Origin of the sequence: Methyloterricola oryzae (genome assembly GCF_000934725.1) — a bacterium.
Taxonomy (GTDB): Bacteria; Pseudomonadota; Gammaproteobacteria; order Methylococcales; family Methylococcaceae; genus Methyloterricola; species Methyloterricola oryzae.
On sequence record NZ_JYNS01000006.1, the window covers coordinates 56066 to 171408 of the forward strand.

General features: G+C 58.1%; 107 protein-coding genes, 5 tRNA genes and 1 pseudogene (2 of these 113 running past the window's edge). 42 read left to right on the forward strand and 71 right to left on the reverse strand.

Features of this window, described 5'->3' with window-relative positions; translation table 11 throughout:
- From pstA to EK23_RS10055, 27 genes are all read right to left on the reverse strand, one after another.
- A protein-coding gene (gene pstA / locus EK23_RS09925) for a phosphate ABC transporter permease PstA (protein ID WP_045225211.1) crosses the window boundary here: on the reverse strand, positions 1-776 show its 5' portion. The gene continues 541 nt to the left of window position 1, outside the view; the window shows 776 of its 1317 coding nt (coding positions 1-776); it begins with the start codon at positions 774-776; its stop codon lies off the left edge, out of view.
- Positions 769-2148 carry a phosphate ABC transporter permease subunit PstC gene (pstC, locus tag EK23_RS09930; RefSeq protein ID WP_045225212.1) on the reverse strand — a complete coding sequence of 460 codons (1380 nt, stop codon included), beginning with the start codon at positions 2146-2148 and terminating at the stop codon, positions 769-771. Before pstC ends, pstA begins: the two co-directional genes overlap by 8 nt.
- A 76-nt stretch (positions 2149-2224) precedes the next feature.
- Complete coding sequence (locus EK23_RS09935) at positions 2225-3283, reverse strand: PstS family phosphate ABC transporter substrate-binding protein (RefSeq protein ID WP_045225213.1); 1059 nt, start codon at positions 3281-3283, stop codon at positions 2225-2227.
- A 191-nt stretch (positions 3284-3474) separates the two neighbouring features.
- Entirely contained in the window at positions 3475-4437 is a 963-nt protein-coding gene (locus tag EK23_RS09940; protein WP_052808087.1) for an alpha-L-glutamate ligase-like protein, read from the reverse strand.
- Entirely contained in the window at positions 4438-5940 is a 1503-nt protein-coding gene (locus EK23_RS09945) for an inactive transglutaminase family protein (RefSeq protein ID WP_235281991.1), read from the reverse strand.
- Between the two features lie 54 nt (positions 5941-5994).
- Positions 5995-6555: an ATP-dependent zinc protease family protein gene (locus EK23_RS09950; protein WP_082054089.1), complete on the reverse strand. Its 561-nt coding sequence runs from the start codon at positions 6553-6555 to the stop codon at positions 5995-5997.
- 143 nt (positions 6556-6698) lie between these two features.
- The gene (locus tag EK23_RS09955; protein ID WP_045225215.1) at positions 6699-7313 is read right to left on the reverse strand and encodes a c-type cytochrome; all 615 of its coding nucleotides are present in this window, start codon (positions 7311-7313) and stop codon (positions 6699-6701) included.
- Between the two features lie 190 nt (positions 7314-7503).
- Positions 7504-11709, reverse strand: a complete 4206-nt coding sequence (rpoC, locus tag EK23_RS09960) for a DNA-directed RNA polymerase subunit beta' (RefSeq protein WP_045225216.1) — start codon at positions 11707-11709, stop codon at positions 7504-7506.
- Between the two features lie 93 nt (positions 11710-11802).
- Positions 11803-15879 (reverse strand): DNA-directed RNA polymerase subunit beta, encoded by a 4077-nt coding sequence (gene rpoB / locus EK23_RS09965; RefSeq protein WP_045225217.1) that lies wholly within the window; start codon positions 15877-15879, stop codon positions 11803-11805.
- Between the two features lie 238 nt (positions 15880-16117).
- Complete coding sequence (gene rplL / locus EK23_RS09970; protein ID WP_045225218.1) at positions 16118-16492, reverse strand: 50S ribosomal protein L7/L12; 375 nt, start codon at positions 16490-16492, stop codon at positions 16118-16120.
- Between the two features lie 37 nt (positions 16493-16529).
- Complete coding sequence (gene rplJ / locus EK23_RS09975; RefSeq protein WP_045225219.1) at positions 16530-17057, reverse strand: 50S ribosomal protein L10; 528 nt, start codon at positions 17055-17057, stop codon at positions 16530-16532.
- A gap of 221 nt (positions 17058-17278) precedes the next feature.
- On the reverse strand, positions 17279-17974 hold the full coding sequence (rplA, locus tag EK23_RS09980) for a 50S ribosomal protein L1 (RefSeq protein WP_045225220.1): 696 nt from the start codon (positions 17972-17974) through the stop codon (positions 17279-17281).
- On the reverse strand, positions 17974-18405 hold the full coding sequence (gene rplK, locus EK23_RS09985; protein WP_045225221.1) for a 50S ribosomal protein L11: 432 nt from the start codon (positions 18403-18405) through the stop codon (positions 17974-17976). Before rplK ends, rplA begins: the two co-directional genes overlap by 1 nt.
- Positions 18406-18506: 101 nt before the next feature.
- Positions 18507-19040 (reverse strand): transcription termination/antitermination protein NusG, encoded by a 534-nt coding sequence (gene nusG / locus EK23_RS09990; RefSeq protein WP_045225222.1) that lies wholly within the window; start codon positions 19038-19040, stop codon positions 18507-18509.
- A gap of 1 nt (position 19041) precedes the next feature.
- Positions 19042-19419 (reverse strand): preprotein translocase subunit SecE, encoded by a 378-nt coding sequence (gene secE, locus EK23_RS09995; RefSeq protein ID WP_045225223.1) that lies wholly within the window; start codon positions 19417-19419, stop codon positions 19042-19044.
- A 52-nt stretch (positions 19420-19471) separates the two neighbouring features.
- A tRNA-Trp gene (locus EK23_RS10000) sits at positions 19472-19547 on the reverse strand.
- 68 nt (positions 19548-19615) lie between these two features.
- A complete protein-coding gene (tuf, locus tag EK23_RS10005) occupies positions 19616-20806 on the reverse strand; it encodes an elongation factor Tu (RefSeq protein ID WP_045225224.1) in 1191 nt (396 codons plus the stop codon).
- Positions 20807-20852: 46 nt separating this feature from the next.
- Positions 20853-20928: transfer RNA gene (locus EK23_RS10010), tRNA-Thr, on the reverse strand.
- Positions 20929-20942: 14 nt separating this feature from the next.
- Positions 20943-21016 (reverse strand) — tRNA-Gly (locus EK23_RS10015).
- A gap of 10 nt (positions 21017-21026) precedes the next feature.
- Positions 21027-21111: transfer RNA gene (locus tag EK23_RS10020), tRNA-Tyr, on the reverse strand.
- 87 nt (positions 21112-21198) lie between these two features.
- Positions 21199-21777, reverse strand: a complete 579-nt coding sequence (pth, locus tag EK23_RS10025; RefSeq protein ID WP_045225225.1) for an aminoacyl-tRNA hydrolase — start codon at positions 21775-21777, stop codon at positions 21199-21201.
- Between the two features lie 45 nt (positions 21778-21822).
- Positions 21823-22419, reverse strand: coding sequence for a 50S ribosomal protein L25/general stress protein Ctc (locus EK23_RS10030; protein WP_045225226.1), 597 nt, complete (start codon positions 22417-22419; stop codon positions 21823-21825).
- 43 nt (positions 22420-22462) lie between these two features.
- Positions 22463-23416: a ribose-phosphate diphosphokinase gene (locus EK23_RS10035; RefSeq protein WP_045225227.1), complete on the reverse strand. Its 954-nt coding sequence runs from the start codon at positions 23414-23416 to the stop codon at positions 22463-22465.
- A gap of 35 nt (positions 23417-23451) precedes the next feature.
- Positions 23452-23526, reverse strand: a tRNA-Gln gene (locus EK23_RS10040).
- A 5-nt stretch (positions 23527-23531) separates the two neighbouring features.
- Positions 23532-24398 (reverse strand): 4-(cytidine 5'-diphospho)-2-C-methyl-D-erythritol kinase, encoded by an 867-nt coding sequence (gene ispE / locus EK23_RS10045; RefSeq protein WP_045225228.1) that lies wholly within the window; start codon positions 24396-24398, stop codon positions 23532-23534.
- Positions 24399-24407: 9 nt separating this feature from the next.
- On the reverse strand, positions 24408-25001 hold the full coding sequence (gene lolB / locus EK23_RS10050; RefSeq protein ID WP_052808089.1) for a lipoprotein insertase outer membrane protein LolB: 594 nt from the start codon (positions 24999-25001) through the stop codon (positions 24408-24410).
- 6 nt (positions 25002-25007) lie between these two features.
- Positions 25008-26735, reverse strand: a complete 1728-nt coding sequence (locus EK23_RS10055) for a tetratricopeptide repeat protein (RefSeq protein ID WP_235281992.1) — start codon at positions 26733-26735, stop codon at positions 25008-25010.
- Positions 26736-26999: 264 nt separating this feature from the next.
- Between EK23_RS10055 and hemA the strand changes: the two genes are divergently transcribed.
- The 6 genes from hemA (at position 27000) to EK23_RS10085 (ending at position 32517) form a co-directional block, all read left to right on the forward strand.
- Positions 27000-28265, forward strand: coding sequence for a glutamyl-tRNA reductase (gene hemA / locus EK23_RS10060; RefSeq protein ID WP_045225361.1), 1266 nt, complete (start codon positions 27000-27002; stop codon positions 28263-28265).
- Positions 28262-29350, forward strand: a complete 1089-nt coding sequence (prfA, locus tag EK23_RS10065; protein WP_045225229.1) for a peptide chain release factor 1 — start codon at positions 28262-28264, stop codon at positions 29348-29350. The genes hemA and prfA overlap by 4 nt, the downstream gene beginning before the upstream one ends.
- 17 nt (positions 29351-29367) lie before the next feature.
- Positions 29368-30189 (forward strand): peptide chain release factor N(5)-glutamine methyltransferase, encoded by an 822-nt coding sequence (prmC, locus tag EK23_RS10070; RefSeq protein WP_268748177.1) that lies wholly within the window; start codon positions 29368-29370, stop codon positions 30187-30189.
- A gap of 53 nt (positions 30190-30242) precedes the next feature.
- On the forward strand, positions 30243-31157 hold the full coding sequence (locus EK23_RS21685) for a sulfotransferase (protein WP_158002486.1): 915 nt from the start codon (positions 30243-30245) through the stop codon (positions 31155-31157).
- 98 nt (positions 31158-31255) lie between these two features.
- The gene (locus EK23_RS10080; protein ID WP_045225230.1) at positions 31256-32071 is read left to right on the forward strand and encodes a hypothetical protein; all 816 of its coding nucleotides are present in this window, start codon (positions 31256-31258) and stop codon (positions 32069-32071) included.
- 23 nt (positions 32072-32094) lie between these two features.
- Positions 32095-32517: a M67 family metallopeptidase gene (locus tag EK23_RS10085; protein WP_045225231.1), complete on the forward strand. Its 423-nt coding sequence runs from the start codon at positions 32095-32097 to the stop codon at positions 32515-32517.
- Here the strand turns inward: EK23_RS10085 and EK23_RS24455 are convergent.
- The 8 genes and pseudogenes from EK23_RS24455 to EK23_RS22475 form a co-directional block, all read right to left on the reverse strand.
- A pseudogene (locus EK23_RS24455) lies at positions 32465-32865 on the reverse strand (Uma2 family endonuclease). The gene EK23_RS10085 and the pseudogene EK23_RS24455 sit on opposite strands and share 53 nt — an antisense overlap.
- Positions 32866-33177: 312 nt before the next feature.
- Positions 33178-34056, reverse strand: a complete 879-nt coding sequence (locus EK23_RS10095) for an NAD-dependent epimerase/dehydratase family protein (RefSeq protein WP_045225232.1) — start codon at positions 34054-34056, stop codon at positions 33178-33180.
- A 19-nt stretch (positions 34057-34075) separates the two neighbouring features.
- Positions 34076-35194: a glycosyltransferase family 4 protein gene (locus EK23_RS10100; protein WP_045225233.1), complete on the reverse strand. Its 1119-nt coding sequence runs from the start codon at positions 35192-35194 to the stop codon at positions 34076-34078.
- A gap of 182 nt (positions 35195-35376) precedes the next feature.
- Positions 35377-36702 carry a glycosyltransferase family 4 protein gene (locus EK23_RS10105; protein ID WP_045225234.1) on the reverse strand — a complete coding sequence of 442 codons (1326 nt, stop codon included), beginning with the start codon at positions 36700-36702 and terminating at the stop codon, positions 35377-35379.
- Complete coding sequence (locus tag EK23_RS10110) at positions 36699-37727, reverse strand: glycosyltransferase family 4 protein (RefSeq protein WP_145998620.1); 1029 nt, start codon at positions 37725-37727, stop codon at positions 36699-36701. Before EK23_RS10110 ends, EK23_RS10105 begins: the two co-directional genes overlap by 4 nt.
- Positions 37728-37811: 84 nt before the next feature.
- Positions 37812-38033 carry a hypothetical protein gene (locus tag EK23_RS10115; protein ID WP_145998621.1) on the reverse strand — a complete coding sequence of 74 codons (222 nt, stop codon included), beginning with the start codon at positions 38031-38033 and terminating at the stop codon, positions 37812-37814.
- Between the two features lie 76 nt (positions 38034-38109).
- The gene (locus EK23_RS10120; protein ID WP_045225237.1) at positions 38110-39279 is read right to left on the reverse strand and encodes a glycosyltransferase family 4 protein; all 1170 of its coding nucleotides are present in this window, start codon (positions 39277-39279) and stop codon (positions 38110-38112) included.
- On the reverse strand, positions 39276-40958 hold the full coding sequence (locus EK23_RS22475) for a glycosyltransferase family 4 protein (protein WP_045225238.1): 1683 nt from the start codon (positions 40956-40958) through the stop codon (positions 39276-39278). Before EK23_RS22475 ends, EK23_RS10120 begins: the two co-directional genes overlap by 4 nt.
- Before the next feature lie 143 nt (positions 40959-41101).
- On the opposite strand from EK23_RS22475, the gene EK23_RS10130 reads away from it, so the two are divergent.
- Positions 41102-41791 carry a DUF4214 domain-containing protein gene (locus tag EK23_RS10130; protein ID WP_082054092.1) on the forward strand — a complete coding sequence of 230 codons (690 nt, stop codon included), beginning with the start codon at positions 41102-41104 and terminating at the stop codon, positions 41789-41791.
- A 9-nt stretch (positions 41792-41800) separates the two neighbouring features.
- Here the strand turns inward: EK23_RS10130 and EK23_RS10135 are convergent, their stop codons facing one another.
- From EK23_RS10135 to EK23_RS24685, 23 genes are all read right to left on the reverse strand, one after another.
- Positions 41801-42793 carry a glycosyltransferase family 2 protein gene (locus tag EK23_RS10135; protein WP_200892135.1) on the reverse strand — a complete coding sequence of 331 codons (993 nt, stop codon included), beginning with the start codon at positions 42791-42793 and terminating at the stop codon, positions 41801-41803.
- 63 nt (positions 42794-42856) lie between these two features.
- A complete protein-coding gene (locus EK23_RS10140) occupies positions 42857-44080 on the reverse strand; it encodes a hypothetical protein (RefSeq protein ID WP_045225240.1) in 1224 nt (407 codons plus the stop codon).
- Positions 44081-44110: 30 nt separating this feature from the next.
- Entirely contained in the window at positions 44111-44971 is an 861-nt protein-coding gene (locus EK23_RS10145) for an FkbM family methyltransferase (RefSeq protein WP_052808095.1), read from the reverse strand.
- Positions 44972-45283: 312 nt separating this feature from the next.
- Positions 45284-48148, reverse strand: a complete 2865-nt coding sequence (locus EK23_RS22480; RefSeq protein WP_082054093.1) for a glycosyltransferase — start codon at positions 48146-48148, stop codon at positions 45284-45286.
- 96 nt (positions 48149-48244) lie between these two features.
- Positions 48245-49273: a lysylphosphatidylglycerol synthase transmembrane domain-containing protein gene (locus tag EK23_RS10155; protein ID WP_045225241.1), complete on the reverse strand. Its 1029-nt coding sequence runs from the start codon at positions 49271-49273 to the stop codon at positions 48245-48247.
- A 770-nt stretch (positions 49274-50043) separates the two neighbouring features.
- Positions 50044-52329, reverse strand: coding sequence for a glycosyltransferase family protein (locus EK23_RS23270; protein WP_145998622.1), 2286 nt, complete (start codon positions 52327-52329; stop codon positions 50044-50046).
- An 18-nt stretch (positions 52330-52347) separates the two neighbouring features.
- A complete protein-coding gene (locus EK23_RS23275; protein ID WP_145998623.1) occupies positions 52348-55017 on the reverse strand; it encodes a hypothetical protein in 2670 nt (889 codons plus the stop codon).
- Positions 55018-55412: 395 nt separating this feature from the next.
- Positions 55413-56195, reverse strand: coding sequence for a class I SAM-dependent methyltransferase (locus tag EK23_RS10175; RefSeq protein WP_235281995.1), 783 nt, complete (start codon positions 56193-56195; stop codon positions 55413-55415).
- Positions 56138-57574, reverse strand: coding sequence for a glycosyltransferase (locus EK23_RS10180; protein ID WP_045225246.1), 1437 nt, complete (start codon positions 57572-57574; stop codon positions 56138-56140). The genes EK23_RS10175 and EK23_RS10180 overlap by 58 nt, the downstream gene beginning before the upstream one ends.
- A gap of 62 nt (positions 57575-57636) precedes the next feature.
- The gene (locus EK23_RS21710) at positions 57637-58557 is read right to left on the reverse strand and encodes a class I SAM-dependent methyltransferase (protein WP_052808098.1); all 921 of its coding nucleotides are present in this window, start codon (positions 58555-58557) and stop codon (positions 57637-57639) included.
- On the reverse strand, positions 58557-58976 hold the full coding sequence (locus EK23_RS23280; protein WP_145998624.1) for a hypothetical protein: 420 nt from the start codon (positions 58974-58976) through the stop codon (positions 58557-58559). Before EK23_RS23280 ends, EK23_RS21710 begins: the two co-directional genes overlap by 1 nt.
- Positions 58973-63793, reverse strand: a complete 4821-nt coding sequence (gene asnB / locus EK23_RS10190) for an asparagine synthase (glutamine-hydrolyzing) (protein ID WP_082054094.1) — start codon at positions 63791-63793, stop codon at positions 58973-58975. The genes EK23_RS23280 and asnB overlap by 4 nt, the downstream gene beginning before the upstream one ends.
- A 114-nt stretch (positions 63794-63907) precedes the next feature.
- Positions 63908-64756 (reverse strand): class I SAM-dependent methyltransferase, encoded by an 849-nt coding sequence (locus EK23_RS23285; protein ID WP_145998625.1) that lies wholly within the window; start codon positions 64754-64756, stop codon positions 63908-63910.
- Between the two features lie 153 nt (positions 64757-64909).
- Entirely contained in the window at positions 64910-65587 is a 678-nt protein-coding gene (locus EK23_RS10205; protein ID WP_145998626.1) for an O-methyltransferase, read from the reverse strand.
- 3 nt (positions 65588-65590) lie between these two features.
- The gene (locus EK23_RS22485) at positions 65591-66466 is read right to left on the reverse strand and encodes a class I SAM-dependent methyltransferase (protein WP_235281997.1); all 876 of its coding nucleotides are present in this window, start codon (positions 66464-66466) and stop codon (positions 65591-65593) included.
- Between the two features lie 126 nt (positions 66467-66592).
- On the reverse strand, positions 66593-67312 hold the full coding sequence (locus EK23_RS21715; RefSeq protein ID WP_052808099.1) for a hypothetical protein: 720 nt from the start codon (positions 67310-67312) through the stop codon (positions 66593-66595).
- Between the two features lie 7 nt (positions 67313-67319).
- A complete protein-coding gene (locus EK23_RS10220) occupies positions 67320-68660 on the reverse strand; it encodes an ABC transporter ATP-binding protein (protein ID WP_045225252.1) in 1341 nt (446 codons plus the stop codon).
- Between the two features lie 352 nt (positions 68661-69012).
- Positions 69013-69963 carry a rhamnan synthesis F family protein gene (locus EK23_RS10225; RefSeq protein WP_327037049.1) on the reverse strand — a complete coding sequence of 317 codons (951 nt, stop codon included), beginning with the start codon at positions 69961-69963 and terminating at the stop codon, positions 69013-69015.
- A 226-nt stretch (positions 69964-70189) separates the two neighbouring features.
- Positions 70190-71014: an ABC transporter permease gene (locus EK23_RS10230; RefSeq protein ID WP_045225254.1), complete on the reverse strand. Its 825-nt coding sequence runs from the start codon at positions 71012-71014 to the stop codon at positions 70190-70192.
- Between the two features lie 152 nt (positions 71015-71166).
- The gene (locus EK23_RS23290; protein ID WP_145998627.1) at positions 71167-71385 is read right to left on the reverse strand and encodes a hypothetical protein; all 219 of its coding nucleotides are present in this window, start codon (positions 71383-71385) and stop codon (positions 71167-71169) included.
- A gap of 191 nt (positions 71386-71576) precedes the next feature.
- A complete protein-coding gene (locus EK23_RS24680) occupies positions 71577-71858 on the reverse strand; it encodes a nucleotidyltransferase family protein (RefSeq protein WP_045225256.1) in 282 nt (93 codons plus the stop codon).
- Between the two features lie 577 nt (positions 71859-72435).
- Positions 72436-72723 carry a hypothetical protein gene (locus EK23_RS10245; RefSeq protein WP_045225257.1) on the reverse strand — a complete coding sequence of 96 codons (288 nt, stop codon included), beginning with the start codon at positions 72721-72723 and terminating at the stop codon, positions 72436-72438.
- Complete coding sequence (locus tag EK23_RS24685; protein ID WP_082054097.1) at positions 72717-73019, reverse strand: nucleotidyltransferase family protein; 303 nt, start codon at positions 73017-73019, stop codon at positions 72717-72719. Before EK23_RS24685 ends, EK23_RS10245 begins: the two co-directional genes overlap by 7 nt.
- A gap of 263 nt (positions 73020-73282) precedes the next feature.
- Here EK23_RS24685 and EK23_RS10255 point away from each other — a divergent pair, with 263 nt between their 5' ends.
- From EK23_RS10255 to EK23_RS10290, 9 genes are all read left to right on the forward strand, one after another.
- Positions 73283-75538 carry a PKD domain-containing protein gene (locus tag EK23_RS10255; protein ID WP_052808100.1) on the forward strand — a complete coding sequence of 752 codons (2256 nt, stop codon included), beginning with the start codon at positions 73283-73285 and terminating at the stop codon, positions 75536-75538.
- 493 nt (positions 75539-76031) lie between these two features.
- Entirely contained in the window at positions 76032-76121 is a 90-nt protein-coding gene (locus tag EK23_RS23120) for a potassium-transporting ATPase subunit F (RefSeq protein WP_103557140.1), read from the forward strand.
- Positions 76121-77926 (forward strand): potassium-transporting ATPase subunit KdpA, encoded by a 1806-nt coding sequence (gene kdpA / locus EK23_RS10260; RefSeq protein WP_045225259.1) that lies wholly within the window; start codon positions 76121-76123, stop codon positions 77924-77926. The genes EK23_RS23120 and kdpA overlap by 1 nt, the downstream gene beginning before the upstream one ends.
- A gap of 22 nt (positions 77927-77948) precedes the next feature.
- On the forward strand, positions 77949-80087 hold the full coding sequence (gene kdpB, locus EK23_RS10265; protein WP_045225260.1) for a potassium-transporting ATPase subunit KdpB: 2139 nt from the start codon (positions 77949-77951) through the stop codon (positions 80085-80087).
- A gap of 28 nt (positions 80088-80115) precedes the next feature.
- Positions 80116-80691 (forward strand): potassium-transporting ATPase subunit KdpC, encoded by a 576-nt coding sequence (gene kdpC / locus EK23_RS10270; protein ID WP_045225261.1) that lies wholly within the window; start codon positions 80116-80118, stop codon positions 80689-80691.
- Positions 80692-80742: 51 nt separating this feature from the next.
- A complete protein-coding gene (locus EK23_RS10275) occupies positions 80743-81897 on the forward strand; it encodes a class II histone deacetylase (RefSeq protein ID WP_082054098.1) in 1155 nt (384 codons plus the stop codon).
- 65 nt (positions 81898-81962) lie between these two features.
- Entirely contained in the window at positions 81963-82559 is a 597-nt protein-coding gene (locus tag EK23_RS10280; RefSeq protein WP_045225370.1) for a GNAT family N-acetyltransferase, read from the forward strand.
- 100 nt (positions 82560-82659) lie between these two features.
- Entirely contained in the window at positions 82660-85389 is a 2730-nt protein-coding gene (locus EK23_RS10285) for a DUF4118 domain-containing protein (RefSeq protein ID WP_045225263.1), read from the forward strand.
- 3 nt (positions 85390-85392) lie between these two features.
- Positions 85393-86088: a response regulator gene (locus EK23_RS10290; protein WP_045225264.1), complete on the forward strand. Its 696-nt coding sequence runs from the start codon at positions 85393-85395 to the stop codon at positions 86086-86088.
- 17 nt (positions 86089-86105) lie between these two features.
- Here the strand turns inward: EK23_RS10290 and EK23_RS10295 are convergent, their stop codons facing one another.
- From EK23_RS10295 to EK23_RS10310, 4 genes are all read right to left on the reverse strand, one after another.
- Complete coding sequence (locus EK23_RS10295; RefSeq protein ID WP_045225265.1) at positions 86106-86693, reverse strand: hypothetical protein; 588 nt, start codon at positions 86691-86693, stop codon at positions 86106-86108.
- A gap of 275 nt (positions 86694-86968) precedes the next feature.
- Entirely contained in the window at positions 86969-87133 is a 165-nt protein-coding gene (locus EK23_RS23920) for a hypothetical protein (protein WP_200892138.1), read from the reverse strand.
- A gap of 27 nt (positions 87134-87160) precedes the next feature.
- Entirely contained in the window at positions 87161-87637 is a 477-nt protein-coding gene (locus EK23_RS10305) for a hypothetical protein (protein WP_045225267.1), read from the reverse strand.
- 10 nt (positions 87638-87647) lie between these two features.
- The gene (locus tag EK23_RS10310) at positions 87648-88157 is read right to left on the reverse strand and encodes a (2Fe-2S)-binding protein (protein WP_327037047.1); all 510 of its coding nucleotides are present in this window, start codon (positions 88155-88157) and stop codon (positions 87648-87650) included.
- 298 nt (positions 88158-88455) lie between these two features.
- On the opposite strand from EK23_RS10310, the gene EK23_RS10315 reads away from it, so the two are divergent.
- The 23 genes from EK23_RS10315 to EK23_RS10425 all read left to right on the forward strand — a co-directional run bounded on the left by EK23_RS10315 (position 88456) and on the right by EK23_RS10425 (position 102312).
- Positions 88456-89670: an IscS subfamily cysteine desulfurase gene (locus EK23_RS10315; RefSeq protein WP_045225371.1), complete on the forward strand. Its 1215-nt coding sequence runs from the start codon at positions 88456-88458 to the stop codon at positions 89668-89670.
- 39 nt (positions 89671-89709) lie between these two features.
- Entirely contained in the window at positions 89710-90129 is a 420-nt protein-coding gene (gene iscU / locus EK23_RS10320) for a Fe-S cluster assembly scaffold IscU (protein ID WP_045225269.1), read from the forward strand.
- A gap of 14 nt (positions 90130-90143) precedes the next feature.
- Positions 90144-90560 carry an iron-sulfur cluster insertion protein ErpA gene (erpA, locus tag EK23_RS10325; protein WP_045225270.1) on the forward strand — a complete coding sequence of 139 codons (417 nt, stop codon included), beginning with the start codon at positions 90144-90146 and terminating at the stop codon, positions 90558-90560.
- A gap of 10 nt (positions 90561-90570) precedes the next feature.
- Positions 90571-90894 (forward strand): iron-sulfur cluster assembly protein IscA, encoded by a 324-nt coding sequence (iscA, locus tag EK23_RS10330; RefSeq protein WP_045225271.1) that lies wholly within the window; start codon positions 90571-90573, stop codon positions 90892-90894.
- An 11-nt stretch (positions 90895-90905) separates the two neighbouring features.
- A complete protein-coding gene (gene hscB / locus EK23_RS10335; RefSeq protein WP_045225272.1) occupies positions 90906-91439 on the forward strand; it encodes a Fe-S protein assembly co-chaperone HscB in 534 nt (177 codons plus the stop codon).
- Positions 91439-93304, forward strand: coding sequence for a Fe-S protein assembly chaperone HscA (gene hscA, locus EK23_RS10340; RefSeq protein WP_082054099.1), 1866 nt, complete (start codon positions 91439-91441; stop codon positions 93302-93304). The genes hscB and hscA overlap by 1 nt, the downstream gene beginning before the upstream one ends.
- A 26-nt stretch (positions 93305-93330) precedes the next feature.
- Positions 93331-93681: an ISC system 2Fe-2S type ferredoxin gene (fdx, locus tag EK23_RS10345; protein ID WP_045225274.1), complete on the forward strand. Its 351-nt coding sequence runs from the start codon at positions 93331-93333 to the stop codon at positions 93679-93681.
- A gap of 3 nt (positions 93682-93684) precedes the next feature.
- Positions 93685-94830: a homocitrate synthase gene (gene nifV / locus EK23_RS10350; RefSeq protein ID WP_045225275.1), complete on the forward strand. Its 1146-nt coding sequence runs from the start codon at positions 93685-93687 to the stop codon at positions 94828-94830.
- Positions 94831-94863: 33 nt separating this feature from the next.
- Positions 94864-95202 (forward strand): nitrogenase-stabilizing/protective protein NifW, encoded by a 339-nt coding sequence (gene nifW / locus EK23_RS10355; RefSeq protein WP_045225276.1) that lies wholly within the window; start codon positions 94864-94866, stop codon positions 95200-95202.
- Between the two features lie 68 nt (positions 95203-95270).
- Complete coding sequence (locus tag EK23_RS10360; RefSeq protein WP_045225277.1) at positions 95271-95597, forward strand: (2Fe-2S) ferredoxin domain-containing protein; 327 nt, start codon at positions 95271-95273, stop codon at positions 95595-95597.
- Positions 95598-95608: 11 nt separating this feature from the next.
- Positions 95609-96079: a tetratricopeptide repeat protein gene (locus tag EK23_RS10365; protein ID WP_045225278.1), complete on the forward strand. Its 471-nt coding sequence runs from the start codon at positions 95609-95611 to the stop codon at positions 96077-96079.
- Between the two features lie 97 nt (positions 96080-96176).
- Positions 96177-96470, forward strand: coding sequence for a ferredoxin (locus tag EK23_RS10370; protein WP_045225279.1), 294 nt, complete (start codon positions 96177-96179; stop codon positions 96468-96470).
- A gap of 83 nt (positions 96471-96553) precedes the next feature.
- Positions 96554-96892 carry a Grx4 family monothiol glutaredoxin gene (gene grxD, locus EK23_RS10375; protein ID WP_045225280.1) on the forward strand — a complete coding sequence of 113 codons (339 nt, stop codon included), beginning with the start codon at positions 96554-96556 and terminating at the stop codon, positions 96890-96892.
- A 4-nt stretch (positions 96893-96896) separates the two neighbouring features.
- A complete protein-coding gene (locus tag EK23_RS10380) occupies positions 96897-97151 on the forward strand; it encodes a BolA family protein (RefSeq protein WP_045225281.1) in 255 nt (84 codons plus the stop codon).
- 388 nt (positions 97152-97539) lie between these two features.
- Positions 97540-97743: a hypothetical protein gene (locus EK23_RS10385; RefSeq protein ID WP_145998628.1), complete on the forward strand. Its 204-nt coding sequence runs from the start codon at positions 97540-97542 to the stop codon at positions 97741-97743.
- 65 nt (positions 97744-97808) lie between these two features.
- On the forward strand, positions 97809-98042 hold the full coding sequence (locus tag EK23_RS10390) for an FmdB family zinc ribbon protein (protein ID WP_045225283.1): 234 nt from the start codon (positions 97809-97811) through the stop codon (positions 98040-98042).
- A gap of 66 nt (positions 98043-98108) precedes the next feature.
- The gene (locus EK23_RS10395; protein WP_045225284.1) at positions 98109-98366 is read left to right on the forward strand and encodes a hypothetical protein; all 258 of its coding nucleotides are present in this window, start codon (positions 98109-98111) and stop codon (positions 98364-98366) included.
- A gap of 13 nt (positions 98367-98379) precedes the next feature.
- A complete protein-coding gene (locus tag EK23_RS10400) occupies positions 98380-100083 on the forward strand; it encodes an ATP-binding protein (RefSeq protein WP_045225285.1) in 1704 nt (567 codons plus the stop codon).
- A gap of 12 nt (positions 100084-100095) precedes the next feature.
- Entirely contained in the window at positions 100096-100347 is a 252-nt protein-coding gene (locus EK23_RS10405; RefSeq protein ID WP_045225286.1) for a hypothetical protein, read from the forward strand.
- 36 nt (positions 100348-100383) lie between these two features.
- A complete protein-coding gene (locus EK23_RS10410; protein ID WP_045225287.1) occupies positions 100384-101061 on the forward strand; it encodes a fumarylacetoacetate hydrolase family protein in 678 nt (225 codons plus the stop codon).
- 22 nt (positions 101062-101083) lie between these two features.
- The gene (locus EK23_RS10415; RefSeq protein WP_045225288.1) at positions 101084-101323 is read left to right on the forward strand and encodes a hypothetical protein; all 240 of its coding nucleotides are present in this window, start codon (positions 101084-101086) and stop codon (positions 101321-101323) included.
- A 37-nt stretch (positions 101324-101360) separates the two neighbouring features.
- Positions 101361-101675, forward strand: coding sequence for a hypothetical protein (locus EK23_RS10420; protein WP_145998629.1), 315 nt, complete (start codon positions 101361-101363; stop codon positions 101673-101675).
- 10 nt (positions 101676-101685) lie between these two features.
- The gene (locus EK23_RS10425) at positions 101686-102312 is read left to right on the forward strand and encodes a glutathione S-transferase family protein (RefSeq protein ID WP_200892139.1); all 627 of its coding nucleotides are present in this window, start codon (positions 101686-101688) and stop codon (positions 102310-102312) included.
- A 20-nt stretch (positions 102313-102332) separates the two neighbouring features.
- On the opposite strand, the gene EK23_RS10430 is transcribed toward EK23_RS10425, so the two are convergent.
- Entirely contained in the window at positions 102333-102890 is a 558-nt protein-coding gene (locus tag EK23_RS10430) for a fasciclin domain-containing protein (RefSeq protein WP_158002489.1), read from the reverse strand.
- A gap of 238 nt (positions 102891-103128) precedes the next feature.
- Here EK23_RS10430 and EK23_RS10435 point away from each other — a divergent pair, with 238 nt between their 5' ends.
- Together EK23_RS10435 and EK23_RS10440 are read left to right on the forward strand one after the other, a co-directional pair.
- Entirely contained in the window at positions 103129-103851 is a 723-nt protein-coding gene (locus EK23_RS10435) for a response regulator transcription factor (RefSeq protein WP_045225291.1), read from the forward strand.
- Positions 103823-105124, forward strand: coding sequence for a sensor histidine kinase (locus EK23_RS10440; RefSeq protein ID WP_045225292.1), 1302 nt, complete (start codon positions 103823-103825; stop codon positions 105122-105124). The genes EK23_RS10435 and EK23_RS10440 overlap by 29 nt, the downstream gene beginning before the upstream one ends.
- Here the strand turns inward: EK23_RS10440 and EK23_RS10445 are convergent.
- Genes EK23_RS10445 through EK23_RS10460 form a run of 4 tightly spaced genes read right to left on the reverse strand, consistent with a single transcriptional unit; the run spans position 105121 to position 111796 of the window.
- The gene (locus tag EK23_RS10445; RefSeq protein WP_235281999.1) at positions 105121-105903 is read right to left on the reverse strand and encodes a Mut7-C RNAse domain-containing protein; all 783 of its coding nucleotides are present in this window, start codon (positions 105901-105903) and stop codon (positions 105121-105123) included. The two genes, EK23_RS10440 and EK23_RS10445, sit on opposite strands and share 4 nt — an antisense overlap.
- A 49-nt stretch (positions 105904-105952) precedes the next feature.
- Entirely contained in the window at positions 105953-107383 is a 1431-nt protein-coding gene (locus EK23_RS10450; protein ID WP_045225293.1) for an efflux transporter outer membrane subunit, read from the reverse strand.
- Positions 107380-110574, reverse strand: coding sequence for an efflux RND transporter permease subunit (locus tag EK23_RS10455; protein WP_045225294.1), 3195 nt, complete (start codon positions 110572-110574; stop codon positions 107380-107382). The genes EK23_RS10450 and EK23_RS10455 overlap by 4 nt, the downstream gene beginning before the upstream one ends.
- A 1-nt stretch (position 110575) precedes the next feature.
- Positions 110576-111796 (reverse strand): efflux RND transporter periplasmic adaptor subunit, encoded by a 1221-nt coding sequence (locus EK23_RS10460; RefSeq protein WP_082054101.1) that lies wholly within the window; start codon positions 111794-111796, stop codon positions 110576-110578.
- A 91-nt stretch (positions 111797-111887) separates the two neighbouring features.
- Here EK23_RS10460 and EK23_RS10465 point away from each other — a divergent pair, with 91 nt between their 5' ends.
- Complete coding sequence (locus EK23_RS10465; protein WP_045225295.1) at positions 111888-112538, forward strand: TetR/AcrR family transcriptional regulator; 651 nt, start codon at positions 111888-111890, stop codon at positions 112536-112538.
- 5 nt (positions 112539-112543) lie between these two features.
- On the opposite strand, the gene EK23_RS10470 is transcribed toward EK23_RS10465, so the two are convergent.
- From EK23_RS10470 to EK23_RS10485, 4 genes are all read right to left on the reverse strand, one after another.
- Positions 112544-113272, reverse strand: a complete 729-nt coding sequence (locus EK23_RS10470) for a class I SAM-dependent methyltransferase (RefSeq protein WP_045225296.1) — start codon at positions 113270-113272, stop codon at positions 112544-112546.
- 408 nt (positions 113273-113680) lie between these two features.
- The gene (locus tag EK23_RS10475; protein ID WP_045225375.1) at positions 113681-114484 is read right to left on the reverse strand and encodes an aldo/keto reductase family protein; all 804 of its coding nucleotides are present in this window, start codon (positions 114482-114484) and stop codon (positions 113681-113683) included.
- 93 nt (positions 114485-114577) lie between these two features.
- Positions 114578-114940 carry a DUF2750 domain-containing protein gene (locus EK23_RS10480; protein ID WP_045225297.1) on the reverse strand — a complete coding sequence of 121 codons (363 nt, stop codon included), beginning with the start codon at positions 114938-114940 and terminating at the stop codon, positions 114578-114580.
- Between the two features lie 106 nt (positions 114941-115046).
- Positions 115047-115343: the end of a pteridine reductase gene (locus EK23_RS10485; RefSeq protein WP_235282000.1), read on the reverse strand. The gene runs 462 nt beyond the window's last position; 297 of the gene's 759 nt are visible here — the last part of the coding sequence; the start codon falls outside the window, past its right edge; it ends in the stop codon at positions 115047-115049.

Below are 115343 nucleotides of genomic sequence, written 5' to 3' on the forward strand. Positions count from 1 at the left end.
TCGATCACATCGGTCCAGCGGTTGCGTGGCGCAAATTCCTCCAGGTAGATCGCGGTGGCGATGCCCACGGGGAAGGACAGCGCCAAGGTGACCATGACCGTGAACACGGACCCCATGAGCGCACCGAAAATACCCGAAAGCTCCGGTTCCCTGGAATCACCGGCGGTAAAGAACGTGGTGTTGAAGCGCAGTTCGATGCACCCTTCCGCCATCAGCTTGTCTATCCAGGCGATCTGTTCATCCTTGAGCGGCCTCTCCGCCTCCGGAACGCCGCGATCGACATGGCCTTTGATGAACAGGTCGAGGTTGTCGCTGCCCGTGACCCAAACCCGTTCCGTCTTGCCCAGAAGCTCGGGGTTTGCGGCGAGACGGTCGCGCAGTTCGTAGGCGGCCCCCGTGCTGAGCAAGCCGTAAAGGGCGCGCTTCTGCTGGCGGCCGCTCACCTCGGGGAACAGTTGCGCCAGGCTGGCCTTGAGCAAGGCGGCATAATCGGCATTGGCCAGCGCCTCGGCGTCGACCTTCCCGTCCGGCACGAGAATCGCCGGGTCGAACTGCACATCCAGCCCCACGTAGGTCTGGCGAAAGGCCGGGTAGCCGTTACGGATGATGCTGGTGAACAGGATGGCCAGAAAGATCAAGCCCACGGATATGGAGATCAGCCCATACAAGCGGAATCGCGTTTCGGCCGCTCGCCGCCTGGCCAGTCCGGCACGTACTTTCTCCTGAGTCTGTACGCCTTTGGACGGCGCGCGGGGCTTACTGTGAGGATCACTCATATTGTTCACGGTATTTGCGCACGATATGCAGCGCCAAGATGTTGAGCGCCAGGGTCACCAGAAAGAGGATCAGACCCAGCGCGAATGCTGCCAGGGTTTTGGGACTGTCGAATTCCTGGTCGCCCACCAGCAAGGTGACGATTTGGGTGGTGACGGTGGTCACCGCTTCCAGCGGATTGGCCGTGAGATTGGCGGAAAGACCCGCCGCCATGACCACGATCATGGTCTCGCCGATGGCGCGCGAGACAGCCAGCAGAATGCCGCCGACGATACCGGGTAGCGCCGCCGGAATCACCACCTTGCGGATGGTTTCCGCCTGGGTCGCACCGAGTGCATAGGCCCCATCACGCAATGACTGCGGAACCGCGTTGATGAAGTCATCGGACAGAGACGAAACAAAGGGGATGATCATGATGCCCATCACCAGTCCCGCCGCCAGGGCGCTTTCGGACGACACCTCCAGACCCGCCTGGGTACCCAGATCGCGAATGAAAGGTGCCACGGTCAAGGCCGCGAAAAAACCGTAAACCACGGTGGGAATGCCCGCCAGGATTTCCAGCAGCGGCTTGGCCACGGCGCGGAACCGCAGACTGGCATACTCTGACAGGTAGATGGCCGACAGCAGCCCGATGGGAACGGCCACGGTCATGGCGATCGCCGATATCAGCAGGGTGCCGGTGAACAGGGGCACAGCCCCGAACGCCCCGGATGAGCCCACCTGGTCGGCGCGGATGGCTACCTGGGGACTCCAGTTCAGGCCGAACAGAAATTCGCCGAGGGACACCTGCTGGAAGAACCGGATGGATTCAAACAGCACCGACAGGACGATGCCGACAGTGGTGAGTATCGCAACCAGCGAGCTGCCCACCAGGAAATACATTAGTACCTGTTCCACCTCGTTGCGCGCGCGCTGCTCACGGCAGATGCGCTGACGGGCAAATGCGGCGCCTGCGATGGCCATGCAGCCGGCGATAAGGCTCAGCAGCAGACTGCTGAACTGACGCAAGGAACGGAAATGCTCGGCGGCGGCAATGGTAGCCGGCGACGGCTCACCGCTGCCTTGGCCTGCGGCCACATTCTTGACATCGTTGAGCCACAACTCCTGCTGGTTGGCATCCAGGGCCGCGATATCCGGCGGCATATCCGCCAGCAGCAACTGGCTGATGACCGTGGATTCGCACCCCATCCACAGCAAGAGGAGGACCAACGCCGGCAGGCCGCACCACAGCGCCGTGTAGTAGCCATAATAGCTGGGCAGTGAATGCAGGTTTCCGATCCGGCCACCCGCCACCTGCAAGGACCTTTGCCGGCCTATCTGGAAGGCCAGGGCGCTGAGGAGCAGGAGCAGAAATAACAGGGTGGATTTTTGCATTCGGGTCTTGACTCAAAAACGCACGGCCGGAGGAACATCTCCGGCCGTACATTATCAGGCTTACGCTAAGAAATTGTTACAGCACGAGCGGTTTCAGCTTTTTTGCGTCCTCGGCCACCGCTTTGCGCTCCTCCTCAGGCAGTGGAATCAGGCCCTTGTCGGCCAGATAGCCCTCGCTGCCGGAAGCCTTCTCGCTGGTAAATTCGGCGATGTAGGCATCGATGCCGGGAATCATGCCCACGTGCGCCGTCTTCACATAAAAGAACAGGGGGCGCGAGATGCTGTACTTGCCATCGGCGATGGTCTCGAAGCCGGGGTCCACGCCGTCGATGCGCTCCGCCGCGACTTTGTCCGTGTTCTGGTCCAGGAAACTAAAGCCGAAAATGCCCACAGCATTGGGGTTGGCCTCCAGTTTCTGCACGATCAGGTTGTCGTTCTCCCCCGCTTCCACGTAGGCGCCATCCTCGCGCACGGTCTGACAGGTGCTCTTGTACGCCGCCTCGTCCTTCTCCTTCAGGGCCTTGATCCAGGGGAACGCCTGACAGCCGCCCTCAAGGGCCAGTTCGGCGAACGCGTCGCGGGTACCCGAGGTGGGCGGGGGCCCCAGCACCTCGATCTTGGTCTTCGGCAATTTGGGGTTGATCTGATTCCATGTTTTATAGGGATTTTCCGCCAGCTTGCCGTCACAGTCCTTCTTGCAGGCCGGATCGGGCACCTTCTTGGCCAGGGCCAGGAAGAGTTCCTTGCGGGTCAGATCGATTCCCTTGGACTTTTTTGAATGGGCGAGGACGATGCCATCAAAGCCAATTTTGACCTCTGCGATGCCTTTCACCCCCGCTTTCTGGCAGGCTTCGAACTCGGTCTTCTTCATGCGCCGCGAGGCATTGGCGATATCGGGAAAGTCCACGCCCACGCCGCTGCAAAACAGCTTGATGCCACCACCGGTGCCGGTCGACTCCACTTTGGGCGTCTTGAATTTACCGCCGCGGCCCAGCTGCTCGGCCACCACCGTCGAGAATGGATACACGGTCGAGGAACCGACGATGCTGATGTTGTCACGGCCGGCGGCGTCGGCCTGGGCCACACACAGCAAAGCAGATCCTGCGGCGGCCAAGGCCAGTAATGTATTCTTCATGCTAACTCCCATGGACAAATGAATAAGCGGGCTCACTTTTTATACGCAGGCCCGGAGCCCGCCGATTTTTACCAGCCGAATATGACAGTTGTGTGACAATAGCGGCAGCGGCCCGCCGGCCGGTCCCTGGCTGGCGCATTCTACCTTATCCGAACGGAAGCGGCAGCCTGCCGTCGCGGCGGAAGCCTCGATCACCCGACTCCTGCCAGGGAGCGGGCCAGGGCAACCCGCTCCTCGACCGATTCCGGAACGGCTCGCATGGCCTCTACACGACGCAGGCGCGGCAACAGGCCCGCGCGGTTGGCCAACTGGATGCTCAGCCCCGGACGCGCGTTCATTTCCAGCATCAAGGGCCCCAATGCTTCGTCCAACACGATGTCGACGCCCAGATACCCCAACCCTACGAGGTCATGGCAGCGCGCCGTGAGCGCGAGGATGTCATCCCAGTGGGGAATCTCCAGTCCCATCACCTCGCCGCCCGTATCCGGGTGGTACTCCACCTGGTTCTCGTGCCAGACGCCACAGTAGGTGCGCCCATCGGCGAGATCGATGCCAACGCCCACCGCCCCCTGGTGCAAATTGGCCTTGCCGTCGGAAACTCGGGTGGGCAAGCGTATCATGGCCATGACCGGAACGCCTCGGAACACCACGGTGCGGATATCCGGCACGCCTTGGTAGCTGACGTCCTGAAACAGGGGGTCGAACCTGACCCGGTATTCGATCAGGGCGCAGTCCGGCAACCCGCCCAAGCTGTACATTCCATTGAGGATGTTGGAAATGTGGTGTCCCAGTTCGTCCTCGTCGATGAGCAGCCCGTTGGCCAGCCGGTAGCGGCCGTTGCTGCGCCCCACCACCACCAGGATGCCTTCGCCACCGCTGCCATGCGCCGGCTTGATGGCAAAGTCCTCGAAAGGCGCCAGCAGGTCATGAATTCCCTCGATCTGGTGCTCGATTTCCACCACGGCATAAAGCCGCGGCACGGCGATTCCCGCGGCCAGGGCCAGCTCCTTGGTCCGGCGCTTGTCGTCAACCAAGGGAAAGCGGCTTCTAGGGTTGTAGCGAAAGATGAAATCGGCGTTGCGCTCGTTCATCCCCATGATACCGAGCGCGCGCAGGCGTCGCCACGGCATGAGCCGGTCAAGCCAAGACGGCATCTAAGGATCCTTCAGCGCGGCGCGGAACCGCCACAGTTCCGTCAGGCGGTAGCCCGTATAGCGGCCTAGCAGCAAGGTGGCGGCAAGCACCACCAGCAACAATTCCGGAAACACGAAGGACAGATGCCCCAGCAGTTCGCTGCTCATCAGCAGGTATCCGAGCACCGCCACGATCAGACTGCCCAGCCCTTGATGCATGGCCTCCAGCGGCCCGAGCTCCTCCCAAACCAGGGACATGCGCTCGATGGTCATGGCCATGATGACCATGGGGAACAGCGCCACCGACACACCGCGGTCGATGCCTAGTTTGTAACTGATCAGGCTGATGGCGGCCATGAGCAGGATGACGATGGTCAAGACCGAGGCCAGCCGAGGCACCAGCAGTAATTTCAGGTATTCCAGGTAGAAGCGGATCACCAGCCCCATGGCGACGACCAGGGAAAACAGCGCCACGCCCCACACCAGCTTGGTCTCGCGGAAGGCCAGCGCGATGAGGATAGGCATGAAGGTGCCAAAGGTCTTGAACCCGATGACATTGCGCAGGAGGACGATGAGGAACGCGCCAACAGGCACCAGCAGCAGCACCTTGTAGACGTTCTGGGTCTGCACCGGCAGGCTGAACAATGAGAACTCCATGATGCGCGAGCCCATCTTGCGCGCCCGCTGCTCGGCGATCAGGGTCATTTCCTGGGTATGCTTGCTGACCGAGAATGTCAGCTTGATGAAGCGCCCGCCGGTTACCTCGAGCACCGGCGAATCTCCCACATGCCAGACGATGGCGTCGCGGGGCAGGCCCGGCTCGCCCGTCTGCGGATTGAGCGTCTGCCACTGGCTGCCATCGTAGACCTGGATCCAGGACACCAATTCGCCATGCTTCACGCCATCCTTGAGCGGCAGCAAGTACGCCAGCCGCGCCGGGATGTTGCCTCCCAGCAGGATATTCACCATGCGCCGGGTCCATTCGGTCGGCGTATCGGCATCCTGCCGCAGCAGGCTGACATTGGCGTCCGGCGTCTGGGCATTCAGGCGCATGAGCACGGCGCGGGCAAACGAGAGCGTATCGGCGGACTTGCTGCGCGCCTCTTCCAGCACCGCATTGACAGCGGGCCGGATCAAGTCCGAGAACTTGGGAGGCGTCCAGCTGGGCGGATCGAGGTTGGCGGGCCCTGAACCCAGGGCCGGATCGCGCGCCAGATGGATGCGATAGTACAGGACCTGATACCCGCTGGACTGGCGCACCGCCCACTGGGCCGCACGATGCAGCCCATCATCCTCGGTGGTCAGGCCGTAGCTGCTGGAGACGAAGTTCTCGTCCACCACAGTGAAACCGGCAGGCCCACGGGGGATGTAGAACTGGGCCTTGATGGGGGTCTCCCGGTGCGCCTTGAACTCGATGCGGGCCTCAACAGCCCACACATCCGCCTGTTCCGTAGGCAACAGGGGCAGCCCGAGGCGTGTCACCTTGTAGTAGCACAAGGACAGGCCGATGGTCGTCAGGACCAAGGCAAGGATCTTAACGTGGAAGTTTCGCAAGGCGGCGCGCGTCGGCGAACGGCTTCACTTATCGGACTTGGCGGTGGCCTTGTAGCAGGGATCGTCCTCGCCGCGGAACAGAAAGGTCGCGTTGGCGTCCACCAGGGCAACGTCCTTGAGAAAGGCCCTGCCCAGTAGCACCGGATAATTGAAATTACTGCGGTCGACCAGGTTGAACTCTGCCTGGTAGTCCCGCCCGTTCTTGCAGATATCCATCATCACCACGTCGCGTTTGGAGGACTGGCGCTGGTGGCTCTTGATGTAGGCCGTGCGCAGCAGAGGCTTCTCCACCTTGATCGGCTCCTGGTGACGTCCCTCGATGTCTTCCAGGGTGAAGCGCACCCAGGGCTCGCCGCTCTTGCTGAAATGCTCGATCTTGTCCGCATGCAGGGACGATGTCTTGGCCCCCGTATCCAGCTTGGCGGTAAGCCTTCGGTTCCAGGGCTTGACGAAGATCGATTCCAGCCAGCCCATGACCACCCTCTCCTTCACGCCAGGCTCAGGCGTCCTGGCCGGCTCGTCCGCCCCGAAGGCGCAGAGCGGCACACAGGCAAGCAGCGTGAACGCCGATAAGATTCGAGTCATGTAGCGTTTCCCGTGGTGACGACGCGAACGATTCTATCAGATTCCGCGGCGGCCTCCACGATGGTGCAACCCACGCCTGAAATGCAAAGGGCCCGGGAAAAGCTCCCCGAGCCCTGGCGTCAGTCAGGCGAAGCGACCAGCCGTCAGTCCTGAACCACTGTCAGGCCCTTCTTCTGACTGGCGTAATAGGCGGAGATATCCTTGATGTCCTCGGCGGACAGGCCGGCTGCCATCCCGTTCATGATGGCGTTCTTGCGAACGCCGGACTTGTAATCCTCCAAGGCCTTGATCAAGTAGCTTTCGTACTGTCCGGCCAGACGGGGGTTGCTGGCGTCGGCGCTGTTGCCGTCCTCGCCGTGGCAAGCGCCGCAGGTCTCGGCCTTGCTCTTGCCTGCCGCGGGATTGCCGGTAATGGGGTTTTCCTCGTTGATAGAGCGGAACTTGGCCACATAAGCTGCGATGGCCTTGAAGTCGTCCTCGCTCCAGCCGGAAGAGTTACCTTCCATACTACCGTGCTTGCGGCCTCCGCTCTGGTAGGCCTTCAGCGCTGCGACCACGTAATCGGCGTGCTGTCCGCCCAGCTTGGGCACCGCATAGGTGGGGAACGCGTTGCTGTAGCCCTTGATGCCGTGACAACCCACGCAGGTGTAAAACTTGGTCTGGCCCTCTGTCGTGTCCGGTGCCGCGGCAAGCGCCGCCTGGGTGCCCAACAGGAGCCCAACCCCCGCCGCCACGCTCCACAAGGTCTTTGTCTTCATTTTCGTTCTTGCTCCCCAATGCTTACAGAATTGAAATGCGCCCGCGCAAAATCGGTTACTCTCGGACCATTCGGATATGGCAAAGCCCGCCACGAAGGGCGGGCTTTTCGAGAGTCCATAACGGATGAAGGCATTTTACTGCTTCGGCGCCATTTGACAACCAGCAAACGGCGCCGGCAGCGGCTGTGACTTACATGCTCAAGGCCTGCTTCAGAGCTTCCTCGACCTCGCCAGCATCCAGCGTCGTCGTCTCCGCTTCCTCCATCTCGCCGAGGCGCGCTTTCTGCTTTCGTTCCAGGTGGTAAGCCAGGCCGGTGCCCGCCGGAATCAGGCGGCCGACGATGACGTTCTCCTTCAAGCCCATGAGCTTGTCGCTGAGACCGCGGATCGCGGCTTCCGTCAGCACGCGGGTGGTTTCCTGGAAGGATGCCGCGGAGATGAACGACTCGGTGGAGAGGGACGCCTTGGTGATGCCCATGAGCACCGCCTCGAAGCACGCCGGGATCTTGCCCTCCGCCTCCACGCGCTCGTTCTCCTCCAAGAAGCGGGCGCGGTCCACCTGCTCACCCTTGAGGAAGATGGTGTCGCCGGGCGAGGTGATTTCCACCTTGCGCAGCATCTGACGAATGATCACCTCGATGTGCTTGTCGTTGATCTTCACGCCTTGCAGGCGGTACACGTCCTGAATTTCCTTCACCAGATAGGACGACAGGTCGGCTACGCCGCGCAGACGCAGGATGTCATGAGGCGTCAGCTCGCCTTCGGCGATGGTTTCGCCCTGTTCCACATGCTCGCCTTCGAACACGGTGACGTGACGCCATTTCGGGATCATGGTCTCGTGCACGTTGCCAGCCGCGTCGGTGATGGCGATGCGACGCTTGCCCTTGGTCTCCTTGCCGAAGCTGACGGTGCCGGTGGCTTCCGCCAGGATCGCCGGATCCTTGGTCTTGCGCGCCTCGAACAAGTCCGCCACACGCGGCAGACCGCCGGTAATGTCGCGGGTCTTTGAAGACTCCTGGGGAATCCTCGCCAGCACGTCGCCCACTTCCACCGGGTTGCCGTCGCGGATGCCGACGATGGCGCCCGAGGGCAGGTAGTACTGCGCCGGAATCTCGGTGGACGGAATGAAGATGCCGTTGCCCTGCTCGTCCACCAGCTTCACCATGGGGCGCAGTTCCTTGCCGGCGCCGCCGCGTTGCTTGGGATCGATGACTTCCATGAAGCTCAGACCGGTCACTTCGTCCGATTTTTCGCGTACCGTGAGGCCGTCGACGAAATCCACCAACTGGGCAATACCCTTCACCTCGGTGATAACCGGGTGGGTGTGCGGATCCCAGTTCACAACGACCTGGCCGCCTCGCACGGAAGAGCCGTCCTCCACGGAAAGCACTGCGCCGTAGGGGATCTTGTAGCGTTCGCGCTCACGGCCATGCTCGTCGATCACGCTCACTTCGCCGGAGCGTGACACGGCCACCAGCAACCCGTCCTTGTTCTTAACGGTCTTCAGGTTGGTCAGCTTGATGGAGCCGCTGGACTTCACTTCCACATTGTTGATGGAGGCCATACGCGAGGCCGCGCCACCGATGTGGAAGGTACGCATGGTCAGCTGGGTTCCCGGCTCGCCGATGGATTGCGCCGCGATGACGCCGATGGCCTCGCCGATATTCACCTTGTGGCCACGGCCCAGGTCGCGCCCGTAGCAAGACGAGCACACGCCATAGCGGGTCTTGCAGGTGATCACCGAGCGCACGCGCACGTTGTCGATACCGTGATCTTCCAGCACCGCCACCCAGTGTTCGTCCAGCAGGGTGCCGGCCTCCACCACCAACTGGTCCGTGGACGGATTGTGGATATCCTCGGCCAGCACGCGGCCCAGCACGCGCTCCGCCAAAGGCTCGACCACGTCGCCGCCTTCGATCAGTGGCGACATCAGCAGACCGTCATTGGTGCCGCAATCGTCTTCGGTGATCACCAGGTCTTGCGCCACGTCCACCAGGCGGCGGGTCAGGTAACCAGAGTTGGCGGTCTTGAGCGCGGTGTCGGCCAGACCTTTCCGGGCGCCGTGGGTGGAAATGAAGTACTGCAACACGTCCAGACCTTCGCGGAAGTTGGCCGTGATGGGCGTCTCGATGATGGAGCCGTCGGGCTTGGCCATCAGGCCGCGCATGCCCGCCAGCTGACGAATCTGCGCCGCCGAGCCTCGGGCGCCGGAGTCGGCCATCATATAGATGGAGTTGAAGGACTTCTGCTGCACGGTGTTGCCGTTCTTGTCCACCGCGTCTTCGGTACCCAGGCCCTCCATCATCACCTTGGCCACCTGGTCATTGGCGTGAGACCAGATGTCCACCACCTTGTTGTAGCGCTCACCGTCGGTGACCAGACCCGAGGCATACTGGTTCTGGATTTCCTTCACTTCCTGCTCGGCAATGCTGATGATCTCCTCCTTGCGCTCCGGCACCGCCATGTCCTCGAAGCCGATGGAAACGCCGGCACGGGTGGCGTAGGAAAAGCCCATGTACATCAGCTGGTCGGCGAACACCACCGAGGTCTTCACGCCCAGGGTGCGGTAGCAATGATTGATCAGGCGGGAGATGGCCTTCTTGGTCATGTCCTGGTTGATCAGATCAAAACCCATGCCGTCCGGCACGATGGTCGAGATCAGTGCGCGGCCTGCGGTGGTCTCGACACGGCGGATCACCGGATCCTTGAGTGCGCCATTCTCGTCCAGCAGCACTTCGCGGATACGCACCGTGACCTTGGCCTGCAGATCCAGCTGCTTGTTCTGGAAGGCCCGCATCACCTCGTCGGTGTCGGAGAAGATCATGCCTTCGCCCCGGGCGCCGACCCGCTCGCGGCTCATGTAATAGAGCCCCAGCACCACGTCCTGGGTCGGGTTGATGATGGGCTCGCCGTTGGCGGGCGATAGGATGTTGTTGGTGGCCATCATCAGGGTGCGCGCCTCCAGCTGCGCTTCCAGGGACAGCGGCACGTGCACGGCCATCTGGTCGCCGTCGAAGTCGGCGTTGAACGCGGTGCACACGAGGGGGTGCAACTGGATCGCCTTGCCCTCCACCAGAGTCGGTTCGAAGGCCTGGATGCCCAGACGGTGCAGGGTCGGCGCGCGGTTCAGCATCACCGGATGCTCGCGGATCACCTCGTCCAGGATATCCCACACCTCGGCGCTCTCACGCTCGACCATCTTTTTGGCCGCCTTGATGGTGGTGGACAAACCACGGAACTGCAGCTTGCTGAAGATAAAGGGCTTGAACAGTTCCAAGGCCATCTTCTTGGGCAGGCCGCACTGATGCAGCTTGAGGGTCGGGCCCACCACGATCACGGAACGGCCGGAGTAGTCGACGCGCTTGCCCAGCAGGTTCTGGCGGAAACGGCCCTGCTTGCCCTTGATCATGTCGGCCAGGGACTTCAAAGGACGCTTGTTGGAGCCGGTGATGGCCCGGCCGCGACGGCCGTTGTCCAGCAGCGCGTCCACGGCTTCCTGCAGCATGCGCTTTTCGTTGCGCACGATGATATCCGGCGCATTGAGGTCCAGTAGGCGCTTCAAGCGGTTGTTACGGTTGATGACGCGGCGATACAGGTCATTCAGGTCCGAAGTCGCGAAGCGGCCGCCGTCCAGGGGCACCAGGGGGCGCAGCTCCGGCGGCAGCACGGGCAGCACCGTCAGGATCATCCACTCCGGGCGGTTGTTGGAGATGATCAAAGACTCAATGGCCTTGAGGCGCTTGGTGTGCTTCTTGATCTTGGTCTCGGAGTTGGTGCCGTCGATTTCCTCGCGCAGCATCTGCACTTCCGCCTGCAGATCCATGGTCTTGAGCAGTTCGCGGATGGCCTCGGCGCCCATCTTCGCGGTGAACTCGTCACCGTACTGCTGGGTGGCCTCGTAGAACTCCTCCTCGGTCATCAAGCCGCCACGCTGCAGCGGCGTCATGCCCGAATCGATCACCACATAGGACTCGAAATACAGCACCCGCTCGATTTCGCGCAGGGTCATGTCCAGCAGCAGGGCGATGCGGGAAGGCAGCGACTTGAGGAACCAGATGTGAGCCACCGGGCTGGCCAGCTCGATGTGGCCCATGCGCTCGCGGCGTACCTTGGACAGGGTGACTTCCACGCCGCACTTTTCGCAGATCACGCCGCGGTGCTTGAGGCGCTTGTATTTGCCGCAGAGGCATTCGTAGTCGCTGACGGGCCCGAATATCTTGGCGCAGAACAGGCCGTCACGCTCCGGCTTGAAGGTACGGTAGTTGATGGTCTCGGGCTTCTTGACCTCGCCATAGGACCAGGAACGGATCATGTCGGGGGACGCCAGGCTGATACGAATTCCATCGAATTCTTCGGTCTGGCTCTGGCGCTTCAAAAAATTAATCAGATCTTTCACGGGGCATCTCCTAAATCATCAAATCCGGCCGCACTCTCACCCAAAAGGACTCGCATTGCCGCGGCGCCTGCGACGGGCGCCGCGGTTCTGGCCTTAATCCTGTTCCAGCTCGATATTTATGCCGAGAGAACGAATCTCCTTGATCAATACGTTGAATGATTCGGGCATTGCCGCTTCCATTCGATGGTCGCCATCCACGATGTTCTTGTACATCTTGGTGCGGCCGTTCACGTCGTCCGACTTCACCGTCAACATCTCCTGCAAGGTATAGGCGGCGCCGTAAGCCTCCAGCGCCCAGACTTCCATCTCGCCGAAACGCTGGCCGCCGAACTGCGCCTTGCCGCCCAGCGGCTGCTGGGTAACCAGGCTGTAAGGTCCGGTGGAACGGGCGTGCATCTTGTCGTCCACCAGGTGGTTCAGCTTCAGCATGTACATGTAGCCCACCGTTACGTCGCGCTCGAAAGCATCGCCCGTGCGGCCGTCAAAGAGCCGGGTCTGGCCGGTGGCCGGCAGGTCCGCCAAGCGCAGCATTTCGCGGATGTTCTCCTCGGTGGCGCCGTCGAACACCGGCGTCGCCATGGGCACGCCATGCCGCAGGTTGGACGAAAGCTCCAGCACTTCGGTATCGGACAGGCTGGCAATGTCCTCAGGACGCCCGGTGCGGTTATAGATCTGCTCGAGGAAACCACGCAGTTCCTGCACCTTGGCCTGGGCCTCCAACATCTTGCCGATCTTGATACCCAGCCCCTTGGCGGCCCAACCCAGGTGGGTCTCCAGCACCTGGCCCACGTTCATGCGGGAGGGCACGCCCAGCGGGTTCAGGACGATGTCGACCGGCGTGCCGTCGGCGCTGTAGGGCATGTCTTCCACCGGCACGATCTGCGAGATCACACCCTTGTTGCCGTGGCGGCCGGCCATCTTGTCGCCGGGCTGGATGCGGCGCTTCACCGCCAGGTAGACCTTGACCATCTTCAGCACGCCCGGCGCCAGATCATCGCCCATGGTGATCTTCTTGCGCTTCTCCTCCAGGCGGCGGTTCATCTCTTCACGCTGCTGCTGGATCTGTTCGGCGATGGCTTCCAGCTGAACATTCAGGTCTTCGTCCTGCATCCGGATTTCCAGCCACTGGGAGGGCTTCAGGCCTTCCAGATACGCCTTGCTGACCGTCGAGCCACCCTTGAGGCTGTTCGGCCCGGAGTCGGCCGGCTTGTCCAGCAGCATCGCTTCCACGCGGTCGAAGATGTCCTTCTCGATGATGCGCAACTGATCGTTAAGGTCTTTCTTGACCCGCTCGATTTCGGCCTGCTCGATCTGACGGGCACGCTCATCCTTCTTGACGCCATCGCGGGTAAACACCTGCACGTCGATCACGGTGCCGTCCATGCCGGAAGGCACGCGCAGGGAGGTATCCTTCACGTCCGAAGCCTTCTCGCCAAAGATCGCGCGCAGCAGCTTTTCTTCCGGCGTCAGCTGGGTCTCGCCCTTGGGCGTGACCTTGCCCACCAGGATGTCGCCCGCCTTGACCTCGGCGCCGATGTAGACAATGCCGGATTCGTCCAGCTTGGCCAGGGCCGCCTCGCCCACGTTGGGGATATCGGCCGTGATTTCCTCCGGCCCCAGCTTGGTGTCGCGGGCGACGCAGGTCTTTTCCTCGATGTGGATGGTGGTGAAACGGTCATCCTGCACCACGCGCTCCGAGATCAGGATGGAGTCCTCGAAGTTGTAGCCGTTCCAGGGCATGAAGGCCACCAGCAGGTTCTGCCCCAGGGCCAGTTCGCCCATATCGGTGGAGGGGCCATCCGCCAGGATGTCATTTCTTGACACCCGGTCGCCGGTCTTCACCAAAGGACGCTGGTTGATGCAGGTATTCTGGTTGGAACGGGTGTACTTGGTCAGGTTGTAGATGTCCACGCCCGGGATGCCGGCCTCGGTTTCATCGTCGTTGACCCGCACCACGATGCGGCCGGCGTCTACCGATTCGATCAGGCCACCGCGGCGGGCGATCACCGCCACGCCGGAGTCCTTGGCGACGATGCGCTCCATGCCGGTTCCTACCAGTGGCTTCTCGGTGCGCAGGGTCGGCACCGCCTGACGCTGCATGTTGGAACCCATGAGCGCGCGGTTGGCGTCGTCATGTTCCAGGAACGGAATCAGCGAGGCCGCCACCGACACGATCTGCTTGGACGAGACGTCCATGTAGTTGATCTTGTCCGCCGTGGACAGCGTGAATTCATCCTTGAAACGAGCGGAAACCAGGTCTTCCTTCAGGCGACCATTCTCGTCCAGGGCCGCGGAGGCCTGGGCGATGTAGTACTTGCCTTCCTCGATTGCGGAGAGGTATTCAATCTCCTCGGTCACGCGGCCATCCACCACCTTGCGGTAGGGCGTCTCCAGGAAGCCGTACTCGTTGGTCCGGGCGTACACGGCCAGGGAGTTGATCAGACCGATGTTCGGACCTTCCGGCGTCTCGATGGGGCAAACGCGACCGTAATGGGTGGTGTGCACGTCGCGCACCTCGAATCCGGCGCGCTCACGCGCCAGACCACCCGGACCCAGGGCCGAGACTCGGCGCTTGTGGGTGACCTCGGACAGCGGGTTGCTCTGGTCCATGAACTGGGAGAGCTGGCTGGAGCCGAAGAATTCCTTGATGGACGCCGCCACCGGCTTCGCATTGATGATTTCCTGCGGCATCAGGCCTTCCGCATCGGCGAGGGACAGGCGCTCCTTCACGGCGCGCTCCACGCGCACCAGTCCCAGGCGGAACTGGTTCTCCACCATTTCGCCCACGGAACGCACGCGGCGGTTGCCCAGATGGTCGATGTCGTCCACCTGGCCGTTGCCATTACGGATATTGATGAGCTCGCGGAGCACGTCGATGATGTCTTCCTTGGACAGCACGCCCTCACCGATGATCTCGGCGCGGCCAAGGCGCCGGTTGAACTTCATGCGTCCCACGGCGGATAGATCGTAACGGTCGGCGGTGAAGAACAGGTTCTCGAACAGCGCCTGCGCCGCTTCCTTGGTGGGCGGCTCGCCGGGGCGCATCATGCGGTAGATCTCCACCAGCGCGTCGAGCTGGCTGTCCGTCGTGTCGATGCGCATGGCATTGGAGATGTATGGCCCGCGGTCCAGGTCGTTGACGAACAGGGTCTCTACCGCCGGCGCACCCGCCGCCATCATCTTGCCGATGAGGTCGTCGGTGATCTCGTCGTTGACCTTCGCGACCAGTTCGCCCGAACTGGTATCGACCACGTTATGGGCCAGGATCTTCCCGTGCAGATAGTCACGCGGCACCGGCATCTGGGTGATGCCTTCCTTCTCCATCATACGGATGTGGCGGGCGGTGATGCGATGCCCCTTCTCCACGATCACCTTGTCGTTGACGCTGATATCGAAGCTGGCGATGTCGCCACGCAGGCGCTCCGGGATCAGGTCCAGCAGGATGTCACCACCGGCGAAGCTGAAGCGGTTGGTGTCAAAGAACAGGCGGACGATGTCCTCGTTGTTGTAACCGAGTGCGCGCAACAGCACGGTGGCAGGCAGCTTGCGGCGGCGGTCGATGCGCACGTAGACGCAGTCCTTGTGGTCGAATTCGAAGTCCAGCCAGGAACCGCGGTAGGGAATGATGCGGGCATTGAACAGCAACTTACCCGAGGAATGGGTCTTGCCGCGGTCATGGTCAAAGAACACACCGGGCGAGCGATGCAACTGGGAGACAATGACACGCTCCGTGCCATTGACCACGAAGGTGCCGGTGTCAGTCATGAGCGGGATTTCGCCCATGTAGATCTCCTGCTCCTTGATGTCCTTGACCACCTTGGCGCTGGCGGGTGCTTCCTTGTCGTAGATCACCAGGCGCACCAACACGCGCAAGGGCGCTGCGTAGGTAGTGCCGCGCTGCTGGCACTCCTTCACGTCGAAGGTGGGCTCGCCCAGACGGTAGCTGACATATTCCAGCACGGCATGGCCGGAATGGCTCTCGATGGGGAAGACGGACTTCAGCGCCGCGTGCAGACCATCATCGGCGCGGCGGCTGTGCGGGGCATCGGCCTGAAGAAACTTCTTGTAGGAATCGACCTGGGTTGCCAACAGATAGGGGACTTCGAGGACGTCCTGGCGCTCGCCAAAACTCTTACGGATGCGTTTTTTCTCGGTAAAAGAATATGCCATGTTGGTTCCTTACCTATGTGTGCTTCAACAAATAACCGCTGGGTCTACCTCGAAAGCCCGGAGCTTTCGACAAGAAGAGAAAAATTTGAATCAGGCCAAATAATGGGTCTACACTGTCGCAACTCGCTGGCATCCGCCCGGAAAAAAGGGGTTCACACTGGAACCTTTCAAAACGCCGAAAGGCCGGCAGCTCAAGGCTGCCAGCCCATGGAAAGGGTTGGCGTAGGTAAAACCAAACTTATTTGATTTCTACCGAAGCGCCAGCTTCTTCCAGTTTCTTCTTGACGCTCTCGGACTCGTCCTTACTGACCGCTTCCTTGACCGTGGAAGGAACGCCTTCCACCAGGTCCTTCGCTTCCTTCAGACCCAGGCCGGTCAGTTCGCGAACCACCTTGATCACGTTGACCTTGTTGGCGCCGAAGCTGGTCATGACCACGTCGAACTCGGTCTTTTCCTCAGCAGCCGGAGCGGCAGCGGCAGCCGGAGCAGCCACGGCAACCGCGGCGGCGGCGGATACGCCAAACTTCTCTTCCATGGCGGAGATCAGGTCCACCACTTCCATGACGGTCATGTTGGAAATGGTTTCCAGGATGTCTTCTTTAGATACAGCCATTTGTAACTCCAATCAATTCTTTGATGCGTAAAGCCGATCAAGCGGCCTGTTTCTGGTCGCGAATCGCGGCCACCGTGCGCGCAAGCTTCGCGTGGGGTTCTGCCAAGGTTCTGACGAACTTCTCGACCGGTGCTTTCATGGTACCCATGAGGATACCAATAGCCTGATCGCGGGTCGGCAGCTTGGACAACCTGTCGAGTTCCGACGCCCCATACTGCTTTCCGCCGACGGCAACCAGTTTGGGAACCAGTTTGTCGTTGTCCTTCGCGAACGCGGCGATAACACGCCCAGCCGCACCCGGATCTTCCAGCGAAAATGCAAGAATGAGGGGCCCCACCAGACCGTCCTGCATGCAGGCGAATTCGGTCCCTTCCACAGCCTTGCGCGCCAAGGTGTTCTTGATCACCCGGAGATAGACTCCGGATTCGCGCGCGGTCTTGCGAAGTTCGGTGAGCTTCGAAACCGTCAGTCCACGGTATTCCGCGGCAACCGCGGAATGTGCTTTTGCGGCAATGGCAGCAACTTCGGCGACGACTGCTTTCTTGTCATCTAGTCTCAGTGCCACTCTTTACCTCCGGCAACTCGATCTGAATAGTTAGGGTCAACCATCCAGAGCCCAAAAAACCCCAGGATTGCTCCCGGGATACATTTACGGCTCCTTTCACCAATGTTTGGCTTCAGTACACCGTCTGCGCAGGTTTCCTTGCGTCTATTAAGCAGGGCTTGCGCCCCGCACCTGCGGTCTTTGACGGTTACCGGTCAAACCGGCAACCCAAAGTCTTTCAATTAAATCGCGAGATTGGCCTGATCCACGGGCAAGCCTGGGCCCATGGTGGACGAGACCGTGATCTTCTTCAGATAGATGCCCTTGGAGGCGCTGGGCTTGAGCTTCTTCAGATCGACCAGCAACGCTTCAAGATTTTCCTTCAAGGCAGCCTCTTCGAAGCTGGCTTTACCGATGGTGCAATGGATGATGCCCTTCTTGTCGGTACGGTAGCGTACCTGACCGGCTTTGGCATTCTTCACGGCGGTGGCCACATCCGGCGTCACGGTGCCAACCTTGGGGTTCGGCATCAGGCCGCGGGGACCCAGGATCTGGCCCAACTGACCGACGACGCGCATGGCGTCGGGAGAGGCGATCACCACGTCGAAATTCATTTCGCCGGCCTTCACCTGGGCAGCCAGGTCATCCATCCCGACGATATCGGCGCCGGCGGCCAGAGCGGCCTCGGCATTGGCACCCTGGCTGAACACCGCCACGCGCACGGACTTGCCGGTGCCACGGGGCAGCACGGTTGCGCCACGCACGGCCTGGTCGGACTTTCTCGGGTCCACACCCAGATTCACCGCCACGTCGATGGACTCGACGAACTTGACTTTGGACATGGACTTCAACAGGGTAAAAGCCTCCTCGGCCTGGTATACCTTACCCGGCTCGAGCTTTTCCTTGATTGCCTTCAAACGCTTGGTAACTTTGGCCATTACACACCCTCCACTTCAAGGCCCATGCTGCGCGCGCTGCCCGCGATGGTGCGGATGGCCGCATCCATGTCGGCAGCGGTCAGGTCCGGCATTTTCGCCTGAGCGATTTCCGCCAGTTGCTCGCGCGTGACCTTGCCCACCTTATTGGTGTTGGGGGTCGCGCTGCCGCTCTTCAGGCCCGTGGCTTTCTTCAGCAGTACGGAGGCTGGAGGGGTCTTGGTGATGAAGGTGAAGCTGCGGTCGCTGTACACGGTGATGACCACCGGCAGCGGCAGACCTTTCTCGACATTCTGGGTCTGGGCGTTGAAGGCCTTGCAGAACTCCATGATGTTGACGCCGCGCTGACCGAGCGCGGGGCCGACAGGAGGACTCGGATTGGCCTCACCTGCCTTGACTTGCAGTTTGATGTACGCGGTGATTTTTTTTGCCATTGAATGACTCCAGTGGGTATAGCGCTTGCGGCGACAAGCTCCCCGTTAGTGGCGTCCAGCCCCTTCGGGCGGGACAAAAAACCGGCTACTAAAGCCGGGGGTCAGGCCTTTTCGACCTGACCGAAATCCAGCTCGACCGGGGTCGAGCGCCCGAAAATGAGCACGGAGACGCGCAGCCGGCTCTTTTCGTAATTGACCTCCTCTACGACGCCGTTGAAGTCCTTGAACGGCCCTTCCACGACTCGCACCACCTCGCCCGCCTCGAACAGAATCTTGGGACGCGGCTTGTTGACGCCCGCCTCGACCCGATTCAGGATGGCCTCGGCTTCCGCATCGGTAATGGGAGCCGGCTTATCCGAGGTGCCGCCAATAAATCCAAGCACCCTCGGAACGTCCTTTACCAGATGCCAGGTTTCGTCGTTCAACTCCATCTGAACCAGCACATAACCGGGAAAGAATTTGCGCTCACTCTTCCGTTGCTGGCCCTGGCGCATTTCCACCACTTCCTCGGTGGGCACCAGAACCTTGCCGAAGTAATGCTCGAGGCCGTCGCGCTTTATGCGCTCTTCCAGAGCCTTCTTGACCTGGTTCTCGAAATTCGAGTAAGCGTGGATGACATACCAGCGCAATGCCATCTCACACCTTCTGGCCGGTCATGGAGCTAATACCCCAGAACAGGAACATGTCCAGCAACCACAGAATCAAACCCACCAGGAACACCAGGGCAACTACCACGAGGGTGGCCTGAACCGTCTCCTGACGCGTCGGCCAGATGACCTTGCGCACTTCCATCCGCGATTCCTTGAGAAATTCCCAGATGGTGCCGCCCATGGCGGTGTTATAAATCAACGCAATCGCAACCCCGGCCACGCCGAGCATACCCAGGACCCGATAGAGCAGAGCGTGCGCCGAGAAATAGTAAAAGCCGACAATGCCGGCGATGATGACACCGACTGCAAGGACCAGCTTTGCGGTATCAAAGGCCGATGCACTGGGTTCTGCTTGAGCTGCCATGAGTGCTCTCTGAAAGGTAACCTACGGGGGGACTACTTTGACTGCCGAAAGATGGCAGGCCAGGAGGGGCTCGAACCCCCAACCTGCGGTTTTGGAGACCGCTGCTCTACCAATTGAGCTACTGACCTGTAAAAACCTTCGCAATGGAACCGCTACTCCGGCCGCTTGGATCCGGCCGGAGCAACTCTTAGACCGATTACTCGATAACCTTGGAAACGACGCCGGCACCTACGGTGCGACCACCTTCGCGAACCGCGAAACGCAGACCTTCTTCCATGGCGATGGGCGCGATCAGCTTCACCGTGATCTTGATGTTGTCGCCCGGCATCACCATCTCCACGCCTTCCGGCAACTCAACCGAACCGGTCACGTCGGTGGTGCGGAAGTAGAACTGCGGGCGGTAGCCATTGAAGAACGGCGTGTGACGACCGCCTTCTTCCTTGGACAGCACGTAGATTTCCGCTTCGAAATGGGTGTGCGGGGTGATGGAACCCGGCTTCGCCAATACCTGACCGCGCTCCACGTCCTCACGCTTGGTGCCGCGCAGCAGCACGCCCACGTTGTCGCCAGCCTGACCTTCGTCCAGCAGCTTGCGGAACATTTCAACACCGGTGCAGGTGGTCTTGACGGTGGCCTTGATGCCCACGATCTCGACTTCCTCGCCCACCTTGACTTTACCGCGCTCGATACGGCCGGTCACCACGGTGCCACGACCGGAGATGGAGAACACGTCTTCGATGGGCATCAGGAACGGCAGATCCACCGGACGCTCGGGCAGCGGGATGTAATCATCCAGCGCCTGCACCAGCTTGTGGATAGCCGGCACACCGATGTCGCTCTGATCACCTTCCAGCGCCTTCAGCGCGGAACCGATGACGATCGGGGTGTCGTCGCCCGGGAAGTTGTAGGTGCTGAGCAGTTCGCGGATTTCCATTTCCACCAACTCGATCAGCTCGGCGTCGTCCACCATGTCGGCCTTGTTCAGGAACACGACGATGTAGGGTACGCCCACCTGACGGGCCAGCAGGATGTGCTCGCGGGTCTGCGGCATGGGGCCGTCAGCAGCGGAACAGACCAGGATCGCGCCATCCATCTGCGCGGCGCCGGTGATCATGTTCTTCACGTAGTCGGCGTGACCCGGGCAGTCCACGTGAGCGTAGTGACGGCTCGGGGACTCGTATTCCACATGGGCGGTAGCAATGGTGATGCCGCGCTCGCGCTCTTCCGGTGCCGCGTCGATCTGATCGTACGCCTTGAACTCACCACCGAAGCGCTCCGCACCGATCTTGGTCAGAGCCGCCGTCAGCGTGGTCTTGCCGTGGTCGACGTGACCGATCGTGCCGACGTTCACATGCGGCTTGGTGCGCGAAAATTTCTCTTTGGACATCCGCCATTACCCCTTGTGTACTGGAAAATCAGCCATTCAAAAAAACTGGAGCCCATATCCGGACTTGAACCGGAGACCTCTTCCTTACCAAGGAAGTGCTCTACCGACTGAGCTATATGGGCAAAACTCTCGAACCTGGAGCGGGTGATGGGAATCGAACCCACGCCATCAGCTTGGAAGGCTGAGGTTCTACCATTGAACTACACCCGCAAAAACAATCTGGTGGAGGGGGAAGGATTCGAACCTTCGAAGGCAGAGCCGTCAGATTTACAGTCTGATCCCTTTGACCGCTCGGGAACCCCTCCGTAAAGAGTCCGCAATTTTCGGCCATAGCCGAGTTGCTGTCAACCCTCGCCCATCACTTTTTCCGGGACTATCACCAAAGAGGCCCTTCAGCGCGTATGCAGTAGGTTCATGACGGCTTCCAACTTGCCGTCCTGCAAGTCTTCATAGCAGGCCGCCGCACGCTCTACCGCCCCACGGATCAGATCGGCCTCATGCCGGGAAGGACGGTCGAGCACGTAATTGACTACCTGATCGCGATCGCCCGGATGACCTATACCGATGCGCAGACGCACGAAGTCGGGCGAACCCAGACGGGCAACGATGTCGCGCAGACCGTTGTGACCTCCATGCCCTCCGCCCGACTTGAGCTTGACGGTGCCCGGCGCGAAATCCAGCTCGTCGTGAGCCACCAGGACCTGCTGCGGCGCAATTTTGTAGAAATGCGCCAGTACCGACACCGCGCCTCCGCTTCGATTCATGTACTGCATGGGCTTGAGCAGAAACACCGTCTCCCCACCGTACTCCACCTTAGCCAGCAATCCTTGCGTGCGGGAATCCGAGGCGAAGCTTGCACGTTGCCGCTCGGCAATCGCATCCAAAAACCAAAACCCGGCGTTATGCCGGGTTTGTTCATAACGGGATGTGGGATTGCCCAACCCGACGATCAGCCGAAACCTGCTGGTCAAGTCACACCACCCCTCACCCCGCGCTACAGCACGTCACCGAAGGACTTATTCGGCCGCGTCGGACGTGCGCGTCGCATGAATAGCGGCGACCAGCAAGTCGTGGTCGGCGCCTTGCATCAGCGCATGAATTTCCACACCCGCCGGCACCTTGAGATCCGACAGATGGATGGAGCCACCGACATCCAGGTTGGCCAGATCGACTTCAATGAATTCTGGCAAGTGCTGCGGCAGGCAGTCGACCTCGACCTCCACCAGGGCATGAGTGACCACGCCGCCCTTCTTGACGCCAACCGACGTCTCCTGATTCGTGAAGTGCAGTGGCACATGCACGCGCAGCTTGGCCTTTTCGTCAACGCGCTGGAAGTCCATGTGCATGATGATGGGGCGGGCGGGATGGCGCTGCATCGCCTTCAAGATCGCCTTTTCCTCACGGCCCTCGAACTTCAGGGTCAGAATGTGGGAATACACTGCCTCATTCTCGAGGCGCTTGCTCACCTGATTGTGGTTCAGATTCAACTGAACCGGCTCGGCACTGCCACCATACAGGATTGCCGGCACCTTGCCCTCGCGACGGGTGCGGCGCGCGTCGCCTTTGCCGGTCTTGGTGCGTAACTCTGCGTCAAACTCGAAACTGCCTACCATCTTTTTCTCCAAAATACTCTAAGCAGGGTTGATGAAAATGGAATCAATCCACGTAAAGGGAGCTGACCGATTCACCCACCGCAATGCGGCGAATGGTCTCAGCCAACATTTCCGCGACGCTCAGCACGCGGATCTTCTCGCAACGGCGCGCCTCGGCACGCAAGGGAATCGTGTCGGTCACCACCAACTCGTCCAGTACTGAACTCGCGATATTGTCCACCGCAGGGCCGGATAACACCGGATGGGTACAATAGGCCACCACCTTGGCCGCGCCATGCTCCTTGAGCGCCTTGGCGGCCTTGCACAAGGTGCCCGCAGTATCCACCAGATCGTCGACCATGACGCAGGAACGACCTTCCACATCGCCGATGATGTTCATCACCTTGGATTCGTTGGCGCGCGGTCGCCGCTTGTCGATGATGGCCAGATCCGCATCATCCAGGCGCTTAGCCAAAGCCCTCGCGCGCACAACGCCGCCTACGTCCGGCGACACCACCATCAGCCCCGGATAATTCTGCCGCCACACGTCGCCCAGCAGAATGGGCGAGGCGTACACATTATCCACGGGCACATCGAAGAAACCCTGGATCTGGTCCGCGTGCAAATCCACGGTCAACACCCGGTCGGCGCCCGCCGCGGAGATCATCTTGGCCACCAGCTTGGCGGAGATCGGAACGCGCGCCGAGCGCGTCCGCCGGTCTTGGCGCGAGTAACCGTAGTACGGTATCACCGCCGTGATCAGTGCCGCCGAGGACCTGCGGAAGGCGTCGATCATGATCAGCAGCTCCATCAAGTTCTCGTTGATGGGCGCGCAGGTGGGCTGTACCACGAACACCTCGCGGCCGCGCACGTTCTCTTCGATCTCGACCGCGATCTCGCCATCACTGAAACGGCCGACGCTGGCCATCCCGAGCCGCATATTGAGTTTCCGGACGATGCCCTCCGCCAGAACACGATTGGCATTTCCCGAAAACACCATGAACGAGGCGTCGGACATTCAAGCACTCCGCGACGATGAACTTACAAGCGAATTGGCTGGGGCGCCAGGATTCGAACCTGGGTATGCGGGGATCAAAACCCCGTGCCTTACCGCTTGGCGACGCCCCAAGAAACTAGTTGACCGCGCGGGCGAGCGTGCTGTGCAGCGGCGATTCATTCAAACCCCGCGCGACAAAGCATTGCCACGACCCGGCAAGGCGCGATGCGGCCGCGCGGGCATCGCTCTCTCCGGCAAAAGCCGCAAACACGCAAGCGCCCGTTCCTGTCAGCCTCGGCTGCTCGGCATGACCGCCGAGCGCCGCCAGGGCTTCCTGCACGACTGGATACATCTCGCTGACCACAGGCAAGCAGTGATTTTCCTGCTGCCCCGCAAGAAAGTCGCGTATTTTGATGGGTTTGTTATCGCGTGTCAAACCGGGCGCCGAGAAAACCGCCCCGGTAGCCACATGACAAGGCGGAACGACGACCACGTACCAGGGCTCGGGCAGATCCGGCATTGGCTCCAGATGCTCGCCCACACCCTCCGCCCAGGCGGCGTAGCCACGCACGAATACCGGCACGTCGGCGCCCAGTTGCAGCCCCAGGGCAGCCAGGTCGTCCAAACTGAACCCCAAGCGCCACAGGGCATTCAAACCCAGGAGCACCGTCGCGGCATCGGAACTGCCGCCGCCCAGACCGCCGCCCATGGGCAGGATTTTCTCGACGGCCAGCCTTACCCCCAACCCTTCGCGTCCGCTGGCCTCGCGCAGCAGGCGCGCCGCACGCACCGTGAGATCGGCCCCCTCCGGCACGCCCGGCAACGGATTGGCCAGGCTGATGAGGCCGTCATCCTGCGCCTGGAGACTGATCCAGTCACAGCGGTCGATGAATTGAAAAACCGTTTGCAGCAGATGATAACCGTCAGACCGGCGACCCACCACGCGCAGCATCAGGTTCAACTTGGCCGGCGCCGGCAGTCGCAGCCGCTCTAACGATGTCATCTGTTCGCCCTATTCCTTGATGAGCCAGTCATCCGCGATGAGCTTGAGGCGGACATCATGGCCGTTGATGCTTGCCTTCTGCGGCAACTGATAGGCCCCGATCTGGGAGAATTTTTCATAGGCCAGGTTCCAGCCCTGCTGGCTGAAGCGGCGGGCGCCGCCGGTTTCATTCGGAACCTGCACGTGCTCCGCTTCCGGCGCCGGCACGCCCGTCACCCAATAACGCAGGCTGCGCAGGGGCACGGCAAACCCCAGCCGCTCCCGCAGCAGCGCATCAGGATTGCGCGAGGTCTGCTCCACGCCATTGCCCTCGTTGACATGAATCAGATCATCCTGCACCACGATGGAAAGCAAGCCCTGGCTGAAGGGTCCGGAGATGCGCAGCCTGTCCTGCCGAGGATCGTGCTCCCAAATCAGATTGGCGGTCCAGCCGTCGTTCGCCGTCTTGACGGCGATGCGCCCCTCCAGCTTCCACACCTTGATGTCGCTGGGAGACGCAGCACGCTGCGGCTCCGGCACAGGGCGCATCCCGGCGCAACCGGCCAGCCATATAACCAGCGACGCCCAGACCAGGCGCCGCCACCAGCTTAAGGGAATCGTCATCGCAGATTACTTGAAAGCTTCCGGGTAGCGGGCCCGTACCCGCAGCATGTCCTCATGGTTGGAATCCTTTCGCCATGATTCCATCCAGACCTTGCGCGCCTCCCGCTGATGCCCCGACTCCCACAGCACCTCGCCCAGATGAGCGCCGATTTCCGGGTCGCTCACCATTTCGAAGGAGCGCCGGAGGTAGCGTAGGGCTGCCTCGTAGTCACCCAGGCGATAGTGCAGCCAGCCGTAGCTGTCCATGATGGCCGGATCGTCCGGCTTAAGCTCCATGGCCTTGTCCAGCAGCTTCTTGGCCTCCTGCAGGCGCATGGGGAAACGGTCGGCCAGGGTGTAACCCAAGGCATTGAGGGCATTGGGGTCCTCCGGATTCTTTTCCAGCACGGCGCGCAGGTCGCCTTCCAGCACTTCGATCTTGTCCAGTTGTTCCGCTACCAGGGCCCGGGCGTAAAGCAATTCCACCTGGCCCGGCATTTCCTCCAAGGCCTCGCTCAGCAGGTCGAAGGCCGCGACAAAGTCCTTGTTCTTGGTGAGCAACTCCGCTTCCAGCAGGTAGAGTCGCAATGCTTCGTTAGGAAATTGCTTGCGCACCTGGCTCAAGCGCTGGCGGGCCTCGGTCAGCTGCCCCATGCCGATCAGGGCGGTGACGCCGTTGACCTTGGCGTCGAAGGCGAGCGGCCCCTCGTTGACGCGGTCGAACCACTGCAGGGCGCCCGTCAGATGATTGCGCCTGGCTTCGATCAAGCCCAGGTAGAAATAGGATTGCGTCTTCCAGCGGGAGGAATCGGCCAAGCGCATGAATTCCTGACGCGCCTGGTCCGTTCTGCCCTGCTCCATCAGGGCCATGCCCAGCCCGAAGCGCGCGTCATCGTTGCCCGGCTCCCTGGCCAGAATCCAGCGCAGTTCCTTTTCGGCGGATTTGATATCGCCGGACTTGGCAAGAAACTGGGAATAGATCAGCCTCAGGCGCAGGTTGTTCGGATCTCCTTTCAGGGCCCGCTGAATCACCCCCCTGGCGGCTTCGGAATCACCCATCTGCGACATGACCTGGGCCTGCAGCAGACGAGCTCGGCTCCAGTCCGGATGAAGGGCCAGCGCCTTCTCGGTCTCGCTCAGAGCCAGTTGATATTCGCCCTTGTCTGCCGCCAGCAGGGCGTAGGCGAAATGGATTTCCGCCAAACGGGGAAATCGCTCCACCAACCGCCGCATGAGATCCAGGGCCGTATCTTTGGGGACTTCCGCATCGAGCAGCTTGACCAGTTCGATCAGCGTGCTTTCCAGATCGGGCTGCGGCGAGGACAGCAGGCCACTCAATTGCTCGAAAGCCGCGTCGGCATTTCCCGCCTTGAGCTCCAGCATGGCGGACAGGCGCTTGGCCTCGGTGTTGCCGGGGTCGTGCTGGCGCCAGGTTGCGGCCGCTTCCCGCGCCTTGTCCATGTTTTTCAGATACAGCGCGATCTGGGTCGCGCGGGCGGCCACCCGGGGGTCCCGGGTCAGCTTTGCGGCTTTCAGGTAGCTGTCCAGGGCGGTCTCGAACTGGCCGCGCTGGCCGGCAATCTCCCCGGACAAGAGCAGATAGACGATCTCCGACTCACGCGGCATTTTCAGGGCGCCGGCGCGGATAGATTCCTCCGACAAGCCGGGCTTCAGCGGCTGCAAACCGCCCACATTGGCACAGCCAGACAACAGCAAGCCGCCCGCGAAGGTCAAACCAATCAGTCTTCTCGACACGGAATTTCGGTCTCTTTGGTCGCAGTTAATGCCAGGAATTCGGTGGGCCACGTGTGTCTGAAAAACGAACCTGATCGCTATCCGCCACTCCATGGTGGACGCAAGAAGCGGATTTATAAGGAGTCCTGCACGAAGATTCCCTTAGGGCGTCGGTAAATTTTACGCTTTCCGGCGCTAGCGGCAATAGGTCATTGACTCGCTAATTTGGCCTATGTCCACCTTTTTCCTTAAAATTAGCAGACCTAAACACCTATGATGGCGGCCATGGCCATACTGACCCTGGGTTTGAACCACAACAGCGCTCCGGTTTCCGTGCGGGAACGCCTGGCCTTTCCGGCCGACGGCCTGCAGTCCGCGTTGCGTGCCCTGGTTGGCCTGCCTGACGTGGAGGAAGCTGCCATTCTGTCCACCTGCAATCGCACGGAAGTGTACTGCGGCATCCAACAGGGCTCGCAAGATATCTTGATCGACTGGATTGCGCGAGAACGGAGTTTGCGCAGGGAAGAATTCCATCCCTTCCTCTACGCGCACGCCGGCGCCGACACCATCCGCCATATGTTTCGAGTCGCCTGCGGACTGGATTCAATGATCCTGGGCGAGCCACAGATCCTGGGCCAAATGAAGACAGCCTACCAGGCCGCGGCAGATGCCGGAACCCTGGGCAAGACCCTGAGCCGGCTGTTTCAACATACCTTCACCGCGGCCAAGAAAGTCCGCACCGACACCGCCATCGGTTCCAGTCCGGTCTCCGTCGCCTTCGCCGCCGTGCGCCTCGCCCAACGCATCTTCGATGACCTCAGGGATCAGACCGCGATCCTCATTGGCGCGGGCGAGACCATCGAACTGACCGCCCGGCATCTTCACGAGCAGGGAATCGGCGAAATGATCATCGCCAACCGCACGTTCGACCGCGCCCACACCCTGGCGGCCCAGTTCAACGGCTTCGCCATTTCCCTCACGGAACTGCCGAAGCACCTGGCCAAGGCGGACATCGTCGTCGCCTCCACGGGAAGCCCCTTACCCATTCTAGGCAAGGGCAGCGTGGAAAGCGCCATCAAGTCGCGCCGGCACAAGCCCATGTTCATGGTGGATCTCGCCGTTCCCCGCGACATCGAGCCGGAGGTGGAGCAATTGCGCGACGTCTACCTGTACACGGTGGACGATCTGCGCAACACTGTGGAGGAGGGAATCAGATCCCGCCAGGAAGCGGCCAAGCAGGCCGAGGAAATCATCGACACCGAGGTCGATCATTTCCTCGGCTGGTTGCGCGCGCAGGGGGCCACCGACACCATCCGCGAGTTCCGCAGCCAGGCGGAGCGCATCCGCGAGGATGCCCTGACCGCTGCCATGCGGGCGCTGAAAGCGGGCAAGCCGGCAGAGGAGGTGCTCGGCCTCCTGTCCACCACCCTGACCAACAAGCTCATTCATCTTCCCAGCACCCAGATCCGGCAGGCCAGCATCGACGAGCGCTACGAACTGATTGCCGCGGCGCGGGAACTGTTCCAACTTCGAGACAATTCCGATCAGTGAAAGCCTCCATCCAGCACAAGCTCGACAACCTCTCCCAGCGCCACGAAGAAATCGCCGCCCTGCTCGCAGAACCCGAAGTCCAGAACGATCAAAACCGGTTTCGCGCACTCAGCCGTGAATATGCGCAACTGGACCCACTGATTACCTGCTTCCGCCGCTATCAGGACACGCTTGGGGATATCGCTTATGCCGAAGGCCTGCTCCAGGATAGCGATCCAGACGTACGCAGCATGGCGCGGGAAGAGTTGGAAAATGCCACCGCCGCCCGTGATACGCTGACCGAGGAACTGCAGATCCTGCTGCTTCCCAAGGATCCCAACGACGAGCGCAACATCTTCCTGGAGGTACGGGCAGGCACCGGCGGCGCTGAAGCCGCGCTGTTCGCCGGAGACCTGTGCCGCATGTATGCGCGTTACGCGGAAGGCAAGGGCTGGCGCGCAGAAATCGTCAGCGAAAGCGAGGGTGAGATGGGCGGTTACAAGGAAGTGGTGCTGCGCATCAGCGGCCAGGATGTCTATTCCCGGCTGAAGTTCGAATCCGGCACGCATCGCGTGCAGCGCGTCCCCGAAACGGAGGCCCAGGGGCGCATCCACACCTCGGCCTGCACCGTTGCCATCCTCCCGGAAGTGGAAGAAGTCGACGTGGACATCAACCCGTCCGACCTGCGCGTCGACACCTACCGAGCCTCCGGCGCTGGCGGCCAGCACGTGAATCGAACCGACTCGGCGATCCGTATCACGCATCTGCCCACCGGCATCGTCGTCGAATGCCAGGACGAGCGCTCCCAGCACAAGAACCGCGCCCGCGCCATGTCGCTGCTGAAATCCCGCATTCTCGACGCCGAGCAGCGCAAGCAGGACGCCGAGATTGCGGCCTCGCGAAAACTCCAGGTGGGAAGCGGAGACCGCTCCGAGCGCATCCGAACCTACAACTTTCCTCAAGGACGCCTGACCGACCACCGCATCAATCTGACCTTGTACCGGTTGGAAGCCATCGTCGAAGGCGATCTGGACCCGGTGATCGAGCCGCTGATCCACGAGCACCAGGCCGACCTGCTGGCCCAGCTGGGAGAGGGACAGGACTGAACACCATAGCCAGCCTGCTGCGCGATGCAGCCGAGCGTATTGGCACAGCGTCCGAAAGCCCGCGCCTGGATGCCGAGGTCTTGCTCGCCCACGTGACCGGGAAAGCGCGCAGCCATTTCCTGGCCTGGCCGGAACGCGCCATCCCACCGGAACAGGAGTCCGAGTTTGCGGATCTGGTGGAAAGACGCTGCGAAGGTGAGCCTATCGCCTATATCACAGGCCGCCGGGAGTTCTGGTCGCGTGAATTTTTGGTCACGCCGGATGTGCTCATTCCCCGCCCCGAGACTGAATTGTTGGTCGAAGTGGCCCTGGAAAAGGCACCACCGGACCGACCGTCACGTATACTCGACTTGGGCACAGGCAGCGGCGCCATCGCCATCACGTTGGCCATGGGACGTCCGCTGGCGCAGATAACTGCAGTCGATTCCAGTCCGGCCGCGCTGGCCGTCGCCCAGTCCAATGCAGAGCGCCTCGGCGCGCGCAATGTCCGCTTCCTCCTCAGCGACTGGTACGAGGCGCTTGATCCCGGCGAAAAGTTCGATTTGATCGTGAGCAATCCGCCTTACATCGCGGAAAACGACCCGCACCTCGCGGAAGGTGACGTGCGCTTTGAACCATGCTCGGCGCTGAAGTCAGGTAAAGATGGACTAGACGACCTTGACCGGATTGCGGGCGCTGCCTCGAGGCATGCACACAGGGGAACGTGGCTAATGCTTGAGCACGGATTCGATCAAGCCTTGGCGGTTTGTGAAACACTCAGCGCGGCCGGCTTCACGAGTACCTTTAGCCGCTTTGATTTGCAAGGGCACCATAGAGTGACAGGCGGCCAGTGGTGCTGAACCCAGACCTATGCCGCCTGGCTCAAAGAATACGAGAGACTGGATTCTCTCAGTTGCCAGCCGCTTTTGCCCGGTCTGCGAGCTTCAGGCTCAATCGGCTGATTGCCGGCGTCTACCGCGAGCATCTTTACCCTAACCCGCTTCTAGTGAAGGCTTTTCCATTTAGGCGGCCGCCCATACTGTTGATTTCCTACCCTCGCAGCGGGTCCTCATGGATCGGCAAAATTCTCGGCTTTTCACCGGACGTAGCCTACCTGCGAGAACCGATCCACCAAAGGTTTCAGCAACGCTTCAAGGTTCCTGCCTTGCTCGATCCTGAAATGGAGCGCGAAACCCTACGCTGCCACACTCATCCCAACGATGCGATGCTTCAGTATTATCTGCTATGTGCCGATGAGGCGTTCGTAGGACTGGTCCCAGCACAACCTGCAGACGTACTAGAAGACGCGCACGACTTCCATTTTCTCAAGCGTTCCCGGAAGTGCCTGCTCATCAAGGAAATCAATCCACTGATGACCAAGACCTTCGTCAACCGCCACTCCCCCAAAGTCGTCATGCTGATTCGCCATCCCGCCGCGGTAGCCGACAGCTTCGAACGATTGAACTGGATCATGGAAGAGGACATGGAGGCGTTTGGATACTGGTATGGCGTGCATATGCACCAAGCCATCAAGTCTGCTCAAGCCGGACCATTGCGCATAATTCAGTATGAAAACTTCGCCGCGAATCCAGCCGAGGAATACATCAAGCTTTTCGAATGGTTGGACATCCGTACGCCGGAGAACTTACAGCAGATCCTTCATGACTTCTGCGAAAATCCTCAAGGCGCTGACCACCCTTACGCAATCCGCCGTTCGTCTCAGATCGAAGCGGAAAAATGGAAAACCGGTTTCTCCCGGCAAAAGATTGAGTCGGTCATGCGCGGCTACTATCGCTCGGAGTTACCATATTACCGCGAAAGCGAGTAGCCGCCCGTGCCTTATAGCCAGCATCGGCCGCGCGCAATCGTGCTGCAAAATTTTCCGCCGCATCCGACCGCCCACGTCCCTAAACAGAAAGAAGCCCTGTGTTTGTTAACGAAAAGCTCATTTTCATTCAACTGGAAAAGACCGGTTGCACGCACATCAAGCGCCTGCTGCAGCACTTTCTGGGCGGCGCCCAGCATGACAAGCACAGCCGCATCCCGGAGGGGTTCGCAACGGATGGCCGAATCATCGTAGGGTCGGTTCGCAATCCATGGGACTGGTACGTTTCCATGTGGTCCTATGGTTGCCTGGGACAAGGCTCGCTTTATACCGACCTTACCGCCCCCTTGAAAATCAAGGGACACGGCTACCGAACAGAACCCGTTTTGGCTTTGCGCCGGCTTTGCAACGAACTTTCGAAGGCACGCCGGCATTGGCAAGACTGCTACGCAGACGCTCTGGACCCGCAACTATTCAGGCGTTGGCTCCGGATGCTGCACGATCCGGCCAATAGCTACGACCTGATGGACGACTACGCCAAAAGCCCCATGAGCCGTTATGCGGGTTTCTTTACGTATCGTTACTCACGCTTATTTGTCAGGTTCCTGGACCATCTCTTCATGCCCGAGATGAAAAACTCCGATCGCCTGTATTCGGTGCTCGAACAAGACATCCTGCCAGATTTCATTATACGCAACGAGAGCCTTGAGCAAGATCTGGTCATGTTACTGTCGCACTGCGGGATCACGCTCGCCGCGGAGCAGGTGGACTTCATTCATTCCACCTATAAGACCAATCCCTCGCAACGCGAGCGCAAGACCGGGTATTATTATGACCCTGAGACCATCGAAATGGTCAGGCGCCGAGACCGTCATCTGATCGAAAAATACGGATACGCCGCGCCGGATCTCGACTAACCATGAACCGCAACGATCGCACTATGTCCAGCACACGCGAAGCCATCAACCTGCCCCGCCCACTGGTCAACCAGCTACTGCACTGTGCTCAGGCGTCGCCAGAAACTGAAGTTTGCGGTCTGATCGGCGCTAAGGATGGCGCCCCCGCAGCCTGCCACCCGGTCCGTAATGCCGCCGACCAGCCAGGAATCCGCTTTCAACTGGATCCGGCGGGGCAGATCAACGCCATGCGCCAGATGCGTGAGAAAGGCGAGGAATTGTTCGCGATTTTTCATTCGCACCCGGGCAGCCCGGCGGAACCCTCGCCGTCGGATCTATCCGAACTGGCTTACCCGGAGGCGCTCTACCTCATCATCTCGCTGAACACGAAAGGCGTACTGGAGATGCGGGGCTTCAGGCTGAATGACGAAAAGACGTTCTCGGAAGTCGAGTTGCGCCTCGGCTGAACAAAGGGGCGAACGCCAAATGTCGTCCGGGTTGATCCATAGCCGCTCCAGGATAGGCTGCCGGTTGGCAGGAAATGCCCCCCCCTTCCAACACGCCAACCGGTGTCTCGCCTTTCAGTTCTTGGATGAAGGGCTTCCCGTAACCGTCGGGGCCCAGCGTGAAAACCGTCAGAATCAAATCGGTCGGATGCACCAGCCAGTATTCCTTTACGCCGGCTCGCTCATAGGCGGCAAACTTGACGATCTGATCGTGGGCGACAAAACCTCCACCACCCAGTCCGGCGCGCCGCGAATGCCCTTCGCCTCAATCTTGCCGGCATCGCAGACAACCAGCACATCCGGCTGCACACCGTATCGATAAGCTCATCGGACTCGGCAGCCTTGGGTAGCCGGACATCGATGGGAGACACCAGAACCCGGCAAGGTTTGTCTTCCAACGCATTAGCCGCCTGACGACCGATCTTGAAGGCGAGAATCTGGTAATTGAATGACGGGGCTGGCGCCATGAGAAAAGCGGAACCATCGATCAATTCGTATCGATTCTCATCCGACCAAGTGACGTAGTCCACATAGGTGTACCGCCGTTCGTCTCGTAACGCGTATCCCATGTCACCTCCAACAACCGCACCACGGAGTTGCTTGGCGCCAATTCGATATTGTCTATCCCGCGCAACTGCGAGTGGGTGGCTCAAACTCCCTCGGCGCAAAACCAAAATCCCGCACCGCATCATCGTGGGCAAAGCATAAATCCTCGGTCATGCGTTTGGCCATCTCGCCCGACAGATGGCGATAGGGGGGCCAGAGGGACGCCAATTCCATCGCCAACTGAAACAGCGGCAAGGGAATTCGTAGGAACCTGGCACGCTTCCCCTCCGCAGCGAATATGCGTTCCACCATCTGGCGGTAACTCAAGGTCTCACCACCACTGAGGTTGTAGGCCTTTTTGAACGAGACTTCGTTTTCCAGAACCTGTAGGCAGGCGGCCGCCAGATCATCCGCATGCACCGGCTGCCGCAGGCCACCCGCATCGCCTATGAGCGGGAAAAACCCGAAGCGGCGAATGAAGTTGCCGATGATGGTAATGTTCTTGTCCATGCCGCAGCCATAGATGAGCGTTGGGCGGAATACCGTCCAGGCAACGCCTTCTCTTTCGCCGTATTCAGCAAGTTCCTGTTCTGCTTCCACCAGACCCAGGGCGAATGCCTTCTCTTCCGGGTCGCTGGAATTCTGTTTGCTGAAGCGGCTGGTTGAACCGAACGCGATTACTCGCTCGATGCCACACGGCCCTACCTTGGCCAATATGGAAGGCAACAAGGTGAGGGGAGCCAGATGGATCAGGCAGTCCGCTTGCAAATCGGGGAATGCGCCATTGGTAATGTCCGCCCTGTGCCAGGTCACCGAGGGATCAGGACCACTGCTGCTCCTGAGGCTCCTGCTCAGTGCGTGCACGTCCAGCCCCCGCTCAGCCAGGCGCGGCAGCAGGAATACTCCGATCTGGCTGGTCGCGCCAGTCACGATGACGGACTTGATGGCTTTCATTGCGCGGAGCTCGGGAATCTCAAGGCCTGGCTGCCAAGACGTGGCGGTACAAACCGAGGTAACTTTCCGCCATTCGCCCGGCGGTGAAGTTCTCCAGATAACGCCGACGCGCATTGGAACCCCAACTTTCGCGATCTGTCTCCGAACCCGCCAGCCGATCCAAGGCTTGCCTTAGCGCCATCGGGTCCTCTGGAGGAACCACCAAACCGGTTTCCTCGTGGAGATTGACGTACGTAGTGCCAGTGCCGATTTCGCAGGTCACCAGCGGCTTGCTGAACATGGCCGCTTCCAGCAACGAAACACCAAAGGCCTCCGAACGGAGGTGGGAGGGCAGAAGCATGCCGCGGCACAGATGCAGCAAAGCCACTTTGTCCTTTTCAGGCAGTTCCCCGAGGAACATGACATTATCCATGTTGCTCGAAGCAGCCTCGGATTTAAGTTCGTCCAGGTTAGGGCCGCCACCCAGAATGACGACTTTGTGCACAGTGCCCCGGACTGCCTCCAACAGGTAGTGCAAACCTTTGTAATAGCGCACCACCCCGACGAAAAGGAAAAAATCGTCACCCAATTGTTTGCGCCAGTGATCCAGGCGCGACACATCCACTTTGGGATAGCTGTCCGGATCGATGCCAATGGGAATTACATGGGTCTTGTCGCTGAACGCCTGCAAAACCGGGCTGGTCGCCAGATAGTTGGGCGAGGTGGCGACAATGGCGTCGACGCTCCCGAGGAAGCGCTTCATCAGGGGGCGATAGAACATCATCAGGCGTTCCTGCTTGACGATGTCGGAGTGATAGGTCAAAACCGTAGGCCGATTGGGTCTGCCGAGAAGATGCAAAAGATCGGCGAACGGCCACGGAAAATGGTAGTGCACCACATCGGCCCAGGAAGCCAGTTCACGGAAGCGCAGCAATGAACTCAAGGAGAATCCGCAACCGGCCAACTCGAAATCCTGTTGGAACCACTGCAGTTCCACGCCATCCAGCTCCTTCACCGCCGATCGCGGATTGCGGCTCAGAGCGAAGATGCGGTTCTCGATACCCAATTGCCGACCGCCGATACAGAGCTGCCGCATCACCTCCAGCAGCCCACCGCGGCACTCGGGATAATATGTTCTATAAACCTGCAGTACGCGCAATGGCTCGTCCTAACTAAGTCGACCCGGTGGGAACTCCCGACCGGCATTCAGGCTTCTTGCTCCAACGGCAGTTCGCCCGAAGCGAACTTCCTCATTCCCATGCCCGGCGTGGGAATCGGAAAATCAATAAAGGTCCCAAGTGCGGAGCCCAAGGTGTGGGCTACCGATTTCCGCTGGGCCCATCAACCTGTAATGGCGTGAATCTCGCCCGAAATGGAGCTGACGAATTCCGCCTGTAATCCCGGATGCAGAAACTCCGACAGAGTATCCGCAATGCCATCGACAAAATCCAGCACTTGCCCGTAATCCCTGATGTTTTCCAGGAACACCAGCAGGTTTGCCGCGTAGCGTTCGGCTGAGCAATGCTCTTGCGCCCACTGGAAGCCTGCTTCCGCGACCTGCGCCCTGTAGTCCGTGTCGTCAACGAGCCTTAGCAAGGCCTCGGCCAGAGCGCCTTCCTCATCCGCCATATCGATCTTGACCACACACTCGTCCGGCAACTCGTCATAAGATCCGATCCGGGTGACCACCACCGGCTTCCCAAAATACAGTTGCTCAACCAGGGAACCGCTGCTGGACTCGATGGACGGAAAGCGCAGGTTGAGACAGATGTCGGCGGCCTGAACATAGCTGTGCAGTGTGTGGTCATCGATAAATCCGGTGAAACGGACCTGCTCCTGTAACCCCAGGCGTTCGGCCTGTTGCATCAGGCTCTCCGTCGTCGACTGCAGGACTGTTCCGCCAGCTACGACATAAAAGACCCGGCCGCGGAGTTCTGGGCTTTCCGCAATGACATTGAGGATCCTGTCGATACGCTTGTTGGCGTTGATAAATCCATGGGAGAGGAGCACCAGCCGATCTTCGGGCAGCCCCAATTGCGACCGCGAAAGCAGAGGCAAGTCGCCGTATTCGAAATGGGTAATGTAGAACGGGTGGTGCAGGAAACGCACAGGGACGGGTTCGGCTTTGGGCGCAACCCGGTCGAACGCCTCCTGGGAATGAACGACGAGGCCGGTTGCATTCCAGATGCACGGCTCAAACATGGGGAAACTGGCTATTCGGTCCGTTTCCCACACCGGATGCTTGCGCCGAATTGCCTTCAGAGCCTCATTCTTGGCTTCGTTGCCGTAATAATGCCTGAATACCTTGGCGTAGGCGGTCAATGATTCCAGCCCCGCCAGGTAGTGCCCGGCAAAAAAGTGATGCATGAATTTGTCATGCAAGATCACGACACCCCGAAGCCGCGCGTAGATCCAGTGGATCACCGAGTGAAAATCGGCATTGTTGCCCAGATTGTAAACCACGGCATCATATCCGCGCAGGGCCTCGACGCACGCGTCATCCGGCAACAGCTCACGGACCTTAAGCCCCGGGACAACAAAATTGTCGTCAAGACGCTCGGACCACAGATCCACCTGCGCCAATCCCGAAAGGGCGCGCGTTGCCGCCAGGGTGAATTTGGAGATGCCTGAGCGCCTGCTCAGGGGCGAGCACCAGGCGATCTTCATGAGGTGAGAGATTCCACCACGTGAGCCCACGACATGCCAAGGTCCCGCATCAAATCGAAACCCTGCCTGCCCATCCGCTCCGCCAGCGCCTTGTCGGCTCCCAAGGTATCGACGGCATCGGCGACCGCCTTTGGATCCGGTGGGCGCACCAGACCTGTCTCCCGGTCACTGACGAACTCCAGGGGACCGGCAGAATCCTCGCAGGTAATGACGGCCTTGGCGCAGTGCATCCCTTCCAGGGTCACGTAGCCATAGTCCTCGTCCTGCGGCACATAGAGCACCCCTAATGCGCCGGCATAAAGTGCCCGCTTCTGCTCTTCGGTGATCCGTCCGAGGATCTCGACCTGGCCTTCCAGACGATGGGTCTCAATCATTGACCGCAAGCGCGCGGCGTATTCCTCCGACTCGGGCGGGCCCGCCAGCACAAGCCGAACGCCGGACTTCACGTGGCGCATGGCCTCCACCGCCAGATGCTGGCGCTTTATCTCCGCCAGACGGCTGGGAAAGAACACATAGTCGCCGTATGCTCCAGGCTGAAGCAGATCCACGTGTGGAGGCGGGTGGTACAGGACTTCAGCGTCAATGCCGTTGAATTTTTTCAGTCGCGCGGCAACGGTCCTGGAATTGGCAAAAACCTTTTTAGCCTCTGGAATGTACGTATTGTCGGCGCGGATGATGCTCTCGCGGATGTTGTTGCCGAACGCCACGTCTTCACCCATGGCCCCGGGCTTCCACTGTTCATAGGCCAACCGGTGCTGATGCAGGATCCACAGCACCTTGTTGGGATGCTTGATGCAATAGGCCGGAAACTTGAGGCCTATCACCAAATCCACTTTCTGGCCGAAGCTCTCGGTGATATCCAGCAACCTCACCGCGAGGATCTGGTCCAGAATTCGGCGCGGCGGATTCCAGTTGAACGGGATGCGCACCAGATCGGCTTCATGTCCGGCGTCGCGCAAACTCGCAAGCAGATTGTCGGCATGATATTCCGCCCCTCCATGGACGAATGGCGCCTGCGTGTTCACGACCAGCACCCTCACGACGCCCCCCCCCACATCACGCCGCCCACAGGCGCTTGACGGTGAGCAGCCAGCAGCGGCGCATTACGGTCATTCCCCATCATTCAATCGAATCCCGTATCTAAGACGGAGGTAGAACCGCCGCAGGAAGGGCCCCGCCACGGGAATATGCTTGACGAACTTTTTCAACCGGAACCTCAGGTACATCATCCAGGGGTACAGGTCCTTTTCGGGCAAGGCGTCCCGACCCCGCTCGATCCCAAGATGCAGCAGGCGGTTGTTCATGCGCGATTGAATCAAGCGTGTATCCATGTTTGAAATGGCCGAGAATCAACAAAAGGGCGTGCCACCCACACTACAGAGTCCATAGCCACAATACATTGTCGCCTCACTGACCGGCGAGGCCGTGGTCCGCGGCAACTTGGCGATAAACAGCGAGGGTTTCCTCCACGAAGCGCGGCCAGGTAAATGCGGCCGCCCGGTTTTGCCCTGCCTCAACCGCGCGCCCCCTCGCCTGCTCGTCTTCCAAAAGCTGCTCCATCCCGTCCCGCAACGCCTCCTCTGCCATCGGGTCCACCAGCAGCGCCGCGCCACCCGCCACCTCCGGCAAGGAACTGCGATTGGATGTGATCACCGGAACGCCGCTAGCCATCGCCTCAAGTACCGGGAGGCCGAATCCCTCCGAAAACGACGGATAAGCAAACAGCCGTGCGCCGCTGTAGAACAGCGGGAGTTGAGCTTCTGGCACATACCCCAGATATTTGCATCGCCCCCTCGCCGCAAGCTCGGCAATTTGACGGTGAATCGCCTCACTCTTCCAACCGTGATCGCCTATCAACACCAGCGGATAGCGATCCTGGAGACTGGCGGGTAGCGACCCAAACGCAGCCAGCAAACCGCCAATATTCTTGCGCGGCTCGATCGTGGCAACGCACAGGCAGTATTGCCCCGGAGTGACGCCATATGCCCGCAGTTCCTCAAGCTCGGATTCAGCTCTCGGCGTGTACCGCGCATCAACCCCCAGATGGGTGACGCTGACCCGCTCCTTCGCAAGACCAAAGGTTTCAACCAGGTCCTGCCGCACATAATCCGAAACGACGACGATATGGTCGGAACGCTCGACCGCCGCCGGCAACTCGCGCCCCATGAAGGCGACGCGGTCAGCCGGATGAAACTCCGGATGGTGCACAACCGACAGGTCGTGAATGGTGGCGATCGTCGGTCCGTTGAACGGCACCATGTAAAAGTTGGGTGAATGATACAGGAAGCCCTGAAGCTTGCGCACTTCACGCGAGAACCTGTAACGGCTCGCGCGTTGATACAGTCTGCGCAGGACACCGCTGAAAGGCACATGGGCGATATTGCGCCTAAGCACAGCGGAAGGCCGCATGGGATCGAGCAGACTTTCTGGATCCTCGATCCAGCGCGCCATGGCAAAAAATCGCGCATCGATGCCTTCGGCCCGGCGCCGGCGCAAGCCCGCCGCCAGTTCATAGGCATAGCGGCCAATGCCGGTCAGCGGCTGGGAAATGGCGTCCACACCGAGGATAACCTTCATGGGGCGCAAACCCCCTCTGCTGCGCGCGCATCAGGCGGCCAAAAGGCACGCTGCAGATTGTCGGCCAGTGCAAGGCGTTCGCGCTCGTGGGTCAGGAGGTAGCCAATGCAAGCCGCCGCCTCATGGGCGTCGGCAAAATAAAGGCCACAGTTCCGCGCCCTACACTCGGTCGTCAACAAGTCGCAACTCTCGGGTACCAGCAGCGGAAGAACATAGCGTCCGGCAGCGGCAAGCGCAGCCCACTGATCCATGGGACCGGATACCCAAAGCAGGGCTGCCTCTCCCATCTGCGACTCGGTCAGCCAGTCGGCCATAACGATCAGTGGCGCCTGACCAGTGTAATACAGCGGCAGCAGTTGCAACGCCTCCGCAACGAGCGTGTCCACGTGCGCTCCCAAGCAAGCAATAAGCTTCTGCTCTGACTGCTCTGATCCTGCAACGGCGGCTGGGCTTTCGAGAACATCTGAGTACAGGTGCTCCAATTTATCCACCTGCATTTGAAACGAATTGTCCCGCATCCTTTCTCGCGCGGCCTTGCCAAATGCCTCGATCAACTCCGGCGCTTCGATCAAGGCGTCCATCTTTTCGGCCAGATCGGCGGAATTCCCGGCCTCGAACAGATAGCCCGTCTTGCCATCCTCGACCAATTCGGGAATCCCTCCCAAGTTCGAGGCGATGACCGCCACGCCGCTGGCCATCGCCTCGGTGATCGACACTGGCTGGTTCTCCGGCCAGATGGAAGGCAGCACGAATACATCCGTCTCCCGCAGAACGCCGGGGATATCGCTATTGGTCAGCTTTCCCCTGAAATGGAGCAAGGCCTCGCAGCGATGCTGGCGCAACTGCTTCTGATATTCGGGCAACTGGCCCCCATCACCGACCAGAGTCACCTCCATACGACTCCGATGGCGAAGCAACGGGAGAGCGCCTAACAACACATGAACACCTTTATGTCGTCCAAACGTTCCAATGAAGGTGAACCGAACCTTTCCCGCAACTGGATTCCGGCTCAAATTGGTATAACGTTCCAGATCAAGGCCATTCCAGATCACCCGCATCTTTCCTGCCGGGAAACCGGCGCGCAGATACGCATCCGCCAAGTACTGGCTGGGTGACACAAATACATCGACTTCGCGCATCATGAGAGAGAAGTAATCCTGACGCAAATGGATAGGGACATGGCGGCCCCCTCCATCAAGCACCTCCGATTGACACCCGCTGCAGGCGCTGAAATCGGAACACAGCGTCTCATCGGCTTTGACGAGCGTGTTTCGCAGACAAAACCCCCAATGATCATGGAGCGTCATCAGCGTCCGCGCGCCGAACTCCCTCGCCATCCTGATGATCCTTAGCGAGAGCCCGGCCAAATTGTGAAAGTGAACGATGTGAGGTCGAAAATCGATCAGCAGCTTTTCAAAGTATTCTTCGACTCGAGGCTGAGCAAAATTGACGGCTTCACTGCGGCAATCAGCCTGGGTCAACAGGACGCGAAAAACGTCCAGACCCTCATAGCGGTCGATGCTCAAATCATGTCGCGGCGTTGCTTGGGCGCGTTCACCGGCAAAGACTCGAACGTCGTGCCCTCTTTGCTTCAGCACCAGCCCCTGATAGTGCGCCACTAGCTCGGCGCCGCCAACAAAATTCGGCGGATAGGCGTTACAACAGAGAAGAATACGCACCAGTTACAGCTTCAAAATGCTTTATCATCGTGCGGCAGGGCACGCAACGGCACATTGCGAACTGAAAATCCAACAGCTTGCTCTTGCGGTAGGCTCACGTAGGCCAGCTTTATAGCACGTTTCCAACCATTGCCGTCGACGATATGAATTCAGACTCGCCTGAGCCGATTAGAACCGAATCCATTATGCGCTCGGTGCGCAACAATGTTGAACTTAAGAAGATCGTCACGGGATCGCATTTACCCTCCCCTCCTGGGAAGCAACTCCCGCCATCGCCCAATAACGACTCACTGCCATCATCCGAAACTCATGTCGAATTGCCCGAGTTTTCTCGCAAGAACGGCTACGCCGCTGAAGAACTCCTGCGATTCAATGACAAGGCGTTCATACGATGCGCCTACTTGGCCGCCCTCAATCGCGATCCAGATATAGAAGGTAGCGCTTATTACTTGGAGCAGATTCGACTGGGTCGCTTGGAAAAAATCGAGGTCCTAGGGCGACTGCGTTATTCTGCAGAAGGACGAAGGCAGGGAGTAACGATCAAAGGCCTTACGGCTCGCTTTGCCTTGCGCTTAGCCATGAGAATTCCAGTTCTTGGTTACGTTCTGGAATCCGCATGGTTGCTGTTCACTTTGCCGAGCGTGGCACGCAAACTCCGCGCGCTGGAAGCCGCGCTGCACGAGGAAACGTCCCGACTTACCGAAATGATCGAGGCTCATAAATTACAACAGCTGCAAGCGACCCACGCCATCGCGAAAGCCTTGGACGATCATCTCCATAACGGATCTGGAGTATCCTCAGTGCCTGATGCTCCGCACGAAGACGTCCCTTAACATTAAGAGCTAGGTTCGAGTTGGACGCCAGCGTCCGTCTTTTGTTGCCCGATCCAGTGAAATTCGACGGATCAGCCAGTCTGGAAGTCGATCATGCCGGCCCCCAAGATAGAACCCGAATTGCTGGAAGAAATTATGGACCGGCGAGCGAAGCATCCAATATACGTGTTCGAGCGCCTTTCCCAGTCCAATAGAATAGGTCCAATCATATTGCGTCCGCCGGAAAGACTCCGTTAGTGCCGTCATAAGCGTAGGACAAGGGTCAAAGTTGAAACCAGCCTTCAACGCAATAGCCTCATCGAATGCCCTGCGCGCACTCTCCACTACAGAGTATTGATGTGAGTGAAAAACTGCAGCCTCATCGCAGTACGCCTTAGCGTAACCCGCCTCGATAACCGTACGTGCCCAGTGTTGATCTTCCGCATAATCCACATCAGGAAACGGAAATTTCTCCCAGACACTCCGACGGATACAGGCATTGCTATTCGAGAAAAAATGCAGAACCCGTCGATAGCGCTCGTCCGATCGGTAGCGCTCGGCGTCGTCGAGCCTAAGCATGCGAGGCCACTTCAGAAACTTGTCGAAATGTGCACTCAGGTCACGGGCTGTGTACGGATCGGCCTCAGGGTAAGGTAGTTGCCGACCGAACGCGCCGGCGACGTCGTCCCGCTGCTCGACAGCAGCGACCAACTTTGAGAGCCATTGACGACTCGCCGGTAGCGCATCCTGCGTGAGAAGCACCACGAACTCACCCTCCGTGAGCGAAATGGCTAGATTCCGCGTACGGCCATGACCAAAATCCTCGGCAACAATCGAATGCACTCTAATCCCCCGTTGCCGGCAATACTCCAATGTGCCGTCAGTCGAGCTTGAATCCACTACCAGTATGTCATACCGCCAAGCCACCTCTTGATCGGAAAGGGCTTGTAGCACAAGCTGAAACACCCTTCCCCCATTCTTTGTCGGTATAACGACTATGGCCTTTGTTCCTTCAGTCATCATGCCGACAATCGGTTTGAACCAATAACAACCTAGGAGAAATCTACAACTGCAAGCAATTGCAGATCACCTATTCAAATATTTCTTGATATTATACTTCTTGATACGGCGCAACCATGGCTTCGACTCGATAATGGCCTGAACGCCATTATCGAGCGCAGCTTTCAAATCATCCGGAGTGACGACTCTCGGCTCCAGCCCATATTCATTATCCCAACTAATAACCGCGGACAGAAGGTCTGGATTCTTGTGAAGGGACGCAAATGTCAGATACTCGAGATAATCAACACCATATCCTTTCCAAAACCCGTTGTATGCCACACCACCATATAAATACGTCCCCAAATTGATCCAATAATCTTTCGTTTTCGTCGATGAGAGCAACGATCTATCAAAAGTGAAATTGCCAGGCTCATCATACGATTTACAGGAGCTAGACTTTGGCATTAATACTCGTATTCTCGGATCATGAACCTTGAGACCGAGCGAACGCAATAATTCTGGGGTAAGCACAACATCATCATCGAGCACAGAATGAATCGCACTGCTTAACTCAATAGCCGAAAGCCACTTTGCAGCAAACGCATTGTTTATATCGAAAAAAACGAACTTATGAAAATCGGGCAAATAAACCTCCGCGACGTTGTGCGCACTCCTCAAAATCATGGACTCGCGCATATAAACCCCGGGGAAACTTGCGATACGACTTGGTAGCGCCAACCTATCTGCGACCAATCTCCTGAATAATTCATGCGATGGCCCGCATAAGAGAGCGAGTGGAGCCTTCGACGTGAATAGCCTACCAATCGCCTTCTCGGCATCAGCATACCAATCCGCATCATTCCCGTCACAAAACACCATATTGGCCAACAAAAAATCAAATATACGAAGCACGTCGGAAGACACAGGCTCCGCTTTACTAAGTACAAGTACTTTTAACCTATGCTGCACATTAATTTTAAGATAATACTCACCGGGCCTGTTAAAAATGATCTGCTTTTGCCCATTGAGTATAGGTCTTGCTGGGTTAACGGACCGCCTATGCTCTCCAAAAATAGGCTCGAAAAAGGAAATGCTCTCGATACGCTCGGAAGAACTTATCGCTTCACCCGCATATAGGATTGGATATCCATTGCCGCCCAAGTCATAGGAAATTCCGTCTCCCTCCATAATAGACCCGCTCGCACTCCTCCCGAAAAATAGCAAAACAACGCAAAACCCAAGGAAGAGCCAAAGCCGCCCCCTCCCAGAGACTACAAAGTATTCGAAACCATGATCAGCGGTATTCATATTGCTTTGGTTCTTCGCCTTAGGGCTTTGCTAGACTGCGAATTTCGCAAGAACGTTTATGCTTCCCCCCTTAGGGATCAGTCGCGCCAACGCGACAGGATCGTCCGGCAACGGGCTTCCATCGCTCACGGAATAAAACCGGTATCCATGAGAATGCAATATTCCAGTCAACTCCTGCAAAGTAGTCCCGCATTCCTGCAGCACATGAGGCGCAAGCTCCATAACAATCGATGGATGCCATCGCGACAGTGTTTCACTACCTCCCTTCAACATATCGGACTCATGCCCATCAATATCCAGCTTTATGCAATCCACTCTATCGATTCCGATTGAGTTCACTACACTGTCTAAACATCGAACTGCCGCCCCAGAGATCGGCATAAGTCGTCCTTGATGAACGCCATGTAGAGCCTCGTCATATTTCAATGGCCAGCTTGAATATAGCCCAGGTGTGTCCCGACTTTTCGATTCAGAGCCTACAAGCATCAATTGATTGCAGCTAATCTGCATCCGCAATTGTGGGTTAAGTTCGCAATTCTGCATCAGCTTAGAGAACGCATAGTCGGTCGGTTCAAACGCAATTACCCTGCCCTCACTTCCGACCGCTTCCGCCAACAAAAGTGTATGGGCTCCAATGTTGGCGCCAATATCCAAAACCACATCGCCCTTCTTGATGATACGCTGATAAGCGCGAACCGTTTCCGGCTCGAAACTCCCTAGCAACCAAATAGCAAAGTCAATCCCCTCACGCAAATCGAGGCGCCACCTAATCCCAGCGCGGGTAACCTCCGTCAGGGGACCTTTTCCTAGAACGCTACGAAGCGTCATAACGACTGATTGAAGCACGCGCGCAAGCGCAATTTTTTGTTTTGTATTCAGGTAAAAAAGCATCTTTCAGCCTTCTAATTATGGTAGGTGAACAGCCAAACTTTCATACGCGACCCACGCAAACTCTCGATACAAGGCGCCGGATTGAACACTAAGTTGGCGCTATAAGAAGTTCCAACAAAAGATTGAGAAAAACTCACACCCCCTCACAGGCGCCCCGGTTTTGCTCACATCTCAACATAAAATACTCCGCATTAGCCCCATGCATACTCAGAGGACGCTTATCTATGCCTTTCGTTTTACTCAACTCTGCACTGAGCGATTCGTCAGTTCCTCGTTGTCGGTATATCGCGTTGACTATGCTATTGTCACGCGCTAACCAGCAATCTCGGCAAGAACAAACCTCCACTGAGACAAGAATCGATCATGGTTAAAGGTGTCCATAGCCGTTTCCCTTGAGGCCTTCCCCATACGCGTCGCTGACGCTGGATTTTTTAACAGGAAACGTAGCTGTTCTCCGGCCTCCTGTGGCTCGGTTGCGATAAATCCATTGACACCATCGCGGATAAACATATCAACATCATGATTCCTAGCGCTCACGGTAGCCAAGCCACACATCATCGCCTCACCACGGGAGCGCGGCATTGGTGATCTTAGTGTTGGATTAAAGTAGATTGAGTATTGCCGAATTGCATCGACGTATGCTCTAAATCGGCATTGAGCATATTCATTTCCTTTCCTCACATGCGGGAAGCTGGGCTCGTCAACCACAAGCCCCACCGGCTGCTGATCGGCTGAGAGGCTCTTTGTTGCCTCTTTGAAAAAGTAGTACCCCCGATAATAAGGGCGCTCCTTCATGCTTCGCCCCAAGGTCAATATTCCTTTTTCTCGGGTAGCTTCGGGAAATTCGGTTGGATCAAATCCTTGCCAGATCACCCGCGAATTTTTGAACCGCCATTCTTTCTCAGCCTGATGGGAATTACAAATAATCAATGTATCATCCATAAAGTCGACAAGCCGTTGCCTAGACTCCTCAATTTCATGACATAAATCGGGGCCATCGTAAAACGAGTGATACATGCCCCGAAACTGAACAGTACCATGACAGACCGCGACCTTCGGTAAAGGAATATTCTCCATGAAGTACCTAAACGATGCCCCCCAGTTCTCGGATAAAACACCGTTTGTATTCTGCCAGTCGAGCACATTTTCATCAAAATGCAACAGCACGGCATCGTACGCCCGAAAGTCAACTTTATCCAATTCCACAAACGCCGCGTTGGCGGGCAGAGCACGATAGTTGTAGTCCCATTGTTCGGTAAACCCGGTAAGCGGAATATCCTTTGACCGCGCCAGATCGAAGCGATGGCCAAGCTTGTAGATTTCATACTGGTGGGATGGATGCCACCTATAGGTCAGTAATCTGAGTGGCCGTTGCTTCTTGATGCTGAACCGCGGCAATTCCGGTTTCGTCAGTCGTTCGCGCAGTTGGACGGTATTTTCCGTGGGCTCACAATGGTGAGCTGCGAGCCAATTTTCCAGGCGGCTATGGGTAAACAATACCCAGCGTCTCGCGACAAGTTCAAGATCTGGATGCTTTGACAGAAGGCGAGCAAAATTGCGTTCCGATCGAACCGGCAATTTAGACGGTTCAGAATTCGGTGGATGGGAAATGTGCACCGTGAACGCGTGTGGATTACAAAAAATGCGTGCGCCCTGCCTATAGAACTGGACCCCCAGATCTATATCCTCCCAACCAAATCCGGATTCTGGATCGCGCGAGTATCCAAAGTCTTCATCGAACCTCACCCGATCGAGCCAGGTTCGTTTGAAGGAAAGGTTGCGGGTAATGCAGTTTAGGAATCCATGATAGTTGATTGGATCTTGCAGGTCAGCCTGACTCAAGACCAAATTTACGTCACGTCCCAATTCGGCGATCTTGAGCTTTGCTGGGGTTGACCCTGTCTCAATGTTATACGGCCCGACAACAACGTCGGCATTCTGAATGGCATGTGCGAATGCATGTTCGGTCAAGAAGGCACGATTAGGGATGCAGTCGCAATCCATTACGAATACTATGTCGCCATTAGCTTGGGACATGCCAATATTCCGAGATGCACAATTGCCGAGGTTTTCACTATTCCGGTGCAAGCGCCAAACAACGGGTTGGAACGATGCCGGCCGAAGGCTACTACCAGCATCTATCGATTGGCTGAAAACTTCCAACGATTGATCTGGGCTCGAATCCTCAACAGCTATAACCTCAACGGCCCCAGGAAAGTCCTGGCCACATATCGCTTGCACGAATTCAGGTATTTCTTGCTCTTTCTTGTAGAGTAATGTGACAACGCTAACACTAGGAATTATTCCTAGATCTGATACATCAAGGACTTCTATCTGGGAGTCTTGTGCACACAATACATTGATAAATCCGTTAGTTTGGATCGGCCATGTCGTAAAACTCACTTCTATCCTACGTAGGTCGCTTTGGCGTCCGTGATTGCGTCGCTCACTCCTGTCCATAAGTTTGAACAAACTAAGCCACGAAGGTTTATCCGTCGTTTCCGTAGGATCTAGCTGATTAAGGTCGACCCGCAATACCCCATCAGGAGTGTTATATGGAATGCGGCATTCCGACGATCCAAGAAAATGCCGCATGCCCTCGCCCTTTTCGTAAAAACATATTCGGGCACGAGCTGGCACAGAGGATGAAATTGGGAACTTCAAGGCAATGGGGTTGTTTCGTGCACTGAGAAATTCAAACGTTAGAGTTTGACCGCACTCGAAAACCTGCGTTGAAAAGCCCGCCTTGTTACGTGGGTGCCGTGAAATGAGGTGGCCATCCTCAAAATATTCCAGGTAAAACCAAGGCTTAATCAACCGAACCCGTGAATTTGACGTGAATAACAAAGTGGCCCACCACGGTATCGAACGACGTTCATTACTCCCGACGAATCCATAGATGTTTTCGCTCAACTGCTTGAAGCCGCATTTTGCTGCGATCTTGGCCAGCGCCCTGATTAGCACAAGGCGCGATACTTCAACACTAACCAGCACAAGCCTCGCCGGCTGGGGTACCTCGGTGTACAATACATTGGTGGCATGAAATACGCGTTCCCAACGTGTCCAGATATTATCAGCGTCCAGGTTCATAGATAAAAAAGATGGTCGTTGAACTGCACCTCCATCATTGTCTGGCCGCGGAGTACCGACCAGTTCCAGGTAAATCACGTGGTGCATTAATATAGAAGAATCTTGCTTTGAGCCGTGCCTCAACTGGGGGAAAATACGAAATATGCGCTCACGGCTCCTCAGCCCAAAAAAAGAAATTTACTTTCAGCCGTCCACATCGCACTCCCCGGGCGAGGCTTTCGGACTTTTCGCGATATATAGCCATCCTCCAAGAATCCCCCAAACCGCAAAGGCCAAGAAGAACAGCACCGAATAGACAATAGCTTGTTCTTTACCAATTCCGACGCCTTGTCCGGAAGTCTTGCCGAAAAGCCCGAAAAGCACGACAAAGGCACCCTCCCTTACTCCATGCCCCCCAATGCTTATTGGCACGGTCGCAACGAAGATAGCAATTGTCAAAATCAACACAAGGGAAAGCGAATCAAGTTGGAGATCCATCGCAAGGCCAAGAAGGATGCCAACCGCGCACACAAGGATATATGTGACGATCCCGTAGGCGCCTGCCAGCAAGGAATCCTTGAGCGCTCTACCATGTTGATGAAATCCTTTGATCAGCAACTCAATGATGTGCCGGTTAGGAATCCTTTCCCATAAGCTTGGACATACCCGACGGAAGAAATCAGGCGGTGTTAATGCAAGAAGTCCGACGCCGAACACCACCGCGCCTAGCATGGCAAGCAGCCAATAGCTAATGCCCATTAACTCGGAGCTCGCCGACAGGTTACTTAATTGAGCGACTATCGAAATCAGAGCACCAATGGCCATCACCACAATACCGACAAGCCGGTCCATTAGAACAGATAATGCGACGTAGGTTTTTTTACTGGGAGCGTAACGCACCGCATAAATAGTCTTGATAACATCTCCGCCTACTGCACCTGGCATGAACAGATTGAAAAACTGGCTTATCAAGATAAGACTAAAGGCAGACGCTAGGGCGATATCGATCGTCTGTACCTTCAACAAGTACCACCACCTTACGCTGCTAACAAATTGAGCTGACCCGCCGACCATCAAGGCAGCTAAAATCCAGGCCGGATTGACTGTGCTCCAAATTGCGGCGAAGACAGCCCAGTCAACCTTTGACGACAAAAAACCGAGAAGGCTAATAGTGACGGCGACTTTAAGCAATCTAACGGCACTGCCTTTTAGATCGTTTCTAGAGATGGCCATAGGAATCTATTATGTCTTTCCCAAAGAGAGACGCGTCACTCCTTCTGGTAAGGAAGTGGAGACCAATATTATCTCTTTTGCGCAAAGAGGTTAGTGCATTAATTTTTCTTGAGTTCATTACTTAAAGCGACTTTCTGTTCAGGGGGAAGTGGCAATTAGATCTACGCGAAGATGAACCAAACAGCAGTTAAGGAAGGGTCAGCAAGCAATAGCTTGGTCCTTGGCAAGAATTCGCTAAGGGCATCGTAACAGCAAGCTAGAGCACGCCGATTCCTCAAAATTCACTGTTTGAATTCCGCCACATTTCGTCGGGCTATCGCTCATTCGTACTTGCCACGCGTGGACAACCTTGGCTAAGCGGCAAAAACTGACTCACGCACGACAACTTCGCCTGTCACCACAACGCCACACCGGTCCAATTTTCGGCTCCGCACAGTACCTTGCAGATCGCTCAAATTGCGCGACGGCCACCACAGACGCGGGTCTTCCTAGTTAAAAAATGCTCAGAAAAGGCCCATCCCGCAGCTTTCTTTCCATATCTCAAAAGTTTATAGTTCACAAGGTGATTTATAGCATCCTAGAATTGCCGACTATCGCCAAAATCAGCAATTTCCTTCACGCGATTGCCCTGCGAGTTCTATCCGGAATGCATATCAGAAGTTACATTATTGATCAAATAGCGGCACCATTCGTGCGACGCCGGCTGACTAACTTGTGACAAATTCCATGCTCAGTACGACGTCACGTCCCTGTCAATCGCATACAGACATCTAGAGTTCAATTAGCTTTTTTATTACCGAATAACTCGTACCGGCGAACCCCAGGGCTTCGTTAGGGTCGACACAAGCTAACACAAGTCGGTCGCCTTTGGGCATTTCGCCCTTCCAGACCAGATAACGTACCCGCCCACCGAGTGAGTTGCCGCTACGATCAATACCGTGAATTAGGAGGGTTGGAGGTTCAGTGTCTCTGAAATCATCAGCGTACCAGTCATTTGGCAACCCTTCGCGCACCCGCGACGCATCAACACGCAACGGCATGATCGATGACTTGCCCGAGTTTAGAATTCCGAAACTGATTGACTCCTTATCCAAACGAAGTAAATTCGTTTCATATGGCGATTCGCACGACTGTGGAACCCGCAATGGTAATAATTTTGCGAATCCTAGAGCTTGCGTGTGCGGCAAAAGAGTCGTCAATACGATAAACCCTCCTAACCATGTAGCGAGTGAACTACAAAATCGTTCCCCGGAGATGAACATGCGCTTCTCCAGGTACGGTGTCTGAGTCAATCGTGCTCCTCGCAATGGAAATCCTTTCATCACTGCCACGGCCCCGACCGCAACGAGAACCACCCGGCCGCCGATAGTTGCCGCGAATATCCGCTCTCCGCCATCAGCAAACAGCAACGGCCCCACCAGGATTTCTGGAATGCAAATAGCCAGTAACAAGCTAGCCCAAGACGCCCGCCATTGCTTGATACACACATAGAATCCACATAAAAAAAGAAAGCAGACAAGAGCCCCAACCGGACCCTCGAACCCGAGACTGGCCATCTCAGGAATATATCGCTGAATCTCACGCCAATACGTTGCTAACAGCACCCCTGGCTGTTCCTGAATATTTTGCAAAGCAATCCGGTAGATGGCCCTAAAGGCCACCGATTCAGGAGTTTTGGCGTCAAAAAGTTCGGGATGGTCAGCATACGCCTCTGCCCATGTCTCGCCCCCCTTCGACAGTCGGTAAAGCGTGGTGGAAAAATTTCCGAATGTCGCTGAACTGTCACGCCCTTGCAAAAATAGCAACAGCCATTGCCATGCAAACCCTGAGACTAAGGCCACTAATAGGCCGAATGCTCCCGCTATTAGCTTTCGATGCTTATGCCATAAGACCCACATCGCCCATAGAAAAAGTGACGGAATAACGACCATTGCCCCCGCTCGCGCGACCAGCGCCAGGCTCATGAACGCAAGCCCGAGGAAAATCTGGCGGCGGGAAGCTACCATACTTCCGGAAACAAGCAATGAAATCGCACAACACCCGAATGCCATCCCCGGTACCTCAGTCATAACCACACCGAACGCGTACTGCGATGCGAATACAAAAAGCAAGCAGTACACTAAAACGGCGCCAAACCGGCCAGTCCAAGGGTAGTATGCCACTGAGAGCGACGCTATCGATAAGGAAACTATTATGGATTGTGCGAGAAGAGTCGCCCAAAAATTCCAGCCCGTCACACTCAGCAACGTAGAAAGCATGCTCGGATAAATAACCCGTCGCCCGCACCAGTCTGCGATATTAGATGCCCAGATCGCTTTTCCGTCTTGGAGTAGAACGGCACACTGCCAGTAGTTATTTGCGTCACTAACCGGAAGAAACCCGGAAATCCCCAACCAGTCACTATTGCCTGAGTACCATTGATAACCAAGTGAAACGACACCCGTGATGATTGCACCTCCGGTCACGAGGGCGAGCGATGTTCCAGATATATGTACCCTCCGGATCCCCGTCGTTGCGCAAATCAGCACCGAATGCCGGAAACCGGAACTAACCATCCATCCCAGAAAAAGCAATAAACCACTACAAGCCCATAATCCCGGGATCACCCTCGCAACGCCATGAACTGTATAACGATATCCATTACTACGGGGATCGCTCCCGTCGGAGCTGGAGAAGTAAAGCTCACGGTTCCAATGCTGGAAGGCGCCCTTGCCAATTCGCCTGATTTTTTCATGACTCCTGTGCGCCGGGCCCAGTTCACGACCTTCCTCGAACAACCTCAGCGTGGAGGCGGTTCCCCTACGACCGTCGTCTCCCCGGAATTCATACGGAAAAGTAACTGTGTCACGAATTCCAACGGTAAAGGCATGCCCTTCAAGGTGAGATATTTTTTTGGCTTTTAGAGTTAGCTCTATATTGGGCGCGGCAAATTCCGCGATGCCTAAAAATACGAATAAGGTAACCGCGACAACAAGCGATAAGGCTTTTAACGATTCGCCCAGGCTCAGGCCGGGCCGCATCCGCAAATCAAGGAAGCGCAACCAAAAAGAATTCATTTCGAACTCAGCCGGTTACTAATTCGAAACAGGCTTTATTTCATGTATCTCATAGTAATGAGCGCCCGCAAGATCCACCCAGGAGGTTACCGACACACACAGCCCTAAAAGACCCGAATTTACAGGGAGTAATCCATGCCACAAATACCGCGCCGGCTCACGAAAGCCAGACGTAGAGCGATCAATCCCTTGAATCAAGGTAATCGGCGCCGAAAGCGAGATAAAATCATTAGAAAACCAAGTTTCTGGCATGCCTGATCTCAACGTTTCTGCACCGATACGGAATGGAATGACACTTGAATGCTTTGCCTCAGAAACGATGGAGAACGTCAAGGTATCTCTGTCAATTCTTAAGATTTTCCCAGCATATGGCGCATTACAGGAAATCTCTCCTAGAGGGGTCAACTCAATCGGTCGCACTAATGGTGTATTCGGAATTAATACAAGAGCGACCAAAACAACGCCAAGCCCGAGTGCAAATTTGGGCCCAACCGTATCAAATTGGTAGCGATAGGTACTGCTCGCGCCTACAGTCGAATTTAAGCAACAGATCTTTAACATCAATTTTACCGCATAGCTGGCACCAGCGGCGACAAGAACGGCGCGGAATCCGACAGTTGCGGCGAACAACCTGGGCCCGCCGTCACTAAAGAGCAAGGGCGCTGACATGAACTCAGCCAGTAGCGCCACCAGAAGCAGCGACGATGCGCTCTCTCTGTACCGCCGAAGACTCCTTATTAAACCAAGAAATAAGAAAACGATCAGGAGATAACGAAAAGCCCCATTTACCCCAAATACGAAGAAATTTTCAGCTGCTACTTTCGCCTCTTTAATATAAGCTAATAAAATCGTTTGCGGATTATTTATAATATTATTAAAGGCGATTCGATATAACGATCTAAATGCATCTTGCTCGTTTATCGAACCATTGAACAACTCTGGATGATCGGAATAAGCTCTCGCCCAATTGTCTGCGCCAATCGACAGCCGGTATAGTACCGTAGAAAAGTTCCCACCGGCAGCGCCGACCTTGAGCCCCTGCGCCTCAACAACCAGCCATTGCAATAGGAATCCCGCCGCGGTTGCCAGAATCACGTAGGTCAAGCGCTTTTTGAAAGACCCTTCGCCGCGCCGCCACCATAGTATCCAGACAGCTAAAACGGGCAATACTGGTATGGCGCCCGCGCGCGCAAACATTGCCGTACTCAGCAGAGATAACCCAAATATTGCCGCAAATAAGGACTTATTTGCGACCCCGGAAACCAACATCGCGATACCCGTCGTTCCAGCCGCGAGGCCAAATACCTCCGTCATCGTGACGCCAATTGCGTGCTCGCTCGCGTACAGCAGCAACAAAACGAAGGTTAATAACGCGCCGATGATTCCTAGCTCCCGCATGCAGACGACACTAAGCGAAAGAATCCCTAGTACTATCAGAATTGCTTCGATGACGTATGTGAGCCATGGATGGAAATTGGTTACTGCCATTATCCCAGCCAAAAAGCTGGGATAGATGCTCCGTCGACTACACCATTCTCCGACAAGCGGTGGCCATACCCCGCCATTCGAAAGAAATTCAGTGGCGCAAATCCGATACCCGGACGCATCACTTACCGGAAGAAAACTAGCCACAGCGATTGATACGGCGCGGCCGGCATGCCACCTATCAAATAGAACCGTGCACACAGTACCTACAGCGACCAAGGCCGAAATGACTAAAGTCTTTGGTGAAACAAGCGTCGGTGTTGATATAGAAAACAGTGCTCGACCGATGATTTGCCGAATGGCGCCTGTTGAAAGAGCGGCCCACAAGGTTAGGCCACACGCCAGAAGTATGAGCTGAGGCCAGATCCCGGCCTGTGCCCGCACTATATAGGCACGTCCGTTGCGTCTTGGATCTGACCCGTCCGATGTCGAAAAATATACGGTCCCATTCCACAGCGAAAACCTGCCGCCGCCCTGCCCACGAATCTCGTCATGAAGGCTATGCGACGGCCCAAGGGCCTGGCCCTGTTCCAGTATTTCAAGACTAGACTGCGTTAACGTGCCTTCCTCGTCACCACCAAAAGAATAGGGAAACCCGACGCGTGGCGGCATGGAAAAGACATACGCGCGTCCAACTTCCGAGGCTATCTGAGAGGGCTTGATTCGGAACTCAAAAGTCGGGGCAGTGAGCCAATAGATTCCAATTACAGCGCTTGTCAGTAGCGCGAGTGCCCGACCAAATCGCAGCCAATACATCCACAGCACATGAAAAGCAGATATCCAATTGCAGCCAAGCATGGATCTTCTAACGGAAAATACACTCCGCTTGATGTGCTGTCGTGTAATATCGGCTGAAAAAATCGCCCACAAAATGAGAACGGCCGCCAGAAGTATAAGATGAGGCCACATTTCCGCTCTGACCCGCACTCTGTAGGCACGTCCATTCTTTCTTGGATCTGAGTCGTCCGATGCCGAAAAATAGACGGTACCGTTCCAATGCGAAAACCTACCACCACCCTGCGCACGTATCTCATCATGAGGGCTGTGCGATGGACCCAGCGCCGTGCCATCTTCCAGAATCTCAAGATTTGATCGCGTTGAATTACCGTCCTCGTCACTTCCGATAAAATAAGGATATCTGACGCCCTGTGGCATGGAAAAGATATACGCGCGGCCGTCTTCTGCGGCAATCTGAGAAGCCATAACCCCGAAGTCAATCGTCGGCGCCGTGATCCAAAAGAACCCAATAACAGCGCTGGTCAAGAGCGCGAGAACCCGACCGAATCGATACCGATTTACCCAAAAGACATGAAACACAGACGTCCGCATAGTGTCAGCCAGGAAGCTTCTTATAAACCATCATTTACAAATAACGGCTGATCGCGCTTTTTTCGGTCCCGACGTCAAGCAATAGGTTTCCATTCCACTGCATTTCCTCCTGTTTGCAGCGATCATTACAATTCCCACATATGGGCATATGCATATGCTTGACGATTAATCAAAAATAGTCTAAGGGAGTGTGGTCATATCAAATGGAGGCTCTGAATTTTATTAACCTTCCACTTTTATTCGACAAGTGCCACGCTAACCAATCAGGGTTAATTAACTTTACCCAAGACAATAAGTAAGCGAAAGGCAAGAACCCGTCCAACCGCCATGGATATTCGCTCCTCTAATTGGAGGATCTTATCGACAACTGAAACCGGGATTAAACTCCATCTCCGAAAACCACCCGAAAGCGGATATGCGAATAGACTTAGCCAATTCACATGTAGAACCCTCAACCCCGAAAAGGCCGCCTCGAATTCCTCCCGCCTCTTGATAAACAGTAGCGTTGGAATTGCCTGATTTGCATCGAAAGGTCTACGATCTGGATTGGGCACAATGTCCTCGAATGGGTTGACGGTCATATCCACCGGCTCTGGATGGAAGAAGCGATAAAACAAACCGCTGATTGTGCTAATGCCGGGTTCCAAGAGCACAATCCTCCCTCCAGCTGCCAATACTCGCTCAGCCTCGGTGAAAAACTTCACTGGACATTCGATATGATGAAGTACGTCGACCGCCAGAATATTGGAAAATGCAGCATCTCGAAAAGGCAGACTCTGGGCGTCGGCAGCAGCGTCAAGCCACGGCGTCTGGACTATATCTGTTGAAATCACGTCGTCCCGGTGTGCTTTGAGATTGCCCGACCCTCCGCCTATCTCCAGCGTCGTTCCGGGAACGCAATGGCTCACCATTCGGCGATAGTAGTCCTCATATATGGCACGAAGTACTGGCTTTTCTTGCCAAAGCTGGCGGTGCTGCTCCAGCATCTCCCCGCTCATGACAAGGCCTTCAACTTCCGGAAAGCGAACGCCACCATTTTCAATAGTAACCATCCATGGCGGAAGCGAGAAATCTGGGTTTCACCATAAATACGACTGGCATAGCGTATTGGTATCTCAGTGACTTTCAAATTGAGCTTTGCAGCGCCAAAAATGAGATCAAAATCGCCGAATGGGTCAAAGTCGCCAAAATATTTTCTATTAGCCGCAATACCTTCATAGTTAGTTTTCGTCAGCACCTTGGTCCCGCACAGAGTATCGGTGAATCGCTGATTCAGAAGCCAAGAGAAAAGCCACGAAAAAACTTCATTCGCCATATGGTTCAGGAATCGCATGGCTCCCTCCTCCATTGGGTAAACCAGCCGCGACCCGTTGATGAACTCACCCTTGCCGCTGGCGATGGCATCGTAGAACTTGGGCAGATCCTCGGGAGGCATGGTCAAATCCGCGTCCAGGATCATCAAAATGTCTCCGCTGGCCATGGAAAATCCTTTACGTACGGCGTCCCCTTTCCCTCGCCCATCCTGCGTCGTCACCTTGATATCCATGCTCGGATACCGATCCCGAACCCGATACATCTCCTCCAGGGTACCATCCTGGCTATGTCCCTCCACAAATACAACTTCCTGGCGCGTGCCGAATTTTGGAAGACGCTGGACTGCGGCCTCAATATTACCTTTCTCGTTCCGCGCAGGAATGACAACTGATACACTAAACTCTTGTCGCTCAATTAGAAGCGACGAGCGGGCAACAACATAGTTTCTCAGACAAAGCCGGCGAACCCCTGGAAATGGTGCCACGTACTTATTAATAATGCTCCCAAGACCGAATAGACTGCGAGGTATTAGCTGACGCCATTCCTGTTTGACCACGTCAAAGTCGGCGAGGTGGAGAATATTGACGATATCCCCCGTTTCCAGCCAGTTTTGTTCTTCTTGCGGCATCTTGAATCCAAGTTTTTCGGCAAGACGCAAGACCGGCCCCCAAATCTGGTCGTAATAGGCAACAACGACACGGGTTTGTCCATTGCAGAATTTGTGCAGCGTCGAAAATGTTCGCTGACAGTCCTCCAAGGATCCAATTGTGTCTGAAAGGATGATGTAGTCGAAAGTCCCCTCAATAACTGTAAGCGCATTGTCGTCCTCGACATCTGCCACATGGAATTGGTACTGGGGATAAGTCCGCTGGGCCTCTTCAATCATCGCCGGACTGAAATCAACCCCGACGCCCTGGGAAGGTCTCAACTCCGCAAGCAAGCGTCCCGTCCCACACCCCAGATCCAGAACACGCGCCCCCTCCGGAACGAGGAAGCGCATGAACTGATAATCTTGCTGGTAGTAGTATCTATTCTTCTCTATCCAGTGACTTCGAGTCCCCGCGAGTTGATTCGCTAGTTCTAGGATCTTTTGCTTACGTGATGACAATGGGAGCACCGGCGTTACCCTTTTAGCTAGTTTGACAAATCAAATGCGGCAATTAACGTAGACGACCAGCGTCATCTCGGCTTAAATCCCCTCACGCAGGTGAACCAATCACTTGGCCTGTATATATTCTCCAGCCCCGCCTCCCGGAACCATCCCTCAACTTCTTCAGGAGAATGAATGCCATGGTATGTCGGTGAATAGCCATCGAAGGTATCGAGAATATCATGCTCGATTCCCAATCCATGGGTTGGGAACGGAAAAATTCTCCGTATGGCTCCAATCCATGGGTTATCAAGGTGGGCAGTAGCCCATGGTATGAACCACCGGCACCATCGGTAAAACATGCGGCTCGGGATCTTGTTTACGAAACGGATCCAGCGCTCCCTGATAATATAATCGCCATGCCGTGGATAAACCCATATCGCAATCGTTCCGCCCGGCTTGACTAGGCGGACTAGCTTCATGAAGTAATCCTTCGTGTTGGGTGTATGGTGCAGTACGCCAATCGAAAATATGACATCAAACGTTTCAGGTTTGAATGGCAGGGCGCCGATATCAGCCTGAGCAATCCAGACGTTTCCTCTATCCAGGAAATTTCTATTGGACGCCTCGACAGCATAACTGAGGTCCACTCCAACCAAATCGCCCCCCCAGCGGCTTACGATATCAGCGTATCTTCCCGCACCGACACCTGCATCCAAGACCAACTTTCCAGAGAGTTCTTCCGGCGTAAACTGGGTCTTCGCAATAAATTCCTTTTCCGAGGACCGATCTCCACGTACGCAATCGAGCTGGGTGTCATGGTGCGTGTTCCACTCGAAGCTAAACGAGCCGACATAGTGATCGCTGGAAACGAAACGAGGAACCCCTCCGACGATTGGGTACGAGTCAGTGCTGCTCCTGAAGTTTTCTCCATCGAAAGTCAGCGCCTCGCCCGTCGTGGGGTCGCACAGTATGGGGAGTACTCGATTGAAAATAGGCTTTATGGACATTACCTGACTTCCTTTACCCGATAGTTGCGTCCGTTGGTTCGCGGATCGGTATTATCGGAAGTTGAAAAGAAAAGGTCGCCCCCCCAGTGCGAAAATCGGCCGCCGCCTATCCGGCGGATCTCTTCGTGAGCGGCGTGAGCCGGCCCCAGCGGCTTTCCGTTTTCGAAAACCATTAGACAGGAAGCGCTTTCTTGATCTGTGAGTAGATGACTTGGCAACGCAGCGAGCCAACAATGCCCCTGTTCTTGACGCATTTCGTCCAAGTCGCCTGAATAGGGGCGCCGCAAGCGTGCCAGCACCAATCGTCCCAGACTGGGAGAAGGAATCTGACGGGTCAACAATAACCACGCTGCAACCGAGAAGAGATAAATTGAAACCAGTACTACAGAGAGCCTGTTTATAACGGTATTGTCCTTCATGAACATCGGTCATTAATAAGTTGTATATGTCGTTCCGCAAGCAGATCCAAGGTGAATTCTGTCTTAATACGCTCGCTCGCCGCGCTTGCCATTTCTGAGGCGAACTGTGGTTTTGTTAATATCTCTAAGCATGACTGCGTAAGAATCTCCACGTCGCCGACCGGGCAGACGTATCCGCCACGCCCGTGCTGTAGGATGTCTTCGTTGGCCCCGGTTCTGGTTGCGACCACCGGAAGGCCGAGCAATTGCGCTTCCATGATGACGTTCGACATTCCTTCGAATGAAGATGTGCTCAAAAGCAGCGAAGCCAAAGACATCAATCCTGCAATATCCTTTCGTTTCCCCAGCAGCGTCACAGTTTCTTCGAGACCGAGTTCCTGGATACGGATTTCCATTGCCGCTTGCATGGGACCAACACCCGCGACTATGACCCGCACCGAGGGCATTATTCGATGCACACCCGCACAAACTTCCAGAAACGCCAATGGCTCTTTTTCCTCGGAAAGGCGAAACACGCCGAGAATGACCGGTACCCCACCAACGAGCCTCAAATCTTCGGCTAGAATGTTCAAAGCGTGGGTATCCGGACGCGCGAAGAGTGATGTATCAATCGCGTTGGGTATGAGCGTTACTCTTTCGGGAGCCACGCCAATCCATTTCGCGTAGTCTCGGTTCGCATCGGTGGAATTCCCCGAAAACAGCGTGCGGGACGATTCGGCGAGAGTCTGATACAAAGGCTGAAACCAGCTATTTCGCAAGTACCAAAAATTGGAAGGATTATAATTGCGGAAGGACATCACGATGTGAGGCACCGACGCCACATGGCCGGCGATCCCCGCCAGCAAATTGGTCGAATCGAGCTGGGCGAACAGTGCCTTGGGTTTAATGAGCGCTAGTAGATAACTGAGTTGTGCCAGCCTGAAACCGAACGGATTCGTTTCCGGATGAAGCAAGAGTAAGGTTTCAGGATCGTTAGGCAAAGTCTTTATTACCTGGGCGGCATCGACCTGATCGATTTCTAAAACCTCAACTTGGCTTGCCTGTAACATTTGCAAATAGTGACGGTTGTCCCCCTCGTCGAGACTGTCCGATAGCAGAACAGTGACTCGGTATCCCTTTTTCAGCAAGCTCAAGGCCAGATAGCACCACTGCCTTTCCGCTCCACCGGGAGGTAGGCCATGTGTCATTACGATCACCGAATCCCCCGGTTGCAATCGCGATGGTTGCTCGGGAGAGGCTTGCTGGGCGATAAAGTTACTCACCCGGCTAGGAAAGCTGGTGGTTTCGGAGAACGCAGGAAATGGAATGCACTCCGGGTAAATGGGTAGCCGATCACGAGATGCATCGTCCTTTTCGACCAGCCAAAAGTGTGAGCGCGGAGCCGAATCGGTCGATAAGCGGGAAAAAATGCACCATTGGTTCCATATCGAATAGCGACCCTCCCCGCGCTGTTCGATATCCGCATGCGTAACCGGTACAGGAGGCAGTTGCCGCATACCTTCAAACAACAAGAAGCTATCAGACATCTCTGTATCGGAAGCCGGCGGCAGATTGGACAGTGGCCCCACGTCACATCGATTGCCTTGGGTCGGCAGAATCCGGCGGCCATCAAAATATCGTGTCAGAGGAACACCTCGCCATCTGAGGCGAAAGAGATCAAGCAGTTCGAGCAATATGTTCTTCTTTTGTAACCGGATTACTACCGATTTGCTATTCGAGAAATGTGGATGCAAAAAGATCAGTTTTTCTACTCCCAACTGGCGGAACCTGTGCACTTGCCCCCCCCCCAACCATTCCGCTACTGAACCATGTGGCACCAAAAGCCAGGCTCCTTTTAGCGGTTGACGCACTGCTCCTTCATCATCGGCCCAACCGGGCAACGGCGCACACCCGTTAGCAAGGGCAGTTTCTTTGTCGATTATCAATGCGTCCTTATTAGAAAACTTTCCTGAAAATGCCAATCGTAGGAGTAATGCATTGAATTCCTTCCAATGCGGCAAATCAAGCTCACTTTTTGTTGGCAGCGGCGAGCCGAGGGCGTCATCCAATCCAGCGAGCGCAAAACAATGCTTATTTACTTTCCAAGCAAACAATGTCGGTGACACATCGTTCGGCAAGGTAGGCCGGTACCGAGGCGCCCCGCTACGCTCGATATAATCCGTGATAATGGGAAGTAACTGACTAGTAAATCTGCTTTTTTCCACTAACCAGTAATCACCCTTCGCTTCACAGACAGGGCCAGAGGGTGAGAAAATACAAGTTTGATTCCAGATAGAATACCGTCCCCCACCCAGTCGCGCTATGTCGTTGTGAGACGCCGGAACCGGCGGCAGTTGCCGTGTTCCTTCGAACAACATAAAACGATCCGACAATTCGACGTCATGTGCCGACGGCAAGGCCCGAATGATACCTGACTGGTGCCTATACCCTTCCATTTGCGCAACGGCTTTCGGAAGTGAGATAGCCTTTGCCTTCAGCATGGCAAGTTCTCGGCCTTCCACAGTCAATGCTCGATGACCCGCGGCGCGCCGCCGAAACTTAATCCGGACGATCAGATCATCAGAATGCGGATGAGGAAATACCACTTCGAGAACTCCCGCCCCCGCCATTAACGTTAATTGCTCGTAGCCCAGCGATTCGCTAGCGTCTTCTGGCTCGAAAAACAGGAGCGTGGCGCCTTCCAAGTTTGTCAGGCCATGCATCACGCCAGGTATGCTGAATAGTTCGAAAGGCCCTTCACCGTCAGCTATTTCGTCATCCCAGTGCCAAGACTTTAAATCCAATTCCTTTATCGCCGCGAATTCCGAAATCAGCATTCTGGCTTGCGACGCGATATAGTGCGTGTCGGGTGAATCACCGAACGAGTTGCTGGCATTGGCGTTGTTTGACTCGAGCCGTCGCCATACGACAAAGAGCGATTTGTTGACTTGCCACGCCATCAAGGAATTAGACGGGCGCAACGATGATGCGCGGCGTCCGACCGCTCGGCTCTCCTTCAATGTTGGCAAAATAGCGGGATGCTTTCGGCACCACGACTCAAGCGTAGACAACGCCCATACTTGATACGTCGCGAATCCGTCAGGCGAGCGTTGACGACTCATGAACCGTTCGACGGCTTCAGAGCCAAAAGCCTCACGAATCCGGCTGTCATCGCTTTCAAGGAGTTTCGTAGCCGCGCCGAGAAGTTCCTCGCGACCCCATTGGGTCATCGGAATGCCAAATCCCCTTTTTGGCGCGTCGATCCAATCGCGTGGCAGGTAACGACAGGCCAGTTCGCGCAGCAATAATTTCCCACGCCCCCGGTCATAAAGGAACTTCGGTGGTATCCGCTCGCAAAATCGCGAAAGCTCGGTATTGAGAAAAGGAGTACGCACCTCCAGCGAATGCTGCATGCTCATTCGATCCACTTTTGGCAGCACTGCGCCTGGCATATAGTGGTCGACATCGCTTTTTCGTAGCCGACACATCAAGGGAACTGCGTCCACTTCGATAGAATTGCGAAGCGTCGCAAGGTGATGTGTCAGGCCTTCCGGCATGAATCCGAACAACTCCCGAATGTGCTTCTCTACGGAAACCAGGATGCGGTTGGCGTAGTAAGCTTGACCTGGCCGCCAACCTGGCAATTCTCCCCGCCTCGCCCGCTCAGCCTCATCCAGGGTCGAAAAGTACCGCCCGTAGCCGCAAAACATTTCGTCACCGCCATCGCCCGACAATGCCACCGTAACAAATTGCCGAGCATACCGGGAAAGGAGATAGGTTGGCATGCAGGAACTGTCGCCATTCGGTTCGTCCAACAAGCGCCCGATATCCAACAAAAATTCGCTCGTGTGGGGTGCCAGAATCTGATCGTGATGTTCTGTTTCCAGATGACGGGCAAACATTCTCGCAGCTTCGTGTTCACTTTCAGGTGTGTTTTCGAAACCGATCGAAAAGGTCTTTAGCGGCCGTTCAAGTTTCTTGTGTACCAAAGCACAGACGGTAGAGGAGTCCACACCTCCCGAAAGAAACGCGCCAAGCGGAACATCCGAAATCAATCGCCGCCGCACGCTCCTTGTAAGAATGTCATCCAATTCATCAACAAGCTCCTCCAGCGGCTGATCCGTGAATCCCTCACTGCCAGGTTTGAACTCGAAATACCGCCCCTTCGTTAATCCTATGTCCGCTTTTCCCAGAAGCCAACAACCCGGCTCCAGCTTTTTTACGGATCGATAGATGGTACGCGGAGCACCTATATACTGGAACATCAATAGTTCGCCAATCGAATCGGCGCTGACATCGCCTTCAAACCATGGCAGACATTCGAGCGCTTGAAGCTCAGACGCAAAGGCAAGCCCGCCTCTTGGTAACTCCATGTAGTAAAGCGGCTTCTCTCCGAACGGATCGCGCGCCAAAATCAACTCACCCGTATCCTTGTTGAATGCAGCAAACGCAAACATTCCATCCAGCTTGGGAAGCGCATTCAGCCCCCAAAGAGCAATGGCCTCAAGCAAAACTTCTGTATCCGTTCTGCCCCGTAACTGAACTCCAGCAGCAACTAACTCCGGTTGAATTTCCTGGAAATTGTAGATCTCGCCATTGAACGAAATAACCCACTGGTCGTTTGCGCTAACCATGGGCTGCCGACCGGCAAATGATGTATCAATAATACTTAATCGACGATGCGCCACTCCGCACCGGAGTCGCGGATCTATCCAAATCCCCTCGCCATCAGGCCCTCGATGTACCATCGAGTCGTTCATCTGCCCCAGCAGGTATTCCGCCTCCTCCGTTGACGAGACAATACCGGCGACGTTAAATAGTCCCGCTATACCGCACATCGCTGATCCTCGCGCGCGCGAATGTATTGCGCGACCCTTGTTATCATTGGATCCATCAAAGTCCTACCAGGTAATTACCACAAATCCCAAATTACTTTTTCGCTCCACCTAAACCTATTTCTCCAAATGAAATCGCCCGCTAATCTCCTGCAGCAAGCCAACATCCATGAAAGCATAAGGAGTTACCGTGCAACGCCTGAGTCTCGGCACGAATTTCTGCAGATACTCGGATTCCGCCCACATATTTGCGACAAAGCTTATCCTACGAAAGCCAGCGGCCGAGAACATCGCGTGCATCTCATGAGGGCGGAGGCGATTGCCGCATTCGGCATTGCACCGGTGCAACAAGTCGTTAAACGTAAACTCGTCGTGTAAAAGGTATTCCAGCGGCCTGTCAAAATGACGATGATCCCTGAAATCTACCTGATGATACCCACATCCTCCGTCAGCCATAAGACGGTGGAGCGCCAAAAATGCCTGAAACGGCAAATAGAGATGCTCAAAGACTGCGTTTGAAAACGTTAGATCGAACTCCGACGGCAGCTCGTCTGCCAGTTCTTCCAATGCGCACTCTTTGCACAGAATAACTTCCTCACAGTGACTTTCACCCTGTATACAACGGTCGAGTGCAAAAGAATCCACCCCCGGAAACTTGTTTGGGAGAAGCGCTTTTATACGACTGTATAGAGGCACATGATAGCCACTTTGAAAACGACACAAAAACCTGTCAGCAGCACAGACTACTCTCGCTCCAAGACACTTAAGGATCAAGAGAGCGCCAAGATTGATTCCTGGACCTATTTCAAGAATATTCTTTCCACGAATTGCCTCTACGCCACCACTAATACATGCCAAATAGCTTTCTGCAACTCGGAATGCATACTCCGCATCGTCAAAAATTTCTTGCTCGCCTACAATGACAGGAGAGTAATTTACCGGCAGGGCGCTTAATGTACTATTCACAGAGCTTATCCTTGACCAAAATACTTCATTCAATACCCCCCTGCAGCATGAACGACAACCTGCCGAATCTGCAAACAAGATAACAACAAGGGCACAGCATGAAAGATCCTTGCAGATGAATGCCGCTAATCTGCATCACCAGTTAAAATAAAATCATTTTATTAGTCCAACCCACGTACCCCACCCATAGATCCCCAAGCATTCAACCTTGCCAGCTTTCTCGAGTGAATCAAGGGTGCTCTTGGTGGGCACTACCTTATCCTCAGGCGCAGCCCAATCGCCACCAGAAAAATAGTCATCGACCACCAAATAAGCCCCTGGGCCCATCAAATCGCCGTACCTGTCAAGATCCATGTCAACTTGTCCATCAGCATCAATAAAGAAGAGGCCCACACCACTCTTGCCTAATATTCCACGAGCAGCACTAACAATGTCCTGATGTCGGCTATTACCAACCAAAACATCCGCATAATCCGATGCGCCATAAACCTCCAAATTTCTCACGAGATCCTTGACGATATCCAGGGAACCATGCTGAGGATGATCAAGCGTTCCACCCAACTCGATTGTAACTATTCGTTGCCTATCTCCAAATCGCCGAATACCCATGCTCATTGCGATCGTAGATCCGCCAATATAAGGACCAATCTCTAAAATCGGTTTGATGCAGTGCCCGCCCAAATGATAAAGGATAGCTAGCACATCGGGATGGAGCATCGATACCTTATGATTTAGCTCAACCAATTCTCGATATACAGGCAACGATCTGTAATAAGGAACAAGTAACGAAATATCCGCTGCACATGTAGGATGATCTTTAATATCTGGCATTTTTCAGTCCAAAATTGTTGATGGCCTGGAATCATGTGGGGCGATTTCGACTGTCATGATAAAACCAAAACCAAGCTTATTTACCAAGTGATCCAGATATTGGCTTAGCCAAATATCAAAACGATCGACTTTTAGCATGACATTCGACAAGGTACCGTTGACACAATTCGAGAATTCACTCCAACGTCCTGGCTGCCGATTTTGCGCGACGATTTCCTCCAGCGATTCGCCTCTTAACATTTTGTATAAAAAATTCAAAACACCACGACACGAACCTGAAAATATGTCATTGCTGAATACGGTCCTAACCACTCGAAAACCTTCTTCCTCCGCCATCCGCTTAAAGGTGTCGGGCGTGAACATTACAAGATGCCTTGGCACGTCATCATGGCGCATCAACCTTCCTGGGATACTATTGAAATTCGGAACAAGCACAAATGCCCTCCCTTGTTTCTTTAGCACCCGCCTGATATACGATAGCGTACTTCGGGGATCATGCACGTGCTCTAGCACAGCCCACATGGTTACGAGATCAAAATAATCAGCGGGGTATGGCGCCTCTTCAACGGACCCATAAAAAATTGGCAAATGAAACAGATTTGGAGGTTTATCAGAAAACTCAATACCGTTTACTTGCCACCCATTTCTCTGGGCTTCGTATAAAAATTCTCCTTTTTGACAACCAATATCGAGCAATCGACCCGGATTAAAGCGGCCAATCATAGCACACTTTGCCTTATTACGTACCCGAGTTTCCGCCAGCAACTGCTCTGCGGTAAGATGGGATAAATAAAACTCATCCGTATAATAAGCGTGAATCTCATGGATATTCGGACGTGGATTTACGAAAACAAATCCACACTTGACGCATTTAACCACATGAAACTCATCATCAGTGACTGAATGAGTATAATCCCTTCGCTTAAACAAAAGCCTATGCTCATTTGAGCGACAAAGCGGACAGGACACAGTTTCCATTATTTATAGTCGACATTACCAATATTATTAAGTCTTACCACCACCCCAGACCTCAGTCCTGTAATACCCCTGAATCGGGATATGGTCTACCGTTGAATCAGGAGTCTTTCTAACACAAGCCATCAAGAAGTATACTCCAGCATCTAGAATACCCATGGCGCTCTTGTCATAATCAAAACACGACCAAGGATCCACAGAAGGATCCTTATCAAACCGGCAATACATTATTCGCTCGATTTCAAAACAGTTCGCTGAATAATAATCTACAAATAGCGTCGGACTGAAACAGTAGAACCCATGATCAACACAGTTAGACATAGGACTAATGTGAATAATTCGCCCCCCAACTCTTACCATCTTGCCTATGCACTGCAACGCATTTGGAAGGTGAAACACGTGCTCCATTGTTCCTCCATCCAGCACCAAGTCATATGCGTCGTAACAGTCTATAGGCGGATTGGAGTCATTGAGATCGTGCCTTATATTCGCTCCCTCGTAATTTGAAAAGTCCATTGAGTCAATATGCGAGAATCCGAGAGCATGAAAAAAGGCGCGATCACTCAGTTCTGAGGCGACATCTCCGACTGAAAAACTGCGGAGCGCGTAGGAATACTGAATCGAGGCCTGTTGCAGGCCTTCGCTTCCAAACGCAATATTCTGTTTTCCCAATGTAAGTACCTTACCCCGCCAAGGATCTCTACGACCTTCCTCAAAAAAAAATTTCAATGCGCCATATGCAATACCCATAAGACCACTATATAGAATTCCAAGTCAAATCAGCATTTAGTTCCACAATACTCGTCGCATGGCAACGCACCTTGCCTGCCACACGAAACTCCAGAGCGTCAAATTTGACATCATAAAAATGTGCTTCGTCCTGTTTGGAGTCATCACCTGGAGCCACAGCAGCACTTAAGAAATACACACCGGGAGTAAGCAACATTACCAACCGCATTGCGCACTCGAACTGCTCCCCCTTTTTTCCTGCCCGCAAGAAGAGTCCATGTAATGCCCCTTTTGTCGCATAAATTTCTATCCCCCGTACATTGGAAATAATGAAACCAAATGCAACTCCCGAAGCAATGTCACGATTATACCGGACCCTGAACTGAAACTCATAGGTTTGGTTGACGAGCAAATACGAGGTGCTCGCACCTTGTGCGTCAATTATTGTTATATCTGTAATTTCTACATCTTTGCTTCCATAGCGAACCTCGCGGTCGCCCGAAATCGAAGAATCAAGTGTGGAATCAACCCGTTTCTCAGATATGCCATCATGAGCGTCGGCTTTGGCCTCAGCATTCACGCTAAACTTCGATACCTCGGCTTTAGCGTCATGTGAGTTACCTTCGCCAAACAAGAGCCGATGGTATATCTTAGCCATTAACTGTGGTTCGCCTTGGTCGTAGAGGCGACCGCCTTCGATGATGATGGCCCTGTCACAAATTTGCACCACCGTTCCAGAATCGTGCGTGACAAATAGTATGGTAGTGCCGCTTTCCTTCAAGCGATTCATTCGCTCGAAGCATTTTCGCTGAAATCTTGCATCTCCGACAGAAAGAGCTTCGTCAACGATTAGCACACTGGGTTGCACGGCTGTCTGAACCGCAAAAGCCAATCGCATCAACATCCCGGAACTGTAGTTTTTTACCGGCTGCTCAATAAATTCACCTATGTCAGCAAATGCTAAAATATCATCGAGTGCATTATTTATGCTTTCAGTAGATAGGCCTAATATAGTCGCATTCAGAAATACGTTTTCCCGTCCAGTAAACTCTGGGTTAAACCCACTGCCCAACTCCAACAACGCAGCCACAACGCCATTGACTTGTAGGGTTCCGTATGTTGGCTCGAGTGTCCCAGCAATAAGTTGTAACAGCGTACTCTTACCAGCACCATTTCTTCCGAGTACCCCCAGGCATTCACCCTTTTTCATTTCGAATGATACATCACGTAGCGCCCAGAAATCCCTGCCATATAACTTCTTACCACCCCATAGTCGCTGCAAGCCCTGCTTTAGGCGGTCAGATGGAGCTTCGTATACTCGATAGCATTTACTTAACTTTTTTACAGAGATCGCAACATCGGTATTCATTTGGTTTTTCATTCTCCTGCGCTAAGCTCTCGCAGGCCGGTAGGCTCTGGTTATTTTTAGTGATACTCTGCCACAAGAATCCGGTATGTAGCGTCTGCTATTTAAGCATGGCATACTCATCACAAGATGATCACGTCTATTCAATTCTTCTATTCGGTATTTATTCAGACAAGCCTGAATCCGCTCTGAAATACAATGAGACATATAAAATCGGCAGGCGTAGTGCTGCTCGGAATACACCTAACTGATTTACAAGTGGCGCTGGACCAAAGTTTCTTGCAACAAGGCATGAGGTATATTGTAAGTGTCACTTAGCGGTGCCAAAGTTAAGCAGCATCCGAGTCACAATATCTTATTTAATTGCCCTGATTTGCTCGCCTTGGCTGGCAACCACATATGCTCGCGTATGTTTCAGGATTTCGTCATCAAGATCTCGTGATAGAATGAACCAATTTTCTATTTCGTTTGCGCCATATCGGTTTCTAGTCAGAAGTTCTTTCTTGATAAATGGGAAACCGAAGTCGCGAAGCAAGATGTCCCACATCTTCAATGTAGGATTAAGCTCGACCTTAGCTAGTTGCTCATGATACTGGAATCTGTCACCAAGCTTGAGCGCGGCGGTCCTTATTTCCATATAGGGAAATATTGCTCTAATGCCACTTCCTGCCGCCTTAAAGGCTTCGCTTAAGCCTATTTCATACTTCATAACAATTTCATTTTTGGATGAGATAACCGTAACAGCGCGCCAAAACGTCTCGAAAACAGAGCTTGCCACATGCGACCTGTCAAAATACAGAAACCATGATTGCAAGTGGTGACGGCCAGTCTCGACGCTATCGCAAAATCCCCACAACGAGGACGGATCTGTGTCCATTTTGGCGAGGTAAGAATCGAGGCTGCAAAATGGCCCAAAGACGCTGTCATTGATTAAGGCCACCTTTTCATATCGGGACACGTCTTCGGTCAAGATCAGCCCGACCTTCCATGAAAAAAAATCGTATCCCACGTTGCGGCGGTGTATTATCCGTCGACAATAGTTCTGAAGTTCAATAATCGTAGGCTCATCGAGTCTTGCGCTGGTTGTTACTAACACTATATCGAATGAGTTAGCTTGAAGCTTTCGCAGAAAGTAGCGGACGTATTCAGGCACATCTCCGGATGGTTCGTAACTGGCGAATACGCATAATTTCGAATTCTTCTTCTCTGGGAAACTTCCTGTCCATGTACATCGAATTGTAAAACCGATTAGCCTTAGCCAATGATGGGGCAGTTTTGACCCGATCAAAAAATATGCTTCCTGCACCCAACCAACTGCGCGTCTCAATAGGACAATTGCGTCAATCAATAGCAGGAATCCCTAGTTATTTTGCTATTCATGCATCGTAGCCTGGTGCCCATAGGGGCCAATTTTTTAAGCCAGCCTCCGCGCATCCGAATTCAATCTTCGCCTAAATCCACACGTAACGACCAGTGCAGGCCGAGAGAACCGGCAAATGCGGACATTCGCGCGCTCTAGCATACGCGCCAAGTCACAATACATCGGCAAAGCCCTTTCGGGTTCTTTGAAACCACCAGAACCCCCCCCATGCGACCGCAAGGCTAGCCGCGCAATGAAGACCCCATCCTTCAAAATCCAAGAGTTTTCCCCATATCAAAACCTGACGCCCCTGCTCTATGACAAAGGCGAGTGGGTTGAGCATGAGGATCCGTTGATATTTTTCAGGTAACGCAGAAAGGGGATAAAAAACCGGAGAAAGAAACATCAGCACGGTAGTAAATATGCCTGTGGTCTGCGCAATATCGCGTACGTAAACGCCCGCCGCGGATATAAACCAAGCGAGGCCTAACGTAATCATGACGAGCGGTAAAAGAACTAGTGGAAATAATAGAACGGTCCAATTGAGGGCCCTTTCGAAAATCAGCATCGCACACACAAGCACGACCAAACTGACGAGTGAATGAAAGAGGGCTGAGCCAAGAGCCGTCCACGTCAAAATTTCCAGTGGAAATACCACCTTCTTGACATAGCTGACGTTCGAAAGTACCAGACTTGGCGCACGATTGATGCATTCTGCAAAGATTCCGTAAACTATCATTCCCGAAAAAAGAACAATCGCAAAATCGGTCTGGCTTTCCGTTCCGCTCCCCCAACGGGCTTTGAATACGGTGCTGAATACGAAGGTATAAACCGTCAACATCAACAGCGGATTCAAGAACGACCAGAGGATTCCCATGACGGAACCGCGGTAACGGCCTATCACTTCGCGCTTGGTCATCTGCCAAATTAAGGAACGGTGTCTGATAAAGCTTTTGACCATTTCTAAGGGCGTTGCGGGAAACCTGTTTGCTGCCATGAGCCTCTATAACGAAAGTTGCGAGATTGACATCGGAGGGGGCCGGACCACTGTCGACCGATCCCTCAATTTTTTGTGGTCTGCCTAAAAGTCAGCGCCATGGTGGCTAACTTGATCTTACGTACCGCGCGATCAAGCCATTGGCATAGTCTTCAATGTTGGAAACCGATCAGCGGTTCCGGTGCAAGCTGCGCCACCGCCGCATAAATTTCGGCCATCCTTTCATCAGCGTATTCATGCGCGATGGGATTCCTCAATTCGCGAATCCGGATGAGCTCGGCGGCTTGACACCATCCGCGCTGTTTCGCTCGGTGAATCCGGTCCAGAAGAGAACCACGAGTGACAAGTTCCAAGTCATCCAAGAGCCTCATGATTCGCTGCGTCGCCAGGTCCGCTACTCTCGCAAACCGACTGGAAAGTGATTCCACCCGCTCCAACTCCTCTGGCTTCCAACTTTCTTTTTCGATCAGTAGTCGACAACGCTCGAGCGAATAGCCAAGTTACTCTGCGGTGGACTGGAGACTCACCAGTTCATCCCGCAGGAAATCCAATCTGTCCGAAGTCACAAACAAACTCCGGAACTGATGGCAATTCGGGTGAAGGATCGATCGGCTTCCGGGTAAATCGTCAAGTCGATTTTCCTTTCACCTAGCTCACGATGCAATCGGGCAAGGATATCGAGCTTTCGCATTAGATCGATTCCCGAGGACAGCACCAAGAGATCAATGCGTCCCGCCTTGGCGTTGTCATCGACCCGAGACCCATACAAGTTGATGACCGCCCTTTTGTCCGCCTCAACAATGGCGTCAGAGATTGCGTGTCTCTCGTGCAATGTTAATCGCATGGCGTCCAGACTCGGTCATTCAAATGTCTAAACAGACATTGATAGTGCCGTTCAACATTCTAAGGGCCTGTTGGGAACGGCGAACGCGCGCGCTCCAGATCGACCGGAATGATCGACTCCCCTATCCGCATGACAGATTATTCTATCCGTGTGATACATCGTTCCATCTTGAACATGGATCGTTCTATGAATAAGGTGCACCGTTCCATGTTTGGGATGCAACGGTCTATAAAATTCATGCATCAGTCCATCCCCGCAGTCGATCGTCCCATCTTTTTCATGGAACGATGTATAAATTTTGTGCATCGGTCTATAAATTTCATAGAACGATCTGTCTCAGAGATAGAACGCTCTATCAAAATGATGGAACGTTCATTTTCCAAGACAAATTCGAGCATCCACTTTGCTCACAAGTGCACCCGCACAACGCAAGCTTCTATTCAAGCTATTCGTGACTCTATCCCGCGAGATATGAAGCAGATAAGAGCAATAAAGTGCACGATAAAAAAATTAAGGCCGCGTGACCAGAAAGAAGACAAGGCGTCTAGCCGCCGGCACGATCACGACTATCGAACTTTCATTCAAGTCGGGCCTCATCGATCTCAATATCTACCATCGATCTTTGATTGCGCCGACGGGGCATTAAGAGTTGGCCTGAATAATCGTTCACCGCGTTAAGGGCCTCGGCAAACTCCTCGACGCGCTCAGCCATCTCATCATCCTGTTCAGCCTTGGCCACCCAATCTGCATCAATCACCCGCCAGAATAGGCGGAAACGCGACTTGTCCAACCACTTTGCTTCTTTACGTACAATCCGCCATGTAAGCGCAAATGCCGGAAGCGCATCCTCGACGTAGTTCAGCATCGTAGGAGTATCCCTTCACGGCGGGCAATCTCATGAACAAGCTGATGGTTTCGTCCATCGTCGATGATGACGTCGATCTTCTGGTCGCCCAACTGCCATTGCAAGGCAGCCGCGAACCGCGCTGCTTCCACGGGCTTGTTATCGACGGGATTGCGAACCTCAACCAACAGATCAATGTCGCCACCACGGCGCATATCATCCACTCGCGAGCCAAATAACCAGACCGATATTGCGTCTCCGAACTGACGCCGAGCGATCTCGAGAATCATGCACGTCACTTCGCGAGATAGCCTCATGCCTTTCCTGCGTGTTCGAACAAATACAGGTCGGACGATATCGCCCCTTCACCATTCGATTCCAGCCAAGCCACCTTCAGGACTCTCCGCCTGAAGCAAACCTAGAGAAATTGAAAGGACTGTGAACTCGCTCCACTTTGCACTCGCCGCGATGTGAAGCCCGTCACAATAAGAAATTCCCGCAGACACAACAATGAGTTCCAGAACCATCGGTTCCTCTGGATCAACCGTTTTGTGCGCATTAGGTTTGCGGGAAAAAGCTCATGGGCGCTCAGCCTGACAAGAAATCGACCTTACAAATCTGCGGCTTGGCATGCTTGTTCATCGGCAGCTTTATCTCAATTGACGCCCATTGTACAGCTTCTGAGGCGCATACCGCACCCGCGTCACGGTCTTACTTACCGCGCATATGGCCAAACACCGACCTTCAGAATCTGCTGCGCGGCTACAACTACATTTTGAAAACAAGCGCAGCGGGCAAAGTCGAGTCGCTGATTGTTTCTGGAGAAAACGGCTCGGGTCTTGGCAACCGCATTGCTGATGCATCGCTTGTTAGCAAGACACCCGTCGCGTTGCCGTTCGGTGATGGCTCAGACCAGCCCTCCACAAAGTTCAGCGAGAGCCTTCAAGGCCAGGACGCCATAGATGCATTGGGTGCGCAATTGCCAGCCATCGCATCGGAACATGGAATGTCTACCGATCGCCTTCGTGAGATTCTTCTCAATGACACAACGGCATGGCTCGACACCAGTGGCCGTTTGTATTACGTGGAAGCACCGCCTGCAGCAGAACCAGGAGAGCAGACCGAGGGCAGCGGTAACAACGTCATCGCTCCACCTGTCGCTGCGTTAGTCGAACTCGGCAAAACCTTCCAACTCCACAGCAAGTCCGGCGCGAGCAAGATCATCTACCTGGATTTCAACGGCCAGACTGTTACAGGCACAGGCTGGAATAACTCCTACTCACTGCCGACCATCAGCGCACCGGCATTCGACACCGGGGGAAATGCTTCGGTTTTTGACGACGCCGAACTCACGCGAATACAAAACATCTGGAGCCGGGTGGCCGAAGACTACGCGCCTTTCGACATCGACGTGACCACGGAGGAACCGTCAGCAGATGCCTTGGATCGCTCTTCTTCCTCCGATCAGGCATACGGTACCCGAGCCATCATCACAAAAAGGCTTCTTCCCTGTAGCTGTGGCGGTATCGCATACGTCGGTATCTTTGATTACACCACCAGTTACTACAAGCCGGCCTGGATCTTCTACGACATGCTGGGCGGCGGAGACGAAAAGTTCGTGGCCGAAGCGATTTCCCATGAAGTCGGCCACAACCTGGGACTCAACCACGATGGAGGAACCGGGACCGGTTACTATCAGGGCCATGGTGCGGGTGCGACAGGATGGGCACCCATCATGGGCGTAGGTTATTACAGAGAACTCGTGCAGTGGAGCCAGGGCGAATACCCCGGGGCCAACAACCACGAAGACGACATCAATATTCTGCAGAGCCATGGTGCCGCCATTCGAGCCGACGATGCGGGCGACGCCCCCGGATCAGCCGTTGCGCTGGCTGGCAGCTTGAGTGGTGGAACATTGGTCGCCAGCCAGGCAGGCGTTATAGAGCGTCGTGGTGATCTCGACTATTACGTATTTACAAGCGCGGGCGGACAAGTCAATTTCGACGTGGCTCCCGCCGCACTCGGCCCCAATCTCGATGTGAGCCTTGCCTTATTCAGCGCCGAAGGTTCGCTTGTCGCAGCTGCCAATCCCACAGACACTCTCGACGCATCCCTCTCGGCCAACTTGACTCCAGGCACCTTCTACCTTCGGGTGAGCGGAGCCGGCAAAGCAGCGAACGGCACGGACTACGGCTATACGGACTACGGCAGCCTGGGGCAGTATCAAATTTCAGGTCGTCTCGCCCAAGGAGCCACACAAGCGCCTGCCGCCCTTGCGACAGCATCGGCATCTAATGGCATAGCCCCCCTGGAAGTGCAGTTTTCGGGTACTGACTCCTCAGACGATGGCACAATCACCCGCTATTCCTGGGATTTCGGCGATGGCAGTTCTTCTACCGAGCCAAATCCGACGCATACCTTTACCTTCGCAGGAACATTTGCCGTCAAACTTACGGTGACTGACGACGCCGGGCTAACCAGCGAAGCCTCGGTGTCTGTCAGCGTCGCTGCGCAAGGCGCGCCCACCGCTTCGCGCGTTCTAGAGATGATGATTGAATTGAGCCAGAAACTGAAGAAGGCACGAGCAAAGGTTCAACTCCAAGTGACCAATGGCCTTGGTCAGCCGATTCCCGGCACCCTGGTGAAAGGCAAATGGAGAGGCTTGGTAAAAGGCAAAGTCAAGGGCATCACAGACGACTCCGGAATTGTCACCCTTTCGAGCCCGGCGACCAAAAAGAAAGGAACCTTTACTTTCTCCGTCAGTGGACTTTCGGGCCACGGATACACCTATGATCCTTCGCTCAATTCACAAACCATAATCAGTCTGACGCGCTGACACATGCCGCGCCGGGTATCCGAGCTGCTGGCAGTTTCGGAAGCCAGCATCAGTCAAGATGCCCGGCGCAACCTGTTTTCAAGGTCCAGTTTTGACGCAGCGGGCGGCGCCACTTCTCTTTAACGAATATACCCCTCACATTATCAAGCCGCTCCCACCCCATGCCGCTGAAAAACACGGGCGATTGGAACGCGCGGCTGACAGCCAGTCGTCATCCTGACTGGAGCCATACCAACCTGGTCTGCAGAGGCTCTGCCGCCTGACCAGGCATTATCCCTCTCCCACATCTGATCCTTTTTTACGCAATCTTTATCCGTCAAAGCCATCTCTTTACAGCCATTTTTCAACGGCTGTCTTATTCTGGCCCTACCGAGTTTCAGAGAGGCCACTGGCACCCTACCATGCTGGATATCGCATTCATCGGACTAACCCTTGTCCTGTTTGCCATCACGGGCGCCATCGCCGTGTTGTGCAATCTACTTTGGAGGCGGCAATGAGCCTACTGTGCGCAATGGGCGGCAGCCTTGCCCTGCTCATCTTCCTGTATTTGTTCTTCGCGCTGTTCTTCCCGGAGCGGTTCTGATGTCTGGCAGTAGCGTGCTGCAACTCTTGATCTACATGACAGCCCTGTTTGCCCTGGCAAAGCCGCTGGGCGTTTACATGGCGCGAGTCTTCCAAGGAGACTCCCCCCTGAATCGGGCTTTTGCACCCATAGAGCGCGGTTTGTATCGCCTGAGTGGAGTGAATTCCGAGCAAGAAATGCACTGGACCGCCTACGCCGCATCCATGCTCGTGTTCAATTTGCTTGGCGCGTTGACGGTCTACGCCCTGCAACGGATGCAGGGCTATCTGCTTCTCAACCCTCAGCATCTGCCCAATGTCAGCCCGGATTCGGCGTTCAACACGGCGATCAGCTTCGCCACGAACACCAACTGGCAAGGCTACGCGGGCGAGAGCACCATGAGCTATCTCACGCAGATGCTGGGGATGACGGTGCAGAACTTTGTTTCGGCGGCGACGGGCATGGCCGTCCTGGTGGCGCTCATCCGGGCCTTCACTCGCCGCAATGCGGACACCATCGGCAATTTCTGGGTGGACCTGACCCGAGGCACGCTTTATATCCTGCTGCCTCTATCACTCATCCTGGCTGTGATGTTGGCAGGGCAAGGCGTGGCGCAGACACTCCAGCCCTACGCAACGGCCGCCGTGGTTGCGCCGCTTACTTACGAGCAGACGAAGTCAAGTGCCGACGGTCAAGCCCTACTGGACGCCGCGGGTAAATCGTTGACGGAGAACGTCAAGGTCTCGGAGCAGACTATCGCATTGGGCCCGGTTGCGTCCCAAGTCGCCATCAAGCAGTTGGGTACCAACGGCGGAGGCTTTTTTAACGCCAACTCCGCGCACCCGTTGGAAAACCCGACCCCCTTCAGCAATTTTCTGGAAATGCTCGCTATCCTGCTGATTCCTGCCGCGCTATGCCACACCTTCGGCTCCATGCTGGGAGATTCCCGCCAAGGCTGGGCCATGCTGGCCGCCATGACTTTGGTGTTCATCCCCCTGGCCTTGTTAGAAATCCAATTTGAACAGGCAGGCAGTCCAATCCTCGCTTCGTTGGGATTGGAGATGAATCCAAGCCAACTGCAGAGCGGAGGCAATATGGAGGGCAAGGAAGCGCGTTTTGGCATCGTCAATTCGGCCATTTGGGCTGTGGCCACCACCGCCGCATCCAATGGGTCCGTCAACGCGATGCATGATTCCTTCACAGCCCTGGGCGGTCTGACTCCCATGTGGCTGATGCAATTGGGCGAAGTCATCTTTGGCGGTGTGGGCTCCGGTCTCTACGGCATGATCGTGTTCGCCATCGTCGCTGTTTTCGTGGCCGGTCTGATGATCGGGCGCACGCCCGAGTATCTGGGCAAGAAGATCGAGGCCTTTGAGATGAAGATGGCATCCATCGTTATCCTGGTACCGCCTTTGCTGGTACTTGGTGGCACGGCGCTCGCGGTCACCCTGGAACTGGGCAGAGCCTCGATTTTCAACCCAGGTGCTCACGGCTTCAGTGAGGTGCTCTACGCCTTTTCCTCGGCCGGCAATAACAACGGCAGCGCTTTCGCCGGGCTGTCCGCCAATACGCCGTTCTATAACCTCGTATTAGGCATAGCCATGCTGATTTCCCGCTACTGGCTGGCCGTGCCGGTCCTGGCCATTGCGGGATCTTTGGCGGCCAAGAAGATCGTGCCCGTGGGGCCCGGTACCCTGCCCACCCATACGCCGCTATTCGTTGCCCTGCTGATTGGGACGGTGCTGATGGTAGGCGCCCTCACCTTCGTGCCGGCATTGGCGCTGGGACCCGTGGCGGAATACCTGGAAACCGCCGGTACTCCATAACGCATCGCGAAACCAGACGCCCATGAGCCGAAAGCACACGCAGACATCACTGGCCAATCCCGCCCTGCTGCAACAAGCCCTGATCGATGCCTTCCTCAAACTGTCGCCCCGGCAACAGTGGAAGAATCCGGTCATGTTCGTGGTGTACCTCGCCAGCCTGCTCACAACCGGCCTTTGGCTGCAGGCCCTGAGCGGATCGGGTGAGGCGCCGCCGGGATTTATCCTGGCTATCAGCTTGTGGCTGTGGTTCACGGTGCTCTTCGCCAATTTCGCCGAGGCCGTGGCCGAAGGCCGCAGCAAAGCCCAGGCTGCCTTCCTGCGCAGCGCCAAGCGAGACATCGCCGCCAAGAAATTGGACGAACCGCGTTACGGCTCCAATTACTCGAAAGTCGCCGGCTCGAGCCTGAGACGCGGCGATGTGGTTCTGATCGAAGCGGGCGACTTCGTGCCCGGCGACGGCGAGGTGATCGAGGGCGTCGCGTCGGTGGATGAGAGCGCCATTACCGGAGAAAGCGCGCCGGTGATCCGCGAATCCGGCGGCGACTTCAGTTCCGTTACCGGAGGCACGCGCGTACTGTCCGACTGGCTGGTCGTGCGCATCACCGTCAATCCCGGGGAAACCTTCCTGGACCGCATGATCAATATGGTCGAGGGCGCCAAACGACAGAAGACGCCCAATGAAATCGCACTGACCATCCTTCTGGTGGCCCTGACCCTGGTTTTCCTCATGGCGACGGTAACGCTCCTGCCGTTTTGCCTGTATGCGGTGGAAACCTCGGGCGCTGGAAAGCCCATCACCATCACGGCTCTGGTCGCCTTGCTGGTCTGCCTGATCCCCACCACCATCGGCGGTCTGTTATCAGCCATCGGCGTGGCCGGAATCGGCCGCATGATGCAGAAGAATGTCATCGCCACCTCCGGCCGCGCCGTGGAGGCAGCCGGGGATGTGGACGTGCTGTTGCTGGACAAGACCGGCACCATCACCTTGGGCAACCGACAGGCTGCCGCGTTTCTGCCGTTGGCAGGCGTGGCCCAGCAGGAACTCGCGGACGCCGCGCAACTGGCCTCGCTGGCCGATGAGACTCCGGAGGGCCGCAGCATCGTGGTGCTGGCCAAGAACAAGTACGGAATGCGCGAACGGGACATCCAAACCCTCGGCGCAACTTTTGTGCACTTCAGCGCGCAGACAAGGATGAGCGGCGTGACTCTCCCTACGGTCGGAGAGATTCCGGGAAAAGCCCGAACGTCTACCCAGCCTCCCAATGGGAAGGGGGAAAATGTTCGTCAGATCCGCAAAGGCGCGGCCGACGCCATCCGCGGCTACGTCGAGGAACAGGGCGGGCGATTTCCGGCGGAATTGCAAACGCTGGTCAATGACGTGGCGCGGCGGGGCAGCACGCCTTTGGTGGTGGCCGAGGGCCGAAACGCCCTCGGCGTGATCGAACTGAAGGACATCGTCAAAGGCGGTATCAAGGAGCGCTTTATCGACCTGCGGCAGATGGGCATCAAGACCATCATGATCACCGGCGATAATCGCCTCACCGCCGCGGCCATCGCCGCCGAGGCGGGCGTCGACGATTTCCTTGCGGAAGCAACTCCGGAAGCCAAGCTCAACCTCATACGCCAGTACCAGGCGGAAGGCAGACTGGTCGCCATGACCGGCGACGGCACCAATGACGCGCCCGCCCTGGCCCAGGCCGACGTGGCCGTGGCCATGAACAGCGGAACCCAGGCGGCCAAGGAGGCGGGCAATATGGTGGACCTGGATTCAAACCCCACAAAGCTGATAGAAATCGTGGAAACCGGCAAACAGATGCTGATGACCCGTGGTGCGCTCACCACATTCAGCATCGCCAACGACGTCGCCAAATATTTCGCCATCATCCCCGCGGCCTTCGCGAGCACCTATCCGGCGCTCAACCTGCTTAACGTGATGCATCTCGCCACCCCCTCCAGCGCCATTCTATCGGCTGTGATCTTCAACGCCCTGATCATCATCGCCCTGATTCCCCTGGCCCTCACGGGCATCCGCTATAAACCGGTTGGAGCCGCCGCCCTGCTGCAAAACAACCTGCTGATCTACGGTTTGGGCGGACTCGTCGTGCCCTTCATCGGCATCAAGCTCATCGACACCAGCTTGCACATGCTGGGCCTGTTCTGAACCCGCCAGTGCCCGTCCGGGGAATGCCATGCAAACGCTCATCAGACCGGCGGTAAGCCTTTTCATCCTCCTCAGCCTCATCACCGGCGTTCTCTATCCAGGAATCGTGACGCTGCTTGCTCAGGTGGCTTTTCCAATCGAGGCCAATGGCAGTTTGATACGCGATGACCAGGGTACGGTGGTCGGCTCCGCGCTGATTGGACAGTCATTCACCGACCCGAAATATTTCTGGAGCCGGCCATCCGCCACCGCGCCGTATGCCTACAATGGCGGCGCCTCCGGCGGATCGAACCTGGGCCCTTCAAATCCGGCGCTGAAAGCAGCCGTCATGGCGCGCATCGACGCCCTGCGCAGGTCCGATCCGGGCAACGAGGGCAGAATTCCCGTGGACTTGGTGACCGCATCCGGCAGTGGCCTGGACCCGCACATCAGTCCCGCCGCCGCGGACTATCAGGTCGGGCGGGTGGCCCGGGCTCGCAAGCTGCCTAAGGCCAAGGTCGAAGAGTTGGTCCAGGCCCACACGGAAGCCCGAACCTTTGGCGTGCTCGGCGAGCCCAGGGTGAATGTCCTGCAGTTGAACCGGGCTTTGGATGCCTTGCGCTGAAGACGACGCGAGGGCAGTATCAGCGGCTATGCAACAGCCTATGTCCATGCCATGAACGACGGAATGGAAGTCGGTTTCGTCTACGACGAGCGCTTTCTTCAGCACAATCCGGGGCTGGAGATGTTTCCTGGCGCAACAGGTCCAGTGCCAACGCCTTTCGTGGAACCCGTGCTGCACCCGTCCAACCATCGCCTGGTGATGCGGACCAAGCATCTCATGGATCTCTCGGGCCTCATGAAACACGTGAGACTGATCGAGCCGAACCCCGCCACGCCTGAGCAGCTCGCACGTTTCCACACGCCCGAATACATCGAACATGTCCGTCAGTTGTCACTCCAGGGCCAGGGGGACGCTGGCGAGCACGCGCCAGTGGGACCGGGCAGCTTTGATGTCGCCCTGCTCGCTGCGGGCGGGGGTATCTGCGCCGTCGATGCCATACTGCGGGGGCAGGTACGGCGGGCTTACGTGAACTGCAGGCCGCCCGGCCACCATGCCTTGCCGGACCGGGGCATGGGCTACTGTCTGTTCAACAACATCGTGATCGCCGCCCGACACGCGCAAAACGCACACCAGATCAGGCGCATTTTGGTAGTCGATTGGGACGTGCACCATGGCAATGGAACGCAGGCGGCCTTTTATCACGATCCGTTGGTGCTTTTCGCCTCCATTCACCAGGATGGGCTCTACCCCGATGACGACGGCCTCCTCCAGCAAACGGGGGGAGCAACGGCCATCGGCACCACGGTCAATATTCCCTTGCCGGCCGGTTGCGGTGACGCGGCCTACCGGGCTGCCTTCGAACGCATCCTGCTCCCTGTCGCAAGGGAATTCCGCCCGCAGCTCATCCTGGTTTCGGCGGGTCAGGACGCCAGCACCATGGACCCAGAGGGGCGGATGTGTCTGAGCACCGAGGCCTACCGTTGGATGACCGCGGCCCTGATGGACTTGGCAGACGAACTGTGCGAAGGACGCCTGATTCTGCTGCAGGAAGGCGGGTACTCGGAAACCTATGCGCCGTACTGTACGCTCGCCATCGTCGAATCGCTCACAGGCATACGCACCCGAATTCCGGAGCCCCTGGATCCTGAAACGCTGCGCGCACGCCCGGACATCCTGAACATAAGCCCCGGCGCAGAAGCCGCTTTGTGCGCCGCAGAATCAGCCCATGCCGCTCACTGGCCGGTGCTTGCCCGAGGCCCCGGCTAAGAAGCGCATCGGTGATATGATGCATAGGCCCTGTTACGGCGTCTCCGCCTGCAGCATTGCGAACCATGACCGAACGCACACCCGAAACTGAAACAGACCAAGATGGCGAGCCAGAACTTCGCGTCCGCCGCATACACCGGCGCGACCTGAACCGCGCCTGGGAATTTCTCAAGCTGGTCTTCCGGGACGTCAACCGCGAAACCGTGGAATACCAGCGTCCGCGCCTCAAGCAGCACTTTTTCGATATCTACGAGAAAGATGGCATCGAGCAACTGGTGTTCGAACTGAAAGTCGGCTCCAAGCATGAACTGGTGGGTTACGTGGAGTTCGCCTACGAGATCGTCGGCTCCGATAACTGGATGAACCACCGTTACTTCGCCAAGCGCGAAATGCGCCCGCTGTTCGTGGAAGAAATCGCGGTGCACCCGGCTTATTCCGGCATGGGCATCGGCACCTTCATTTTCGAACAGATCGAGCATGCGGCGCGACTGCGCGGCTGCACCCACATCGTGCTGGAAGTCGCGGAGAACAATGAACGGGCTCTGAAGTTCTACCGCAAACGCAGTTTCATCAAGCTGGACGCGGCCATCTTCCTGGCAAAGAAGCTCGACGTCCCGGACGAATTGCTGAAGCCACGCAAGATGCCGCTGAGAAAGTCCTAAAGTCGGGCCGGCGTGTTCGTCTCCTCCAATTTGACGGCATTTTTACGCCCTCACGCATAAACTGGCCACGGAAGCGTCGAGATGAGCGAAACGTGCCCCGATGAATGATGAACGCCCCGACCCCGACGCGCTGCTGGCCCGCGTCCAGCGCGATACTGCCAAGGCCTGCCGAGGCCGATTGAAAATCTTTTTCGGCGCCGCCGCCGGTGTAGGCAAGACCTACGCAATGCTGCTGGCCGCCCGGGAGCGGCGTGCCGAGAACATCGACGTGGTGGTCGGGCTGGCCGAGACCCATGGCCGCAAGGAGACCGCCGAGTTGCTGGAAGGGCTGGAGACCCTGCCCACCCGCGAGGTCGAATACCGTGAAACACGGCTCAAGGAATTCGATCTCGACGCGGCGCTCAGGCGCAGGCCCGCCATCATCCTAGTGGACGAGTTGGCGCACACGAATGCGCCGGGTTCCCGCCATCCCAAGCGCTGGCAGGACATCTACGAATTGCTGGAAGCCGGTATCGACGTCTACACCGCGCTCAATGTCCAGCATCTGGAAAGCCTCAACGACGACATTGGGCAGATCTCCGGCATCCGCGTCTGGGAGACCGTGCCGGACACAGTGTTCGAAAACGCCGACGAGGTGGAACTGGTGGACCTGCCGCCGGACGAGTTGCTGGTCCGGCTCAAGGAAGGCAAGGTGTTTCTGCCGCAGCAGGCGCAGGACGCCATCAAGCATTTCTTCCGCAAGGGTAACCTGATCGCCCTGCGCGAACTGGCCTTGCGCCAGACCGCCAGTCAGGTGGACGCTCAGATGCTGACCTACCGCGCCGATCATGCCATACGCGATGTGTGGCAGGTCAGCGAACGGGTGCTGGTCTGCGTGGGCCCCAGCGCCTTGGGCGAACGCCTGGTGCGGGCCGGCAAGCGCCTGGCCACGGGACTGCGCGCCGATTGGATCGCCGTCTACGTGGAGACACCGCAGTTACAGCGGCTGCCGCCGGAGCGACGCGATGCGGTCCTGCGCATCCTGCGCCTGGCCGAGCAGCTGGGTGCGGAGACCGTCACCCTGAGCGCCCCGGAAATGGGCGAGGCCATCATCCGCTTTGCCCGCGCCCGCAACATCACCAAGATCGTCATGGGCAAGCCCAGCCGGCGGGGTTGGAGGCGCTGGCTCATGGGTTCCGTGGTCGATACCCTGATCGGCCACGCCCACAACATCAACATCTATCTGTTGGGAAGCCCCCAGGGGGATCCGGCGGAAAGAGATCTCTATCTGGCCCGCAAGCGGCCCACGCCCGGACTCATGGACCGCCTGGGGCCGCGCCAGAAACGGCGCTACGTCGGCTATCTCTGGGCCATCGGGGTCACCCTGCTGTGCACCGTGCTCGCCAGGCTCATGTTCGGCCGCCTGGAACTGGCGAACCTGGTGATGATCTTCCTTCTCGGCGTGGTATTCGTCGCCACCCGCTTCGGACGTGGGCCGTCCATCCTGGCATCCATCCTCGGGGTTGCCATCGTCGACTTCCTCTTCGTCAGCCCTTATTTCACCTTTTCCGTCGAAGACACCCAGTACCTGGTGACGCTGGTCGCCATGCTGGTGGTGGCCATGCTGATCAGCAACCTCATGGCCAACGTGCGCTCCCAGGCCAAGGTGGCGGCGCACCGGGAGCGCCGCGCCATGGTCCTTTACGCCATGACCAAGGAAATGGCCACCGCCCAGACCGAGGATGAGATCGTGCGCACGGCGGTGCGCCACCTGCACACCGAGTTCGGCAGCCGCACTGTCGTCCTCCTGCCGGACGCCACGGGCCGTATCCGATATCCCAACGATCGCCCGATGGCCGAATCCCTGCTCGGAGCCGACCTCAGCGTCGCGCAATGGGTCATGGACCACGACGAGATGGCCGGGCAAGGCACCAACACCCTGGCAGGTTCCAGCGCGGTTTACTTCCCCGTGAGCACCGGCGACACGGTGCTCGGCGTGATGGCGCTGTTGCCCGTCAACCTGCGGCGCATCTTCCTGCCGGAACAGCGAAAACTGATGGACACCTTCCTGCGCCAGATCGCCCATGCCCTCACCCGAGTAAGGCTTACCGAACAGGCAAGGTCGGTACAATTGCAGATAGAGACCGAAAAACTGCGCAACTCCCTGCTCAGTTCCATTTCCCATGACTTGCGCACCCCCCTGGCCACCATCGTCGGCTCGGCCAGCACCCTGGCGGAAGACGGCGGCACGCTGGAGGCAGACGACCGCATCGAACTGAGCCGAGGCATCTACGACGAGGCCCAGCGCATGTCCAACCTGGTGAACAACATCCTCGACATGGCGCGCCTGGAAGCCGGCGTGGTGGAACTGAACCGGCAATGGCACCCGCTGGAAGAGGTCATCGGCAGCGTTCTCACCCGGATGCAGAAGCGTCTCGCCGACCGTGAACTCAAGGTCCGACTGCCGCCTGGCATCCCCATGATCCACGCGGACGCGGTGATGATCGAGCAGGTGCTGGTGAACCTGCTGGAAAACGCCATCCGCTACACGCCCGCGGGCAGTCCGCTGGAGATCATGGCCGAATCCACGCCGTTCACCGTAGAGATTTCGGTTGCCGACCGCGGCCCCGGCATACCCAAGGGACGGGAGGAAAAACTGTTCGAAAAGTTCTACCGGCTGCAGCCGGAGGCATCCCAGAGCGGCGTCGGACTCGGACTTCCCATCTGCCGGGCCATCATCGAAGCCCATGGCGGCAGCATCCAGGCTCGCAACCGCGCCAGCGGCGGCACAGTCTTCTCCATCATCCTACCCGCCGGCGCCAACCCGCCGAGCCTGGATCAGGAGGAATGAATCGTGTCAGGCCTGAGCCCGGTCGTCGTCGTCATCGAGGATGACCCGCCCATCCGCCGCTTCCTGCGCACGGGACTGCGCAGCCACGGCTTCGAGGTGTTCGAGGCGGGCACCGGACGGCAGGGTCTGGTGGAAGCGGAAGTGCGCAAGCCCGACCTGGCCATCGTGGACCTTGGGCTGCCGGACATGGACGGCGTGGATGTGGTGAAGGGCATACGCGTCTGGTCGGACCTGCCCATCATCGTCCTGTCCGCCCGCAGCGCCGAGCAACACAAGATCGAGGCGCTGGACTCAGGCGCCGACGACTACCTGACGAAACCCTTCGGGCTGGGCGAACTGCTGGCGCGGATGCGCGTCGCCCTGCGCCACGCAGCCCGGGCGCCCGATTTGCGTCAGAACGAGGTATTCAGCACCGGCAGCCTCTCAGTGGACCTCCTCAACCGCTGGGTCCGCCTGGACGGCGCAGAGATACATCTGACACCTATCCAGTTCCGCCTGTTGTCAGTGCTGGTGAAGAACGCCGGCAAGGTGCTCACGCACCGGCAAATACTCAAGGAGGTATGGGGGCCGTCCTACACCGACAACGCCCATTACCTGCGCATCTACATGAGCCAGTTGCGCCAAAAGCTAGAGGCGGACCCCACCCGGCCGCAGTTTTTGCTCACCGAAACCGGGGTCGGTTACCGCCTCCGGGTGTGAAGTATCCGCCGCGCTTCTCAGTTGGCGGAACGGCGGCTGGCTCCGCGCGTGCCGCCGAACAGCAGGCGGGCGGTGTATTCCTCCTCCCGCTGCACGATGGTTTCGTTGTTCAAGCTCTTCAAGCTCTTGACCAGCACGCTGCCTTCGCCGGGGAAGAAGTAGATCTTGCGCGGATAGACATCCAGGATGTTCTTGGCAATGATCGGTATCTTGGCCCTGGCCAGATAGTCCTGCACGAATTTCGCGCTGCTGAGCCCGGCATTCTTACTGCCGATCAGGTTGAGGACATTGCCGCCGCCAAAAACCTTCGCCTGGAGACGCTGCATGTCGGCACCGAGATCCAGCAACTGGGAAATCAGCGCGTCCATGGCCGCCACGCCGTAATCAGACACCGATTCGGCCATGTCGCCCTCCTTGCCAAAATTGGGCACCATGAACTGGCTCATGCCGCCCACCCGCGCCTCGGGATCCCAGATACAGACAGCGACACAGGAACCGACAACGGTTACCAGCAGTTTTTCTTCAGAGCAGGCGATGTACTCACCTGGCCTTATCTTGACGGCTTCCAGGGCAAAACGGGGGTCGAAATACCAATCGGGCTTCATGGGCGTATACCGTGCGTTATAGGTCTGATCCTTACTATGCAGTAACCAAGCCAAAAATGCATCCCCTTGGAGAATCCGGGATCGAACTCGGGCCTACGCACTGATTGTAAATTACGCTGACAGCACCCCACTAAGTATGACTACCGGTACGCAAGGGCTCAAAGCCGCCTCATCCGGCCGGGATAGGGCTGTTACGCCCCAATTGTGTGCAGTTGGGCACCACTGAAGGCGGCGGCTCGGACCGCCATAGGGACATGGCCCGGATTGAATTCAGATCATTCCCGCATATCCGGCGACAGGATCACCTCATCCGGTATCCCATCGCCATTGGGCTGCAGATCAACGCCCCCGATCAGGGCATAGCCATTATCCCCCTCGTACAGCACGACCGCCTCGGCGGGCATTTGCGACAGGGCCTGCATCAGCTGCCCTACGGTCATGGCAGGGCCATGGTCCGGCAACCGACCTCACAAATCATCCGAGATGACCTCCATGGCTATCAGCTGCTCGCGCAGCGCCATGTGTGCATGAAAGCCGTCATACACATCGTAGATGGGATCGCTATAAAGGGCGTTGGAGGCAGACTGATCCGACAGATACACCCGACACGCCTTTAAGCCATCCGCCACCGCGGCCACACAGGCTTCGAACTCGGTCACCGGCTCGGCCACATAGGCGCCTGGCTCGAACAAATAATCGGCCCGAAACAAGGGAGTATCCCACCCAAAGGTTTCCGCAGCGGCGAAAATGCCCGGCAGGGCTGCCCGCGCCTCGGCGGAGTCCGGCGTCAAACCTTCCGCCGCCAGCAAAGCCTTGGCACTGCCCTCCGCATACAGGACGTCATCCCAAGTGCGGGCGCGCACTTTGCGCACGAAGTCATCCTGATCGAAGGCAAACCAGGCGCGGGGACGGGTCTCTTGCGGTATTTCCACCACGTAGATCATGGGCCCTCCCTCAGGAACCAACGGTACTGGAGGCCGGCTCTCGCGCGGTCTTTTCGCCTAGGCCGGCGGCGGGGTGGAGGATGCGCCGAACGCGGCCTCCTGCAGCCACGTGGCGCCTCGTTTCTGGATGCTTCCGCTCGCGCAGGTCCGCACGGACTGCAACGCCCTCGGATGCGGCGAGCGTCCCGGTCCTCTGCAGGAGATCACGGATGTCTGGGCCGCACTTACCACAGCCGGTGCCAGCCTTCAAACAGCTGGCAATTTCCTTGCGCGTGCAGAGCCCCCGCTCGATAGCCTCGCAGATCTGGGATTCCGTGACGCCCTTGCAGATGCATACGTACATAAATGACCCCGGTGGGTTCGAAGAATGATTCTCAACGAGTGAAGCATGCCCCGTGCCAGAGCCGGCCGGCCACCGCGGCATTCGGCAAAGCCCTTGAACGGCGGGGTGCACAACGATAGCGACAGGGATCAGAAGACAATCAGGATTTGTAGGAAACCTGACAATGCCCGGCGACATGTCGCGATGTCCACGGCCAAGCAGCCGGTCCGCGCCCGCTTGCCCCCGTCTATAACAAGCCCAGCAATAACCCTTTAATCAATGTGGCGAAATGGTGCGAAACCGTCCCGACCACTGCATTTTGTTGAAAACAAGACAAACAGGACAATCCAGAAACAAGGAAAACCTCACGCTATTTCAGTACCTTAACGACTTGGCGCACCATGGCCCGAGACTTGCTTCGTTAGGATCAACACGCCCAGGACCCCGTTGTACGGCCTGCGGCAACGACCGAATGCAAAACTCGGAGAGCATGCTCATGAAGTTACCGGTTTACCTCGATTATTCCGCCACCACCCCCGTGGACCCGCGCGTCGCCGAAAAGATGATCCCGTTTCTCACCGAGAACTTCGGCAACCCGGCCAGCCGCTCCCACGCATTCGGGTGGACCGCCGAGGAAGCCGTGGAGAAGGCGCGCGAGGACGTGGCGAAGCTGGTCAACGCCGACCCTAAAGAGATCGTCTGGACCTCCGGGGCCACCGAATCCGACAACCTGGCCATCAAGGGCGCCGCCGAGTTCTATGCGACCAAGGGCAAGCACCTGATCACCCTCAAGACCGAGCACAAGGCCGTACTGGACCCCATGCGCGAACTGGAGGCCCAGGGCTTCGAGGTCACCTACCTGGACCCGCTCCCCAATGGCCTGCTGGACATGGCGGCGCTGGAAGCGGCGATCCGCCCGGACACCTCGCTGATCTCCATCATGCACGTCAACAACGAGATCGGCGTGGTGCAGGACATCATGGCCATCGGGCAGCTTTGCCGCTCCAAGGGCATCATTTTCCATGTGGACGCCGCCCAGTCCACCGGCAAGGTGGAGATCGACCTGCAGAAACTGCCGGTGGATCTCATGTCCTTCTCCGCCCACAAGACCTATGGCCCGAAGGGCATCGGCGCGCTTTATATCCGCCGCAAGCCGCGTGTCCGCATCAAGGCGCAGATGCACGGCGGTGGCCACGAGCGCGGTATGCGCTCGGGCACCCTGGCCACCCATCAGATCGTCGGTATGGGCGAAGCCTTCCGCATCGCCCGCGAGGAGATGGCCGAGGAGTCCGCGCGCATCCGCAAGCTGCGCGACAAGCTGCTGGCCGGCGTCCAGAACATGGAGGAGATCTATGTCAATGGCGACCTGGAACAGCGCGTGCCGCACAACCTGAATGTCAGCTTCAACTACGTGGAAGGCGAGTCCCTGATGATGGCCATCAAGGATCTGGCGGTATCCAGCGGTTCTGCCTGCACGTCCTCCAGCCTGGAACCTTCCTACGTGCTGCGCGCCTTGGGCCGCAGCGACGAACTGGCGCACAGCTCCATCCGATTCAGCATTGGCCGCTTCACCACCGAGGAAGATGTCGACTTCGCCGTCTCCCTGATCAAGACCGCGGTGGAGCGCCTGCGTGACATTTCCCCCTTGTGGGAAATGTTCAAGGACGGCATCGACATCAATTCGGTCCAGTGGGCCGAGGCCGCGCACTGAGCACTTCGACCATTCCGCCACCACCCCAGGAGAACACCCATGGCATATAACGAGAAGGTCATTGACCACTACGAGAACCCCCGCAATGTCGGCTCCTTCGACAAGGAAGAGGATGGCGTGGGCACCGGCATCGTCGGCGCGCCGGCCTGCGGCGACGTGATGAAGCTGCAGATCAAGATCAACGACGAGGGCGTCATCGAGGACGCCAAGTTCAAGACCTACGGCTGCGGCTCCGCCATCGCCTCCAGCTCCCTGGTCACCGAGTGGGTGAAGGGCAAGACGGTGGAAGAGGCACTCGCCATCAAGAACACCGAGATTGCCGAAGCCCTGGCCCTGCCGCCGGTGAAGATCCACTGCTCGGTGCTCGCGGAAGACGCCATCAAGGCGGCGGTTTCCGATTACAAGGCCAAATCCAACGTCGCCGAGGAAGGCTACGACATCTGCAAGAGCGCGGCATAACCCGAGGAATCATCATGACCACCACCGCCCAAGACATCACCCCCGTCCAGGATCTCACGCCGCCGGGCCCGGCCGTGTTCTTCACCAGCAACGCGGCGCACAAGGTGAGCGAGCTCATCGCCGAGGAAGGCAATCCGGAGCTCAAGCTCCGGGTCTATGTCTCCGGCGGCGGCTGCTCGGGTTTCCAGTACGGCTTCTCCTTCGAGGAGGTGGCCGGTGAAGACGACACCAGCGTGATCACCGACGGCGTGACCCTGCTGGTCGATCCCACCAGCCTGCAATACCTGGGTGGCGCGGAGATCGACTACCAGGAAGGGCTGGAAGGCTCGCGTTTCGTCATCAAGAACCCCAACGCCAGCTCCACCTGCAGCTGCGGCAGCTCCTTCTCCATGGAAGGCAGCGGCTCGTCCTGTTCCACCGCCAGCAACTGAGGAGGTCACGATGGCAGTTACCCTGACCGAAAAAGCCGCCACACAAGTACAGAAGCACCTGAGCGCCCGCGGCGCCGGTTACGGGCTGCGCTTGGCGGTCAAGACCTCGGGCTGCTCGGGTCTTGCCTACACCCTGGAGTTCGTGGACGAGCCGGCGCCGGAGGACCAGACCTTCGAAAGCTTCGGCGTCACGGTGCTGGTGGACCCCAAGAGCCTAGCCTACCTGGAAGGCACCGAACTGGACTTCGTGCGGGAAGGCCTCAACGAGGGCTTCAAGTTCAACAATCCCAACGTCAAGAATGAGTGCGGGTGCGGCGAGAGCTTCAACGTCTAGGATCGGTACCCATGACCTCGGCTGCCAGCGCCAACTTCTTCGAGCTGTTCCAGATGCCCGCGACCTTCCGGCTGGACCTGGGCCAGCTGGACCGTCACTACCTGGAACTACAGAGCCGGGTGCATCCGGACAAGGCGGCGCACCTGAGCGACACCGAAAAGCGGCTGTCGCTGCAATGGGCAACCCTGGCCAATGAGGCCTACCAGACCCTGAAAAAGCCCCTGGAGCGGGCCCGCTACCTGCTCAAGATCAACGGGGTGGATACCCGCGAAGAGGACAACACTGCCATGCCTACGGAATTCCTGCTGGAACAGATCGAATGGCGCGAGGAAATCCAGGAGGCCGTGACCCTGCGCAATACCCACGCCATGGACAGACTGGCGGCGCGCCTGAAATCGGAGACGAACCAGTTGTTCGACTCCCTGGGCACGCTGCTTGACGACGAACGGCAACATCCGGCTGCGGCGGTCATCGTCCGCCAGTTGGCTTTTCTGGAAAAACTCGGCCGCGATCTCAATGATGCGATGGCCGCACTGGAGGACTGATGCTGCTGCAAATTTCCGAACCCGGCGCCGCCAAGGTCAAACCGGTCCGCCGCCTCGCGGTGGGCATCGACCTCGGCACCACCAATTCTCTGGTCGCCACCGTCAATGACGATGGCAGCACCCGCGTCATCACCGACGCCAAGGGCCGCGCGCTGCTGCCCTCTGTGGTGCGCTACCACGCCGACGGCGAAATCGAAGTCGGTTTCGGCGCCAAGCTCTATCAGAGCGAAGATCCCGAAAATACCTTCGTCTCCGTCAAGCGCTACATGGGCCGCGGCCTCGCCGACGTGAGCGCCCGGCACGACGCCCCCTACCGCTTCGCCGACAGCGACGGCATGGTGCAGTTCCACACCGTGGCCGGCCTGATCAGCCCGGTGCAAGTGTCCGCCGAAATCCTCAAAGCCCTGCGCACGCGCGCCACGGCGGATCTGGGTGGCGAGATCGCAGGTGCCGTCATCACCGTGCCCGCCTATTTCGACGACGCCCAGCGCCAGGCCACCAAGGACGCCGCCAAGCTGGCCGGCCTTGAAGTGTTCCGCCTGCTCAACGAGCCCACCGCAGCCGCGGTCGCCTACGGGCTGGACCAGGGCGCGGAAGGCACCTATGCGGTCTATGACCTCGGCGGCGGCACCTTCGACATTTCCATCCTCAAGCTCACCCGCGGCGTGTTCGAGGTGCTGGCCACCAACGGCGACCCGGCCTTGGGCGGGGATGATTTCGACCATGCGGTGTTCGATCACATCGTGGCGCAGAACGGCTTTGGCGAACTGTCCATCATCGACACCCGCCGCCTGCTGAGCTCTGCACGGGAAGCCAAGGAGCTGCTGTCCGATAACGAAGCGGTGGAATTCCACACCGAACTGGCCAATGGCGCGGTGGCAACGGTTTCCATCGACCGAGAAACCTTCACCCGGATCACCGAAGCCTTGGTCAAGAAGACCCTGAGTCCGGTACGCAAGGCGCTGCGCGATGCGGGCCTATCGGTGGACGAGATCAAGGGCGTGGTGCTTGTAGGCGGAGCGACCCGCATGCCGGTGATCCGCGCCGCCGTCGCCGAATACTTCCAGCAGCAGCCCCTCACCGACCTGGACCCGGACAAGGTGGTGGCCATCGGCGCGGCCATGCAGGCCAATCTCCTGGCCGGCAACCGCGGTGGCGACGACTGGCTGCTGCTGGACGTGATCCCCCTGTCCCTGGGCATCGAGACCCTGGGCGGACTGTCCGAAAAGATCATCCAGCGCAACTCCACCATTCCGGTGGCCCGCGCCCAGGAATTCACCACCTGGAAGGACGGCCAGACCGCCATGAGCATCCACGTGGTGCAGGGCGAGCGCGAACTGGTGAGCGAATGCCGCTCCCTGGCCCGCTTCGAACTGCGCGGCATCCCGCCCATGGTGGCGGGCGTGGCCCGGGTCCGCGTCACCTACCAGGTGGACGCCGACGGCCTGCTCAGCGTCTCGGCGAAGGAACAGACCAGCGGCGTCGAATCCCACATCGAGGTCAAGCCCTCCTACGGCCTGCAGGATGGCGAAATCGCCCGCATGATTGAGGACTCATACGCCCACGCCAAGGAAGACCTGGAGGCACGCCGCCTGGCCGAGCAGAAGGCCGAATCCGAGCGCCTGCTGGAAGCCACAGAATCCGCCTTGCAGGACGATTCCGGCCTACTCTCCGCGAGCGAGCTGGCCACCATCGAGGCCTCCATGCAGAGCCTGCGCGACGCCTTGAACGGCACCGACTGGGAAGCCATCAAGAAAGCCGCGGACCACCTGAACGAGGTCAGCACCGAATTCGCCGGACGGCGCATGGATTACAGCATCAAGACCGCCCTCACCGGCCAGAAAGTGGACGCCCTCGGCGTGTGACGACCGCAAACCCAAACGACTGAACCATGCCGAAAATTACCGTTCTTCCCAACGCCGAACTCTGCCCCGAAGGCGCGGTCATCGACGCCAAGTACGGCCAGAGCATCTGCGACGCCCTGCTGCATGCCGGCATCGAAATCGAACACGCCTGCGAGCACTCCTGCGCCTGCTCCACCTGCCATGTGGTCGTGCGCGAAGGCTATGAATCCCTCAACGATCCCGACGAGGACGAGGAAGACATGTTGGACCGCGCCTGGGGCTTGCAGGCCACTTCGCGCCTGTCCTGCCAGGCCGTGCTCAGCAAGGCCGACGTCACCGTCGAGATTCCGCGCTACAGCCTCAACCTGGCGAAGGAAGGGGCGACCAAGAAGGCCTGAGCCATGCATAGCACCATCACCATCAACGACACCACCCTGCGCGACGGCGAACAGACCGCCGGGGTCGCCTTCACCGCCGAGGAAAAGCTGGCCATCGCCCGCGCCCTCTCGGACGCCGGCGTGCCGGAGATGGAGGTAGGCATACCGGTGATGGGCGCGGAGGAACAGGAGGTGATCGCCGCCATCGCAGCACTCAAACTTCCGTCCCGGCTCATGGTCTGGGGCCGCATGTGCGAGGCCGACCTGAGGGCGGCAACGGGATGCGGGGCGGACCTGGTCAACCTGTCGGTGCCGGTGTCCGATATCCATCTTCAGCACAAGGTGGGCCGGCCGCGCGCCTGGGTGCTGGAGACCGTCACTCGCTTCGTCCAGGCGGCTCTGGAAACCGGCATGGATGTCTGCGTCGGCACCGAGGACGCTTCCCGCGCCGACATGGATTTCCTGCTGCAGGTGGCGGAAACCGCTCAGCGGGCGGGCGCGCGGCGCCTGCGCTTCGCCGACACCCTGGGCATCCTCGACCCCGTGGCTACCTTCGAGCGCATCCAGAAGCTGGCGCAGGCGGTGGACATCGAAATCGAAATGCACGCCCACAACGATTTCGGACTGGCCACGGCCAACACCCTGATGGCGGTGCGGGCCGGTGCGACCCATGTGAACACCACGGTCAACGGGCTCGGCGAGCGCGCCGGCAATGCCGCCATCGAGGAAACGGTGATGGCCCTGCATCAGCTTTACGGCCGCGAGACCGGCATCGCCCCCAGCCGCTTCCCCGCCATCTCGGAACTGGTGGCCCGGGCCTCGGGCCGTCCCATCGCGCCCAACAAGAGCATCGTCGGCGATGCGGTGTTCACCCACGAGGCCGGCATCCACGTGGACGGCCTGCTCAAGAACGTCCTCAACTACCAGGGCGTGGACCCGCAACAACTGGGCCGCGAGCACCGGCTGGTGCTGGGCAAGCACTCCGGTTCCCACGCGGTGGTGCGCAGCTTCAAGGCCTTGGGCATCGAAATCAGCGAAGCGGACGCCGCCCGCGTGCTGACACGCATCCGGCGCCACGCCAGCCAGAACAAGCGCCCGCCCAGCGACCAGGAGCTGCGGCTGTTTTACAGCGATGCGGCCACCCAGGACCGACCCGGCCTGTTCGGCTGAATCCCCCCCTTTCCCCACGCATAGGCACGCGCTATGAATCCAATCCTGCAACGCATTCAGAGCTTCTCCGCCGCCGAGGAATTCCTCGACTTCTTCAAGATCGAGTACGAGCCCAGCGTCGTCCACGTGAATCGCCTGCATATCCTCAAGCGCTTCAACCAGTATTTGTCGCGCAATCCGATCCCGGAGGACGCCGATGAAACCAGCGCCTTCGAGACCTGCCGTCAGTATCTGACCCAGGCCCATGACGACTTCGTCAAGTCCACCGCCGCCGACGAGAAAGTCTTCAAGGTCTTCCAGGATCAAAGCAGCAAGAGCATTTCACTGGACAGCATGAAGATCAGCCTCTCCACCCGGGGACAGAAGGCCTGAAGCCAGGAACCGAAGCGGCGGGAGCCGATAAGCAAACCAAATTCAACCGATAGACCCAGGAGTTATCGATGCCAAAACCCAGCAAGCACGTGTTCGTCTGCACCCAAAGCCGCCCGCCGGGCCATCCCCGCGGTTCCTGCGGCCAGCAGGGCAGCACGGCGGTGTTCCAGACCTTCATGCAGCAGTTCGACCAGGGACAGCTTTACGGCCAGTTTGCCCTGACGGGGAGCGGGTGCCTGGGCACCTGCGATTTCGGGCCCACGGTGCTGGTCTACCCCGAAGGCGTGATGTACACCAAGGTGAAGCCGGAGGACGTGCCGGTGATCATCGAGCAGCACCTCAAGGGCGGTGAGCCGGTGGAAAGCCTGCTGGCGCCGGCCGCGGTGTGGAGCTAAGCAGGTCCGCCATGGAATCCACCCGCGCCTTCTACGCCGGCGAGTTGCCGCCCAAGACCAGCGCCTTGCTGGATGAGGCCATGAGCCTATACGGCGACACGGAGCGGGCCGAGTCCCTGCTGATGCAGGCGCACCGGGAGGACCCGGACGCCCTGCCGGTGTATTTCTCCATGTACAAGTTCTATTTCTACAAGGGACGCCTGCAGGACGCGGAGCGGGCGGTACGCCAGGCCCTGGAAACCGCCGCCCGGCTCGGCGGCTTTTCGCCGGATTTCCGCGACCTGCGCCCGGAAACCACCAACTGGACCCATCACGACGGGCCGGCGCATTTCTACCTGTTCTCCCTCAAGGCCTTATCCTTCATCAGGCTGCGCCAGGGCGACAAGGCTGAATGCGAGGAACTGTTGGGCAAATTGAACGAACTGGACAAATCCGACAGCGTCGGCGGCTCCGTCATCGGAGCGTTCGCTGCCGGGGTATGAGTTCTTTATAGAACACGGGGCATCGTACCGGAACCGGCCGTCAAGCCGGCCACGAGCCCCGAACTTAAACCTAGAAACCACCAGGAGTAAGCTAACTATGTCGACCTTAACCATCCTCCCATCCGGCAAGTCCATCAACGCGGAAGTGGGAAAAAGCCTGCTGGAACTCATCCAGGCGGCTGGAGTAGAAATCGAGAACAATGGAAAAGGCAGCGACCACATTTTCGTACAGACCGGGCGCAAGAGTGTTTCCAAGATCGCGGCTGAAGAGAACGCCAAACTGGACACCATGGTGGGCGTAGGCTCCAAGTCCCGCTTGGCCAGCCACGCCACTGTGACCGGTGAAGAGGATATTACGGTCGAAGTGCTGGGCTTTTCCTCCGGCCTGTGAGTCCAAGACCGGTACAGCATTTCAATTTTTCGAAATTGCGGGGCCGGACAACTCCGGCCCCGTTTTAGCAGGGGAGTCCCACCATGAGCAGCATCGAAGACACCATTCGCGACCAGATCGCCAACCATCCCGTACTGCTGTACATGAAAGGCGTGCCCGACATGCCGCAATGCGGCTTTTCCGCGAAGGCCGTGGCCTGCCTGCAGTCCACCGGCGTACCCTTCGCCTATGTGAACATCCTGGCCGCGCCCCAGATCCGCGAAAAGCTCCCGAGCGTTTCGCAGTGGCCGACGTTCCCGCAGCTCTTCGTGGGGGGCGAACTGGTGGGCGGCAGCGACATCGTCGACGAAATCCACCGCAAGGGTGAATTGAAGCCCATGCTGGACACCGCGGTGGCGGCAGCCACCCCGGCGGCAGAGTAAACCCATGGAAATCGCCGAAGTCCGCCAAATGATCGAGGCCGGCCTGCCCGGCTGCGACCTGACCGTCGAAGGCGAGGGCTGCAGCTTTTCCATCGTGGTGGTCAGTGATGCCTTCGATGGCCTCTCCCCCGTCAAGCGCCAGCAGAAAGTCCTGTCCACGGTCAGCGAGCCCCTTTCCACGGGCGCCCTGCACGCCATCAGCATGAAGGTCTACACGCCCGCCGAGTGGGCCCGGGAACGGCCGGCGACCGTCGGCTGAGACCCACAACGCCATCCACACTCGCAAAAGCATCTTAGGCGGCGCCCGCTACTGGCGCCGTGCCCCGTCCAAAGGACCTGCTACGCAGCTTCCGACTAGAGATCCTTCACCAATCTGGGGCAGTCTGCCCAAGCATGTAAGAAATGCGACAAGTCAGCGGTTTTCGTGCACGCCTAGGAATCATCAATTCCTCGAAGACCAGGCTTAAGAAACGAAAATAGACTTTAAAGATCAATATGTTGATCGCAACCATGCGCCGACACAAGGACCAGAGAGCGAGTGGCACGGTAGCTGCTTTTTGATCTTCGAGGGCACGCGCGGGCATCCGGAGAACCGGATGCTCCTCCCGCCAGGGCCAGGCTTGTCAAACCTTCACGGGGACACCACGATGAAACTGACCACGACCATCAGCCGCCTTTTGAAAGCCATGCGCCGTCTTGCCCTGGGGCCGCATCCGGCCAACCAGGACCGCAGTGTGAGCTACCGGTTCCACTGGGACGAGTCGCCCAGCCCGGGTAGCTACCGCCGAAGGGATGGACTGAGGCCTCTGGAACTCAGGATCCAGGAGCGTACCCGGCGCCATCGAGACTAAAAGGCGCGCCACTCAGGCAGGTCAGCCCCCCTCAGGCACAGACCAACCGCAAACAAGGTATAGCGATGCCACTTTACGATTTTCACTGCAAAGACTGCGACAAGACCTTCGAACTGCTGATCAAGATTTCCGACACCCCCGTGTGCTCCGAATGCGGCGGGACGAATCTGGAAAAGCTGGTATCGAAACCGGCACCACCGGCGCAAACCCCCGGCATCGTGGCAAAAGCCAGGGCGCAGGCGGCGAAGGAAGGCCATTTCAGCAATTACAAACCGTCCGAACGACCCCGCACCCGCTGAACGCCCGGGACGCACTTTTGGCCAGGCAAGCGGTGGGTACGGATAGCAACTTCGCGACCCGGGGCGATGCTTGATTCGCGCACCTTCAGCGCCAAGGAGGCCTTGAGCCTGCTGGGCAAGAAAGTCCGCGCCAGCCTCAGGCGCAGCGAAGTGCCCGCGGGCGCCGCGGGACGCGTGATCCGCGTAAGGCGAGGTGGACGCTGCGCCAGTGGCTTCAGCGTCGGCATTCAGTGGCAGGGTCAGGAGGGAACCGAGGAACTTACCAAGGCGGAATTCGAATGCTACGTGGCCCTCGAACCCGCCAACGATTCAACCGAAACATGAAAGCGAGCAGGCGATGAAGCTCCAGATCGAACGGCAGTACGTGGAAGCGATGGTGGAAGAGTTCCCCGGACTCGCCCCGCTCAAGGACCAATTGCGCTTCGGCAACAAGGCCGAAGTGGCTTTCACCCAACTGGCCAATGCCGAGGTCGTCTTCCTGCGCAATCTCTACGAGGAAGGGGGCCCGGAGATGCGCGCCCGCGCCGCCCACCTGGCAACCCTGCAGCAGGCCCTGAACGACGACGGCACCCGTTTTCAGGCGGACGAACTGGAAATGCTGGTGCCCGCCATCGCCCGCTACCTGGCCAAGGATGCCTTGCGTGGCTGGCTGTTCAGCGCCCAGGTCACTGGCCGCCCTCTCCCCTACGTACTCACGCGGCTGGACTACACCCCGGCGTCCAACGACGAGACCGGCAAGGTCTTCCTGGAACTCAAGGCCAACGCCAAGGCCACCATCGCCACCTTGACCCTGCGCATCAGTTCCAGCGACATCGTCGATAAAACCGTCGGCGAGATTTTCGCCGCCAAGGGCTTCCTGAAGGAAACCCCGCAACTGATCGCCGCCTACGACGCGACGGTGGAGAAATATTTCGATTGGCGCGCCCGCTACGGCGGACAATTCTCGGGCCAGGGCATCGGCTTCTACGCGGAGGATCCCGCATCGACCCACCGCAATACGGACTGGGCGCGCAAGGATGTGGTCGTTCTCTCCTCCAGCGGCGGCAGCGCCCGCCTGGTAAATGACGAGAGCATACTCACCAGCCGCGCCCTGACCCTGGATGCGCCCGGCGATATCCTGGGGCCTTATCTGCGCAAGGCGGCCAAGAGCAATCACTACGAAGCCGAGGACGAGGTGCTGGAGACCCAGGAAGCCCTGGCCAAGGACCTGTTCACGCAACTGCCGGTGCATGCTTTCATCCTGATGTTCCACCTGGACCTGCACCATTACATCTGGGTGCATGTGGAGGATATCGAGCCCTATGAATACAAGCCGGCGCTGAAGCAGAAACTGGTGCTGCCGGAGGAACAGACCGACCTCATCGACATCCTCACCGCCGAGATGGACGTACTCATGGACGACATCGTGGCCGGTAAGTCAGGCGGCACCACGGTGCTGTGCGCGGGTCCGCCCGGCGTGGGCAAGACCCTGACCGCCGAGGTTTATTCGGAGATCATCCAGCGCCCCTTGTACCGGGTGCATTCCGGCCAGCTCGGCCTGAACGTGGCAGCCATGGAATCCGCTCTCAAGGACGTGTTGACCCGGGCGCAGCGCTGGGGCGCGGTGATGCTCATCGACGAGGCCGACGTCTACATCAAGCGCCGCGACGACAACATGACCGCCAACGCCGTGGTGGGCGTCTTCCTGCGGGTGCTGGAATACTTCAATGGCCTGCTGTTCCTAACAACCAACCGGGTGGACGATATCGACGAGGCCATCGTCTCGCGCTGTATCGCCCTGATCAAGTTCAACCCGCCGGACGCCGAGGCGCGGCACAAGATCTGGTCGGTGATGACCGAGCAGTTCGATCTTTCGGTCAGTTCCGGCCTCATCGACCAACTGGTGGAACTGTTTCCGGACGCCACGGGCCGCGACATCAAAGGCCTGGCCAAGCTGGTGGCCAAGTACTGCTCCCACAAGCAGACCTCGCCCACGGTGGATGTATTCAAGCGCTGCTCCATGTTCCGCGGCATGGACATCGGCGGGCCGGGCCTTCACTGAGGAGAGCACAGGGTGTCGCAGAGTTTCGTGGTGGCGGAGATGAACACCCACCATTTCATGTTCCGGGGAGCCGGACGCAGCCGCGAGCAGGCGCGTGCCGCCCTCCTGGGCGCCTGGACCCGTCACCGGGACGATTTGCTGGCCCGCTTTCCCGAAAGATCCGGGTCGATTCCAGCAGCCGAGCGCATGGAAGAGCATTTCAATATCCACTACCTGGAATTCGATCCGGACGCGGGCTACCGCGACGGCGAACGCCTGGTGTGAGCACCCAGACCATCACGACCCATGACCCCGAACCCCATGAATTTCGCTTTTGCACCTGCTCCCATCGTCAGCCTGGAAGCCATGTCCAGCCGGCCGTTTCCGGTGCGCCGCATCTTCTGCATCGGCCGCAACTACCCGGGGCCTGACGGCGCGGCCGAGAAAGGCACCGAACCGGTGTTCTTCATGAAACCGCCCGGCGCCATCGTGCAAAACAACTCCACTCTGCCCTATCCGCCCGGCACCGAGGCGCTGGTCCCGGAAGTGGAAATGGTGGTGGCCCTGCACAAGGGCGGCCGCAACATCCCCGCCGACCGGGTGGACTACGACTACGTCTTCGGCTACGCCGTCGGCCTGGACATGACCCTGCGCGATGCCCTGGATGCGGCCCTGGAAAAGGGCCTGCCATGGGAAAAGGCCAAGGCTTTCGACCATTCCGCCGCCTGCACCGCCATCACCCCGGAGTTCTACGCCGGCAACATCGCTTCCGGGCTGATCGAACTGAAGGTGAACGGCGAAGTGCGGCAGAGCGGCAATGTGTCCGACATGCTGTGGAAGATACCCGAGACGGTGCATTACCTGTCCACGCGCATGGAGCTGTTTCCGGGCGACCTCATCTACACCGGCACACCAGGCAACGCCGGACCGGTGAAATCCGGCGATGTGCTGGAGGCCTCGGTGGCCGGCCTGGAACCCCTGATCATCACCATCGCTTGAGCAATCCATCCGGGAGGAAGTCATGCACATCACCACCATCCTGGTGAACGACATCCCCAAGGTCGCCGTGCGACCCAACGACCGCAAGGCATTGAGCCGCTTCCTTCGCAACGGCGGCAAATATCTCAGCGGGGGCGTGCCGGACGCCACCATCACCCACCGCGACGCCGACGAGACCGAGGCCGCGCGCTGGCAGTCGGCCCTGGCCCTGCACCTGGCCTGGGGCGGCAACGAGGAAGATTTCTTCGGGGTGCCGCTTTAGGCCCCGCCACGAGTCATACGAACCCTAAGGAGACAGCATGTCAGCCGTTATGAGCAAACCCGAGACTCCCGCCGTCGTTTACAGCTTCGAGGGCGCGCACGCCCATCTCGCCACGGAAAAGGACATCGCCTTCGCCATCACCCAGGCCAAGGAGGTGTTCGAGCGCAACGAGGTGGACCCGCTGGCCTGCGCCGCCGCCATCGCCAAGATGGAAGGCGACGAACTCCTGACCCGCGAAGAAGCACTGCTCTGCGTCATCTGGGACGAGGCCGAGGAAGCGGCCTTCAAGGCCCTGACCATCGGCTGGCTGAGCCGGGACGTGGACATCATCCTCAAGGTGACCCCGGCCTGATCCGATGGCCATGAAGTTCTACATGGCGCCGGGGTCCTGCACCACCGGCATCCATATCCTGCTGGAAGAATTGGATCTGGCTTTCGAGGTCTACATCGTCAACCTGCCGGCCGGGGACCATCTCAAGCCGGACTATCTGGCGATCAACCCGAAATCCACCATACCGACCCTGGTGCTGGACGATGGCAGACCCTTGACGGAATTCCAGGCCATCGCCTGGTGGCTGGCGCGCAGCTACCCCAAGGCCAGGCTACTGCCTGAAGATGCCGTGGGGGAGACTTTGGTGCTGGAAACCATGGATTACGTGGTGCAGACCCTACATGGACAAGGCTTCGCCCGCATCTTCGCGACGGACAAATTCGCGCTCCGGCCTGAGGATCACGAAGCCATCAAGGAACAGGGCCGGCAAATCGTGGCGAAGGGCTTCGCCATCCTCGATTCCGTGCTGGCGGGAGGCTCCTACCTGACGGGCGCATTCTCCATCGCCGACGCCGCCCTGTTCTACGTGGAGTTCTGGGCGGACAAGCTCGGGATCGAGCTGCCGCCCAACTGCCAGTCCCACTTCCGCCTCATGCTATCCCGGCCCGCCGTGCGACGGGTGCTGCGGGAAGAGGGCTATCACAGCCTGGTGGCCTGAACCGAAGGAAACACCCTCCCTCACTTGAACTGCGGCAGCAGAACGCTGTCGATGATCCAGACGATGCCATTGCTGGTGCGTACCCCCTCGCAAGCCGCCGTGGATTGATTGACCTGCGGCCCCTTGTCGTACTCCAGGAAAACCGACTGCCCCTGCAGCGTGGTCACTTCCCTGGGACTGAGCGGGCGGCGCGGATCGGCGTTGCGGGAAGCGACGACATGATAGGTCAGCACCTCCGTCAGCACGGCCGTGTCGCTACCCAGGGCCGACAGCACCGGCGCTGGTATCTTGGCGAAGGCGTCATTGGTTGGCGCGTACACGGTGAAGGGGCCCGGACCGTTCAAGGCATCCACCAGGTTGGCGGCGATCACCAGGTCCTTGAGAGTGCTCAAGGCGGGCGTGGCAATGGCGGCTTCCACGATGGTGCCATCGAAGTTCGTCAGCTTGGTCCTTCGGCAGGCATTGTAGGCGGAACCCCCAGCCGAGGTTTCATGGGCTTCGGCCGGAACGGCCAGCGTCGCTGCGACGGCTGCCAAAATGCAGGCGTGTAGACTGCGGGAAATCTTTGTAGCGTTCATGATGATCTCTCCTCTCAAGTTGCAAGCATCAGTCAGTTCTGGTTTCATCATTCGGTCGGATCGCGCCAGGACGTTCCAAGTTCTGCCTCGCCGCGTCGGCCGCCTGGCTTGTGCTCAGGTGGGTTGAAGATTAAGAGAACGCCGGTGAATGCCGCGTAAACCCGATGTGAAGAAAGCGTGAAAGCGTAAGCTCCGGTGTTCGGATCTCCGTCAGGCCCACCCCATTGACCCTGCCGCCATGTCGCAAGTCCCCTCGCCCCACTCCCTGCTGCTGGTGGAAGACCACCGGGACATCGCGGCCCTGATCTTCGAGTACTTCGAAAAACGCGGCTACACACTGGACCACGCCGCCGATGCCATCACTGGCCTGCACCTGGCGGTGAGCAACACCTATGACGTGATCATTCTCGACCTGCGCCTGCCCGGCATGGATGGCTTGAGCGTGTGCGAGAAACTGCGGCGGGAAGCCAGGCTGACGACGCCAATACTCATGCTGACCGCCCGCGATACCCTGCAGGACAAGGTGGCCGGACTCGAAGCCGGCGCCGACGATTATTTGGTGAAGCCCTTCGACCTGCTGGAACTGGAGGCCCGGGTGCGCTCGCTGATCCGGCGGCATCGGGCAGAGTTGACACCGGAGGTGCTGCGGGTGGGCGATCTCAGCCTGGATCTGGGAACCCAGGAGGTGCACCGGGCAGGGGAAAGGCTGGAGATTTCACCCACGGGCAAGAAGATTCTGAAACTGCTCATGCGGGCGTCGCCCAACCTGGTCACCCGGCGGGAGATCGAGCGGGAAATCTGGGGCGATGAGCTGCCTGACAGCGACACTTTGCGCAGCCACCTCTACAACCTGCGCAAGGCGGTGGACAAACCCTTCCGCGAGCCCATGATCTGCACCGTGCAAAGCCTGGGCTACCGCCTCATCAAGCCCCATGCCGAACAAACAGAGAATCAGCCGTAAGCTGGAACGGGTCTTCCTGCTGCAGATCCTGTTCATCAGCATCGCGGTGCTGCTGAGCATCGCCACCGCCCGCTTTGTCCTGGGCGGCATCCTCATCCAGCGCGCCCTGCAGGATGAATCGGACTACTTCTGGCAACGCTACCGTCTGGACCCGGATTGCTCGCTGCCCGACACCAACAACCTGAAGGCCTATCTGAGTCCGCGCCAATCGTCCGCACAGATTCCGCCGGAAATCGCGGGGCTCGCGGATGGATTTCATCACCTGCCGCGTGAACACGGCTTCGCCGTCGCGCAGCTGACCCGCCAGGGCGAGGCCCGGCTGTACCTGGTCTTCGACGGCAAGCGGGTGGAGGAACTGGCCCTGTTCTTCGGCATGATACCCATGGCCGCCGGCCTGACAGGACTCTATGTGGCGGCCCTGCTGGGCTACCGCCTTTCGCGCAAGGCGGTGTCGCCGATCCTGGCCCTGGCACGCCAGGTGGATCATATTCAGCGCGAATCCCCGGACCGAAGCCTGCAAGCGCTGGAACAGATTCCCGCCGGCGACGACGAGGAGGTGCGCGCCCTGTCGCAAGCCCTTTCGCGCCTGTCCGCGCGCATCCTGCAGTTCATCGAGCGCGAGCGGACTTTCACGCGGGATGTGAGCCATGAATTGCGCAGCCCCATCACCGTCATCCGCATGGCGGCCGACGTCTTGATGCAGGACGGCGCGTTCGGGGAAAGCCAGCGGGCACACCTGGCGCGCATCAAGCGCGCGGCCATAGACATGGAGGAGCTCACCAGCGCCTTCCTGCTCTTATCCCGGGAGGAAGCCCAGGGGCCGCAGGACGAGGCGGTCTGCGTCAACGCGGTGGTGCGGGAGGAAATGGAGCGCGCAGCCTCGCTGCTGCAAGGCAAGTCCGTGAAGGCGGTGCTGCACCAAGACGCCACGCTACACCTGAACGTGTCCCACAAGGTCCTTTCCATCGTCATCGGCAACCTCATTCGCAACGCCTACGCCTACACCGGCAAAGGCGAGGTCCGCATCGGCATCGAGCAGAACGCCCTGTGTATCGAGGACACGGGTTCCGGAATCGCCGAAGATCAGATGGACAAGGTCTTTCAGGCCTACTACCGGGGCACGGAGGACGGCGAGGGTCACGGGGTCGGGCTGGCCATCGTCAGCCGCCTATGCAGCCGGTTCGGCTGGCACCTGCAGTTGTCCAGCAGCCTGGGGCGGGGCACGCGGGCGCGTCTGGAGTTCCCAGGCGCCATGCTGCAGGCCCGCGATTAGCCTCGCGGCCTGAGATACCGCTGCCGCATGTCGTCCACATGGGTACCGGCCCAGTAGACCCGCCCGCAGCCCGCGCATCGGTAGAATCTGTCGTAGTAAAGCCGCGTCTTGGGCTCCAGCCGGTCCCACACCGCCGCCTTGTCCACCGGCTCGACTACGCCGTTGCAGGCCATGCAGCGGGCGAAGGGGCGAATGCTGCCGTGCAGATCGAAACGCTCCAGCACTTCCGCCACCTGCCGATCGGGATCCACAGCCCTCACCCAATAGCCGTGGGTGATGCGTCTGGCGAACAGCAGCCGGCGGTCCCGGGTCAGCACGATGCGATGCTCGCGCGCGGCGATATCGGCCACCTGGCTGTCGTGATAGGCATTGTCGTAAAGCGCGTCGAAACCGAGCATGCGCAAGCGCCGCGCCAGCTTTCCCAGGTTCACGTCCAGCACGAAGGCGCTGCGGCGCAGGGGCGCGTCCCGCAAGCGCAGCAATGGGCTGACATCGAAGCTTTCGAACATGGGGTAGACCGCGACCCGGTCACCGGGTTGGAGCCGGTAGTCGAACCCCACCGACTCGCCGTTGACGACGATGAGTTCCACCTCGGTGTGCGGGACGCCGAACGCTTCGATGGGATCCTTGATGCCGGGATGGCCGCTGAAACAGTAACGCAAGGCCCGCTTACGCTGGAGCGGTTTGAGGAAGTCGTTGAGTTCCTCGTAAAACCGGAACTCCGCCGCGTATGGCCCCGCGCCCAGCGCGCCAGCATCCTCGAACACCGTCGCTATCACCGCCTTGCGCCTCCGGACCTTGACGTGATCGGGGGGTAACCGCGACCCTTCAAAGGCCCTGGGGTATGGCGCGGTTCTCCCAGCCTCCGCCCAGGGCCTTGTACAAGGCCACCAGGGCCGTCGCCGTCTGGGTCTGGCTCAGGGCCAACCGCTCCTGGTCCTGCAGCAGGCGCAGTTCCGCGTCGAGGACGGTCAGGAAATCGCTGGCGCCGTCGCGAAAGCGCAGATGCGCCAGCTCGCTCGCCCGCTGGCTGGCCTCCGCGGCCTGGGCGAGCAGGTCGCGCTCCGCTCTTTGCTCGTTGTAACCGACCAGGGCATTCTCGGTTTCCTCCAGGGCGTTCAGCACCGTCTGCTGATAACGGGCCAGGCTGGCTTCCGCGCTGGCATCGGCGGCCTTGATGCGCGCATAGACCCGCCCCAGGTCGAACGCGGCCCAGGTGATCCTGGGACCCGCGGAATAGGCGTCGGAGCCGCCCCCGCCCACCGCCGACAAGGTCCGGCCCTCCAGAGCGATGGTCCCCACGAAGGTGACGCGCGGGAACAGGTCGGCGGTGGCCACGCCGATCTGGGCCGTGGCGCTGGCCAGTTCCCGTTCCGCCACGCGGATGTCGGGACGGCGGCGCAGGAGTTCGGCGGGGCTGCCGATGCACACCACGGCCGGCACGTCCGCCAGGGGCGCCGACGTCAGGAGTTCGGCCAGATAGGTGCCGGGCGGTTTGCCGGTGAGCACACCCAAACGGTGTATGGCCTGATGGATGGCGACCCTAAGCCGGGGCAACAACGCCTTCGTGCTATCCATCTGCGCCTTGGCCCTTGACGTGTCCAGTTCGGTGCCGCGGCCCGCCTGCAGCCTGATTTCCGTGATCTTGAGGGTCTCCGCCTGGTTTTCGGCGTTTTTCTGCGATACCGCCAACTGGTTCTGAAGGCCCCGCAAGGCGAAGTAGTTACGCGCCACCTCGGCGATCAGGCTGACCATCAGGTCGCGGTAGCCGGCAACCTGAACTTCCACCTCGGCTTCGCTCGATTCGACATTGCGGCGCACCCGCCCGAAGAAATCGATCTCCCAGAAGGCATCGAAGCCGGTGCTGTAGAGCTTGAGTTCGCGGGGAACGAAGCTTCGATTATTGAGCGCCGCCACGCTGCGCTTCTGCTCGTTGTAGCTGGCGCGCCCGACCACGGTGGGGAGGAGATCGAGCCCGGATTGAAGGTACAGCGCGCGCGCCTCGCGCAGGTTCGCTTCGGCCCCTTTCAGATCCCAATTGGCCCGCAGGGTTTCATCGATGAGGCGGTCCAGCGTGGGGTCGCGAAACTGCCGCCACCAGAGCAGGTCCACCTCTTTATTCACAAACTCCGGATGCCCGGCGTTGGCGAACTGTTCGCCGCCGGTCTGCACCTGAGGTGTCTGATAATCCGGCCCGACGGCACAGGCGGACAGCAGGCACGCGGCCACACCCACTAGAACGATGCGACCTACGCTCATGCCGTGCCTCCCGGCCCGGCCGCACTAGACGGCGAATGGCTGGCGCGACGCGCCTCACGACGATCCACCCAGGCCTGGATCACCACATAGAACACCGGCGTCAACAGCAACCCAAACAAGGTGACGCCGAGCATGCCGCTGAACACGGCGGTGCCGAGAATCTGCCGCGACTCCGCCCCGGCGCCCTGGGCGATCACTAGCGGAAACACGCCCATGATGAAGGCGAACGAGGTCATCAGGATCGGGCGCAGGCGCACGCGGGCCGCTTCCGCCGCCGCCGCGAAGCGATCCAGGCCCTCCTCCCGCCGGCGCTTGGCGAACTCCACGATCAGGATCGCGTTCTTCGACGCCAGCCCCACCAGGACGATGAAGCCCACCTGGGTGAAGATGTTGTTGTCCATCCCGCGCAGCCAGATACCGGTCATGGAGGCGAGAAGACACATGGGCACGATCAGGATCACCGCGAAGGGCAAGGACCAGCTCTCGTACTGCGCCGCCAGGGCGAGGAACACGAACAGCACGCTCAGGGGGAACACCAGGAATGCCACATTCCCCGCCAAAACCTGCTGCAGACTGATCTCGGTCCATTCGAACCCGAACCCGGGCGGCAATTCCTCCCTGGCCAGCCGGTCCATGATGGCGATCGCCTGGCCCGAGCTGACGCCTGGCAGCGGCGCGCCATTGATCTCCGCCGCCGGGTACATGTTGTAGCGGGTCATCTTGTCCGGCCCCGTGATCTCGCGCACATCCATGAGCGAACCCAGGGGCACCATCTCCCCCGCCTGGTTGCGCGTCTTCAGCTTCGCAATGTCCTCGGGATGCATACGGAATTTCGCATCGGCCTGCGCCTGCACCTGATAGGTGCGGCCAAACCGGTTGAAATCATTGATGTAAAGCGAGCCCAGATACACCTGCAAGGTGTCGAATACCTCGCTCAGGGGCACGTCCATGGCCTTGGCGCGCGTGCGGTCCACATCCAGGAAGATCTGCGGGACGCCTGACCTGAATGTCGTAAACAGTCCGCTCAGCCCGGCGGCCTGGTTGCCCTTGGCGATGAGGTCCGCCGCCGCCTGCTGCAGCGCGTCCACGCCGGCATTGCTGCGATCCTGAACCTGCAGCTTGAACCCGCCCACCGCGCTCATGCCGCGCACCGGTGGCGGTGCGAACACCGAGATGCGGGCATCCTCCACCTGGGACAGCCGCTTCTGCAGGTTGGCGATGATGGCATCGGCATACAGTTCCGGGCGGCCTGCGCGGTCCTCGAAGGGGGCCAGGCGTGCGAACATGGTGGCGACATTGGACTGGCTGGCGCCGGTCAGGATGGAATAGCCGGCGTAGGCGTTGACGTGCCTGACACCCGGCGTGTCCAGGATGATCTTGGTGGCCTGGTCCACCACGGCGCTGGTGCGGTCCACCGAGGCGGCATCCGGTAGCTGCCCGTACAGGATCAGATAGCCCTGGTCCTGCTGCGGAATGAAGCCCGTGGGCACTTTCTCGAAGGCCAGGAAATTCAATCCGTTCAGCCCCGCGTAGAGCACCAGCACCAGCACCGCCATGCGCGTGACGCGCCCCACCATCCGCGCGTAGCCCTCGCCGAAGGCGGCAAAGGCCCGGTTGAAGGCGCCGAAAAACCAGCCAAGACTCCGGTTCAGCACCCTCGTCAACCAGTCCGGATTGTGATGGGCCCGCTCCAGCAGCAGAGCGCACAAAGCGGGACTGAGGGTCAGGGAGTTGAAGCTGGAAATTACCGTGGAAACGGCGATGGTGAGGGCGAACTGCTTGTAGAAGGCGCCGGAGACGCCGGTGATGAAGGCCGTGGGCACGAACACCGCCACCAGCACCAGGGTGGTGGCGATCACCGGCCCCACCACTTCGTCCATCGCGCGGCGGGTGGCGAGGCGCACCTCCTCGCCCATGGCGATGTGGCGTTCGACGTTTTCCACCACCACGATGGCGTCGTCCACCACGATGCCGATGGCCAGCACCAGGCCAAACAGGGACAAGGTATTGAGGGACATACCCAGGGACGCCATCACGGCGAAGGTGCCGATCAGTGAAACCGGCACCGCCACCAATGGAATGATGCTGGCGCGCCAGTTCTGCAGGAACACCACGACCACCAGCACCACCAGCAGCAGGGCCTCGAACAGGGTTTTCACCACCGCCTCGATGGACTGCTTGATGAACACCACGGTGTCGTAGACGATGTCGTACTCCAGTCCCTCCGGGAAGCGGGTCTTCAGGTTTTTCATGGCCTTTACCACCCCTTCCTTGGTGTCCAGCGCATTGGAGCCGGGCAACTGGAAAATCGCAAGGCCCACCGTGGGCTGGCCATCGAGACGCAGGGAACTGGCATAGTCTTTGGCGCCCAGTTCGATGCGCGCCACGTCCTTCAGTCGCGTGACGGCGCCATCGGTTCCGGTCTTGATGACGATGTCCCCGAACTGCTCCGCCTCCATCAAGCGGCCCTGGGTCGTGACCGTATACTGAAACTCCACGCCTCCGGGCGTTGGCGGCTGCCCCACCACGCCAGCCGCCACCTGCACGTTCTGCTCCCTGAGGGCGCGCACCACGTCGGACGCGGTCATGTTGCGGGCGGCCACCTGCTCCGGGTCCAGCCAGACGCGCATGCTGTAGTCGCGCGCGCCGAACACGATGATATCCCCCACGCCTGGCAGTCGCGCCAGGGTGTCCTTGATCTGCAGCAGGGCGTAATTGCTCAGATAGGTGCTGTCATAGCGGCGATCCGGGGATATCAGATTAACCACCAGGCTGAGGTCCGGGCTGCGCTTCTTGACATTGATACCAAGGCGCCGGACTTCCTCGGGCAATTTGGGTTCGGCCAGCGCCACCCGGTTCTGCACCAATACCTGGGCCTTGTCGATGTTGGTACCCGGCTTGAAGGTGACGGTCAGCACCATCGAACCCTCGTTGGTGGACTGGGAGGACAGGTAGAGCATGTCCTCGACCCCGTTCACCTCCTGCTCGATGGGAGTGGCGACGGTATCCATGACCACCTTGGCGTTGGCGCCTGGGTAGGTGGCGCTGACCACCACATTGGGCGGAGCGATCTCGGGATACTGGGCGATGGGCAGGGCGATCAGGGCCAGTCCCCCCACCACCAGGATGAGGATGGACAGTACCGAGGCGAAGATCGGACGGTCGATGAAGAAATGCGTGAATCGGCCCATGCTACTTGGCCTGTCCGGAGCCGGCTTGAGGCAGGGTGGTCTTTTCCGGCTTGACCGCGGCGCCGGGCTTGAGTTTCTGGATGCCTTCCACCACCACCCATTCGCCCGGCTTCAAGCCTTCGGCAATCACACGATACCCGTCCACCAGCGCACCCAACGTCACTTTGCGCCGCTCGACCTTGCCATCGGTCCCCATCACCCAGACGAACTTCTGCGCCAGGTCGGTAGCAACCGCGCGGTCGGGCAGCAGCACGGCCTGGAACAGCGCGCTGCCGGGGACCCGCAAGTGGGCAAAGAAGCCGGGACTCAGCAATCCGTCGGGATTGGAAAACACCGCGCGCAGGGTCAAGGTGCCGGTCGAGGCGTTCAAGCGCGGCGACTCGTATTCGATGCGGCCGTGATGGGGATAACCGCTCTCGTCTGCCAGGGCCATGTCGGCCAGCATGCATGCACCCACTCCCTTTTCCGCCTGAGCTTGGCACTCGGTCCCCGCCAGCCGGCGGTATTTCAGCGCGGAGCGCTCGTCCACGTCCACGTAGACATACACCGGGTCGGTGGACACGATGAAGGTCAGCAGGGTGGCGTCGGCGCCACCCCCTTTGACCAGATTGCCGGCGGTGATCAGCTCGCGCCCGATCCGACCGGAGATGGGGGCGCGCACCTCGGTGAACTCGAGATTCAGGCGCGCCGAATACACGGCCGCCTCGGCCGACTGCTCCGCCGCCACGGCCTCCGCTAGGCCTTTGCTGCGGGCGTCGAATTCTTCCTCGGAAATCGCCTTGGACTTGAACATCAGTTCGGCGCGGGCGAGATTGTTACGGGCCAGCGCCAGGCGGGCCCTGGCCTGCTCCAGCTCCGCCTGGGCGCGGCTGAGCAGGGCCTTGAAGGGCCGCGGGTCAATGAGAAACAACAGATCACCCTTCTCCACTTGCTCGCCAGCGCGGAAGTTTACCTTCTCCAGATAACCATCCACCCGGGCCCGAACATCCACCGACTGCACGGCCTCGATCCGACCGGGGTAGTCATCCCAGGTCCGGACTTCCTGGTACAGCGGCTGGGCGACTTTCACCAACGGTGGCGGCGGGGCGCCTGCTGGCGAATCGGAGGACGCGCCGCAGCCTCCGAGCAGGGACACCAACGCGATCCAGAACGCGAGGAGGAAAAGATGCAGACACTCGAATGGCCGCCCTGGATTGGCGCTGGCACGCATGAGTGTGGCCATGTTTCTCGTCTCCTGCGGGTGATGATGACCTGGATAATGCCAAAATGGTAACATACCCTTTCATTTTTTGTTAAGCGGCTGCACCAGGCGCATGAGCACCCCGACACAACGATCCGGACGCCCCCGCAAGGGCGAGGAAACGGTACGACGCGATCAACTGCTGGACCAGGCCATGCAGTTGTTTGCGGAACATGGCTACGGCAACCTGAGCCTGGAAACCATCGCCCGCACGGCCCAAGTGTCCCTGCGCACCATCTACAACCAATTCGGGGGCAAGTCGGAGTTGTTCGGGGCGGTGGTCCGCAGGGTCAGCGACGAATTTGTCGCCAGCCTGCCGCTTGAGACCGGCTTAGACCGGCCGATTGAGGCGGTGCTGGTGGAATTTGGCTGCTTCTATCTCGGGCGGATCACACGCCCGGCCTGCACCGCCCTCCGCGCGCAGATCATGGCGGAGGCCGCGCGCTTTCCGGAGTTCGCCGCGGAGTTCTACCGCAACGGACCGGAACGCACCCTGGTGCGCCTCGCCGAATTCTTCACGCTGCAGCAAGGGCTTGGCTTCGTGGCGGAGATGGACAGCCATTTCCTCGCCGGGCAGTTTCTCAATGCCGTGCGTGGCGAGCGCTTCCACCGCCAGCAACTGGGTCTGGAAACCCCGCCCACGGAAGCGGAAACAGAGGCCTGGGTGCGACAGGTCGTGCGCCATTTTCTGAACGGCTGCATGCTGCAACCTGCGGCGAACTAGGGAGGCTAATCGCCGTCCCGGTAAATCCAGGTCTGGTGCCAAGTATGCCGGCTCAGTTGCCTGGCCGACGCAAAACCGGATTCCCTGGCCATGCGCTCATAGGTCTCTGCGGTTTCCGGATAATCGAAATTTCCCACATGCTCGCGTAGCAGCGTGAATTCCGCCGGGACCAGCGACTGCCAATGCTGCTCCGCATAGCCCAGGTAGGCGCTGAGATAGTCCTCGCGGCTCTGGCCGGGCTCGCGCATGACATCCGTAAGCAGCAACACGCCGCCGGGTTTCAGGGCATTTCGGGTCAATGCAAAAAAGCGGGCCTTGTCCTCCAAGGCAAGGTGATGCAGGGCAAACCCTGAAAATATCACGTCGACCGGCGTGTCAACGAGCGAAAGACCTTCCAGCATGTCCGCAAGTTCCAGACGCACGGGACACGGAAGACTGGCGAGGTTCCGGGCCGCCAGTTCCAGGGCCGGCTGCGATAGGTCCAGGCCCAGGTAGCTCGCAAGTCTGCAGCGCTTGAATGCCTTCATCGACTGACTGGCGTCGCCGCATCCCAGTTCCACTACCGCGAGTGGCGCTGCTTCTTGCAAGCCTTCCAGATAGCGGCCGAGATCACCGTAGATCGAAGTGTGAAACATGTAGTCGTGCTCCACGATCTTCCGGTACATATTCCAGGCATTCTGAAAAATCTCGACCGGATTGCCCTTGGCTTCTTCTTGGCTCGTGTTCGGATTCATGCTGTCGTCCCAGCCTTTAACTCTGCTTCAATTGATCCGAGAAGACTCGCCCGTCTTCAGAACGGCCATCGCGAAGAGCGGGACAGCCCCGGATGGGCACGCCGAAAGTGTGATGGCATTCACATTGTCGACCCCTCTTCACACCTAATCTTAAGACCGTCTCCAGCGTGAACCCCCCCCATTCACACAAAGGAGACACCATTACTGCTTGGTCAGTCGAAGGCTAGTAGGGATAGAATCCCGGATGACGGGCTACTCCCTGGCACGAAATTTCGGATCGAGGGTAGGTGTCAAGGCGCAAAGCCAAAGCTCCTGCACCAAACGATCTGCGTGACCTTCACATGTTGGCGTCCGACTGAGGACACCTTCGACAGACCAGGCGGTTCTTTTTTGCCTCAACCGAGCCGCTTACAAAAGCGCCGTCACTGCGACAAGCTCATCCCCCTTCAATTCAAATTCGAAGATAGCCAGATCCTCGCGCATATGCGATTCGCGCGTCGTGCCGCTCAAGGGAACGATACCTATCTGTGTCAGGCAGCGAAACAGAATCTGTGCCGGGGTCCGCCCATAACGAGCCGCCAAGCCAGTCACTGTCGAGTCTGCCAGGAGCTTCGGATTCGCAGTCAGCGTCCAGAAACTCTGATAGATGACGCCGTTTTCAACACAGTACGCGCGTAACGCGCGGTCGTAACCGGTATCCGCATAAAAGCGGTTCTGCAATACCGCAGGCTTCACCTTCACTGCCTCCCATAGCCCCTTGAAACGGGCCAGATCGTAGCAATTGCTCAGGCCAAGCTGCCGCACAGTCCCAGAATGGAACAAGTCTTCCATGGCTCTCCAAGCCTCCAGGGTCGCCTCCGGCTGCTGCAAAGGCGAGTGCATAAGCAATCCGTCCAGGTACTCGGCACCCAAATTGCGAAGCGAGACCTCGCAGGATTGAGCCACCTGCTGCGCCAGCGATGCATCGGGATCGTAAGGAACCCGGGCAGGATCCTGCCCGGCCAGCGGCGTGAACTTGGTCTGCAGGTAGAGCGAATCCCGGGACACCCCGCGCTTCAGGCATCGCGCCAGGCCTTCCCCGACGCCCGGCTCATCGTAATGCTTAGGCTGGCAGGCTGTATCGATGCCGCGGAAACCCATGGAAATCGCGAGTTCCACCAATTCGGCGGTGCGGTTTTCCTTCCACGCAGTACCATAGATGATGCGCGGCATGCGCACCCCGAAGACTGAGCATGTCCATGCTGCGTCATTCAATTCCTAGAACTCCGTCGGCCCAGACCGATTGGAGCGCCGCCGCGCCGGACATCACTCGGCGTTTGCGCCCAATTGCCGGGCGATCTCCACGGGTTCGATTTCCAGACCCTCCAGATCGGCATTCCAGTTCGGTCCCACCAGGGTACCGTCCTCGTCCATGCCAGGCAGCCAGTCCGACACGAAGTCCTCGATGTCGATGGCGACCGGGGAAAATTCGGCCCATTCGTCGACGCAATGCGCCTTGGCATGCCCTTCTTCCGACCAGAACGGCATGACCTCGCTGTCCTCGAATTCGGCGGAATCCACCACCACCCAGCCGCTGGCCGATTGCAAGCCCCACACTTGGCCCGACTCCTGGATGTGCTCGATAAAGCGCTGATAATTGGCGTTGAGGTCTGTAGTCAATGGAATCATGGTCGTTTCGGGCTGAATAAGGAATGGAATCTCATACTGAGAACGATGATGCCTCAATATGGGCGGCGGCGTGAAGTGATCCTTTTCGGTGGAGCAAATGCATCATTCAACTGAACAGGCTGCGACCGCCGTCCACGGACAGTATCTGGCCGGTGACATAAGGCGCTTCAAATGCCAGGAAAAGTGCCGCCCGCGCCACATCCTCCGGCTCTCCGGTGCGCTGCAAGGGAATCCGCGACAGGATCTCGGCCTGCTTGGCTACGTCCATGTCATGTTCCGGCCACAGCACCGCGCCCGGCGCAACGCCATTGACCCGTATGTCCGGCGCCAGTTCCTTGGCGAGGGAACGGGTCATGGCCGCGAGCCCTGCCTTGGCAATGCTGTACACGGGATAACCTTTGAG

Excerpts from the sequence above, each read along its gene's own strand:
- pstC (WP_045225212.1), bottom strand. The coding sequence starts at position 2,148 with ATGCAAAAATCCACCCTGTTATTTCTGCTCCTGCTCCTCAGCGCCCTG.
- EK23_RS09935 (WP_045225213.1), bottom strand. The coding sequence starts at position 3,283 with ATGAAGAATACATTACTGGCCTTGGCCGCCGCAGGATCTGCTTTGCTG.
- EK23_RS09940 (WP_052808087.1), bottom strand. The coding sequence starts at position 4,437 with ATGCCGTCTTGGCTTGACCGGCTCATGCCGTGGCGACGCCTGCGCGCG.
- EK23_RS09950 (WP_082054089.1), bottom strand. The coding sequence starts at position 6,555 with ATGACTCGAATCTTATCGGCGTTCACGCTGCTTGCCTGTGTGCCGCTC.
- EK23_RS09955 (WP_045225215.1), bottom strand. The coding sequence starts at position 7,313 with ATGAAGACAAAGACCTTGTGGAGCGTGGCGGCGGGGGTTGGGCTCCTG.
- rpoB (WP_045225217.1), bottom strand. The coding sequence starts at position 15,879 with ATGGCATATTCTTTTACCGAGAAAAAACGCATCCGTAAGAGTTTTGGC.
- rplL (WP_045225218.1), bottom strand. The coding sequence starts at position 16,492 with ATGGCTGTATCTAAAGAAGACATCCTGGAAACCATTTCCAACATGACC.
- rplA (WP_045225220.1), bottom strand. The coding sequence starts at position 17,974 with ATGGCCAAAGTTACCAAGCGTTTGAAGGCAATCAAGGAAAAGCTCGAG.
- rplK (WP_045225221.1), bottom strand. The coding sequence starts at position 18,405 with ATGGCAAAAAAAATCACCGCGTACATCAAACTGCAAGTCAAGGCAGGT.
- nusG (WP_045225222.1), bottom strand. The coding sequence starts at position 19,040 with ATGGCATTGCGCTGGTATGTCATCCACGCTTACTCGAATTTCGAGAAC.
- secE (WP_045225223.1), bottom strand. The coding sequence starts at position 19,419 with ATGGCAGCTCAAGCAGAACCCAGTGCATCGGCCTTTGATACCGCAAAG.
- tuf (WP_045225224.1), bottom strand. The coding sequence starts at position 20,806 with ATGTCCAAAGAGAAATTTTCGCGCACCAAGCCGCATGTGAACGTCGGC.
- EK23_RS10030 (WP_045225226.1), bottom strand. The coding sequence starts at position 22,419 with ATGGTAGGCAGTTTCGAGTTTGACGCAGAGTTACGCACCAAGACCGGC.
- EK23_RS10035 (WP_045225227.1), bottom strand. The coding sequence starts at position 23,416 with ATGTCCGACGCCTCGTTCATGGTGTTTTCGGGAAATGCCAATCGTGTT.
- ispE (WP_045225228.1), bottom strand. The coding sequence starts at position 24,398 with ATGACATCGTTAGAGCGGCTGCGACTGCCGGCGCCGGCCAAGTTGAAC.
- lolB (WP_052808089.1), bottom strand. The coding sequence starts at position 25,001 with ATGACGATTCCCTTAAGCTGGTGGCGGCGCCTGGTCTGGGCGTCGCTG.
- hemA (WP_045225361.1), top strand. The coding sequence starts at position 27,000 with ATGGCCATACTGACCCTGGGTTTGAACCACAACAGCGCTCCGGTTTCC.
- EK23_RS10085 (WP_045225231.1), top strand. The coding sequence starts at position 32,095 with ATGTCCAGCACACGCGAAGCCATCAACCTGCCCCGCCCACTGGTCAAC.
- EK23_RS10095 (WP_045225232.1), bottom strand. The coding sequence starts at position 34,056 with ATGAAAGCCATCAAGTCCGTCATCGTGACTGGCGCGACCAGCCAGATC.
- EK23_RS10105 (WP_045225234.1), bottom strand. The coding sequence starts at position 36,702 with ATGAAGATCGCCTGGTGCTCGCCCCTGAGCAGGCGCTCAGGCATCTCC.
- EK23_RS10115 (WP_145998621.1), bottom strand. The coding sequence starts at position 38,033 with ATGGATACACGCTTGATTCAATCGCGCATGAACAACCGCCTGCTGCAT.
- EK23_RS10120 (WP_045225237.1), bottom strand. The coding sequence starts at position 39,279 with ATGAAGGTTATCCTCGGTGTGGACGCCATTTCCCAGCCGCTGACCGGC.
- EK23_RS10130 (WP_082054092.1), top strand. The coding sequence starts at position 41,102 with ATGAATTCAGACTCGCCTGAGCCGATTAGAACCGAATCCATTATGCGC.
- EK23_RS10135 (WP_200892135.1), bottom strand. The coding sequence starts at position 42,793 with ATGATGACTGAAGGAACAAAGGCCATAGTCGTTATACCGACAAAGAAT.
- EK23_RS10140 (WP_045225240.1), bottom strand. The coding sequence starts at position 44,080 with ATGAATACCGCTGATCATGGTTTCGAATACTTTGTAGTCTCTGGGAGG.
- EK23_RS10145 (WP_052808095.1), bottom strand. The coding sequence starts at position 44,971 with ATGCTTTTTTACCTGAATACAAAACAAAAAATTGCGCTTGCGCGCGTG.
- EK23_RS22480 (WP_082054093.1), bottom strand. The coding sequence starts at position 48,148 with ATGCACCACGTGATTTACCTGGAACTGGTCGGTACTCCGCGGCCAGAC.
- EK23_RS10155 (WP_045225241.1), bottom strand. The coding sequence starts at position 49,273 with ATGGCCATCTCTAGAAACGATCTAAAAGGCAGTGCCGTTAGATTGCTT.
- EK23_RS23270 (WP_145998622.1), bottom strand. The coding sequence starts at position 52,329 with ATGAATTCTTTTTGGTTGCGCTTCCTTGATTTGCGGATGCGGCCCGGC.
- EK23_RS23275 (WP_145998623.1), bottom strand. The coding sequence starts at position 55,017 with ATGGCTTCTCAGATTGCCGCAGAAGACGGCCGCGCGTATATCTTTTCC.
- EK23_RS10175 (WP_235281995.1), bottom strand. The coding sequence starts at position 56,195 with ATGGTTACTATTGAAAATGGTGGCGTTCGCTTTCCGGAAGTTGAAGGC.
- EK23_RS21710 (WP_052808098.1), bottom strand. The coding sequence starts at position 58,557 with ATGTCCATAAAGCCTATTTTCAATCGAGTACTCCCCATACTGTGCGAC.
- EK23_RS23280 (WP_145998624.1), bottom strand. The coding sequence starts at position 58,976 with ATGAAGGACAATACCGTTATAAACAGGCTCTCTGTAGTACTGGTTTCA.
- asnB (WP_082054094.1), bottom strand. The coding sequence starts at position 63,793 with ATGTGCGGTATAGCGGGACTATTTAACGTCGCCGGTATTGTCTCGTCA.
- EK23_RS10205 (WP_145998626.1), bottom strand. The coding sequence starts at position 65,587 with ATGCCAGATATTAAAGATCATCCTACATGTGCAGCGGATATTTCGTTA.
- EK23_RS21715 (WP_052808099.1), bottom strand. The coding sequence starts at position 67,312 with ATGGGTATTGCATATGGCGCATTGAAATTTTTTTTTGAGGAAGGTCGT.
- EK23_RS10220 (WP_045225252.1), bottom strand. The coding sequence starts at position 68,660 with ATGAATACCGATGTTGCGATCTCTGTAAAAAAGTTAAGTAAATGCTAT.
- EK23_RS10230 (WP_045225254.1), bottom strand. The coding sequence starts at position 71,014 with ATGGCAGCAAACAGGTTTCCCGCAACGCCCTTAGAAATGGTCAAAAGC.
- EK23_RS23290 (WP_145998627.1), bottom strand. The coding sequence starts at position 71,385 with ATGAGGCTCTTGGATGACTTGGAACTTGTCACTCGTGGTTCTCTTCTG.
- EK23_RS24680 (WP_045225256.1), bottom strand. The coding sequence starts at position 71,858 with ATGCGATTAACATTGCACGAGAGACACGCAATCTCTGACGCCATTGTT.
- EK23_RS10245 (WP_045225257.1), bottom strand. The coding sequence starts at position 72,723 with ATGCTGAACTACGTCGAGGATGCGCTTCCGGCATTTGCGCTTACATGG.
- EK23_RS24685 (WP_082054097.1), bottom strand. The coding sequence starts at position 73,019 with ATGAGGCTATCTCGCGAAGTGACGTGCATGATTCTCGAGATCGCTCGG.
- EK23_RS10255 (WP_052808100.1), top strand. The coding sequence starts at position 73,283 with ATGGGCGCTCAGCCTGACAAGAAATCGACCTTACAAATCTGCGGCTTG.
- EK23_RS23120 (WP_103557140.1), top strand. The coding sequence starts at position 76,032 with ATGAGCCTACTGTGCGCAATGGGCGGCAGCCTTGCCCTGCTCATCTTC.
- kdpA (WP_045225259.1), top strand. The coding sequence starts at position 76,121 with ATGTCTGGCAGTAGCGTGCTGCAACTCTTGATCTACATGACAGCCCTG.
- kdpB (WP_045225260.1), top strand. The coding sequence starts at position 77,949 with ATGAGCCGAAAGCACACGCAGACATCACTGGCCAATCCCGCCCTGCTG.
- kdpC (WP_045225261.1), top strand. The coding sequence starts at position 80,116 with ATGCAAACGCTCATCAGACCGGCGGTAAGCCTTTTCATCCTCCTCAGC.
- EK23_RS10275 (WP_082054098.1), top strand. The coding sequence starts at position 80,743 with ATGAACGACGGAATGGAAGTCGGTTTCGTCTACGACGAGCGCTTTCTT.
- EK23_RS10280 (WP_045225370.1), top strand. The coding sequence starts at position 81,963 with ATGACCGAACGCACACCCGAAACTGAAACAGACCAAGATGGCGAGCCA.
- EK23_RS10285 (WP_045225263.1), top strand. The coding sequence starts at position 82,660 with ATGAATGATGAACGCCCCGACCCCGACGCGCTGCTGGCCCGCGTCCAG.
- EK23_RS10295 (WP_045225265.1), bottom strand. The coding sequence starts at position 86,693 with ATGAAGCCCGATTGGTATTTCGACCCCCGTTTTGCCCTGGAAGCCGTC.
- EK23_RS23920 (WP_200892138.1), bottom strand. The coding sequence starts at position 87,133 with ATGACCGTAGGGCAGCTGATGCAGGCCCTGTCGCAAATGCCCGCCGAG.
- EK23_RS10305 (WP_045225267.1), bottom strand. The coding sequence starts at position 87,637 with ATGATCTACGTGGTGGAAATACCGCAAGAGACCCGTCCCCGCGCCTGG.
- EK23_RS10310 (WP_327037047.1), bottom strand. The coding sequence starts at position 88,157 with ATGTCGCCGGGCATTGTCAGGTTTCCTACAAATCCTGATTGTCTTCTG.
- EK23_RS10315 (WP_045225371.1), top strand. The coding sequence starts at position 88,456 with ATGAAGTTACCGGTTTACCTCGATTATTCCGCCACCACCCCCGTGGAC.
- iscU (WP_045225269.1), top strand. The coding sequence starts at position 89,710 with ATGGCATATAACGAGAAGGTCATTGACCACTACGAGAACCCCCGCAAT.
- erpA (WP_045225270.1), top strand. The coding sequence starts at position 90,144 with ATGACCACCACCGCCCAAGACATCACCCCCGTCCAGGATCTCACGCCG.
- iscA (WP_045225271.1), top strand. The coding sequence starts at position 90,571 with ATGGCAGTTACCCTGACCGAAAAAGCCGCCACACAAGTACAGAAGCAC.
- hscB (WP_045225272.1), top strand. The coding sequence starts at position 90,906 with ATGACCTCGGCTGCCAGCGCCAACTTCTTCGAGCTGTTCCAGATGCCC.
- hscA (WP_082054099.1), top strand. The coding sequence starts at position 91,439 with ATGCTGCTGCAAATTTCCGAACCCGGCGCCGCCAAGGTCAAACCGGTC.
- fdx (WP_045225274.1), top strand. The coding sequence starts at position 93,331 with ATGCCGAAAATTACCGTTCTTCCCAACGCCGAACTCTGCCCCGAAGGC.
- nifV (WP_045225275.1), top strand. The coding sequence starts at position 93,685 with ATGCATAGCACCATCACCATCAACGACACCACCCTGCGCGACGGCGAA.
- nifW (WP_045225276.1), top strand. The coding sequence starts at position 94,864 with ATGAATCCAATCCTGCAACGCATTCAGAGCTTCTCCGCCGCCGAGGAA.
- EK23_RS10360 (WP_045225277.1), top strand. The coding sequence starts at position 95,271 with ATGCCAAAACCCAGCAAGCACGTGTTCGTCTGCACCCAAAGCCGCCCG.
- EK23_RS10365 (WP_045225278.1), top strand. The coding sequence starts at position 95,609 with ATGGAATCCACCCGCGCCTTCTACGCCGGCGAGTTGCCGCCCAAGACC.
- EK23_RS10370 (WP_045225279.1), top strand. The coding sequence starts at position 96,177 with ATGTCGACCTTAACCATCCTCCCATCCGGCAAGTCCATCAACGCGGAA.
- grxD (WP_045225280.1), top strand. The coding sequence starts at position 96,554 with ATGAGCAGCATCGAAGACACCATTCGCGACCAGATCGCCAACCATCCC.
- EK23_RS10380 (WP_045225281.1), top strand. The coding sequence starts at position 96,897 with ATGGAAATCGCCGAAGTCCGCCAAATGATCGAGGCCGGCCTGCCCGGC.
- EK23_RS10385 (WP_145998628.1), top strand. The coding sequence starts at position 97,540 with ATGAAACTGACCACGACCATCAGCCGCCTTTTGAAAGCCATGCGCCGT.
- EK23_RS10390 (WP_045225283.1), top strand. The coding sequence starts at position 97,809 with ATGCCACTTTACGATTTTCACTGCAAAGACTGCGACAAGACCTTCGAA.
- EK23_RS10395 (WP_045225284.1), top strand. The coding sequence starts at position 98,109 with ATGCTTGATTCGCGCACCTTCAGCGCCAAGGAGGCCTTGAGCCTGCTG.
- EK23_RS10400 (WP_045225285.1), top strand. The coding sequence starts at position 98,380 with ATGAAGCTCCAGATCGAACGGCAGTACGTGGAAGCGATGGTGGAAGAG.
- EK23_RS10410 (WP_045225287.1), top strand. The coding sequence starts at position 100,384 with ATGAATTTCGCTTTTGCACCTGCTCCCATCGTCAGCCTGGAAGCCATG.
- EK23_RS10415 (WP_045225288.1), top strand. The coding sequence starts at position 101,084 with ATGCACATCACCACCATCCTGGTGAACGACATCCCCAAGGTCGCCGTG.
- EK23_RS10420 (WP_145998629.1), top strand. The coding sequence starts at position 101,361 with ATGTCAGCCGTTATGAGCAAACCCGAGACTCCCGCCGTCGTTTACAGC.
- EK23_RS10425 (WP_200892139.1), top strand. The coding sequence starts at position 101,686 with ATGAAGTTCTACATGGCGCCGGGGTCCTGCACCACCGGCATCCATATC.
- EK23_RS10430 (WP_158002489.1), bottom strand. The coding sequence starts at position 102,890 with ATGAACGCTACAAAGATTTCCCGCAGTCTACACGCCTGCATTTTGGCA.
- EK23_RS10435 (WP_045225291.1), top strand. The coding sequence starts at position 103,129 with ATGTCGCAAGTCCCCTCGCCCCACTCCCTGCTGCTGGTGGAAGACCAC.
- EK23_RS10440 (WP_045225292.1), top strand. The coding sequence starts at position 103,823 with ATGCCGAACAAACAGAGAATCAGCCGTAAGCTGGAACGGGTCTTCCTG.
- EK23_RS10450 (WP_045225293.1), bottom strand. The coding sequence starts at position 107,383 with ATGAGCGTAGGTCGCATCGTTCTAGTGGGTGTGGCCGCGTGCCTGCTG.
- EK23_RS10455 (WP_045225294.1), bottom strand. The coding sequence starts at position 110,574 with ATGGGCCGATTCACGCATTTCTTCATCGACCGTCCGATCTTCGCCTCG.
- EK23_RS10460 (WP_082054101.1), bottom strand. The coding sequence starts at position 111,796 with ATGGCCACACTCATGCGTGCCAGCGCCAATCCAGGGCGGCCATTCGAG.
- EK23_RS10465 (WP_045225295.1), top strand. The coding sequence starts at position 111,888 with ATGAGCACCCCGACACAACGATCCGGACGCCCCCGCAAGGGCGAGGAA.
- EK23_RS10470 (WP_045225296.1), bottom strand. The coding sequence starts at position 113,272 with ATGAATCCGAACACGAGCCAAGAAGAAGCCAAGGGCAATCCGGTCGAG.
- EK23_RS10475 (WP_045225375.1), bottom strand. The coding sequence starts at position 114,484 with ATGCCGCGCATCATCTATGGTACTGCGTGGAAGGAAAACCGCACCGCC.
- EK23_RS10480 (WP_045225297.1), bottom strand. The coding sequence starts at position 114,940 with ATGATTCCATTGACTACAGACCTCAACGCCAATTATCAGCGCTTTATC.